This is a genomic window from Escherichia sp. R1 (assembly GCF_003000935.1).
GTDB lineage: Bacteria > Pseudomonadota > Gammaproteobacteria > Enterobacterales > Enterobacteriaceae > Escherichia > Escherichia coli.
In genome coordinates, this window is the sequence record NZ_PSRU01000017.1 from 1 (window position 1) to 115,343 (window position 115,343).

The window sequence follows — 115,343 nt, forward strand, 5'->3', positions numbered from 1 at the left end:
TTGCCTGGCGGCCTTAGCGCGGTGGTCCCACCTGACCCCATGCCGAACTCAGAAGTGAAACGCCGTAGCGCCGATGGTAGTGTGGGGTCTCCCCATGCGAGAGTAGGGAACTGCCAGGCATCAAATTTAGCGTGCTGATATGGCTCAGTTGGTAGAGCGCACCCTTGGTAAGGGTGAGGTCCCCAGTTCGACTCTGGGTATCAGCACCACTTTTTAGGTTAAAGTTCGGCAGATTAGAAAAGAATTTGTCTGGCGGCAGTAGCGCGGTGGTCCCACCTGACCCCATGCCGAACTCAGAAGTGAAACGCCGTAGCGCCGATGGTAGTGTGGGGTCTCCCCATGCGAGAGTAGGGAACTGCCAGACATCAAATCAAGCAAAAGGCCATCCGAAAGGATGGCCTTTTTGCTTTTCGAACTAACATTCAATTAATGGATTACCTGCGATAAAAATGCCCTCGTACGCTCTGATTTAGGATGCGCAAAAAAGTCATCAGGTGCAGCTTGCTCCACTATTTCCCCACGATCCATAAAAATCACCCGGTCAGCGACGGTTCGTGCAAACCCCATCTCATGTGTTACACACAACATTGTCATACCCGACTGCGCCAGCCCAATCATCGTATCCAGCACCTCTTTCACCATCTCAGGATCGAGCGCCGACGTTGGCTCATCAAACAACATAATTTTCGGCTTCATACACAGCGAACGTGCTATGGCAACACGTTGCTGCTGACCACCAGAAATCTGTCCGGGAAACTTCTGGGCATGTTCGGCAATTCTCACCCGCTCAAGGTAATGCATCGCCAGAGCTTCAGCCTCTTTCTTTGGCATCTTGCGTACCCAAATCGGTGCCAGGGTACAGTTCTGTAACACGGTCAGATGAGGGAAGAGATTGAAATGCTGAAAGACCATTCCCACTTCCTGCCTGACGCGCTCAATATTGCGGATATCTTCATTAAGTTCGATGCCATCTACCACGATCCGTCCCTGTTGATGTTCTTCCAGATGATTAATACAACGAATGGTTGTCGATTTACCGGAACCTGAAGGGCCACATAGAACGATCCGTTCGCCCGGTTGCACGGTTAAATTTATATTTTTCAAAACATGGAATTGTCCATACCATTTATTGACGTTTTCCAGCGTAATCATCGCGTTAGCAGGTTGCAGTAAAATTTGGCTCATAGTGTCCTCAATGCGGTGTACGCCCGGTGTTAAAACGTTTTTCCAGATGTTGGCTATAACGTGACATGCTGAAACAGAAGATCCAGTAGATCAGCGCGGCGAAAACATACCCTTCCGTCGACATACCCAACCAGGCGGGATCAACGGTTGCCTGCTGAACGCTACTGAAAAGATCGAACAACCCGATGATGATCACCAGACTGGTATCTTTGAAGAGTGCGATGATGGTATTTACCAGCCCAGGAATTACCAGCTTCAACGCCTGTGGCAGAATAACCAGCCCCTGAGTTTTCCAGTAACCCAATGCCAGCGACTCTGCCGCTTCATATTGCCCTTTAGGCAGCGCCTGCAATCCGCCTCGCACGACTTCCGCAACATATGCTGACTGAAACAGGATCACGCCAACCAGCGCGCGGATCAGTTTGTCGATACTGGTGCCTTCTGCCATAAACAACGGCAGCATGACCGAAGACATAAACAATACGGTAATCAGCGGTACGCCGCGCCAGAACTCGATAAAAATGACCGATAAGATACGCACAATCGGCATATGGGAGCGGCGACCTAACGCCAGTAAGATCCCCCACGGTAGCGCCCCCGCAATCCCAACTGATGCAATAATTAAAGTTAGCGTCAACCCGCCCCATTGCCGGGTTTCAACCCGATCAAGACCAAGAAACCCACCATACATCAGCCACCAGACAACCAGTGGGTAAATCACCGCCCAGACCGCAATATAGCGACTGCGATGCGGAAGTATTTTCCAGAACATTGGTGCGATAGAAACAAGGCCAATCAGTAATGCTAGGTTAATTCGCCAGCGTTGGTCGTGTGGGTAAAGTCCATACATAAACTGACCAAATCGTTCGTGGATGAAGACCCAACAGGCACCGGATTTTGTGCAGTCGGCACGCGTTGAGCCAACCCAGTTAGCCTGCAAAAATACCCAGTTCAGCAACGGTGGGATCAGTTCCCACATCAACCATATGCAGCCAATAGTCAGCAGGCTATTGCTCCAGCTGGAGAACAGATTTTTTCGCACCCACACCATCGCGCGGCTTGAGTTATGGCTCGCCGGGCGCGGGGGATGAGACAGCAATACTTTTGTCATCATGACTCCTTAGCGTTCAACGATCGCGATGCGGCGGTTATAGATATTCATCAGCAGCGAGATAGTCAGGCTGATAATCAGATAGACCGACATGGTCATGGCTATCGTCTCGATGGCTTGCCCCGTTTGGTTCAGCACGGTGCCAGCAAACAGCGAAACCATATCGGGATAGCCAATAGCGGCGGCAAGAGAGGAGTTCTTGACGATGTTGAGATACTGGCTGGTTAACGGTGGAATAATCACCCGCAATGCCTGGGGAATAATGACCTGGCGTAGCGTGACCGGGTTGGGTAATCCCAGTGACCGAGCTGCTTCATGTTGACCATAAGGCACTGCCTGGATCCCTGCGCGGATAATTTCGGCGATAAATGCAGAAGTATAAACCGAAAGCGCCAGCGTTAAGGCTGCCAGTTCAGGAATTAAAACCATCCCGCCGCGGAAATTAAAGCCTCGAAGGGCTGGGACATCCCAGAGTAGTGCTGCGCCAAAAAGCCATTGCGCCAGTAAAGGCAAACCAATGATCAACACAGCGGCGAATGGCCAGGTGCGGCGCAGTTGTCCGGTCTTTATCTGGTATGTTTTATTAAAGCGGAATAGCCCAACTGAAAGGACTATAGCCATAACAACAGCGAGGATAAACGCAATAAATCCGTCTCCCAGCTGCGGCGACGGAATATAAAGCCCACGATTGCTCAAAAAGGCGAGATCAAACGCGCTCACTGCCTGTCGTGGTCCGGGCAAATTGCGCAATACGGCAAAGTACCAGAAGAAGATTTGCAGCAATGGCGGAATATTACGGAAGATCTCAATATAAATTGTGGAAAGCTTTCGTAGCAGCCAGTTATCCGAAAGTCGCGCCAGACCGATAAAGAAGCCCAGAACAGAAGCGAATACAATACACAATGCAGAAACCAGTAGCGTATTGAGTAAGCCAACAATGAAAACGCGTCCGTAGGTATCACCCTGCTGGTAATCGATCAAATGCTGGACAATACCGAAGCCAGCGCCGCGATCCAGAAAGGCAAAACCTGAAGTAATGCCACGATTACTGAGATTCGTCACAGTGTTGTGAAATAGCCAACCAACAATGCCAACAACAGCAACAACGGCAAGGATCTGGAATAACCAGGCGCGAACCGTAGGGTTGGCAAAGGAGAGTGAGCCTTTAACGGTTGAGCGGCGATGAGACATAGAAACCTCGGAAAGCATAACGCTGAAGAGAGCGCCGCCGTAGCGACGCTCGTTACCTCACACCGACTTAACGCACGGGCGGCGCGTACTGAATTCCGCCGTTATTCCAGAGATTATTTTGCCCACGTTTAATTTTCAGCGGGCTTTCTGAACCTACGTTACGCTCAAAAATTTCCGAGTAGTTACCCACCTGTTTGATGATGTTGTAAGCCCATTTATTATCCAGCTTCAGATCCTTGCCGTAATCGCCTTCTTTACCCAGCAGATGTGCCATATCAGGCGTTGCCGGATTAGCCGCTTTTTCATCGACGTTCTGGGAATTGATGCCCATCTCTTCAGCATTCAGCATGGCGAAAAGCGTCCAGCGTACAATCGAGAACCATTCATCATCGCCACGACGAACTACCGGCCCAAGCGGTTCTTTGGAGATAACTTCCGGTAAGACAATCCATTCAGCCGGGTTGCTTAATTTGATGCGCAGGGCATACAGTTGTGATTGATCCGAGGCCAGCGTATCGCAGCGACCAGATTCCAGTGCCTTCGCTGATTCGTCAGAGCGATCGAAGGTTACTGGCGTGTACTTCATATTATTTGCCTTGAAGTAATCGGCGACGTTGAGTTCGGTATCAGTCCCCGCCTGAATACAGACGGTAGCGCCATCCAGTTCTTTCGCGCTTTTTAGCCCCGCTTTATCGTGCGTCAGGAAGCCAATGCCGTCGTAATAAGTGACGCCAGTAAATGCCATTCCCATCCCGGCATCGCGAGATGAAGTCCAGGTCGTATTACGGGAGAGCAAATCCACCTCCCCTGACTGTAAAGCGGTGAAGCGTTCTTTTGCAGTGAGCGGGGTATATTTCACTTTCGTATCGTCACCGAATACAGCAGCGGCAACACCACGACAAACATCTACATCAATACCTGAAAACTTACCGTCAGCATCGGCATAAGAGAACCCAGGTAATCCATCACTGATCCCGCATTGCACAAAACCTTTTTTCTGAACGGCATCAAGCGTCGCGCCAGCATGCGCCTGATTTGCAACGGCAAGCAGCACGCTGGCGGCAGCCAGTGTGGCTATCATCATCTTTTTCATAATGCTTCCTGTGAGGCGAAAATTATCGTTATAGGACGTTTGGGAAACGTCTTTTACCTGTCTGTGGCCATCCTCTTATAAGCAAAAGTAGTGCCAGCTTTTGCGCACGATTTCGCGTCGCAATAAGCTGAGTGTAGACAGGAAATAATAAAAACAGCGCCCCGCAATGGTGCGAAAATGAAACATGTGCCACATTTTGGCGCAAAATATTTACGCGTTTTTTACTAAGCAGAATAATGATTGTTAGCGTGAGTATATTTCTGGTGAGATGTGTGAAAGTTAAATTGATGCGTTATTTCGAAAGCAGCGAAATAACGTGATATAACATGCTAAATCAGCAGGGAATTACCCAGCAGAATATAGCAATATTTTATCTTATGGAAAGATACTGTATCGTTAAAAAGAGCGCGGAGCTCCGCGCCCTGTTTAGTTATTTCGACAGAGCGATGATCCCCATCGTCAGGCCAGCAACAGCTGCTGCCCCGCCGGCAATAGCCCCAGCCGTTTCCCAGTTATCCTGAGTCGTGCCTTTCATACAGGTATTGGTGTGAACCAGACGACCCTGATCGTCATAAACCGGAACGCAGGGCGAATCGTGAGCACAGCCCGCCAGCAATGCGGTGAGCAATGTCACAGGAATTAATCTTTTCATGGTGTTACCTCAGTAATAAACGCTAACGCTTAATAAGTTAACTCTCTTATTAACGAGCTGAATGCCATTTTATCACTGGAGGTTATAAATCTTGCGGAATGAATAATGACAATTTATGTGAATTGTAAAAATAGTGAAGGGAGCGGGAACTATAGAAAGTTTTTAAAGAGTGAGAAGAAGAATATCTTATTAATTTTTATGGGGTTCACTGAAAATAAAAAAGGCGCCTGAAAGCGCCTTTATGTTTCTGATTTATCCTTTAAAGCATCGACGGATCACCACAAAGAACACTGGCACGAAGAAGATTGCCAGCAACGTTGCAGAGACCATTCCGCCCATTACCCCGATACCGACTGCGTTTTGCGCGCCACTGCCGGCCCCGTTACTGATAGCCAGCGGTAATACGCCGAGAATAAAGGCGAGAGAGGTCATCAGGATAGGACGCAGACGCATACGTACTGCCATTAGTGTCGCTTCAACAACACCTTTACCCTCTTTCTCCATGAGATCTTTAGCGAACTCAACAATCAAAATAGCGTTTTTAGCCGACAAGCCAATTGTCGTTAGCAAGCCCACCATAAAGTAGACGTCATTTTTTTGATTAAAGAGTGTCGCCGCCAGTAGCACGCCGACAATCCCTAACGGCACGACCAACATAACCGAGACAGGAATTGACCAGCTTTCATAGAGTGCAGCAAGGCACAGGAAAACAACCACAAAGGAAATTGCTACCAGAGCGGGAGCCTGGTTTCCCGATAAACGTTCCTGATATGACATACCCGTCCAGTCATAACCAATGCCCGCCGGTAATTTTGACGCAAGGTTTTCCATCAACGCCATAGCATCGCCGGAACTGGTTCCTGGCGCGGCTTCCCCCTGAATCTCCATTGACGGCAGACCGTTGTAGCGTTCCAGTCGCGGAGAGCCATACACCCAATGTGAAGTGGTAAAGGCAGAGAATGGCACCATTTCGCCGTTGGCGCTGCGGACATAAAGTTTATCGACATCTTCTGGCAGCATACGGAATTTGGCATCCGCCTGAACATACACCTTTTTCACGCGACCACGGTCGATGAAGTCGTTAACGTAAGTCCCACCCAACGCCGTTGAAATGGTCTGATTGATGTCAGAAAGTGAAACACCTAATGCCTGCGCCTTTTCCTGGTCAACTTCCAGTTTAAACTGCGCGGTGTCTTCCAGGCCATTAGGGCGCACGCTGACTAAGCTGGCAGGATGTTGCGCCGCCATGCCAAGCAACTGGTTACGGGCCTGGGTCAGGGCATCGTGACCCAGCCCAGCCTGATCAATTAACTCAAAGTCGAAACCCGTTGCCGTGCCTAGTTCAACAATGGCTGGCATATTAAATGGAATGACAAAACCGTCGCGGATCTTGCCCAATTCCATTTTTGCACGATGGATTACTGCTTCCGCACTGTTTTCGTCACCACTACGCTCTTCCCACGGTTTCAGACTGACGAAGGCCATACCGGCGTTTTGTGCCTGGCCGCTGAAGCTAAAGCCGTTAACTGTAAAGACACTTTCAACGTTCGCTTTCTCGTTCTTCAGATAGTAATCCGTCACTTGATCCAACACTTTTTGCGTCCGCTCTTGCGTCGCGCCAGCGGGTAACTGAATCATGGTCAGAAAGACACCCTGATCCTCTTCAGGTAAGAAGGAAGACGGAAGACGTAAAAACAACACCACCATTCCTGCAACAATCAGCGCATAGATCAGTAAATATCGCCCTGTGGAACCGAGGATTTTGCCAACGCTATTGGTGTAGTGATTAACGCTATGATCGAAAGTGGTGTTAAACCAGCCGAAGAATCCTCCCTTATTTTCGTGATGCTCGGCAGAGACTGGTTTCAGCAATGTTGCACATAACGCGGGGGTGAGAATCAGCGCAACCAGTACTGAAAGCGCCATTGCTGAAACAATAGTGATAGAGAACTGTCGATAAATTGCCCCTGTTGAGCCACCGAAGAATGCCATCGGAATAAATACCGCCGACAGTACCATCGCGATACCTACCAGCGCGCCCTGGATTTGCGACATCGATTTTTCCGTCGCTTCTCTGGGGGGGAGTTTATCCTCCATCATTACGCGCTCGACGTTCTCCACAACGACTATCGCATCATCAACAAGAAGTCCGATGGCAAGTACCATCCCAAACATCGTTAGCGTATTGATGGAGTAACCAAAAGCGGCGAGTATGGCAAATGTCCCTAACAACACGACAGGTACAGCAATGGTGGGTATCAATGTTGCCCGCATGTTCTGCAAGAACAGATACATCACCAGGAATACCAGGATAATGGCTTCGAACAGCGTTTTCACCACTTCCTGGATAGAAAGCTGGACGAAAGGCGTGGTGTCATAAGGGTAGAGAACCTTCATTCCCTGCGGGAAGAATGGCTGTAATTCCGCCAGTTTTGCCTTAATGGCTTTCGCGGTATCGAGAGCATTCGCGCCGGTTGCCAGCTTAATCCCCAGGCCCGCCGCCGGTTTTCCGTTGATACGAGCGATAACGTTATAGTTTTCACCGCCAAGTTCAACCCGTGCGACATCTTTCAGGCGTACCACCGAGCCGTCACTGTTTACGCGCAGGGTCACTTTGCCGAATTCTTCCGGATTTTTTAACCGCGTCTGAGCAATAATCGAGGCGTTCAACTGTTGCCCTGGTAACGCTGGCGTTCCGCCCAACTGTCCGGCAGCGATCTGATCGTTCTGTACCTTCAACTGGTTAATCACATCAACCGGTGTCAGTTTATATTTGTTTAGCAGATCGGCGTCCAGCCAGATACGCATCGCATACTGTGCGCCGAAAAGCTGTACGTCACCGACGCCATTCAGACGGCTAAGCGTATCTTTAACGTTAGAGGCCACATAGTCCGAGATATCGTCCTGTGTGGTGCCTGGGTTATCAGAGACAAAGCCCGCCACCATCAAATAGCTGCTACTGGACTTTTCAACACTGATCCCCTGCTGCTGAACCTCCTGCGGCAGCAACGGCGTGGCGAGCTGGAGTTTGTTCTGCACCTGCACTTGCGCGATATCAGGATCGGTCCCGGACTGGAAGGTAAGGGTAATTGTCACGCTACCGGCGGAATCGCTGGTGGAGGACATATACATCAGGTTATCGATACCGTTCATATTCTGTTCGATAACCTGCGTCACTGTATCCTGCACGGTCTGCGCATCAGCACCCGGATAGTTTGCCGAAACAGAAACCGCAGGCGGCGCAATGGTTGGATACTGGGCGACGGGCAATTGTAGGATCGCCAGTGCGCCCGCCATCATCAGAATAATGGCCAGCACCCATGCAAATATCGGTCGTCGAATAAAAAAGTTTGCCATGTCAGATTGCCTTACTTCGATGCAGTATCTGCGGGGGTATCGGTAGTGGCTTTAACCTGCTCTCCCGGACGCGCTTTTTGCAGGCCGCTGACAATGACTTGATCGCCAGATTTCAGACCTTCGCTAATCAACCATTTATCGCCAATCGCCTGACTGGCAACGACAGGGCGCGCTTCAACCTGACTTTTATTGTTAACAATCAGCACGGTTGCATCACCACGTGGTGTGCGGCTAACGCCTTGTTGCGGGATAAGAATGGCGTCAGGTTGGACGCCTTCATCAATCCGTGCGCGCACAAACATACCCGGCAAAAGCGTATGTTGCGGGTTAGGGAAGACAGCACGTAGGGTTATGGAGCCGGTGCTTTCATCAACGGTCACATCGGAGAATTGCAGCGTACCTTTCAGGGGATAGGTTTGACCGTTCTCCATGACCAACTCTACGTTGCTGGTGGCGTTTTCCTTATGCAAATTTCCTTGCTCTACGGATTGCTTCAGCCTCATAAAATCGTTGCTGGATTGGGTCACATCAACGTAGATAGGATCGAGCTGCTGGACAGTCGCCAGTTCAGTCGTTTGCCCATTAGTGACAAGAGCGCCTTCGGTCACGGTCGATTTGCCGATACGTCCGCTAATTGGCGCAGTCACTTTGGTATAAGCGAGATTGATGCGAGCGCTTTCGACTGTGGCTTTTGCGGCAATCACGGCGGCATCGGCCTGGCGAGCATCAGCAATGGCCTGGTCGTACTCCTGCTGACTGATGTATTTCGTACCCACGAGCGGAACGTAACGTTTTACCGTCAAATGCGCGATGGCGGCGGCGGCTTCACTTTTCGCCAGTTCGCCTTTCGTGCTGTCATAACTTGCCTGATAGGTCGCGGGATCGATCTGGTACAGGGACTGGCCTGCTTGCACATCGCTGCCTTCAGTGAAATTGCGATTCAGTACGATCCCGCTAACCTGTGGGCGAACTTCGGCTATACGGTAAGCATTGGTGCGGCCTGGTAATTCAGTCTTAACTTCTAACGGGGCCGTTTTCACAATATGAACGGTAACCTGCGGTTCACCGACGTGAGCTTTCTCTTCTCCCTTATCGTTACAACCGGCGATTAAAGCCGCGGAGATCAGAATAAAGGAGGGCAGGAGGAAAAACCTGGCATGTTTCGTCATTACTATTCCTCAAAAAACCAAAAGCGCGTTATTTGCCCAAAAAGGCAATGCGTTAACTCGCAGAAAGAAAAATACAGTTCGCTATCCTACAAATTATCATTCGTCGATGTAAGGAATAGTTATGAATACTGGCAACTCAAGGCACATAAACACAAAAAAAGATTAATATTCTACTGTTTTGTTTTGACGCGGAATGAAAGAAATAGAATTAAAATCTCGTAAATTGAAATATGTATAGGTCAAGTGAATGTATTTTATGTAAATAATACATATCATTTATTTGACGATTTATAGCAACGCAATATTAGCCTCTCGTATAAATACACATTAGGTGATAGATTAACCTTCGCTATTTTCTCATCCTGTGTCGAATATATTTATTTCCTGAATAATTAATCATGGCAAAAAGAACCAAAGCTGAAGCCCTGAAGACCCGGCAAGAACTGATTGAAACTGCCATCGCCCAGTTTGCGCAGCATGGCGTAAGCAAGACGACGCTCAACGACATTGCCGACGCTGCTAACGTTACGCGTGGCGCTATCTACTGGCACTTCGAAAACAAGACTCAACTGTTTAATGAGATGTGGTTGCAACAGCCTTCATTGCGGGAGTTAATCCAGGATCACTTGACCGCTGGGTTAGAGCATGACCCGTTTCAGCAATTGCGTGAAAAATTGATTGTCGGTTTGCAATATATTGCCAAAATTCCCCGCCAGCAGGCGTTGCTGAAAATCTTATATCACAAATGTGAATTTAATGATGAGATGCTGGCCGAGGGAGTGATACGCGAAAAGATGGGCTTTAATCCGCAGACTCTCCGCGAAGTATTGCAGGCGTGTCAGCAACAAGGTTGTGTAGCAAATAATCTCGATTTAGATGTTGTGATGATTATTATTGATGGTGCCTTCAGCGGAATTGTTCAAAACTGGTTAATGAATATGGCGGGTTATGATCTTTATAAACAAGCCCCCGCTCTGGTCGATAACGTATTAAGAATGTTCATGCCAGATGAAAACATAACGAAATTAATTCATAAAACGAATGAATTAAGTGTCATATAAATTCACATTCTGTCCTGAAAATTCAGTTCGTCACAGTTAACCAGTTTTAGTGGATTAACTGAGTTCATATTGCGGCATTTGTCTGTTTCTGTTGCCAGCAGTTCAATCCACTGCATCAGTAAAGTATCAAACAGAAAAACGAAGACAGCGAAAACGACGAGCCACCAATACTTGCGAATCATTACCTGAGCCTGTGCATGTTTAACCAAGTCTGGCAGGAAATATACACGAAATGAATAATCTGAAAACCAGGCTTACACTTCCTTTACTTTGCAATGAGATCGGGGGCAACTTCGCTTAACCGGCTTCGTTTTGACAGGTTGCCGGTCTTTCTTTTTTTCACTTTCGCCAGTTCTTCCGCAGAGTAATGCGACGCGACATCCAGCCGTCGAAGCCCCATTTTGATGTACTCGCTGTTGATCTCAATACCAATGAATTTTCGCCCGCTGGCGACGGCTACGGCACCGGTAGTAAAGCTACCGGCAAACGGGTCGAGAACGATATCGCCTGGGTTGGAAGAGGCGAGAATAATGCGTTTCAGCAAGGCTTCCGGTTTTTGCGTCGGGTGGTTTTCATATTCATCCATCAAATAACGCACGCGCGGAAAATCCCAGACGTTACCCGGTACTTTTTGATGATTGTAAGGCTGTGGAGGATTTTTGCGATAATTGATCAACGCGCGCTGCGATCCGGTTTTGGCTTCTACCAGAATAGCATCACCGTTGAACGTGTAGTTCTTTGCGTCTTTCACCATCATCAGGATGGGTTCGTACATGGAGCCGTAGTGTTTTTTCGCCTGCACTCCAGAACTGTCATATGACCAGACGATGCGACTTTTGATGGTAAAAAGCTTGCGGCACTGGAGATCGATAAAGGGCATGTTTTCCGTGCTATTCATGATGTACATGCTGCCCTGCTTTTTCAGAACGCGATGGCACTCTGCAATCACTTCAAACAGCCAGTCGATAAACAGATCTTCTTTCCAGGCTTCGATCAGACCATCAAAATTTTTACCGATGTTATACGGTGGGTCGGCAAAGATCAGATCGACACTTTCGGCGGGGAGCTTTTTAAGTTCGGTTAATGCATCACCCTGGATGATGGTCTTTGCTTCATTACCAAATCGGGTCGGTTCACATCCTGTTCTCATGGTCACTCCCTTTGTGACACCTATAAAAAAGGCGCTTCCCCATGCCGAGTAGCGCCTTTTTAATCAAGCATTTAGCTAACCTGAATTAGTTCATGCCGTATTTTTTCAATTTTTTACGCAGCGTACCACGGTTGATGCCCATCATCAGAGCAGCACGGGTCTGGTTACCACGGGTGTATTGCATCACCATGTCCAACAGGGGCTGTTCTACTTCAGCCAGTACCAGCTCATAGAGGTCATTCACATCCTGACCATTCAGTTGAGCAAAATAGTTCTTCAGTGCCTGTTTAACCGAGTCACGCAGGGGTTTTTGGGTTACCTGATCCTGAGAGTTAACGGTAGAAACGGTCAGTACGTCAGAATTTACGCGTTGTTCGAACATAGTTCTGTCAGCTCTTTATTTCTGTTTACGCAAAATTTTCGAAGTATGCCTCCAACGCCTCCAGCTGTTCGCTGGCATCCTCAATGGCGTTGAATGTGCGCCGAAACTGGTCATTTGGAGCGTGTTCCTGGAGATACCAGGAAACGTGTTTACGTGCAATTCGGTACCCTTTTGCCGGACCATAAAAGTCATGCAGTTCCCGAACGTGCGCGCAAAGCAAGCGCTTAACCTCTGCCAAAGGCAGCGGGGGCAGCAACTCCCCAGTGTCCAGATAATGCTGGATTTCCCGAAAGATCCAGGGTCTTCCCTGAGCTGCGCGGCCTATCATCAGGGCATCCGCCCCTGTATAGTCGAGCACAGCTCTGGCTTTAAGCGGGTCAGTAATGTCACCATTCGCGATAACCGGAATGGAAACTTTCTGCTTAACTGCACGAATACTGTCGTACTCAGCTTCTCCATTGAACAAACAGGCGCGTGTACGGCCATGAATGGTCAGAGCCTGAATGCCACAGTCTTCAGCCAGTTGGGCAATCTCTTCGCAGTTACGGTGTTCCGGTGCCCAGCCAGTGCGAATTTTCAGGGTAACAGGAACGTCCACTGCATTGACGACCTCGGTAAGGATCGATTTAACGACATCCGGGTACTGCAAGAGGGCTGAACCTGCGAGCTTGCGATTCACTTTTTTAGCCGGGCAACCCATATTGATATCAATAATCTGGGCACCGCTTTCCACGTTAATACGTGCTGCATCTGCCATTTCTTTCGGATCGCTACCAGCAATTTGCACGGTGCGAATACCGGGTTCATCAATGTGCACCATCCGTAAACGAGATTTGTCGCTTTCCCAAACCTGTGGGTTAGAAGACATCATCTCGGATACTGTCAATCCGGCTCCCATCTCGTAGCACAACGTCCGAAAAGGTCTGTCTGTAATGCCAGCCATGGGCGCTGCGATCAGGCGATTTCTGAGCTGATATTGTCCGATGCGCATGAGTTAAGAAATGACCATACTGTGACTGCAAGGCGGCGTATATTACGCATTTTTTGCACGAGATGAAAGGCCAAACTTTGACCAATCCTCTGAGATGGATCAAAGAATTGCATTTAAAATGAGCGTAGCGCGATAATTACTCATAAAAATCATCATATTAGAAAATAGTGACTAAAATTTACACTCAAAGAAATTTGAGTAAGTTCTCAATTTTTCTTTATGAATGAAAATTTTGGCACGCAAATTTGCGTAAATAATCGGCAAATTAACGTGCCTTTTGTGACATCGCTCGCACTTCGCTCTGCGTCGCCATACGGCGATGCGAAGGTTAATTCTTACGACCGGTAATGCGGCACCACTCTTCTTTTTCCACGACCGGGTCCAGAGCGAAGCTGTCGGCATAAGCTTCGCAAACGCTCTCTGCCTGGCTTGCCAGAATACCGGAAAGGCCCAGCAAACCGCCTGAAACTGGCAGGACGCTGATTAACGGTGCCAGTTCACGTAATGGGCCTGCAAGGATGTTAGCGACCACCACGTCGGCTTTCATTTCTTCTGGCTGATCTTTCGGTAAGTAGAGTTCCAGACGATCAGAAACGCCATTACGTTCGGCGTTATCGCGGCTGGCCTGGATCGCCTGCGGATCGATATCAATACCAATGGCTTTTGCTGCACCCAGTTTCAGCGCCGCAATAGCCAGAATGCCGGAACCGCAGCCAAAGTCGATGACTGTTTTACCGGTTAAATCGAGGCTGTCGAGCCATTGCAGGCACAGAGAGGTAGTTGGATGGGTACCCGTACCAAACGCCAGCCCTGGGTCTAACATCACGTTGACGGCGTTTTCGTCCGGCACATCACGCCAGCTTGGGCAGATCCACAGTCGTTCACCAAAGCGCATCGGGTGGAAATTATCCATCCATTCGCGCTCCCAGTCTTTATCTTCCAGTTGTTCGATTTTATGCGCGAAGCCCGCGCCGAGCAGCGGATGGTTTTCCAGAATCGCCACCACGTCGTTCATATCGGTTTCAGCGTCGAACAGACCAATCACATCGGTGTCGCCCCACAGGCGCGTTTCGCCCGGCAGCGGCTCAAATACTGGCGTATCGTGGGTATCCTGAAAAGTGATAGAAACGGCACCCGCTTCCATCAGCGCATCGCTAAGATCTTCCGCGTTCGCGCCGGTAGTGTTCAGTTTCAGTTGGATCCAAGGCATGGCAAAACTCTTTATTTATCAGTAGTCAAAACGGTAGCTTGCGGGACGGATGTACCGAAACGGTTTCCGACCAGGAAAGCCAGCAAACTTAGTAGTAACGAGGGCACGATAGGGTGGAAGCCCAGGTACTGAATATTCAGCGTCGCGAGTACGGCATACAGCACGCCGCCAACGATCATCGCACTTAGCGCGCCTTTGGCGTTGGCGCGTTTCCAGTAAAGACCCAGCACCAGCGGCCACAGGAAAACGGCTTCCAGCCCACCGAAGGCCAGCAAATTCAGCCAGATGATCATTTCTGGCGGCTTCCAGGCGGCAAGCAGCAGCAACGCACCGAGAACCAACGTGATCACCGCCGACATCCGCTTCAGACGCGTCTCGTTTTGCATTTGATCCGGACGGATATTCAGATAGAGATCTTTAATGATCGTAGCGGAACTTTGCAGCAGTTGGGCGTTAATTGTCGACATGATCGCAGCCATAGGCGCAGCCAGGAAGATCCCGGCAGCAAACGGTGGCAGCACTTTTACCATTAACGTTGGGATCACCAGATCCGGTACGGTGAGATCGGGGATCACCGCCCGACCTAACGCTCCGGCCAGATGCATACCGAACATCAGGATTGCGACTACAATCGTACCGATAATGATCCCCCGATGTACGGCTTTGCTGTCTTTATAAGAGATACAGCGCACCGCAGTATGCGGCAGGCCTATAACGCCAAAGCACACCAGTACCCAGAACGACGTCATAAAGGCAGGCGACAGAATATCGTCAGCGCCTTGTGGCGTAACCAGTTGCGGATCGATGGTTTGCAGCGTGTCTACCGCATTACTTAAACCACCTGCGGCATGTACCACGCCAATAAGCAGCACAACGGTGCCAATCAGCATCACCAGCCCTTGCATGGTGTCGTTCAGCACGCTGGCGCGAAAGCCGCCAAAGGCGGTATACAACGCAATGCTGATACCGAAAATCAGCAGCCCGGTTTCATAAGGAATACCCGCCGCGGTTTCCAGCAGGCGCGCACCGCCGATAAACTGCACGGTCATCGCACCAACGAACGCAACCAGCAAACTCAAACTCGCCAGCCATACCAGAAGACGACTCTGGTAGCGGGCAAACAGCATATCGTTCAGCGTCACCGCATTATAGCGGCGCGCAAGAATTGCGAACTTCTTGCCGAGAATACCGAGCGAAAGCCAGACTGCAGGAAGCTGAATCATCGCTAGCAATACCCAGCCCAGGCCGTATTTATAAGCAGCTCCAGGCCCGCCGATAAACGAACTGGCACTGATATAGGTCGCGGTGAGCGTCATCGCCAGCACAATACCGCCCATAGAGCGGCTGCCGAGGAAATACTCATTAAGGAAGGTGCCAGTGCTCCGTTTACGCATCGCATAAACAGAGATACCGAACACCACCACCAGATAGGCGACCAGCGGTAGAATTACTTCAAGCTGCATCGTCATCCTCCAGTGGGATATCGCGATAGATAAATTTCACCATCGCCCAGCACAGTCCAATAAACAGCAGCGGCGTCAGGATGCAGGCCATCTCAAACCAGCGCGGAAAGCCGGTAAAACCGGGGGCAACGCCAGGTAAGTAAGCGGATACTAACCATACCGCCAGATACAAAAGGGTCAGCCCCAGCGCCCAGCGCGCCTCTTTATGGGCCTGAACAAAACGAGTGTCCACGGAAGGGGTCCTCCTCATGGGGGGATACGAGAAACGGGCAATTCTACGGCAAGTCTTCAGGCAGGGAAAATGATCTGACAGAAAATTGCCGTTCAGTGCTGCTGCAAAAAGTCTTCAATGTCTGCCAGTGAGGATATCCCTTCCATCGGACCTTGCCGCATTACGGCGAGCGCGCCGCTGGCATTTGCATATTGCAGCGCCTTGTGTGCCGGGAAACCGGATAAGAAAAGAGTGATAAACGTTGCGCCAAAGCAGTCGCCTGCACCCGTTGGATCGATAATTTCGATATCGTGACCTGCAACATGCTGGGCGTGTAATGTACCGTTTTTAAGCTTGTAATAGCTGGCCCCACGCTGGGCGCGTTTTATCGCCACATGTTTTACGCCGCCGTGGAGAAGATCGCTAACAATCTGTTCCTCTGACAGATTTTTGTGACGCGCGAAGAAAGGGAGTTCGCTTTCGCTGGGGATAAAAATATCCGTATATTCAATCAAATAATCGAGAGCCTGCGCCATTTCAGGAATGCTCAGCATCTCTTTGCGAATATTGGGATCGAAAGAAACGGTGCCGCCAGCCGATTTGATCGTCGTTATTGCTTTACGCATGACATCGATCATGCGAAATGAGAACAACGATGAGCCCACAATATGCAGATGGTTACACTGTTTAAGCAGATCCTTATCAATGTGCTCGGCAGTAAACAAACCGCAGGCGCTGTTAGGGATATTAAAGACGAAATCCCGCTGCTGGGGATTTTGATAACTCACGAACGCCGTACCTGTGACGGCATTGTTCATAACATGGATCCCATCGGTAATGACACCTTCATGACGGAGACGCTCTATAATGAGTCGGGCAAAATCATCATTACCAACACATCCAAAGAAGATGGCCCGATGGGACAGTTTTGCCACCTGAGCAGCAAAAATTGCTGGCGCACCGCTGGGAAATGGCCCGATAAACTCCCCAGGCTGAGTGAATTTTTGATGTGGGTTGCGGGACAAAAACTCGGCCAGCAATTCGCCCATAGCGCAGATAGTTGTTGTCACAAAACCCCTCTCATTCCTGAAGCCTTTCGCGATTGGACCAGGTAAAGCACTCATTACTGGTATAAAGGATAACGAAATCAGCCGACTGCAATTGTTGCTGATATTGTTCGTTAATGCTGCGGCTGACGATCACATTTTCTGCCTGATGCAAATGCCCGATAGCAGCCGTTGATGGCGCAGGATCGGCGGCAACGATAACCGTCTTATTCTGGGCATGATCGAAACAGAGCTGCCAGGCAGCGGCGAGTCTGGGAACGTTGATATTTAAAGTACCATCAGCATCCAGATGGCTGATTTCCAGAATGCTATGTGTAATGGTGAAATGCTGAAATGCCTGTTCAAGCTGTTTTCCGGCCAGTGCGGTGTCGGGGCGCAACATTTCACTGCCAGCCAGTATTATTTCGCCATCAATAAACTGATTTGCCAGCAGCGCATGTTCGGGATCGTTGGTGATCAGACGCAGTTTTTTCACTTCGCTGAGCAATGGAATGATCTTACGGCAGATTGTCCCATGTCCAAGAAATAGCGTGTCACGATCGCGAATTAATCGTGCGCAATGTCGTGCTATTTCCATTTGTTGTGCCAGAGACAATGGCGCGATCGGTTGTATCGCTTCTGGTTCAGAGGAGAGTGGTGTCGCAATAGCACCGCCAAATGATCGCTTTAAATATCCCTGTTGCTCCAGATAACTGAGATCGCCGCGGATCGTCACGCCAGAGACACCAAGTTGCGCAGATAAGTCATCAACTTTGATTTCACCCTGGGCGGCAACAATTTCTGCAATTTTTAATCTGCGTTTCAGTAGGTTAGACGATTTTCTCGGCACGTTAACACTCTTCATTGGCCTTTAATGCGTAACACTATAGCCCCTTGTATTTTTCTTTGAAAGTTATCCTTCAATCATATCGACAATTCGAAAAGAAAATCATGGGTCAAAAATTGCAACGAAAATAGCTTAATACATTGAAAAATAAATGAATATATTCATATTTATGCAGGGTTTTCATTGGTTTCACTTGCAAAGTGAAAAATAAATTAAGTTATTTTTTGTAAGTTATTTTGATGATGTTCGACATGCATCACGCTTTTTGCTGCTTTTGCTGTGCTAGTTTGCTTTCAAAATGAAAGTGAAGATTCTCTTTCTTCATTTTGTAAGGCGAACGACAAATAACAGGAGCTGCGATGTATATTATTTCAAGCAAAAACATGCTGAAAAAAGCCCAGTCAGAGGGATATGCCGTCCCTGCTTTCAATATTCATAACCTTGAAACTTTACAGGTAGTTGTTGAGAGCGCTGCACAACTTCGCTCTCCCGTTATGCTGGCGGGAACACCCGGTACATATCGTTATGGTGGCGTGGGAAGTTTAATTTCGTTAGTACAATCGCTGGCTCGCGAGTACAACCTGCCGTTAGTCCTGCATCTCGACCATCATGAAGAGAGTGATGACATTTTTAACAAGGTTCGCGCAGGGATCCGTTCTGTCATGATTGATGGCTCCCATTTGCCATTTGAAGACAACATTGCGCGAGTGCAAGAAGTTACCACCTTTTGCCATCGCTTTGATGTTAGCGTTGAGGCCGAGCTAGGGCGTCTTGGCGGCCAGGAGGACGATCTGCGGGTGGATGAAAAAGATTCCGCTTATACCTCACCAGCCGCAGCTGCAGAGTTTGTTCAACGTACCCAAATTGACTCCCTGGCGGTAGCAATCGGCACAGCACATGGTTTATATGCGCATGAACCACGACTGGATTTTGTGCGGCTGGAACAGATTCGTCAGCGAGTGGAGATTCCGCTGGTGTTGCATGGTGCTTCGGGCTTATCGGAACAGGACGTTCAGCACTGTATTCGTCGCGGTATTTGTAAAGTGAATGTCGCGACAGAATTGAAAATTGCGTTTGCCGATGCGTTAAAAGGATATTTCTACAACAATCCTGCGGCAAATGATCCACGTCACTATATGCAGCCCGCAAAGGCCGCCATGAAAGAAGTCGTAACTCGTATTATTGGCGTCTGTGGTAGTGAAGGAAAAATTTAAGACGTTGTACCCTACAAAAATAATGAGGATTGTTTATGAAAAATATTAAATTACTTGGTTCAGCTATGTTGGTGAGCCTGGCATTGTTCTCGCAAAGTTCGTTGGCAAAAGAGTATAAAATTGGTGCGTCATTATTAACACAACAACATCCTTTCTATATTGATCTTGCGAATGCCATGAAAGAAGAGGCAAAAAAAGACAATGTCAATTTAAGTGTCTCTATTGCCAATCAGGATTTAAACAAACAACTTTCTGATGTTGAGGATTTTATTACTAAAAAAGTGGATGCCATTATTATCTCTCCGGTTGATTCGAAAGGCGTCCAGGCAGCGATAATTAAAGCCGATAAGGCCGGTATTCCCGTTATCACCGTTGACGTCGCTGCGGAAGGCGTTCCGGTCGTATCGCATGTTGCGACCGATAACTATGCGGGAGGCGTTGAAGCAGGCAAGTTAATGGGTAAACTTTTGCATGGTAAAGGTACTGTAGCCATTATTTCTTATCCGGCACTACAATCGGTGGTTGCGCGCGTTGATGGTTTTAAGAAAGGGTTAAGCGATACACCGGATATTAAAATTGTTGCTGAACAGCCTGGTATTACGCGGGCTGAAGCGTTAACGACTGCGCAAAACATTATGCAGGCAAACGCCAACCTGAATGGTCTGTTTGGCTTTGGTGATGATGCGGCGCTGGCAGCGGTTATCGCAGCAAAATCTGCGCATAACGACAACATCAAAATCATTGGTTTTGACGGCATGAAAGAAGCGCGTGATGCCGTTGACAGTGAAAAAACGTTTGCGGCCGTGATTCGGCAATATCCCGATCAAATGGGGGCTAAAGCCATTGATGCCGCTGTTGATCACCTCAATGGTAAACCGGTAGAAAAAATGATCCCGGTACAACCCGGCGTTTATACAGGTAAATAGTAAATATCTTCACCTCACAACAAAACGTTATTGGCGTTTTGTTGTGACACCGAGGTCATTATGACGGATGTTATTCTTGATGTTTCGCATATTGCGAAGACATTTGGTCATGTTCAGGCATTAAAAGATCTTACACTCTCTTTACGTAAAGGGCGGGTGCATACTTTATTAGGCGAGAATGGTGCCGGTAAATCGACATTAATGAAAATACTGGCCGGTGTTTATCCGCCAACCCAGGGAACGATAACACTACGTGGTGAAACCATCACCATTAATAATCCGCAGCATTCTCGCCAGTTAGGGATTGCGATTATTTTTCAGGAACTGAGCCTGAGTAATAATATGACCGTGGCGGAAAATATTTATGCCAATAATGAACCGCGACGTTTTGGCATCATTAACGATAAAAAAATGCTCGCAGATTGCCAGAACCTTCTCGCGGAACTGGGCATCCCACTAGACCCTCTGGAAATGGTCGGCAATATGTCGATGGCACATAGGCAACTGGTAGAAATTGCCAAAGCCTTAAGCTATGCAGCGGATGTCGTGATTATGGATGAACCGACATCCTCGCTAAGTGATAATGAAGCGGAGATTCTGTTTAACATTATTGAAAAATTAAAGCAGCGAGGCTGTGCGGTTATTTATATCTCTCATCGCATGGATGAAATTATGCGGATTTCAGATGATATTTCGGTGATCCGCGACGGTGAGTATATCGCTACGCATGAAAAGAAAAACAGTGATATCCAGCACTTGATTGCCCAAATGGTTGGTCGGGAAATGAAAAATATTTGGCCAGCACGTCTTGGGGAAAAAACGGATGAAAATGTTCCTGCAAAACTGGAAGTAAAAAATCTTTCCCATCCTTCGCTTTTTAAAGAGGTCAGTTTCGCTGTGCGTCCGGGGGAAGTCCTCGGATTTTTTGGCCTGGTGGGGGCCGGGCGTTCCGATGTGATGAAGGCGCTATTTGGCCTCGTTTCGTATCACGGGACTGTGTTGATTGATGGTAAGGAAGTCAGGATCGCTAATCCCAAACAGGCTATTGATCATGGCATTGCTTTTGTGACCGAAAACCGCAAGGAAGAAGGGTTAGTGCTGATGCACGACGTCAATATGAACACGCACCATGTGGCGTTTCAATATAACGCTTCGCGGATGGGACTCATCAATCACCGACAAGAAGAGGCGAAGACGCTGCAATCAATTGCCAGAATGAACACTAAAGTGAGTTCTGTGCATCAGGCAGTGGGAGCACTGAGCGGCGGTAATCAACAGAAAATCGTGTTATCGAAGTGGCTGGAGAAAACTCCGCGTATTTTATTGCTCGATGAGCCAACGCGTGGAGTGGATGTCGGCGCAAAATTTGAAATCTATAACGTGATACGTCAACTGGCTGCGGCAGGGACAGCAATTATTCTGGTGTCCTCTGAACTGCCAGAAGTCATGGCACTTAGCGATCGTCTGGTGGTAATGCGTAATAAAACGATTGCCGATATTTATTCATGTGAAAATTTAACGCAGACACAGGTAATGACCGCTGCAACAGGAGTACGTTAAATGACAGAGAAAACTCTTGCCAGTCCGAAACCTTCGGAAATTCCCATTGCAAATAATTTTAAAAAAGTCTTCAGGCAATATGGTGGTATCCTCAGTGGAATGGTGGTGTTAATCATTCTGTTCAGTTTTATTAATGACAGTTTTTTTACCGCCAATAACATTACTAATATTATTCTTCAGGTTTCGATAATTGCAATTACCGCCTATGGAATGACTTATGTGCTTTTGCTTGGCGATATTGATTTATCGGTCGGTTCAACCATTGCATTGATTGGCACATTTGCTGCGCTTGGGGCTTCATGGGGAATTCCATTTGTTTTATTGGTCCCATTATCCATTATTGCAGCACTGGCTCTGGGGATGATAAATGGTGGCTTGACGGCTATAGCGGGGATCCCTTCGTTTATTGTCACCGTTGCTACTATGGGGATCTTCCGTGGTATCGCTTATATAGTGACCGATGGTATGCCCATCATGATTAAAGATGATGCTTTTCTGGCGCTGGGGAATGGAGAATTTCTCTATATACCTATTCCTATATGGATATTAATCATCTTATTGCTGATAAACCACTTCATTCTTACTAAAACAACCTTTGGACGAAAAATTTATATCACTGGTGGTAATAAAGAAGCAGCAATTTATTCAGGGATAAATGTCACCCGCTTGAAAATTAAAGTCTTTATGATTACAGCCGTGCTGGCAGGTATCAGCGGGATGATCCTTGCCTCACGCCTCTATTCCGGGCAACCGAATTCCGCGTTGAGCTACGAACTGGATGCTATTGCCGCAGCTGTACTGGGAGGCACCAGCCTGAACGGCGGCTATGGAACCGTGGTGGGGACGGTGATCGGCGCATTAACCATCGGCGTTATTAATAATGGCATGAACTTAATGAATGTTCCTTATTTTTACCAGATGGTGGTTAAAGGATTAGTCATTCTTGTAGCCGTTTATTTTGACGTAAGAAATAAAAGAAAACGCAGCTAATCATTTCAAGGAATTAATCATATGAGTAAGGTCTTCACAATTGGAGAAATTCTGGTTGAAATTATGGCGAGTAAAATCGGCCAGCCATTTGATCAACCAGGTATCTGGAACGGCCCTTATCCCAGTGGTGCGCCCGCTATTTTTATCGACCAGGTGACACGTCTTGGCGTTCCGTGCGGCATCATTAGTTGTGTGGGGAATGATGGCTTTGGTGATATTAATATACATCGTCTGGCTGCTGACGGTGTGGATATCAGGGGGATTTCAGTCTTACCTCTGGAAGCTACCGGGAGTGCCTTTGTTACTTATCATAACTCTGGCGATCGTGATTTTATTTTTAATATCAAGAATGCCGCTTGCGGTAAATTATCGGCGCAGCATGTTGATGAAAATATTCTGAAGGACTGTACCCATTTTCATATTATGGGTTCATCCCTGTTTTCATTCCATATGGTAGACGCAGTAAAGAAAGCGGTAACCATTGTAAAAGAGAATGGTGGCGTTATTTCTTTTGACCCTAATATTCGGAAAGAGATGCTCGATATTCCAGAAATGCGTGACGCCCTCCACTTTGTTCTTGAGTTAACGGATATCTATATGCCCAGTGAGGGAGAAGTGTTGCTCTTGTCGCCACACTCGACGCCGGAGCGTGCAATCGCTGGTTTTCTTGAAGAAGGTGTTAAAGAGGTGATTGTGAAGCGCGGCAATCAAGGAGCCAGTTACTACTCCGCGAATGAGCAGTTTCATGTTGAGAGCTATCCGGTGGAAGAAGTTGACCCGACCGGTGCGGGAGACTGTTTTGGTGGCGCATGGATTGCCTGCCGCCAGCTAGGGTTTGACGCCCATCGGGCATTACAATATGCCAACGCCTGCGGTGCACTGGCGGTAACCCGACGTGGCCCAATGGAGGGAACGTCTCGCCTTGCGGAAATCGAAACGTTCATCCAGCGCCATGACATGTCCATTCGGGAAGCAGCACAATGAAAAACGAAATTTGGTCGTGGATTGGCGATCTCTCGCAGGTTGCCGGAATTAAACACTATGAGTTACGTAGTGGCAGAGCAAAGGGTACAGAAGCGTTTGATGTCCGTACTGGTGCGGGACTGGCATTTACGGTGGTAAAAGATCGCGCGCTGGATATTGCATGGGCCAGCTACAAGGACACTGCGCTCTCTTTTATCACCCCCAACGGTGTTGTCGCCCCCGCTTTTTTTGAGTCTCAGGGCAACGGGTTTTTACGTAGCTTTTACGCGGGGTTACTGACTACCTGCGGACTTAGCTACATTGGCACGCCCTGTGAGGATGAAGGAGAAACGCTGGGGTTACACGGGCGTTTGGCTGCGACTCCAGCAGAAGAGGTGGGGTATCGCACAGAACGGACCGACGACAACATTGAATTTGTCATCAATGGCAAAGTACGGGAAACACGATTGTTCGGTGAAAATCTGACGCTGGAAAGGACCATTCGCTGCCGTTATGGCGAAAATGTAATGCGCATTGAAGACAAGGTGACTAATCATGGTTTCACCCGCCAGCCGCTGCAAATTCTTTATCACTTTAATTACGGCTGGCCTTTATTATCGCCACAGGCAGAAATCTTGCTGTCGGCTAAAAGCATAACGCCACGAACTCTGCATGCGGCGGAAGGGTTAACCAGTCATCTGGAGATTTGTACCCCACAGCCCGGTTTTGACGAGCAGGTTTACTATCTCACGTTGAATAGCGACAGTCAGGGGATGAGTAAAGTTGCGCTGGTGAACGCCGAACTGGGGTGGGGAATTTACGAGAAATTCGACACCATGCAGCTACCCAACTTTATCCAGTGGAAAAATTTAGGCGCGGGTGAATATGTTATGGGACTGGAGGTCAGTAATAGTTTTCCTGACGGTCGTGATAAAGAACGAGCGCAGGGGCGTCTGCCCTTTATTGAGCCAGGGGAAACAAAGAAATACTGCTTTGAGCTGGGAATTGTTGATGGCGATGCTGAAATTAGCGCGTTGAAAGCGGAAATTGCAGGCTACCGTTAGTTAACGGCAATAAAAACGCCGGGTAGCATTAACAGGCCCGGCGTTGATTACGTTCTTTGCTAAGCGCGATGAAAACACCGCGCGTCACAAATTATTTTTCCTGAAGACCGAGTTTTTTCTCCAGATAGTGGATGTTAGTGCCACCATGCTGGAAGTTCTCGTCATTCATGATGCGGATCTGCAGATCAACGTTGGTTTTGATACCGTCGATGATCAGCTCCTGCAGCGCATTCTTCATGCGAGCAATCGCCACGTCACGGTTTTCACCGTAGCAAATCAGCTTACCGATCATTGAGTCATAGTACGGCGGTACGGTGTAGCCCGCGTAGATATGAGACTCCCAACGTACGCCAAAACCACCAGGTGCGTGGAAACGGGTGATTTTGCCCGGACTTGGCAGGAAGGTGTTCGGATCTTCGGCGTTGATACGGCATTCCACCGCATGGCCGCGAACGTGAACTTCTTCTTGCTTGATCGACAGCGGTTGACCGGCAGCGATACGCAGCTGTTCTTTGATCAGGTCAACGCCGGTGATCATTTCAGTAACCGGGTGTTCTACCTGAATACGGGTGTTCATTTCGATGAAATAGAACTCGCCGTTTTCGAACAGGAACTCGAAAGTACCTGCACCGCGATAGCCGATATCAACACACGCTTTAGCGCAACGTTCGCCGATGTAGCGACGCAGTTCCGGGGTAATGCCCGGAGCCGGTGCTTCTTCGACCACTTTCTGGTGGCGGCGCTGCATGGAGCAGTCACGTTCCGCCAGATAGATAGCGTTGCCCTGACCGTCAGCCAGTACCTGAATCTCGACGTGGCGAGGATTTTCCAGGTATTTCTCCATGTAAACCATATCGTTGCTGAAAGCAGCTTTCGCTTCCGCACGGGTCATGGAGATGGATTGTGCCAGTTCAGCGTCGCCGCGCACTACGCGCATACCGCGACCGCCGCCGCCGCCGGAGGCTTTGATAATTACCGGATAACCAATGCGTTTAGCAATGGCGCGGTTTTTATCCATATCGTCGCCCAGCGGGCCGTCAGAACCCGGTACGCAAGGAACGCCTGCTTTTTTCATCGCCGCGATTGCGGATACTTTGTCGCCCATCAGGCGAATGGTTTCTGCTTTCGGGCCGATGAAGATAAAGCCGGAGCGTTCAACCTGCTCGGCAAAATTGGCGTTCTCGGAGAGGAAGCCGTAACCCGGATGGATTGCTACTGCGCCGGTGATTTCAGCGGCGCTGATGATTGCCGGGATGTTCAGATAACTTTTTACTGACGGAGCAGGGCCGATACAGACCGTTTCATCTGCCAGTAATACGTGTTTTAGATCGCGATCCGCACTGGAGTGCACAGCGACAGTCTTGATGCCCAGTTCTTTACAGGCACGAAGAATACGCAATGCAATCTCGCCGCGGTTGGCAATAACAATTTTATCCAGCATGTTCGCCTCGTTACTCGATGACGACCAGCGGCTCGTCAAATTCTACCGGTTGTCCACTTTCGACCAGAATTGCTTTCACGGTACCGGATTTGTCCGCTTCGATCTGGTTCATCATTTTCATGGCTTCAACGATGCACAGGGTATCGCCCACGTTGACTTTCTGACCCACTTCGATGAACGCTTTTGCGTCCGGGCTTGGGGTGCGGTAGAAAGTACCAACCATCGGGGAACGTACGATGTGACCACTGATTTCCGCTGCTGCTGGCGCTTCCATGGAAGGAACGGTCGCCGGAGCGGCTGCGTTAGATTGAGCTGGTTGCTGCATCATAGGTGCAGCGTAAGCTTGTTGCATCACAGGGAAACTTGCGGCAGGAGCTGCACGGCTAATGCGTACTGACTCTTCGCCTTCAGAAATTTCCAGTTCGGAGATGCCTGATTCTTCAACCAGCTCGATCAGTTTTTTAATCTTACGAATATCCATGAGTGGGTTCCGTACTCTTTGTTTAGTGTGATTGTGACAGGCGTTTCACCGCCGTCTGTAAAGCGTATGCCCCGACAGCTGTATGCATAGCGATAAATTCCAGCAGGCCGGGACGCCGGTCTATTTTGCCCCAGAGTGTCAATGTTAGACTTGACGGACATTGTGCAGCGATCTGCTGCTATCCTCCGGCAAAAAACAAAATATACCTTCGTTGCGCCAATGTCACCTTTTCCGCAGCGCAAAAACTGCGTCAGGGAGGACGAGGTCGCACATTATAACGATTTCGTAGCAATTGGCAGCTAAATACTGGTCTTATCAGGGAAGATAATCAACAGCTAACATGTAAATAACCTTCAACACCGTGTAATTTGCAACAAGCCGCACAATTCACGAAATTAGCGCCATCATCGACGGAACTTCTTATAACGTAAGGTGAAAAGCTGTAAAGCCAGCCCTGCGAAGATGGGGGGCTGCAATGAGATAATCTTCACAGACCACAAATAATGTAGGGATGCCAGGATCGCGACAAGATAGACGACATTACGCAGCGGTTGCTGGGGATTGCCCAATTTTCACTGCATCGTCCGGAAAGATGTGAATGCTAAAGCACGCAAAATTAACCGACTGACAATGTTCCGCATTCAATAGGTTTAAGTGGTTAATTTGCAATCAAATAAAATCAGATTATTCCCCCCATGGTACCAGAAATCAGTAACAGATTAAGCGTAGCGTCGCCAAGGCAAAACACCATAAACCTAACAGGCGACGGAGGCGTATCAATAATGGCTGTTTGGTGGAGCATCAATGCGCATCAATTTATGGTCAGTCGAAATCATGACTTTCCAGTTTGGATGATGTTGTACAACTTCATGACCAAGATGTTCGACGAAAGCTGTCCGGCTAACCGCTTTTCCCGTTAACCGATTGAATAATGATTTCAAAATGAGTTCCCTCTCTTATTATTCCCTGCTAAATGGTTAGTTAACCTTCACCAGCGTGCGACCCTGGATCTGGTTATTAATGATGGCCTCGGCAAACTTCGGTGCCTCTGCCAGAGATATCTCTTTTGCCGCCTGGGTATAGAATGATTCCGGTAAATCGGCGACCAGTCGCTGCCAGGCTTGTGCGCGGCGTGCTGGTGGCGTCATTACTGAATCCACCCCTTGCAAACGGACATTACGCAGAATAAATGGCATGACCGTGGTTGGCAGAGTAAAACCACCCGCCAGACCACAGGCCGCCACGCAGCCGCCGTAATTCATTTGCGCCAGCACTTTTGCCAGCACTTTGTCGCCAACGGTGTCAATTGCCCCAGCCCAGACTTGTTTTTCCAGAGGACGGGATTCAGCAAACTCATCGCGAGGAAGAATACGGCTGGCACCTAAACTTTTCAGATATTCATGGGTACTTTCGCGACCGGAAACAGCAACGACCTGATAACCCAACTTATGCAGCAGCGCCACGGCGGTACTGCCGACGCCACCACTGGCACCCGTCACGACAATCTCCCCATCCTGCGGGCGAACACCGGCATCTTCCAGCGCCATCACACACAGCATGGCGGTAAAACCGGCAGTACCGATAATCATTGCTTTACGCGCGTCCAGCCCTTGCGGCATGGCAACCAGCCAGTCACCTTTCACTCGCGCCTGTTCCGCCAGCCCACCCCAGTGGTTTTCACCAACGCCCCAGCCAGTGAGTAACACCTCCTGACCGGCATGAAAACGCGGATCTTCGCTGGTGCGTACAGTTCCGGCAAAATCGATCCCAGGAATCATCGGAAAATTACGGATGATTTTTCCCTTACCGGTAATCGCCAGCGCATCTTTGTAGTTCAGGCTCGACCAGTGAACATCAACCGTGACATCGCCTTCCGGCAGGCGACTTTCGTCCAGAGTCTGTACTGATGCGAGAGTTTTGCCGTCCTGCTGTTCTAAAAGTAACGCCTGCATAAGTGGTCCTCATGTGCATGATGGATTGGAAAATAATTTCTGAAGACTATACTCGCTAATGGAAAAGCAAAGCCGATGAAGCGCAATAAATTGCGAGATAAATCTGATTTGCTAGTATGCCCGCTTCCTCACTATCGGAGTTAACACAAGGATGAGATTAACGACGAAATTTTCGGCCTTTGTCACGCTGCTCACCGGGTTAACAATTTTTGTGACTTTGCTGGGCTGTTCGCTAAGTTTCTACAACGCCATTCAGTATAAGTTTAGTCATCGTGTTCAGGCGGTGGCGACGGCGATTGATACCTACCTTGTGTCGAATGACTTCAGCACATTAAGGCCACAAATTACCGAATTAATGATGTCGGCAGATATCGTTCGTGTAGACCTGCTCCATGGTGATAAGCAGGTTTATACCCTGGCCAGAAATGGTAGTTATCGTCCGGTTGGCACCAACGATCTGTTTCGTGAACTGAGCGTTCCGTTGATAAAGCATCCGGGGATGTCGCTGCGTCTGGTTTATCAGGATCCGATGGGCAACTATTTCCATTCTTTAATGACTACCGCGCCGCTCACGGGGGCGATTGGCTTTATCATTCTTATGCTCTTCCTGGCGGTACGCTGGTTACAACGGCAACTTGCCGGGCAAGAATTGCTGGAAACCCGGGCTACTCGTATCTTAAACGGTGAGCGTGGCTCTAATGTGTTGGGAACCATCTATGAATGGCCGCCCAGAACCAGCAGTGCGCTGGATACGCTGCTTTGTGAAATTCAGAACGCACGCGAACAACACAGCCGTCTTGATACGCTGATCCGCTCTTATGCCGCCCAGGACATGAAAACCGGCCTCAATAACCGACTCTTTTTCGATAATCAGTTAGCAACGTTACTGGAAGATCAAGAGAAAGTAGGTACCCACGGGATCGTGATGATGATTCGTCTGCCGGATTTCAATATGTTGAGTGATACCTGGGGGCACAGCCAGGTTGAAGAACAGTTCTTCTCTCTGACGAATCTGCTATCGACATTTATGATGCGCTACCCTGGCGCACTGCTGGCGCGTTACCACCGCAGTGATTTTGCTGCGCTGTTACCGCACCGGACGTTAAAAGAGGCAGAGAGCATCGCCAGTCAGTTAATCAAAGCCGTCGATACCTTGCCGAACAATAAAATGCTCGATCGCGACGATATGATCCACATTGGTATCTGTGCCTGGCGTAGTGGTCAGGATACCGAGCAGGTAATGGAACATGCAGAGTCTGCCACGCGTAATGCGGGATTGCAGGGCGGCAATAGCTGGGCTATTTACGATGACTCGTTGCCTGAAAAAGGACGCGGTAATGTTCGCTGGCGTACGCTTATCGAGCAAATGCTCAGTCGCGGCGGCCCGCGCCTTTATCAAAAACCGGCGGTTACTCGCGAAGGCCGGGTTCATCATCGTGAACTCATGTGCCGCATCTTCGATGGTAATGAAGAGGTTAGCTCGGCAGAGTATATGCCGATGGTCTTGCAGTTTGGTTTATCGGAAGAGTATGACCGCCTGCAAATCAGCCGTCTTATTCCACTATTGCGTTACTGGCCAGAGGAAAATCTGGCGATTCAGGTTACCGTTGAGTCGCTGATTCGCCCGCGTTTTCAGCGTTGGCTGCGCGATACGTTAATGCAATGTGAAAAATCGCAACGAAGACGCATAATTATTGAACTTGCAGAGGCCGATGTTGGTCAACATATCAGTCGCTTACAACCTGTTATTCGTTTAGTGAATGCTTTAGGGGTACGGGTAGCCGTCAACCAGGCTGGTTTGACGCTGGTAAGCACCAGTTGGATCAAAGAACTTAATGTTGAGTTACTCAAGCTCCATCCGGGGCTGGTCAGAAACATTGAGAAGCGAACGGAGAACCAGCTGCTGGTTCAAAGCCTGGTGGAAGCCTGCTCCGGGACCAGCACCCAGGTTTACGCCACCGGCGTACGTTCGCGAAGCGAGTGGCAGACCCTGATTCAGCGCGGTGTTACAGGTGGGCAAGGGGATTTTTTCGCGTCCTCACAGCCACTTGATACTAACGTGAAAAAATATTCACAAAGATACTCGGTTTAACCTGCCGTTTAATCCGTTTTCACGTAGAATAACGCGCGCTGCGTCTCATGGGAGTGTGCTTGTCTGCTCGCCAGATTGTTGCAGCACATATGCAGATGAATGACCTTACGCGGTTGCAAACAGGCGAGGAATGCTGCTGATGCATTAAGCCTTTCTGGACTCAGGCAGAGATTTGTAACAAAGGAAACGAACTGCACTAATTTTCACCGTAGCAGATGATTTTTGCGCCTTGTCGCTGCTGCGTGTGGTTGGTAAAGTAAGCGGATTTTCTTTTCCGCCCCAGCTTTCAGGATTATCCCTTAGTATGTTGAAAAAATTTCGTGGCATGTTTTCCAATGACTTGTCCATTGACCTGGGTACTGCGAATACCCTCATTTATGTAAAAGGACAAGGCATCGTATTGAATGAGCCTTCCGTGGTGGCCATTCGTCAGGATCGTGCCGGTTCACCGAAAAGCGTAGCTGCAGTAGGTCATGACGCGAAGCAGATGCTGGGCCGTACGCCGGGCAATATTGCTGCCATTCGCCCAATGAAAGACGGCGTTATCGCCGACTTCTTCGTGACTGAAAAAATGCTCCAGCACTTCATCAAACAAGTGCACAGCAACAGCTTTATGCGTCCAAGCCCGCGCGTTCTGGTTTGTGTGCCGGTTGGCGCGACCCAGGTTGAACGCCGCGCAATTCGTGAATCCGCGCAGGGCGCTGGTGCCCGTGAAGTCTTCCTGATTGAAGAACCGATGGCTGCCGCAATTGGTGCTGGCCTGCCGGTTTCTGAAGCGACCGGTTCTATGGTGGTTGATATCGGTGGTGGTACCACTGAAGTTGCTGTTATCTCCTTGAACGGCGTGGTTTACTCCTCTTCCGTGCGCATTGGTGGTGACCGTTTCGACGAAGCTATCATCAACTATGTACGTCGTAATTACGGTTCTCTGATCGGTGAAGCCACCGCAGAACGTATCAAGCACGAAATCGGTTCGGCTTACCCGGGCGATGAAGTCCGTGAAATCGAAGTTCGTGGCCGTAACCTTGCAGAAGGTGTTCCACGCGGTTTTACCCTGAACTCCAACGAAATCCTCGAAGCACTGCAGGAACCGCTGACCGGTATTGTGAGCGCGGTAATGGTTGCACTGGAACAGTGCCCGCCGGAACTGGCTTCCGATATCTCCGAGCGCGGCATGGTGCTCACCGGTGGTGGCGCACTGCTGCGTAACCTTGACCGTTTGTTAATGGAAGAAACCGGCATTCCAGTCGTTGTTGCTGAAGACCCGCTGACCTGTGTGGCGCGCGGTGGCGGCAAAGCGCTGGAAATGATCGACATGCACGGCGGCGACCTGTTCAGCGAAGAGTAATCGGATGCAGGCAGGGGAAGTGTCTGTTTACCCTGCCTGGTCTGATACGAGAATACGCATAACTTATGAAGCCAATTTTTAGCCGTGGCCCGTCGCTACAGATTCGCCTTATTCTGGCGGTGCTGGTGGCGCTCGGCATTATTATTGCCGACAGCCGCCTGGGGACGTTCAGTCAAATCCGTACTTATATGGATACCGCCGTCAGTCCTTTCTACTTTGTTTCCAATGCTCCTCGTGAATTGCTGGATGGCGTATCGCAGACGCTGGCCTCGCGTGACCAACTAGAACTTGAAAACCGGGCGTTACGTCAGGAACTGTTGCTGAAAAACAGTGAACTGCTGATGCTTGGACAATACAAACAGGAGAACGCGCGTCTGCGCGAGCTACTGGGTTCCCCGCTGCGTCAGGATGAGCAGAAAATGGTGACTCAGGTTATCTCCACGGTTAACGATCCTTATAGCGATCAAGTTGTTATCGATAAAGGTAGCGTTAATGGCGTTTATGAAGGCCAGCCGGTTATCAGCGACAAAGGTGTTGTTGGTCAGGTGGTGGCCGTCGCTAAACTGACCAGCCGCGTGCTGCTGATTTGTGATGCGACCCACGCGCTGCCAATCCAGGTGCTGCGCAACGATATCCGCGTAATTGCAGCCGGTAACGGTTGTACGGATGATTTGCAGCTTGAGCATCTGCCAGCGAATACGGATATTCGTGTTGGTGATGTGCTGGTGACTTCCGGTCTGGGCGGTCGTTTCCCGGAAGGCTATCCGGTCGCGGTTGTCTCTTCCGTAAAACTCGATACCCAGCGCGCTTATACTGTGATTCAGGCGCGTCCGACTGCAGGACTGCAACGTTTGCGTTATCTGCTGCTGCTGTGGGGCGCGGATCGTAACGGCGCTAACCCGATGACGCCGGAAAAGGTGCATCGTGTTGCTAATGAACGTTTGATGCAGATGATGCCGCAGGTATTGCCTTCGCCAGACGCGATGGGGCCAAAGTTACCTGAACCGGCAACGGGGATCACTCAGCCGACTCCGCAGCAACCGGCGACAGGAAATGCAGTTACTGCGCCTGCTGCGCCCACACAGCCCGCAGCTAATCGCTCTCCACAAAGGGCTACGCCGCCGCAAAGTGGTGCTCAACCGCCTGCGCGTGCGCCGGGAGGATAATAGTGGCGAGCTATCGTAGCCAGGGACGCTGGGTAATCTGGCTCTCTTTCCTCATTGCGCTGTTGCTGCAAATCATGCCCTGGCCGGATAATCTGATTGTTTTCCGGCCAAACTGGGTGTTACTCATCTTGTTGTATTGGATCCTGGCCTTGCCCCATCGCGTAAATGTGGGCACAGGTTTTGTGATGGGTGCCATACTGGATCTGATCAGCGGCTCGACGCTTGGCGTACGCGTATTGGCGATGAGCATCATTGCTTACCTGGTGGCGCTGAAATACCAGCTTTTCCGCAACCTCGCATTATGGCAGCAGGCGCTGGTCGTCATGTTGCTTTCGCTGGTGGTGGATATTATTGTTTTCTGGGCAGAGTTTTTAGTGATTAACGTCTCTTTCAGACCGGAAGTGTTCTGGAGTAGTGTAGTCAATGGGGTGCTCTGGCCGTGGATTTTCTTGCTGATGCGTAAAGTCCGTCAGCAGTTTGCAGTGCAATAAAGGTTTCTATGACTTCTCTGTATTTAGCTTCCGGTTCTCCGCGTCGTCAGGAGTTACTTGCGCAACTTGGCGTGACCTTTGAACGTATTGTTACGGGCATTGAGGAGCAGCGTCAGCCGCAGGAGAGCGCGCAGCAGTATGTTGTGCGTCTGGCGCGCGAGAAAGCACAGGCGGGTGTCGCGCAAACGGAGCAGGATCTCCCGGTGCTGGGTGCGGATACTATCGTTATCCTGAACGGAGAAGTGCTCGAGAAACCGCGCGACGCAGAGCATGCGGCGCAGATGTTGCGCAAATTATCGGGTCAGACCCATCAGGTGATGACGGCAGTGGCGTTGGCTGACAGCCAGCACATTCTCGATTGCCTGGTGGTCACCGATGTGACTTTCAGAACGTTAACAGACGAAGACATCGCGGGCTATGTCGCCAGCGGCGAACCGTTAGATAAAGCAGGTGCATACGGTATTCAGGGGCTGGGTGGCTGTTTTGTCAGGAAGATAAATGGCAGCTTTCACGCCGTAGTCGGCTTACCGCTGGTTGAAACGTATGAATTATTAAGTAATTTTAACGCACTGCGTGAGAAAAGGGATAAACATGACGGCTGAATTGTTGGTAAACGTAACGCCTTCGGAAACTCGAGTGGCGTATATTGATGGCGGTATTCTGCAGGAAATTCATATTGAACGTGAGGCGCGACGCGGAATAGTAGGCAATATCTACAAGGGTCGTGTAAGTCGTGTACTTCCGGGTATGCAGGCGGCTTTTGTAGATATTGGGCTGGATAAAGCCGCGTTTCTTCATGCATCTGACATCATGCCGCACACTGAATGTGTGGCGGGTGAAGAACAAAAGCAATTCACGGTGCGCGACATCTCGGAACTGGTCCGTCAGGGGCAAGATCTGATGGTGCAGGTGGTGAAAGATCCGCTTGGCACTAAAGGTGCGCGCCTGACCACCGATATCACGCTGCCTTCTCGCTATCTGGTGTTTATGCCAGGGGCTTCTCACGTTGGGGTATCCCAACGAATTGAAAGCGAATCAGAACGTGAACGCCTGAAAAAAGTGGTCGCAGAGTATTGCGACGAGCAGGGCGGGTTTATCATCCGTACTGCAGCGGAAGGGGTTGGCGAGGCTGAACTGGCCTCCGATGCCGCTTATCTGAAACGCGTCTGGACCAAAGTTATGGAGCGTAAAAAACGCCCGCAGACCCGTTATCAGCTGTACGGAGAACTGGCGCTGGCGCAGCGTGTTCTGCGTGATTTCGCCGACGCCGAACTCGACCGCATTCGCGTTGACTCACGCCTGACTTACGAAGCATTGCTGGAGTTTACCTCGGAGTACATTCCCGAGATGACCAGCAAGCTGGAGCATTACACCGGACGCCAGCCGATTTTCGATCTCTTTGATGTCGAAAACGAAATTCAGCGAGCGCTGGAACGCAAAGTAGAACTGAAATCCGGTGGTTATCTGATTATCGACCAGACCGAAGCGATGACCACCGTGGACATCAATACCGGAGCGTTTGTCGGTCATCGCAATCTGGACGACACCATTTTCAATACCAATATTGAAGCGACGCAGGCTATCGCTCGCCAGTTACGGTTGCGCAATCTGGGCGGGATTATCATTATTGATTTCATCGATATGAATAATGAAGATCACCGTCGCCGCGTGCTGCACTCGCTGGAGCAGGCGCTGAGCAAAGATCGGGTGAAAACCAGCGTTAATGGTTTTTCGGCGCTGGGGCTGGTGGAGATGACGCGTAAACGCACCCGCGAAAGCATTGAGCACGTACTGTGTAACGAATGCCCAACCTGCCACGGTCGCGGAACGGTGAAAACCGTGGAAACGGTATGCTATGAAATCATGCGCGAGATTGTTCGTGTCCACCATGCTTACGACTCCGACCGTTTCCTGGTCTATGCTTCTCCGGCAGTAGCCGAAGCCTTGAAAGGCGAAGAGTCACACTCGCTGGCGGAAGTGGAAATTTTCGTTGGCAAACAGGTTAAAGTACAAATTGAACCGCTCTATAACCAGGAGCAGTTTGACGTCGTAATGATGTAAACAGATGCTGGGCCGCCATCCGGCAAAGGGTTTTTGAGTCACATTTTTAGCAGACAAGGAGTGACGGGTGAGGCGATTGCCGGGGATTTTACTGCTTACTGGAGCCGCGCTCGTTGTGATCGCTGCCCTGCTGGTTAGCGGCCTGCGTATTGCTTTACCGCATCTTGACGCCTGGCGTCCGGAAATCCTCAACAAAATAGAATCCGCGACTGGCATGCCGGTAGAAGCCAGTCAGCTCTCAGCCAGCTGGCAGAATTTTGGTCCGACGCTTGAAGCGCACGACATCCGTGCAGAACTAAAAGATGGCGGCGAATTTTCGGTTAAACGCGTTACTCTTGCGCTGGATGTCTGGCAGAGCCTGTTACATATGCGCTGGCAGTTTCGCGACCTCACTTTCTGGCAGCTGCGCTTTCGCACCAACACTCCTATCACCAGCGGCGGTGGTAATGATAGCCTGGAAGCCAGTCACATCAGCGATCTGTTTCTTCGTCAATTTGACCATTTCGATCTCCGCGACAGTGAAGTCAGTTTCCTGACGCCATCCGGTCAGCGCGCCGAGCTGGCGATCCCACAGCTCACCTGGCTGAACGATCCACGTCGACACCGTGCGGAAGGCCTGGTAAGCCTCTCCAGCCTTACCGGACAGCACGGCGTGATGCAGGTGCGTATGGATTTGCGCGATGATGAGGGGTTGTTAAGCAATGGTCGCGTCTGGCTCCAGGCGGATGACATCGACCTGAAGCCGTGGCTCGGTAAATGGATGCAGGACAATATTGCGCTGGAAACGGCACAGTTCTCCCTTGAAGGCTGGATGACGATCGACAAAGGCGATGTAACCGGCGGTGACGTCTGGCTGAAACAGGGCGGTGCCAGCTGGTTGGGCGAGAAGGAAACACATACGCTGTCGGTGGATAATCTGACTGCGCATATTACGCGTGAAAATCCGGGATGGCAGTTCTCTATTCCCGATACACGGATCACGATGGACGGCAAACCCTGGCCGAGCGGAGCATTGACGCTGGCCTGGATACCGGAACAGGACGTTGGCGGCAAAGACAATAAACGCAGTGACGAACTCCGGATTCGCGCCAGTAATCTGGAGCTGGCAGGCCTGGAGGGCGTACGCCCGCTGGTCGCGAAACTTTCACCTGCACTGGGTGATGTTTGGCGCTCCACACAACCGAGCGGCAAGATTAACACTCTGGCGCTGGATATCCCGCTTCTGGCGGCAGACAAGACCCGTTTTCAGGCATCGTGGAGCGATCTGGCCTGGAAGCAATGGAAATTATTACCGGGTGCGGAACACTTCTCCGGGACGCTTTCCGGCAGCGTAGAAAATGGTTTGCTTACTGCGTCGATGAAGCAGGCAAAGATGCCTTACGAAACGGTATTCCGTGCGCCACTGGAAATCGCCGACGGCCAGGCAACGATAAGCTGGCTGAACAATGACAAAGGTTTCCAGCTGGATGGGCGTAATATTGACGTTAAAGCCAAAGCCGTCCATGCGCGCGGCGGTTTTCGTTACCTGCAACCTGCTAACGATGAACCCTGGCTGGGTATTCTGGCTGGCATCAGTACCGATGATGGTTCACAAGCCTGGCGCTATTTCCCGGAAAACTTGATGGGTAAAGACCTGGTTGATTACTTAAGTGGCGCGATTCAGGGCGGTGAAGCGGATAACGCGACGCTGGTTTATGGTGGCAATCCGCAACTCTTCCCCTATAAACACAACGAAGGTCAGTTTGAAGTGCTGGTGCCGCTGCGCAACGCGAAGTTTGCCTTCCAGCCGGACTGGCCTGCATTAACTAACCTTGATATTGAACTGGACTTTATTAACGACGGTTTATGGATGAAAACCGATGGCGTTAATCTGGGCGGCGTGCGCGCGAGTAATCTCACCGCAGTGATCCCTGACTACTCAAAAGAAAAACTGCTGATTGACGCTGACATTAAAGGTCCGGGTAAAGCCGTTGGCCCTTACTTTGATGAGACACCGCTGAAAGATTCCCTGGGTGCGACCCTGCAAGAACTCAAGCTCGACGGCGATGTGAATGCTCGCTTACATCTTGATATCCCGCTGAACGGCGAGTTGGTAACCGCGAAAGGGGAAGTGACGCTGCGTAATAACAGTCTGTTTATCAAGCCACTCGACAGCACCCTGAAAAATTTGAGCGGTAAATTCAGCTTTATCAATGGCGATCTGCAAAGTGAACCACTGACAGCAAGCTGGTTTAATCAGCCGTTGAACGTGGATTTTTCCACCAAAGAAGGGGCAAAAGCCTACCAGGTCGCGGTGAATCTCAACGGTAACTGGCAACCAGCGAAAATCGGCTTTCTGCCTGCAGCGGTGAACGAAGCATTAAGTGGCAGCGTGGCGTGGGATGGTAAAGTGGGCATTGAGCTGCCTTATCATGCTGGCGCGACGTATAACGTAGAGCTGAACGGCGATTTGAAGAATGTGAGCAGTCACTTACCTTCACCGTTAGCCAAACCTGCGGGTGAACCACTACCGGTAAACGTTAAGGTTGATGGCAATCTCAACAGCTTTGAATTAACCGGACAGGCTGGTGCGGATAACCATTTCAATAGCCGCTGGTTGCTCGGTCAAAAGCTGACGCTCGATCGTGCTATTTGGGCGGCAGACAGTAAAACGCTCCCGCCGTTGCCGGAACAAAGTGGCGTTGAACTCAATATGCCGCCGATGAATGGTGCCGAGTGGCTGGCCCTGTTCCAGAAAGGCGCGGCGGAGAGTGTCGGTGGTGCAGCGAGTTTCCCACAACACATAACGTTACGTACGCCTATGTTGTCGCTGGGAAATCAGCAATGGAATAACCTGAGTATTGTTTCGCAACCGACGGCAAATGGCACCCTGGTTGAGGCGCAAGGGCGTGAAATCAACGCCACGCTGGCGATGCGTAATAACGCACCGTGGCTGGCGAATATCAAATATCTTTATTACAACCCAAGCGTGGCGAAAACTCGTGGTGATTCAACACAGTCATCACCTTTCCCGACAACGGAACGCATTAACTTCCGTGGCTGGCCAGACGCACAAATACGATGCGCAGAGTGCTGGTTCTGGGGGCAAAAATTCGGTCGTATTGACAGTGATATCACCATTTCTGGCGATACGTTAACGCTGACTAATGGACTGATTGATACTGGTTTTTCGCGGCTCACTGCCGATGGTGAATGGGTTAACAATCCGGGGAATGAACGTACCTCGCTGAAAGGAAAACTGCGCGGGCAGAAAATTGATGCCGCCGCAGAATTTTTTGGTGTCACGACGCCCGTACGCCAGTCGTCATTTAATGTGGATTACGATTTACACTGGCGCAAAGCACCCTGGCAGCCAGATGAGGCGACGTTGAATGGCATCATTCATACTCAACTGGGTAAAGGCGAAATTACCGAAATCAATACCGGACATGCCGGGCAATTGCTGCGCTTATTGAGCGTAGATGCCCTGATGCGTAAGCTGCGTTTTGATTTCAGAGACACTTTTGGCGAAGGGTTCTATTTTGACTCCATTCGCAGCACCGCGTGGATTAAAGACGGCGTTATGCACACCGACGACACGCTGGTGGATGGCCTGGAAGCGGACATCGCTATGAAAGGGTCGGTAAATCTGGTACGTCGCGACCTGAATATGGAAGCGGTTGTCGCACCAGAGATTTCTGCGACGGTGGGTGTGGCTGCGGCCTTTGCGGTTAACCCCATTGTTGGCGCGGCAGTGTTTGCCGCCAGTAAAGTGCTGGGTCCGCTGTGGAGCAAAGTCTCCATTTTGCGCTATCACATTTCGGGTCCGCTGGACGATCCGCAAATCAACGAAGTGTTGCGACAACCGCGTAAAGAAAAAGCGCAATGATTTGACGAGGGCGCGTAATTGCCCCAATCTCATATGATAATCGTTGCCAAAGGCCAACGAGCCAGAACATAACCGTAGGCCGGACAGGGCGTTCACGCCGCATCCGGCAGCCGTAAAAAATCCTCTACTGCAGTAACTAACGAGTAGCAAAAACGATGAGTCTGAACCTGGTAAGTGAACAATTGCTAGCGGCGAACGGCCTGAAACATCAGGACTTGTTCGCGATCCTCGGTCAACTGGCCGAACGTCGCCTTGATTATGGCGATCTCTATTTTCAGTCGAGCTATCACGAATCCTGGGTTTTAGAAGACCGTATTATTAAAGATGGTTCTTACAACATCGATCAGGGCGTTGGCGTGCGTGCAATCAGTGGTGAAAAAACCGGATTTGCTTATGCTGACCAAATCAGCCTGCTGGCGCTGGAACAGAGTGCACAAGCGGCGCGCACCATCGTCCGTGATAGTGGTGATGGCAAAGTACAGACGCTGGGCGCGGTAGAGCATAGCCCGTTATATACCTCGGTAGATCCGCTGCAAAGCATGAGCCGTGAAGAGAAGTTGGATATTCTGCGTCGCGTCGATAAGGTTGCCCGCGAAGCGGACAAGCGCGTACAGGAAGTGACTGCCAGCCTCAGTGGTGTCTATGAATTAATTCTGGTTGCGGCCACCGACGGCACACTAGCGGCGGATGTCCGTCCGCTGGTGCGTCTTTCCGTGAGCGTTTTGGTCGAAGAAGATGGCAAACGCGAACGCGGTGCCAGTGGTGGCGGCGGTCGTTTTGGTTATGAGTTCTTCCTTGCTGATCTCGACGGCGAAGTCCGTGCGGATGCGTGGGCAAAAGAAGCAGTGCGTATGGCGCTGGTCAATCTTTCTGCCGTTGCTGCACCAGCGGGCACCATGCCGGTAGTACTTGGCGCAGGTTGGCCGGGCGTGCTGTTGCATGAAGCGGTGGGTCACGGTCTGGAAGGCGACTTCAACCGCCGTGGCACTTCAGTATTTAGTGGACAGGTCGGGGAGTTGGTGGCTTCAGAACTGTGTACCGTGGTTGATGATGGCACGATGGTCGATCGCCGTGGTTCGGTGGCGATTGATGACGAAGGTACGCCAGGCCAGTACAACGTGCTGATTGAGAACGGCATTCTGAAAGGCTACATGCAGGATAAACTCAACGCGCGTTTGATGGGGATGACGCCGACTGGCAACGGTCGCCGTGAATCCTACGCTCATCTGCCCATGCCGCGTATGACCAACACCTATATGCTGCCGGGTAAATCGACCCCGCAGGAAATTATTGAATCCGTTGAGTACGGTATCTATGCACCGAACTTTGGTGGCGGCCAGGTGGATATCACCTCCGGCAAATTCGTTTTCTCCACCTCAGAAGCGTATCTTATTGAAAACGGTAAAGTAACTAAGCCGGTGAAAGGCGCAACGTTGATTGGTTCCGGTATCGAAACCATGCAGCAGATTTCGATGGTTGGCAACGACCTGAAACTGGATAACGGCGTGGGTGTCTGCGGTAAAGAAGGGCAAAGTTTGCCGGTTGGCGTGGGCCAGCCAACGCTGAAAGTTGATAACCTGACTGTTGGCGGTACTGCGTAATAATTTCAGTATTTTCAGAAGGATAATTAATCCTTCTCCGTGTACGAACGGTCCCCTCGCCCTTCTGGGGTTAGGGTGAGGGGAACCCGTTGGCACAGGTTTGTACAACGTAACAGTACAATATTAATTACTTCTCTTTCCCGCGCCCGTGCATCTCCTGAAACAATTTACCGACCTCAACAAAATAATCCGTTAGCGAGTTGATCACGACTTGTACCTTCAGCGGCAGCTTATCTTTTTCGGTATATAACGCATAAACCGGGCGTGGGTCTGACTGGTAACGTGGCAGCAGGATCTCCAGTTCCCCGCGATTGATCTCGTTGATCACCCACATCAACGGCACGTAGGCGATCCCAGCGCCTGCAGTCAGCCAGCGCACCAGCGTCATCGGATCATTAGTCACAAATCTCCCTTGCGGGATCAGGCGAGTCGAGATCCCTTCCGGTGCGATCAGTTCAAATTCATTGTCGGGTCGCACGCTGTATTCAAGCCATGAATGACTACTTAAATCGGCGGGTTTTTCTGGTATGCCGTATTGTGTGAGATAGCTTTTTGCGGCGCACACCACCATTGGCATCGCGCCCAGACGGCGGGAAAACAGGCTGGAATCTTGCAACGCGCCGACGCGGATCACCACATCCAGACCGTCGGCAATCAGGTCGGGGGCAGGAATTCCGGTAACCAGATTGACGCTCAAACCTGGGTATTCTTTCAGCATTTTTGCTGTCAGCCCGGCGAGAACATTTTGTGCCATAGTTGAAGAACAGCCAATGCGCAGCGTCCCGATGGGGGTGTTATTGAAGGCATACAGTTGCTCATGAACATCCTGCACTTCATGGAGCATCCGACGGCAGCCCTGGTAGTAAATTCTACCGGCTTCGGTCAGGCCAATGCTGCGTGTGCTACGGTTTAACAGCTTTACCTGCAACTCATCTTCCAGTTTTGACACCGTCTGACTGATGGACGAAACGCTCATCTGTAGCTGTCTGGCGGCGGCGGTAAAAGAGCCAAATTCAACTACTTTGGCAAACACCGACATGCGTTTTAGTCGTTCCATTATTCACTCTGACTTAAAAGTGATTTAGATCACATAATATAGATAACAGCATAACAGTTACGTTAATATATTAAATATCAATCTACAGCAATGTTGCTCTCGCCCGGCTTTCCATGCCCTTCTCTGCGGCGACAGATGCTGAAAATAATAACGCCTGCTCTCTCTATACAACCAAGGTCAACATGAGTCTGTTTCCCGTTATCGTGGTGTTTGGGCTGTCCTTCCCACCGATATTTTTCGAATTGCTTTTATCACTGGCGATTTTCTGGCTGGTGCGCCGGGTACTTGTGCCAACAGGTATTTACGACTTTGTCTGGCATCCGGCGTTGTTCAACACCGCGCTCTATTGCTGCTTGTTTTATTTGATATCGCGACTGTTCGTTTGAGGTTGAAGTGAAAACACTAATAAGAAAATTCTCCCGTACGGCCATCACGGTCGTATTAGTCATTCTGGCCTTCATCGCAATTTTTAATGCCTGGGTCTATTACACCGAATCCCCGTGGACGCGTGACGCGCGCTTTAGCGCTGACGTCGTTGCGATCGCGCCGGACGTTTCTGGACTCATTACCCAGGTGAATGTTCATGATAACCAGCTGGTGAAAAAAGGACAGGTACTGTTCACCATCGACCAGCCGCGTTATCAAAAGGCGCTTGAGGAAGCGCAAGCCGATGTTGCTTATTATCAGGTACTGGCGCAGGAGAAACGCCAGGAGGCCGGACGTCGTAACCGTCTCGGTGTGCAGGCGATGTCTCGCGAAGAGATCGACCAGGCCAACAACGTACTACAAACAGTTCTGCATCAGTTAGCGAAAGCGCAGGCGACCCGCGATCTGGCAAAACTGGATCTTGAACGTACAGTCATCCGCGCGCCAGCAGATGGCTGGGTGACCAACCTCAACGTCTATACCGGTGAGTTTATTACTCGAGGATCAACGGCGGTTGCGCTGGTGAAACAGAACTCCTTCTATGTACTGGCCTATATGGAAGAAACTAAGCTGGAAGGGGTGCGCCCTGGGTATCGTGCGGAGATCACGCCGCTTGGCAGTAACAAAGTGCTGAAAGGGACTGTTGATAGTGTTGCCGCAGGGGTCACCAATGCCAGCAGCACGCGTGACGACAAAGGGATGGCGACCATCGACTCTAACCTTGAATGGGTACGTTTGGCGCAACGTGTTCCGGTACGTATTCGTCTCGACAACCAGCAAGAGAACATCTGGCCTGCGGGCACCACTGCTACGGTGGTAGTCACTGGCAAACAAGATCGCGACGAAAGTCAGGATTCGTTCTTCCGTAAAATGGCTCATCGCCTGCGTGAGTTTGGTTAATCACGATGGGTATTTTCTCCATTGCTAATCAACATATTCGCTTTGCGGTAAAACTGGCGACCGCCATTGTACTGGCGCTGTTTGTTGGCTTTCACTTCCAGCTGGAAACGCCACGCTGGGCGGTACTGACAGCGGCGATTGTTGCCGCCGGTCCGGCCTTTGCTGCGGGAGGTGAACCGTATTCTGGCGCCATTCGCTATCGTGGCTTTTTGCGCATCATCGGCACATTTATTGGCTGTATTGCCGGACTGGTAATCATCATTGCGATGATCCGAGCACCATTATTGATGATTCTGGTGTGCTGTATCTGGGCCGGTTTTTGTACCTGGATATCCTCGCTGGTACGAATAGAAAACTCGTATGCGTGGGGGCTGGCCGGTTATACCGCGCTGATCATTGTGATCACCATTCAGCCGGAACCATTGCTTACGCCGCAGTTTGCCGTCGAACGTTGTAGCGAGATCGTTATCGGTATTGTGTGTGCAATTATGGCGGATTTGCTCTTTTCTCCGCGATCGATCAAACAAGAAGTGGATCGAGAGCTGGAAAGTTTGCTGGTTGCGCAATATCAATTAATGCAACTCTGTATCAAGCATGGCGATGGTGAAGTTGTCGATAAAGCCTGGGGCGATCTGGTGCGACGTACTACGGCGTTACAAGGTATGCGCAGCAACCTGAATATGGAATCTTCCCGCTGGGCGCGGGCCAATCGACGTTTAAAAGCGATCAATACGCTATCGCTGACGCTGATTACCCAATCCTGCGAAACTTATCTTATTCAGAATACGCGCCCGGAATTGATCACTGATACTTTCCGCGAATTTTTTGACACGCCGGTAGAAACTGCGCAGGACGTCCACAAGCAGCTCAAACGCCTGCGGAGAGTGATCGCCTGGACCGGGGAACGGGAAACGCCTGTCACCATTTATAGCTGGGTCGCGGCGGCAACGCGTTATCAGCTTCTCAAGCGCGGCGTTATCAGTAACACAAAAATCAACGCCACCGAAGAAGAGATCCTGCAAGGCGAACCGGAAGTAAAAGTAGAGTCAGCCGAACGTCATCATGCAATGGTTAACTTCTGGCGAACCACACTTTCTTGCATTCTGGGCACGCTTTTCTGGCTGTGGACGGGCTGGACTTCCGGCAGTGGTGCAATGGTGATGATTGCGGTAGTGACGTCACTGGCAATGCGTTTGCCGAATCCACGCATGGTGGCGATCGACTTTATCTACGGGACACTGGCAGCGCTACCGTTAGGGCTGCTCTACTTTTTGGTGATTATCCCTAATACCCAACAGAGCATGTTGCTGCTGTGTATTAGCCTGGCAGTGCTGGGATTCTTCCTCGGTATAGAAGTACAGAAACGGAGATTGGGCTCGATGGGGGCGTTGGCCAGCACCATAAACATTATCGTGCTGGATAACCCGATGACTTTCCATTTCAGTCAGTTTCTCGACAGCGCATTAGGGCAAATCGTCGGCTGTGTGCTCGCGTTCACCGTTATTTTGCTGGTGCGGGATAAATCGCGCGACAGGACTGGACGTGTACTGCTTAATCAGTTTGTTTCTGCCGCTGTTTCCGCGATGACTACCAATGTGGCACGTCGTAAAGAGAATCACCTCCCGGCACTTTATCAGCAGCTGTTTTTGCTGATGAATAAGTTCCCGGGGGATTTGCCGAAATTTCGCTTGGCGCTGACGATGATTATCGCGCACCAGCGCCTGCGTGATGCGCCGATTCCGGTTAACGAGGATTTATCGGCGTTTCACCGGCAAATGCGCCGCACAGCAGACCATGTGATATCTGCCCGTAGCGATGATAAACGTCGTCGGTACTTTGGCCAGTTGCTGGAAGAACTGGAAATCTACCAGGAAAAGCTACGCATCTGGCAAGCGCCACCGCAGGTGACGGAACCAGTACATCGGCTTACGGGTATGCTCCATAAGTATCAACATGCGTTGACCGATAGTTAAGTCAAAACCGGCGCCCGAAGCGTCGGTTTTTTCATGGCTATACTTAGCGATGAACGGCAGAACTCGCCGCGAAACGTGACGGTGGCAACAGATGAATATTTATACCTTTGATTTTGATGAGATTGAGAGTCAGGAGGATTTTTATCGTGACTTTAGCCAAACCTTTGGTCTGGCGAAAGATAAGGTACGCGATCTCGACTCACTATGGGATGTGTTAATGAACGATGTCCTGCCGCTACCACTTGAGATTGAATTTGTTCATCTGGGAGAGAAAACGCGTCGCCGTTTTGGCGCGTTAATATTGCTGTTTGATGAGGCAGAGGAAGAGCTGGAAGGGCATTTGCGTTTTAATGTTCGTCATTAGCGCAAAAAAAGCCCCCGAACCGGGGGCAATATCGTCGGACAAGACGATGAGGGTTTATTTGTACAGTTCAGCCGTAGCGTGCCAGGTGTCACCACTACGAGCTTCAGTAATCTGGTAGGCCGTTGCGCCTTTCTCTTCCGCTTTTTTGTTCAGCATTTCACGCATATCCATTGGCGAAGACGCCACACCACTTACGGATACGGTCCCGATTGCTTCACGATTTTGTGCTTGTGCAGCATCAATGGAGTCGGCAGCGAATGCACCGAAAGAGAGAACAGAAAGCACACTTAATGCAGCAACAGTGGTTTTGATTTTCATGATTTTTACCTCGACATAATCTTTTAGCTGGGCCTTTGTTTCGTGACCCATATCACAAAATCAAGTATACACTAATTATTGAACTAATTAATACCACGCTAACTGTTTCAGTTGATACTAAGTGTTAAAAATGTGAATTTTAATAACAAAAAAGAATTAAAAACACGATCATTTATTGTTAATTATAGTATTTTCAATTAGATAATGAATTTTGCATAATGTGCTTTTTTACTATATGTATTCATTGTGTGAATGATATGTCGCAGTAAAACGCACTATTCGTTAAATGAATCGCAGGGGAAAGCAGGGGGTTGATAGGCAAAAGCAACATTTTCCCCGCCGCCAGAAGCGACGGGGCAGAGATTAAAGCTCCTGGTCGAACAGCTCTAAAATCGCTTCGTACAGCTCTTTGACGGTGAAACCGTTAGCAGGGGTAGTAAAGATGGTGTCATCGCCAGCGATGGTGCCCAGAATACCTTCTGCTTTGCCCAGTGAGTCCAGCAGGCGAGCAATTAACTGCGCCGCACCAGGGCTGGTATGAATCACGACAACTGCATCGTTGTAGTCGATATCCAGTACCAGATTCTTCAATGGACTGGAGGTGGTTGGTACACCCAGTTCAGCTGGCAGGCAGTAAACCATTTCCATTTTGGCATTGCGTGTACGTACAGCACCAAACTTGGTCAACATCCGCGAGACTTTAGACTGATTAATATTGTCAAAGCCTTGCTCCTGCAACGCGGCGACGATTTCGCCCTGGGAGCTAAATTTCTCTTCTTTAAGTAATGCTTTAAATGCTTTAACTAGTTCTTCTTGCTTAGCCGAGCTTCGCATAAGTCACCCGATATGGTGGTTGATACAACATTATTGTGCATACAGATGAATTTTTATGCAAACAGTCAGCCCTGAAGAAGGCTGAAATAATGTTATGAAAGAGCGGGATTTTATCAAATTTCGTTATTGAGAAACATGCCTGCGTCACGGCCTGCAAATTCTGCTTAAAAGTAAATTAATTGTTATCAAATTGATATTGTTTTGGCTGAGCGGTAGGGTATATTGTCACCACCTGTTGGAATGTTGCGCTAATGCATAAGTGACTGTTAATTACGTAAGTTAGGTTCCTGATTACGGCAATTAAATGCATAAACGCTAAACTTGCGTGACTACACATTCTTGAGATGTGGTCATTGTAAACGGCAATTTTGTGGATTAAGGTCGCGGCAGCGGAGCAACATATCTTAGTTTATCAATATAATAAGGAGTTTAGGATGAAAGTCGCAGTCCTCGGCGCTGCTGGCGGTATTGGCCAGGCGCTTGCACTACTGTTAAAAACCCAACTGCCTTCAGGTTCAGAACTCTCTCTGTATGATATCGCTCCAGTGACTCCCGGTGTGGCTGTCGATCTGAGCCATATCCCTACTGCTGTGAAAATCAAAGGTTTTTCAGGTGAAGATGCGACTCCGGCGCTGGAAGGTGCAGATGTCGTTCTTATCTCTGCAGGCGTAGCGCGTAAACCGGGTATGGATCGTTCCGACCTGTTTAACGTTAACGCCGGCATCGTGAAAAACCTGGTACAGCAAGTTGCGAAAACCTGCCCGAAAGCGTGCATTGGTATTATCACTAACCCGGTTAACACTACAGTTGCGATTGCTGCTGAAGTGCTGAAAAAAGCCGGTGTTTATGACAAAAACAAACTGTTCGGCGTTACCACGCTGGATATCATTCGTTCCAACACCTTTGTTGCGGAACTGAAAGGCAAACAGCCAGGCGAAGTTGAAGTGCCGGTTATTGGTGGTCACTCTGGTGTTACCATTCTGCCGCTGCTGTCACAGGTTCCTGGCGTTAGTTTTACCGAGCAGGAAGTGGCTGATCTGACCAAACGTATCCAGAACGCGGGTACTGAGGTGGTTGAAGCGAAAGCCGGTGGCGGGTCTGCAACCCTGTCTATGGGCCAGGCAGCTGCACGTTTTGGTCTGTCTCTGGTTCGCGCACTGCAGGGCGAACAAGGCGTTGTCGAATGTGCCTACGTTGAAGGCGACGGTCAGTACGCTCGTTTCTTCTCTCAACCGCTGCTGCTGGGTAAAAACGGCGTGGAAGAGCGTAAATCTATCGGTACTCTGAGCGCATTTGAACAGAACGCGCTGGAAGGTATGCTGGATACGCTGAAGAAAGATATCGCCCTGGGCGAAGAGTTCGTTAATAAGTAATTGATTAGCGGATAATAAAAAACCGGAGCACAGACTCCGGTTTTTGTTTTTTTACGCTGACCTTAGTTGGTCGCCGGATATTCCTGAATGGTGACCTGCAATGTTAACTGTTTATCGTCACGCATCACGACAACCGGGATCACCGAACCAGGGCGAATTTCCGCGACCTGATCCATTGTCTCCAGGGCGGAAATAGCGGGTTTGTTATTCACAGAGATAATCAGATCGTTGACCTGGATGCCTGCATTTGCCGCTGGGCCATCAGGCGACACTTCGTTAACCACGATCCCTTGCAGTTGATCCATGCCGCCACTCTGCGCATGTAATGGGGCGATCTCACGTCCACCAATGCCAATGTAGCCACGGATCACACGGCCATCACGGATCAGTTTATCCATAATTTTGGTCGCTAACTGGAAAGGAATCGCAAAGCCGATACCTTCCGGCGTTTCGCCATCGTTACTCTTATCAAACGACAGCGTGTTAATGCCCATCAGTTCGCCCAGCGAGTTCACCAGCGCGCCGCCAGAGTTACCGTGGTTAATGGAAGCATCGGTTTGCAGGAAGTTTTGCCGCCCGGTCGGGTTCAGACCGATTCGACCCGTGGCACTGATAATCCCCTGGGTAATGGTCTGCCCGAGGTTGTACGGGTTACCGATCGCCAGAACCACATCGCCAATGTGCGGTACGCGGCGTGGATTGATCGGAATCGTTGGTAAACCGCCTGTGGCGTTAATTTTCAGCACCGCCAGATCGGTTAGAGAGTCAGAGCCAACCAGTAACGCTTCAAAAACACGTCCATCCTGTAAGGCGACGATGATCTGATCGGCGTCGTTGATCACGTGTTTATTGGTGATGATATACCCGCGTTGATCCATGATTACACCAGATCCCAGGGTGCGGATCTCAAGCTGGTTGTGAGAGTTGGTGTTCAAACCGCGGTTATAAACGTTAACCACCGCTGGCGCGGCGCGGCGAACCGCCAGATTATAGCTGGCAGGCGTCTCATCGGTACTGTCAAATTGCGGAGTGGAAAGCGGGTTAAGGCTGCGCAGCGAAGGCATGGCAACCAGCAGAATAGCGCCGACAATTAATCCAATCGCAACGGAACGTAAGAGCTTCACAAACATGATGGAGGCATCGTTAAAAAAGGGAACGGCAGCAGCATACCACGAGTTAACCGGACATCACACGTCAGCCTGATGCCCGGTTTACGACATTAACGCATTAGTAGGTAGAGGCTTTCATTGCCGCGTATGATTTGCAAGGCGATTATGGCCGGTTTTGCCGCCAGCACTTTACGCATTTCAGCAATCGAGTTCACCCGATCGCGGTTGACGCCAATGATCACATCGTCTTTTTGCAAGCCAGCCTGAGCAGCTGGGCTTCCTTTGACAACCTCATCGATCTTAATACCTTTGCCACCATCTTTTAGCTGACCATCGCTCAACGTTGCACCTTCCAGCGCTGGCGTGATCATTTCAGCGCTGGCCGACGAAGAGGTGCTGGTATCGAGCGTCACTTCTACTTCCAGTGGTTTGCCGTTACGCAGCAGGCCAAGCTTCACTTTTGTGCCCGGCTCGGTGGTCGCGATACGAGAGCGCAACTCAGCAAAGCTATTCAGCGGTTTGCCGTTGAGGCTGGTAATAATATCGCCCGCTTTGACGCCCGCTTTCGCCGAGCCAGAACCTGGCAACACTTCGCTGACAAACGCGCCACGCTGCACGTCAAGGTTGAAGGCTTTGGCGATATCGGCACTCATCTCGGTGCCTTTGATGCCTAACAGACCGCGTTTGATTTCACCAAAGTCGATAAGCTGCTGCGCCAGTGTTCGCGCCATATTACTGGGAATGGCAAATCCAATCCCGACGCTACCGCCGCCAGGCGCAAGGATTGCAGTGTTGATGCCAATTAACTCACCGTTAAGGTTTAACAGCGCACCACCGGAATTGCCGCGGTTAATGGAGGCATCAGTTTGAATAAAGTTTTCCAGACCTTCGAGATTCAGACCGCTGCGGCCTAATGCGGATATAATCCCGGAGGTAGCGGTTTGCCCAAGGCCAAATGGGTTACCGACCGCCACGGCAAAATCACCGACGCGCAATTTATCGGAGTCGGCAATAGCGATTTGCGTTAATTTGCTCGGGTTTTGAATTTGCAACAGGGCGATATCGCTCTGGTCATCGCTACCAATCAGTTTTGCATCAAACTCGCGCCCATCATTGAGCTGAATACTGATTTTCTGTGCCTGATTAATCACATGGTTGTTGGTCAGCACATAGCCTTTATTGGCGTTGATGATGACACCGGAGCCTAAACCTTCGAAGGGTTGTGCAGGTTGATCCGGTAAATCATCACCAAAAAACTTTTTGAATTCTTCCGGGATTTTCTGTCCCTGACTGGCCGTTCCTTCCACCCGTACGCTCACCACTGCCGGAAGCACTTTTTCCAGCATTGGAGCCAGACTGGGGAGGGGGGCCTGATCGGCAACCTGGCCTGGAATCGACGCGACGGCCTGAAATGACGCCGAGAGAGTTAACCCGACACTTAACGCTAATGCACTCAACAGCTGGGTTTGTTTTTTCATTATTCCTGCTCTCGTACCTGAATGATAAGAAAAGAGATTCAAAACAGTTTGATGTTATTGAATTTTCAGACGGCTAACAATGAGACACCAGATTAAATGATAGTCGGGGAGGGAGAGAAGAGGAGGGCGCAATGGCTGCGCCCGAAAAATAAATTAGTCGCGCTTCGCGCCAGTACGCAGCAGGCCGGATGCGCCTTCAGAATAGTCGCGAGGCATCTGCACCGGTGCCTGATCGTTGCTGGCTTCAGACTCTGCCAGACGATTACGGAACGGGTTTGCTTCCGCAGACAGTTCCGGCAGCAGGCTACTGGAGCTTTTCGCCATGTGCTGATACAGCTGGCGATAGTCGTGCGCCATGGTATCCAGTAATTCCGCGCTGCGGGCAAAGTGGCTAACCAGCTCTTCGCGATACTCGTCCAGTTCAGCTTTATTCTTTTCCAGTTCGTACTGCAACGCCTGTTGCTGGCGTAGTTTACGATTACCAAAACGCATGGCCACAGCACCAATAATGATACCGACGACTAACCCAATTAGCGCATATTCCCAGGTCATGAACATCTCCCGTTGTCTTTTGTTTCCGTAGGGTGTTGGCTTCAGGCTCCATGCCTGCGGCTGATTATGCCACTATAACCGTTAATTCCACAGAAGTGGAATCCCGACTGCATATCGCGTAGTGTAGAACGGCCTTTTTTTCGTCAACCGTGAACAACGGCGCACCGATTATTCAAGGAATAACAATAAGATCATGCAAAGCATTACCCCAACATCGCAATACCTGAAGGCGCTCAATGAAGGCAGCCATCAACCCGACGACGTTCAAAAAGAGGCCGTCAGCCGCCTGGAAATTATTTATCAGGAACTCATCAATAGCACGCCTCCAGCCCCCAGGACGAGTGGGCTAATGGCGCGGGTCGGTAAGCTGTGGGGTAAACGCGAAGACACAAAGCATACGCCAGTGCGTGGCTTATATATGTGGGGCGGTGTAGGACGCGGGAAAACCTGGCTGATGGACCTTTTCTATCAAAGCCTGCCGGGAGAGCGGAAACAGCGTCTGCACTTTCACCGTTTTATGCTGCGGGTACATGAAGAGCTAACTGCTTTGCAGGGGCAGACCGATCCGCTGGAAATTATTGCCGATCGCTTTAAAGCAGAAACTGACGTGCTCTGTTTTGACGAATTTTTTGTTTCTGATATTACCGATGCCATGCTACTTGGCGGCCTGATGAAAGCCCTGTTCGCTCGCGGAATAACGCTGGTAGCGACGTCAAATATTCCGCCGGACGAACTTTATCGAAATGGCCTGCAACGTGCGCGTTTTTTGCCTGCAATCGATGCTATTAAACAGCATTGTGATGTAATGAACGTGGACGCTGGTGTTGATTATCGACTGCGTACACTCACTCAGGCGCATCTGTGGCTTTCGCCCCTCAACGATGAAACCCGGGCGCAAATGGATAAACTATGGTTGGCGCTGGCGGGGGCGAAACGAGAAAATTCACCGACGTTAGAAATCAACCATCGGCCATTGGCGACAATGGGCGTCGAGAACCAGACGCTGGCGGTTTCTTTTACTACGCTGTGCGTCGACGCCCGCAGTCAGCATGACTATATTGCGCTCTCACGCTTCTTTCACACGGTCATGTTGTTTGATGTACCAGTTATGACGCGGTTGATGGAGAGCGAAGCGCGACGCTTTATTGCGCTGGTGGATGAGTTTTACGAGCGCCATGTCAAATTAGTGGTGAGTGCAGAAGTGCCGCTGTATGAAATTTATCAGGGCGAGCGGCTGAAGTTTGAGTTCCAGCGTTGCCTGTCACGTCTGCAAGAGATGCAAAGCGAAGAGTATTTGAAGCGCGAGCATTTGGCGGGGTAAAACCTGCCACAAATCACAAAAAGGGGTCGATCTTTGACCCCGACTTCTCTATAATCCTGCGACCCCACGTTACAAGAAAGTTTTTTTTCCCGAAACTTTTTGTGTGCTGGCATAGGCTATTCGAAGGGGTAGGTTTGCCGGACTTTGTCGTGTGAACCTCAACAATTGAAGACGTTTGGGTGTTCACCAACGTGTAACTATTTATTGGGTAAGCTTTTAATGAAAACTTTTACAGCTAAACCAGAAACCGTAAAACGCGACTGGTATGTTGTTGACGCGACCGGTAAAACTCTGGGCCGTCTGGCTACTGAACTGGCTCGTCGCCTGCGCGGTAAGCACAAAGCGGAATACACTCCGCACGTAGATACCGGTGATTACATCATCGTTCTGAACGCTGACAAAGTTGCTGTAACCGGCAACAAGCGTACTGACAAAGTGTACTATCACCACACCGGCCACATCGGTGGTATCAAACAAGCGACCTTTGAAGAGATGATTGCTCGCCGTCCTGAGCGTGTGATTGAAATCGCGGTTAAAGGCATGTTGCCAAAAGGCCCGCTGGGTCGTGCTATGTTCCGTAAACTGAAAGTTTACGCGGGTAACGAGCACAACCACGCGGCACAGCAACCGCAAGTTCTTGACATCTAATCGGGATTATAGGCAATGGCTGAAAATCAATACTACGGCACTGGTCGCCGCAAAAGTTCCGCAGCTCGCGTTTTCATCAAACCGGGCAACGGTAAAATCGTAATCAACCAACGTTCTCTGGAACAGTACTTCGGTCGTGAAACTGCTCGCATGGTAGTTCGTCAGCCGCTGGAACTGGTCGACATGGTTGAGAAACTGGACCTGTACATCACCGTTAAAGGTGGTGGTATCTCTGGTCAGGCTGGTGCGATCCGTCACGGTATCACCCGCGCTCTGATGGAATACGACGAGTCCCTGCGTTCTGAACTGCGTAAAGCTGGCTTCGTTACTCGTGACGCTCGTCAGGTTGAACGTAAGAAAGTCGGTCTGCGTAAAGCACGTCGTCGTCCGCAGTTCTCCAAACGTTAATTGGCTTCTGCTCCGGCAGAAAACAATTTGCGAAAAAACCCGCTTCGGCGGGTTTTTTTATGGCTAAAATCTGCATCAGCGTAAAAAATGGAAAGTTGCTTTTTGCTGCCGTCTGACAACAGGCAAAACAAAAACCACATCGCCAATAAGGGACTAAGTCAACTATTTCAGACTAAAGCGCATCTCTTTTTCCCCATTTCCGGCATCGACTCACCACAAAGGTCACAAAATCTGGTAAACTATCATCCAATTTTCTGCCCAAATGTCGGGTATTGCTCATTTTTTGTTTGATTTTCGAACAAAGAGAGTCGTTCCTTACTGGGTAACACAACTTCTGACTGGCCACCTGGTGGCTGGTAGCAGTAAAAATTCTGACTATACCTGGAGGTTTTCATGGCTGTCGCTGCCAACAAACGTTCGGTAATGACGCTGTTTTCCGGTCCTACTGACATCTATAGCCATCAGGTCCGCATTGTGCTGGCTGAGAAAGGTGTAAGTTTCGAGATCGAACACGTGGAAAAGGACAATCCGCCTCAGGATCTGATTGACCTCAACCCGAATCAGAGCGTTCCGACCCTGGTGGATCGTGAGCTGACCCTGTGGGAATCTCGCATCATTATGGAATATCTGGATGAGCGTTTCCCGCATCCGCCACTGATGCCTGTTTACCCGGTAGCTCGCGGTGAAAGCCGTCTGTACATGCATCGCATCGAAAAAGACTGGTACACGCTGATGAACACCATCATCAACGGTTCAGCTTCTGAAGCCGATGCCGCACGTAAGCAACTGCGCGAAGAACTGCTGGCGATTGCGCCGGTCTTCGGTCAGAAGCCGTACTTCCTGAGCGATGAGTTCAGCCTGGTCGATTGCTACCTTGCTCCTCTGCTGTGGCGTCTGCCGCAACTGGGCATCGAGTTCAGCGGCCCGGGTGCGAAAGAGCTGAAAGGCTATATGACCCGCGTCTTTGAACGTGACTCTTTCCTTGCTTCTTTAACTGAAGCAGAACGTGAAATGCGTCTGGGCCGGAGTTAATCTGTATGGATTTGTCACAGCTAACACCACGTCGTCCCTATCTGCTGCGTGCATTCTATGAGTGGTTGCTGGATAACCAGCTCACGCCGCACCTGGTGGTGGATGTGACGCTCCCTGGCGTGCAGGTTCCTATGGAATATGCGCGTGACGGGCAAATCGTACTCAACATTGCGCCGCGTGCTGTCGGCAATCTGGAACTGGCGAATGATGAGGTGCGCTTTAACGCGCGCTTTGGTGGCATTCCGCGTCAGGTTTCTGTGCCGCTGGCTGCTGTGCTAGCTATCTACGCCCGTGAAAATGGCGCAGGCACGATGTTTGAGCCTGAAGCTGCCTACGATGAAGATGCCAGCATCATGAATGATGAAGAGGCATCGGCAGACAACGAAACCGTTATGTCGGTTATCGATGGCGACAAGCCAGATCACGATGATGAAACTCATCCTGACGATGAACCTCCGCAGCCACCACGCGGTGGTCGACCGGCATTACGCGTTGTGAAGTAAAATGAAAACAGGCCCATGTGGCCTGTTTTGCTATCTGTCATCTTTTCGCCTGACTTTGATACTGTGCTACGATAGCGTCGTTATTATCCGCTAACGCATTTTCCTGAATGAGTCCTATGAACGCATTTGATCCGCAAGCTGAAGATTCTACTACCACTATCGGGCGCAACTTGCGCAGCCGCCCGCTGGCGCGTAAAAAACTCTCCGAAATGGTGGAAGAAGAGCTGGAACAGATGATCCGCCGTCGTGAATTTGGTGAAGGTGAACAATTACCGTCTGAACGCGAACTGATGGCGTTCTTTAACGTCGGGCGTCCTTCGGTGCGCGAAGCGCTGGCAGCGTTAAAACGCAAAGGTCTGGTGCAAATAAACAACGGCGAACGTGCCCGCGTCTCACGTCCTTCTGCGGACACCATCATCGGCGAGCTTTCCGGCATGGCGAAAGATTTCCTTTCTCATCCTGGTGGGATTGCCCATTTCGAACAATTACGTCTGTTCTTTGAATCCAGCCTGGTGCGCTATGCGGCTGAACACGCCACCGATGAGCAAATCGATTTGCTGGCAAAAGCACTGGAAATCAACAGTCAGTCGCTGGATAACAACGCGGCATTCATTCGCTCAGACGTTGATTTCCACCGCGTTCTGGCGGAGATCCCTGGTAACCCAATCTTCATGGCGATCCACGTTGCCCTGCTCGACTGGCTAATCGCCGCACGTCCAACCGTGGCCGATCAGGCTCTGCATGAGCATAACAACGTTAGCTATCAACAGCATATTGCGATCGTTGACGCGATCCGCCGTCATGATCCTGACGAAGCCGATCGCGCGTTGCAATCGCATCTCAACAGCGTCTCTGCTACCTGGCACGCCTTCGGTCAGACCACCAACAAAAAGAAATAATGCCACTTTAGTGAAGCAGATCGCATTATAAGCTTTCTGTATGGGGTGTTGCTTAATTGATCTGGTATAACAGGTATAAAGGTATATCGTTTATCAGACAAGCATCACTTCAGAGGTATTTATGGCAACGAATTTACGTGGCGTAATGGCTGCACTCCTGACTCCTTTTGACCAACAACAAGCACTGGATAAAGCGAGTCTGCGCCGCCTGGTTCAGTTCAATATTCAGCAGGGCATCGACGGTTTGTACGTGGGTGGTTCGACAGGCGAAGCCTTTGTACAAAGCCTTTCCGAGCGCGAACAGGTACTGGAAATCGTCGCCGAAGAGGCGAAAGGTAAGATTAAACTCATCGCCCACGTCGGTTGCGTCAGCACCGCCGAAAGCCAACAACTTGCGGCATCGGCTAAACGTTATGGCTTCGATGCCGTCTCCGCCGTCACGCCGTTCTACTATCCTTTCAGCTTTGAAGAACACTGCGATCACTATCGGGCAATTATTGATTCGGCGGATGGGTTGCCGATGGTGGTGTACAACATTCCAGCCCTGAGCGGGGTAAAACTGACCCTGGATCAGATCAACACCCTGGTTACGCTGCCTGGTGTAGGTGCGCTGAAACAGACCTCTGGCGATCTCTATCAGATGGAGCAGATCCGTCGTGAACATCCTGATCTGGTGCTCTATAACGGTTACGACGAAATCTTCGCCTCTGGTCTTCTGGCGGGCGCAGACGGCGGTATCGGCAGCACTTACAACATCATGGGCTGGCGTTATCAGGGGATCGTGAAGGCGCTGAAAGAAGGCGATATCCAGACCGCGCAGAAACTGCAAACTGAGTGCAACAAAGTCATTGATTTACTGATCAAAACGGGCGTATTCCGCGGCCTGAAAACTGTCCTGCATTATATGGATGTCGTTTCTGTGCCGCTGTGCCGCAAACCGTTTGGTCCGGTAGATGAAAAATATCTGCCAGAACTGAAGGCGCTGGCCCAGCAGTTGATGCAAGAGCGCGGGTGAGTTGTTTCCCCTCGCTCGCCCCTACCGGGTGAGGGGAAATAAACGCATCTGTACCCTACAATTTTCATACCAAAGCGTGTGGGCATCGCCCACCGCGGGAGACTCACAATGAGTACTACAACCCAGAATATCCCGTGGTATCGCCATCTTAACCGCGCACAATGGCGGGCATTTTCCGCAGCCTGGTTGGGATATCTGCTTGACGGTTTTGATTTCGTTTTAATCGCCCTGGTACTCACCGAAGTACAGGGTGAATTCGGGCTGACGACGGTGCAGGCGGCAAGTCTGATCTCCGCAGCCTTTATCTCTCGCTGGTTCGGCGGCCTGATGCTCGGCGCTATGGGTGACCGCTACGGGCGTCGTCTGGCAATGGTCACCAGCATCGTTCTCTTCTCGGCCGGGACGCTGGCCTGCGGCTTTGCGCCAGGCTACATCACCATGTTTATCGCTCGTCTGGTCATTGGCATGGGGATGGCGGGTGAATACGGTTCCAGCGCCACCTATGTCATTGAAAGCTGGCCAAAGCATCTGCGTAACAAAGCCAGTGGTTTTCTGATTTCAGGCTTCTCAGTGGGGGCCGTCGTTGCCGCTCAGGTCTATAGTCTGGTGGTTCCGGTCTGGGGCTGGCGTGCGCTGTTCTTTATCGGCATTTTGCCAATCATCTTTGCTCTCTGGCTGCGTAAAAACATCCCGGAAGCGGAAGACTGGAAAGAGAAACACGGGGGTAAAGCACCGGTACGCACAATGGTGGATATTCTCTACCGTGGTGAACATCGCATTGCCAATATCGTAATGACACTGGCGGCGGCTACTGCGCTGTGGTTCTGCTTCGCCGGTAACCTGCAAAATGCCGCGATCGTCGCTGTTCTTGGGCTGTTATGCGCCGCAATTTTTATCAGCTTTATGGTGCAGAGTACGGGCAAACGCTGGCCAACGGGCGTAATGCTGATGGTGGTCGTGTTGTTCGCTTTCCTCTACTCATGGCCGATTCAGGCGCTGCTGCCAACGTATCTGAAAACCGATCTGGCTTATGACCCGCATACTGTCGCCAATGTGCTGTTCTTTAGTGGCTTTGGCGCGGCGGTGGGGTGCTGCGTCGGGGGCTTCCTCGGTGACTGGCTGGGAACCCGCAAAGCATACGTTTGTAGTCTGCTGGCCTCGCAGCTGCTGATTATTCCGGTATTTGCGATTGGCGGCGCAAACGTCTGGGTGCTCGGTCTGTTACTGTTCTTCCAGCAAATGCTTGGACAAGGGATCGCCGGGATCTTACCGAAACTGATTGGCGGTTATTTCGATACCGACCAGCGTGCAGCGGGCCTGGGCTTTACCTACAACGTTGGCGCATTGGGCGGTGCACTGGCCCCAATCATCGGCGCGTTGATCGCTCAACGTCTGGATCTGGGTACTGCGCTGGCATCGCTCTCGTTCAGTCTGACATTTGTGGTGATCCTGCTGATTGGTCTGGATATGCCTTCTCGTGTTCAGCGTTGGCTGCGCCCGGAAGCATTGCGTACTCATGACGCTATCGACGGCAAACCATTTAGCGGTGCCGTGCCATTTGGCAGCGCCAAAAACAATTTAGTCAAAACCAAAAGTTAATCCTGTTGCCCGGTCTCTGTACCGGGCCTTTCGCTAAGGGAAGATGTATGTCGTTACTTGCACAACTGGATCAAAAAATCGCTGCTAACGGTGGCCTGATTGTCTCCTGCCAGCCGGTTCCGGACAGCCCGCTCGATAAACCCGAAATCGTCGCTGCCATGGCATTAGCGGCAGAGCAGGCGGGCGCGGTCGCCATTCGTATTGAAGGTGTGGCAAATCTGCAAGCCACGCGTGCGGTGGTGAGCGTGCCGATTATTGGGATTGTGAAGCGCGATCTGGAGGATTCTCCGGTACGCATCACGGCCTATATTGAAGATGTTGATGCGCTGGCGCAGGCGGGCGCGGACATTATCGCGATTGACGGCACCGACCGACCGCGTCCGGTGCCAGTTGAAACGCTGCTGGCACGTATTCACCATCACGGTTTACTGGCGATGACCGACTGCTCAACGCCGGAAGACGGCCTGGCATGCCAAAAGCTGGGAGCCGAAATTATTGGCACTACGCTTTCTGGCTATACTACGCCTGAAACGCCAGAAGAGCCGGATCTGGCGCTGGTGAAAACGTTGAGTGACGCTGGATGCCGGGTGATTGCCGAAGGGCGTTACAACACGCCTGCTCAGGCGGCGGATGCGATGCGCCACGGCGCGTGGGCGGTGACGGTCGGTTCTGCCATTACGCGTCTTGAACACATTTGTCAGTGGTACAACACAGCGATGAAAAAGGCGGTGCTATGACCACACTGGCGATTGATATCGGCGGTACTAAACTTGCCGCCGCGCTGATTGGCGCTGACGGGCAGATCCGCGATCGCCGAGAACTTCCTACGCCTGCCAGCCAGACTCCGCAGGCGCTGCGTGATGCCTTATCCGCATTAGTCTCTCCGTTGCAAGCACATGCGCAGCGGGTTGCCATCGCTTCAACCGGAATTATTCGCGACGGCAGCTTGCTGGCGCTGAATCCGCATAATCTCGGTGGATTGTTACACTTTCCGTTAGTCAAAACGCTGGAGCAACTTACCAATTTGCCGACCATTGCCATTAATGATGCGCAGGCCGCAGCATGGGCGGAGTATCAGGCGCTGGATGGCGATATAACCGATATGGTGTTTATCACTGTTTCCACCGGCGTTGGCGGCGGTGTAGTGAGCGGCGGTAAACTGCGTACCGGCCCTGGCGGTCTGGCGGGGCATATCGGGCATACGCTTGCCGATCCGCATGGTCCAGTCTGCGGCTGTGGACGCACAGGTTGCGTGGAAGCGATTGCTTCTGGTCGCGGCATTGCAGCGGCAGCGCAGGGGGAGTTGGCTGGTGCGAATGCGAAAACTATTTTCACGCGCGCCGGGCAGGGTGATGAGCAGGCGCAGCAACTGATTCACCGCTCCGCACGTACGCTTGCAAGGCTGATCGCTGATATTAAAGCCACAACTGATTGCCAGTGCGTGGTGGTCGGTGGCAGCGTTGGTCTGGCAGAAGGGTATCTGGCGCTGGTGGAAACGTATCTGGCGCAGGAGCCAGCGGCATTTCATGTTGATTTACTGGCGGCGCACTACCGCCACGATGCAGGTTTACTTGGGGCTGCGCTGTTGGCCCAGGGAGAAATATTATGATGATGGGTGAAGTACAGTCATTACCGTCTGCCGGATTACATCCTGCGTTACAGGACGCGTTAACGTTGGCATTAGCTGCCAGACCGCAAGAAAAAGCGCCTGGCCGTTACGAATTACAGGGCGACAATATCTTTATGAATGTCATGACATTTAATACTCAATCGCCCGTTGAGAAAAAAGCCGAATTGCACGAACAATACATTGATATCCAGCTGTTATTAAACGGTGAGGAACGGATTCTGTTTGGCATGGCAGGCACTGCGCGTCAGTGTGAAGAGTTCCACCATGAAGATGATTATCAGCTTTGCAGCGCCATTGAAAACGAGCAAGCCATCATCCTGAAACCGGGAATGTTCGCCGTGTTTATGCCAGGAGAACCGCATAAACCGGGATGCGTTGTTGGCGAACCTGGTGAGATTAAAAAGGTGGTAGTGAAGATTAAGGCTGATTTAATGGCTTAAAATTTAGTTGGATAGCTCGTTTTATAAATTCGCCAGACACTGTCTGGCGAATTTATTGTTACCTCGCTTAAACTTCCAGCCAGTTCATAATGCCGTCTGCCGCTTTGCGACCTTCGGCAATGGCGGTAACGACCAGATCGGAACCACGGACGATATCGCCGCCAGCAAAGATTTTCGGGTTGCTGGTCTGGAAGGCGTTGTCGCTGCCTTCCGGGGCGATGATGCGGCCTTGTGAATCCAGCTCGACGCTGTGTTTTGCCAGCCATTCCATGTTGTGTGGACGGAAACCAAACGCCATGATCACCGCATCTGCCGGAACGATATGTTCTGACCCTGCCACGATCTCCGCGCGGCGACGGCCTTTGGCATCCGGTTCGCCCATTTCTGTGCGCACCATTTTCACGCCGCTGACTTTGCCGTTACCGTTCACTTCAATCCCCAGTGGCTGGATGTTGAATTTGAACTCTACACCTTCTTCCCGCGCGTTTTTCACTTCGCGGCGGGAACCTGGCATGTTCTCTTCATCACGACGATAGGCACAGGTAACGTGCTTTGCACCCTGGCGTACAGACGTGCGCACGCAGTCCATCGCGGTATCGCCACCGCCAAGTACTACCACGCGTTTACCTTCCATGCTGACGAACGGTTCGTCGTTGGTTTCACCAAAGCCCATTAACTGTTTGGTGTTGGCGATAAGGAACGGCAGCGCTGCGTACACGCCATCGGCGTCTTCGTTTTCCAACCCGCCGCGCATTGACTGATAAGTCCCGACGCCAAGGAACACGGCATCGTAATCACTCAGCAGGTCGTCCAGCTGTACGTCGCGGCCCACTTCGGTATTGAGTTTGAATTCAATACCCATACCGGTGAAGATTTCACGGCGGCGCGTCATTACCTCTTTTTCTAACTTGAAGGCCGGAATACCGAAGGTCAGCAATCCGCCAATTTCCGGGTGACGGTCGAAGACGACCGCTTTTACGCCGTTGCGCGTCAGGACATCCGCGCACGCCAGACCCGCCGGGCCAGCGCCGATAATCGCCACTTTTTTACCGGTTTGTTTCACGCCGGACATATCCGGACGCCAGCCCATCTCGAACGCTTTATCGTTGATATAGCGCTCAATGTTGCCGATGGTCACTGCGCCAAACTCATCGTTCAGGGTGCAGGAACCTTCGCACAGACGGTCTTGCGGGCAGACACGTCCGCACACTTCCGGCAGGGTATTGGTCTGATGCGACAGTTCCGCCGCTTCAAAAATACGCCCCTCGTTGGCGAGCTTCAGCCAGTTCGGGATGTAGTTGTGTACCGGGCATTTCCACTCGCAGTATGGGTTGCCGCACGACAGGCAGCGGTCAGCCTGCGCTTTGGCCTGGCCTTCGGAAAACGGCTCGTAAATTTCAACAAACTCAATTTTGCGGATCTTCAGCGGTTTCTTTGGCGGATCAACGCGCTGCAGGTCGATAAATTGATAAACATTCTGACTCATTGTTGCTACCCCTTACTGCGCCTGCACGCGCAACTCTGCTGCGCTACGACTACGGTGACCCAGCAGTGCTTTTACATCACTGGACTTCGGTTTAACCAGCGCAAATTTAGTGGCGAAGGTTGACCAGTTCGCCAGAATCTCTTCACCACGCTGGGAACCGGTATGCTGAACATGCTCGGTGATAAGACCACGCAGATGCTCTTCATGGATCGCCAGATCGTCAACGCTTAAGACCTCGACCAGTTCCGGGTTAACGCGTTTGCGGAAATCGCCGCTTTCATCGAGAACGTAAGCGAAGCCGCCAGTCATGCCTGCGCCGAAGTTAACGCCGGTTTTACCCAGAATACAGACGATACCGCCCGTCATATATTCACAGCCGTTGTCGCCAATGCCTTCTACCACGGTGATAGCACCGGAGTTACGCACGCCGAAACGTTCACCCGCGCGGCCTGCGGCATACAGACGACCACCGGTCGCGCCATACAGGCAGGTGTTGCCGATAATACTTGCTTCATGGCTGCGGAAGGCGGAACCAACCGGAGGACGAATGGCGATTAAGCCACCCGCCATGCCTTTACCAACATAGTCGTTGGCATCACCGGTCAGGTACAGTTCCACGCCGCCCGCGTTCCACACGCCGAAGCTCTGGCCTGCAGTGCCGTTGAAGTACGCTTTGATTGGATCGGCTGCCAGACCCTGATCGCCGTGCGTCTGGGCGATATAGCCTGAAAGCGACGCGCCGACAGAACGGTCGGTGTTGCGGATATCGAACCAGAAGGTTTTGCTCTGGCGTTCATCGACAAACGGTTTTGCCTGTTGCAGCAACTGCGCGTTCAGTAGGCCGTTATCAAACGGCGGGTTTTTTTCGGTGCAGTAGAGTGCCTTACCTGCATGTGGCTCGGCAGTTTCCAGCAGCTTCGACAGCGCCAGTTTCTGCTGTTTGGCGGTGAAACCGTCCAGCTCTTTCAGCAGGTCGGTGCGACCAATCAGATCCACCAGACGCGTTACCCCCAGCTGTGCCATCAGCTCGCGGGTTTCACGTGCGATAAACTCAAAGTAATTAGTCACCTTGAACGGCAGGCCGTGATAGTGATTCTTACGCAGTTTGTCATCCTGAGTTGCTACACCCGTGGCGCAGTTGTTCAGGTGGCAAATACGCAGATATTTACAGCCGAGCGCCACCATCGGGCCAGTGCCGAAGCCGAAGCTTTCTGCGCCGAGAATCGCCGCTTTGATGATATCAACGCCGGTTTTCAGGCCGCCATCAACCTGCAAACGGATCTTATGACGCAGACCATTGGCAACCAGCGCCTGTTGGGTTTCAACAAGCCCCAGCTCCCACGGACAGCCTGCGTATTTCACCGATGAAAGCGGACTTGCGCCGGTGCCGCCGTCATAGCCTGCGATGGTGATTAAATCGGCATAAGCTTTTGCCACGCCAGTCGCGATGGTGCCAACGCCCGGTTCGGAAACCAGCTTCACGGAGATCATCGCTTTCGGGTTAACCTGCTTGAGGTCGAAAATGAGCTGCGCTAAGTCCTCGATAGAGTAGATATCGTGGTGCGGCGGCGGGGAGATCAGCGTCACTCCAGGCACCGAATAGCGCAGTTTGGCAATGTAAGGCGTGACTTTATCGCCCGGTAACTGACCGCCTTCACCCGGTTTCGCGCCCTGGGCGACTTTAATCTGAATGACGTCGGCATTGACCAGATACGCCGGAGTAACACCGAAGCGACCGGAAGCCACCTGCTTGATGCGCGACACTTTGTTAGTGCCGTAGCGCGCCGGATCTTCGCCGCCTTCACCGGAGTTAGAGTTGCCGCCGATGCTGTTCATCGCTTCAGCCAGCGCCTCGTGGGCTTCCGGGCTTAACGCGCCGATAGACATCGCAGCGGTATCGAAGCGTTTAAACAGTTCGCTTGCCGGTTCAACATCAGCAATGTTGACCGCGTTTTCACCCGGCGTAATTGCCAGCAGATCGCGTAGCGTGGTTGCCGGACGCTCATTAACCAGCTTCGCGTATTCCTGATAGTCGCTATACTCGCCGCTCTGTACCGCCTGTTGCAGCGTGCGCACCACGTCCGGGTTGTAGGCGTGGTATTCGCCGCCGTGCACATATTTCAGCAGGCCGCCCTGGCTGATGGGCTTACGCGCCAGCCAGGCACGTTTCGACAGGTTCAGCAGATCCTGCTGGAAGTCTTCAAAGCTTGCCCCACCAATGCGGCTGACCGCCCCCTGGAAGCACAGGCCCACGACATCATCGTGCAGACCGACCGCTTCAAACAGTTTCGAGCAGCGGTAAGAGGCGATGGTGGAGATGCCCATTTTGGACATGATTTTGTACAAGCCTTTGTTGATGCCGTTACGGTAGTTGAGCATCACGGTACGATAATCTTTGGCAATCGCGTGGGTGTCTACCAGGCGGCCCAGCGTTTCATAGGCAAGGTACGGATAAATAGCCGTCGCGCCGAAACCCAGCAACACGGCGAAATGGTGCGGATCGCGGGCGCTGGCGGTTTCGACGATGATGTTGGCATCGCAACGCAGGCTTTGATCGACCAGACGGGTCTGGATCGCGCCAACCGCCATCGGAGCCGGAACCGGCAGGCGATCTTTAGCGATATTCCGGTCGGAGAGCACCAGCAGCACGGTGCCGCTACGTACCATTTTTTCGGCTTTGTCACACAGTTCTTTCACCGTCGCTTCGAGCGTGGTTTTAGTGACGTCAAAGGTGATATCCAGCGTATCTGCGCGGTAGTGATCCTCTTTCATCGTCGTGAGCTGTTTGAAATCGGAATAGAGCAGAATCGGCGATTTAAAGCTTAAACGGTGCGCCTGGCCTTCTGCTTCGCAGAAGACGTTCATTTCACGACCGATACTGGTGGCGAGCGACATAACATGCGCTTCGCGCAGCGGGTCGATTGGCGGGTTAGTCACCTGGGCAAATTGCTGGCGGAAGTAGTCGTAAATAATGCGCGGCTGACTGGAGAGCACGGCGAATGGGGTGTCGTCGCCCATCGAACCGACCGCTTCCTGACCGTTTTCACCCAGTACGCGGATCACCGAATCCAGCTCTTCCGCGCTGTAGTTAAACTGTTTCTGGTAGCTGGCAAGCGTGTCGTCGTCCAGTTCGCGGCTACCCACTTCTTCATCGGGCAGATCTTCAAACGGTACCAGACGGCGGACGTTTTTCTCCATCCACTCTTTATAGGGATGGCGGCTTTTCAGGTCATCATCGGTTTCTGCCGAGTGCAGAATGCGCCCACTGCGAGTGTCGATCACCATCAGTTCGCCTGGCCCTACGCGGCCTTTTTCGACCACTTCGTCAGGCTGATAATCCCAGATACCGACTTCAGAGGCGCAGGTGATCAGTTTATCTTTGGTGATGACGTAGCGTGCCGGACGCAGACCGTTACGGTCGAGGTTACAGGCGGCAAAACGACCGTCAGACATCACGATGCCTGCCGGACCATCCCACGGCTCCATATGCATGGAGTTAAAGTCAAAGAAGGCACGCAGTTCCGGGTCCATATCCGGGTTGTTCTGCCAGGCTGGTGGCACTAACAGACGCATGGCACGGATGATATCCATCCCGCCTGCCAGCAGGAGTTCCAGCATGTTATCCATCGAACTGGAGTCAGAGCCGGTTTCGTTGACGAACGGCGCGGCGTCGTGCAGGTCAGGGATCAGCGGCGTCTGGAATTTATAGGTACGCGCACGCGCCCATTGGCGGTTACCGGTGATGGTGTTGATTTCACCGTTATGCGCGAGGTAGCGGAATGGCTGCGCCAGCGGCCAGCGCGGTACGGTGTTAGTGGAAAAGCGCTGGTGAAACAGGCAGATGGCCGATTCCAGACGCAGGTCAGCGAGGTCCAGGTAGAAGCGCGGCAGATCCGCCGGCATACACAGACCTTTATAAATATTGACCAGATTCGACAGGCTACAGACGTAGAAGTCTTTGTCGGCTTCGAGACGCTTTTCAATGCGGCGGCGGGCGATAAACAGACGGCGCTCCATATCGCGCGGACGCCAGCCTGCCGGGGCGTTCACAAAAATTTGCTCAATGCGTGGCAGAGAGGAGAGGGCGATTTCACCCAGCACGCCTTCGTTAGTGGGGACATCACGCCAGCCCACAATCGACAACGTTTCGCGTTGCAGCTCTTCTTCAACGATGCGGCGTGCGGCAGCGGCGAGTTCAGGATCTTTATTCAGGAAGAGCATCCCGACGGCGTAGTTTTTTGCTAAACGCCAGCCGCGCTCCTGCGCAACGATGCGAAAAAAACGATCCGGTTTTTGTAACAGCAAGCCGCAACCGTCACCGGTTTTACCATCGGCGAGAATCGCGCCACGGTGCTGCATGCGGGCCAGTGCGTGTATTGCAGTACGCACTACCTTGTGGCTAGGTTCGCCTTCTATGTGGGCGATCAGGCCGAAACCACAGTTATCCCTCTCAAGGGATTTATCGTACAACATATCGTGAACCTCCCCCAGGCTCTGCGGGAACCCCACTTCCGAACCGCTGCGCACGGGCACAGTAAGAGCGTGGCGACGGGGTTTGCGTGTCATACGCGCGCCTCGCATTCGCCCCCTTGTTGTCCTTTTCGCATCGGTTAATACGGTGAAGAGGGGATCTCAATTACTGCATAAATATGATGAGCAGGCTGCTCATCCAGAAAGCTTCCAGCGGATTTCCAACTTATCGGGAAAGCTGATACAGGTCAAATGGCAAGCTTATTGGTACAGAAATGTGCTTTAGCGCAAAATTCTTTATTAATTATCTGAAATTAAATTGGATTTTCTATTTAAGGCTAAAAGGGGCGTCGTTAGAGAAACAGCCAGTTCCTGACTGTCATAAAGGCGTGTTAACCCTTATCCTGCCTTGAATTGACGAGAAAGCCAGCATTTTATACTGCCTTAATTGGTAATAACGTTTCATGCTACTGTTTTTGCCTAAAATCCATAAGGAGATAAAAAAATCTGACACAAGATAAGCAAAAGTGATTTATGTGATTGTGCATGAAATTTCGGTAATTTTGATTTATTATGCATTTGATAAAAGCAGGCCGGGACGATTGATCCAGGTCATCGCCGAATTGGGCTAAAAATGGCAGGCTTTGGCCTCTTTTCAAGGCGCGGTCTATCAGATTATGCAGTTACAGAAATTAGTCAATATGTTTGGTGGTGATCTCACCCGTCGTTATGGGCAAAAGGTGCATAAGCTGACGCTGCATGGCGGTTTTAGCTGCCCTAACCGTGACGGTACCATCGGGCGTGGCGGCTGCACATTCTGTAATGTTGCCTCGTTTGCCGATGAAGCGCAGCAGCATCGTTCCATTGCCGAGCAACTGGCGCACCAGGCGAATTTAGTTAACCGCGCTAAACGCTATCTGGCCTACTTTCAGGCGTATACCAGCACCTTTGCGGAAGTTCAGGTGCTGCGTTCGATGTATCAGCAGGCGGTGAGCCAGGCCAATATTGTCGGTTTGTGTGTTGGTACCCGCCCGGACTGCGTGCCGGATGCGGTGCTGGATCTGCTTTGCGAATATAAGGACCAGGGCTACGAAGTGTGGCTGGAGCTGGGGCTACAAACCGCCCACGACAAAACACTGCATCGCATCAATCGCGGTCATGATTTTGCCTGCTATCAGCGCACGACGCAGCTGGCGCGTGAGCGTGGGCTGAAGGTGTGTTCTCACTTAATTGTTGGCCTGCCTGGCGAAGGGCAGGCTGAATGTTTGCAAACGCTGGAGCGAGTGGTTGAAACCGGCGTGGACGGCATAAAGCTGCATCCGCTGCATATAGTGAAAGGCAGCATTATGGCGAAAGCCTGGGAAGCGGGGCGTTTGAACGGAATTGAACTGGAGGATTACACGCTCACTGCCGGAGAAATGATTCGCCATACGCCACCGGAAGTGATCTACCACCGCATTTCCGCCAGCGCCCGTCGCCCGACGCTGCTTGCTCCGCTGTGGTGCGAAAATCGATGGACGGGAATGGTCGAGCTGGATCGTTATCTGAATGAACATGGCGTACAGGGATCGGCGCTGGGACGTCCGTGGCTACCTCCAACGGCGTAGGCCATTGAGGGGAATTCCGCATTTCTCACACAATTTATAACGTAACTGTCAGAATTGGGTATTATTGGGGCAGGTTGTCGTGAAGGAATTCCCTAATGAAGCAAATTCGTCTGCTGGCGCAGTATTATGTTGACCTGATGATGAAGTTAGGTCTGGTGCGCTTCTCAATGTTGCTGGCGCTGGCCCTCGTCGTTCTTGCCATTGTGGTACAAATGGCGGTAACCATGGTGCTGCATGGTCAGGTCGAAAGCATTGATGTTATTCGTTCTATCTTCTTTGGTTTGCTGATTACGCCGTGGGCGGTCTACTTTCTATCGGTGGTCGTCGAGCAACTGGAGGAGTCACGACAACGTCTGTCACGACTGGTGCAAAAACTGGAGGAGATGCGCGAGCGCGATTTGAGCCTCAACGTTCAGTTAAAAGATAATATTGCCCAGCTAAATCAGGAAATCGCCGTTCGTGAAAAAGCGGAAGCAGAACTGCAGGAAACCTTCGGCCAACTGAAAATTGAAATCAAAGAGCGCGAAGAGACACAAATTCAGCTCGAGCAGCAATCCTCATTCTTACGTTCCTTCCTTGACGCTTCACCCGACCTGGTTTTTTATCGTAACGAAGATAAAGAGTTTTCCGGCTGTAACCGCGCGATGGAGCTGCTGACCGGAAAAAGCGAAAAACAACTGGTTCACCTGAAACCTGCTGATGTTTACTCACCGGAAGCCGCTGCGAAAGTCATTGAAACCGATGAAAAAGTGTTCCGTCATAATGTGTCACTGACCTATGAGCAGTGGCTGGATTATCCCGACGGACGCAAAGCCTGCTTTGAAATCCGTAAAGTACCGTACTACGACCGCGTGGGTAAACGTCACGGTTTGATGGGCTTTGGTCGCGACATTACCGAGCGTAAGCGGTATCAGGATGCGCTTGAGCGCGCCAGCCGCGACAAAACGACGTTTATCTCCACCATCAGTCACGAATTGCGTACACCGCTGAACGGTATCGTCGGCCTGAGCCGCATTCTGCTGGATACCGAACTCACCGCCGAGCAGGAAAAATATCTCAAAACCATCCATGTTTCGGCTGTCACGTTGGGGAATATCTTCAACGATATTATCGACATGGATAAGATGGAACGGCGCAAGGTCCAGCTTGATAATCAGCCGGTTGATTTCACCAGCTTCCTTGCCGATCTGGAAAATCTCTCCGCATTGCAGGCGCAACAAAAAGGATTGCGCTTTAATCTGGAGCCGACGCTGCCATTACCGCATCAGGTCATTACCGACGGGACGCGTTTACGGCAGATCTTGTGGAACCTCATCAGTAACGCCGTCAAATTCACTCAGCAAGGCCAGGTTACCGTGCGCGTGCGCTACGATGAAGGCGATATGCTGCATTTTGAAGTGGAAGACTCTGGTATCGGCATTCCGCAGGATGAGCTGGATAAAATCTTCGCCATGTATTACCAGGTGAAAGACAGTCATGGCGGTAAACCTGCCACCGGCACCGGTATTGGTCTGGCCGTTTCTCGTCGTCTGGCGAAAAATATGGGCGGCGATATTACGGTTACCAGCGAACAGGGCAAAGGTTCAACCTTTACGTTGACGATCCACGCACCGTCGGTAGCAGAAGAGGTTGATGATGCGTTTGATGAAGACGATATGCCTTTACCGGCGCTGAATGTGCTGCTGGTGGAAGACATTGAACTGAACGTGATTGTCGCGCGCTCTGTGCTGGAAAAGTTAGGTAACAGCGTTGATGTCGCCATGACCGGCAAGGCGGCGCTGGAGATGTTTAAACCGGGCGAATACGACCTGGTGTTGCTGGATATTCAGTTGCCAGATATGACCGGGCTGGATATCTCTCGTGAACTGACGAAGCGTTATCCGCGCGAGGATTTACCGCCGCTGGTGGCCTTAACCGCTAACGTGCTGAAAGACAAGCAAGAGTACCTCAATGCTGGAATGGATGATGTGCTGAGTAAGCCGCTTTCTGTTCCGGCGCTAACCGCGATGATCAAGAAATTCTGGGATACCCAGGATGATGAGGAGAGTACGGTGACGACAGAAGAGAACAGTAAATCAGAAGCATTGCTCGATATTCCCATGCTGGAACAGTATCTCGAACTTGTAGGACCGAAGCTGATCACCGACGGGTTAGCGGTGTTTGAGAGGATGATGCCGGGCTATGTCAGCGTGCTGGAGTCGAATCTGACGGCGCAGGATAAAAAAGGCATTGTTGAGGAAGGGCATAAAATTAAAGGTGCAGCGGGGTCAGTGGGGTTACGCCATCTGCAACAGCTGGGTCAGCAAATTCAGTCTCCTGACCTTCCCGCCTGGGAAGATAACGTCGGTGAATGGATTGAAGAGATGAAAGAAGAGTGGCGTCACGACGTAGAAGTACTGAAAGCGTGGGTGGCAAAAGCCACTAAAAAATGACCCCGGCTAGACCGGGGTGCGCGAATACTGCGCCAACACCAGGGAAATCTTGGCTGCGCCGTAAATTATTATGATGAGTTACAAGGGCACAGCACTGTTTTTCAGGCCGCACGCAGTTAAGATAGCAAAACTTAAATGATTTGTTACATGAATCAGTTAAATGTGTGATGCGTAGCATTTTTATTAAAAAAATTAATGTGTTTCAGTCAATTGCGAAAGGAAGATCACAATGAAGAAAATTGGCGTAATTCTGAGCGGATGCGGCGTCTATGACGGTTCTGAAATTCATGAAGCGGTATTGACGTTGTTAGCTATTTCACGCAGCGGTGCGCAGGCGGTCTGCTTTGCACCGGATAAGCAGCAGGTTGATGTTATCAACCATTTAACTGGTGAAGCGATGACGGAAACGCGCAATGTGCTGATTGAAGCGGCACGAATAACGCGCGGTGAAATCCGTCCTCTGGCCCAGGCCGATGCCGCTGAACTGGATGCGTTGATTGTGCCGGGAGGTTTTGGCGCGGCGAAGAATTTAAGCAATTTTGCCAGTCTTGGTAGCGAATGCACCGTTGACCGTGAATTAAAGGCGCTGGCACAAGCGATGCATCAGGCCGGAAAACCGCTTGGTTTTATGTGTATTGCACCGGCGATACTGCCGAAAATTTTCGATTTCCCGCTACGTTTGACCATCGGTACTGATATCGATACCGCAGAAGTGCTGGAAGAGATGGGCGCGGAGCATGTGCCGTGTCCTGTCGATGATATCGTGGTTGATGAAGACAATAAGATTGTCACCACCCCGGCATATATGCTGGCGCAGAACATTGCAGAAGCGGCGAGCGGCATTGATAAGCTGGTTTCCCGCGTGCTGGTTCTGGCTGAATGAGTAAAAGCCGCTTAACGGTGTTTAGTTTCGTTCGCCGTTTTCTTCTGCGGTTAATGGTTGTCCTCGCCATTTTCTGGGGCGGGGGCATCGCGTTGTTTAGCGTTGCGCCTGTTCCTTTCTCAGCGGTAATGGTCGAGCGGCAAGTCAGCGCCTGGCTGCATGGCAATTTTCGTTACGTGGCACATTCTGACTGGGTCAGTATGGATCAAATCTCGCCGTGGATGGGACTGGCGGTGATTGCCGCAGAAGATCAGAAATTTCCTGAGCACTGGGGCTTTGATGTCGCTTCCATTGAGCAAGCCCTGGCGCACAACGAGCGCAATGAAAACCGTATTCGCGGTGCTTCAACGATTTCTCAGCAGACAGCCAAAAATCTCTTTTTATGGGATGGGCGTAGCTGGGTTCGAAAAGGGCTGGAAGCCGGATTAACGCTGGGGATAGAAACAGTCTGGAGCAAAAAGCGTATCCTGACGGTTTACCTGAATATCGCCGAATTTGGCGACGGTGTGTTTGGCGTCGAAGCTGCGGCACAACGTTATTTCCACAAACCCGCGAGCAAACTTACCCGGTCGGAAGCTGCATTGCTGGCAGCTGTATTACCTAATCCACTTCGTTTCAAAGTCTCCGCGCCATCGGGCTACGTGCGTAGCCGTCAGGCGTGGATTTTACGGCAGATGTATCAGTTAGGCGGTGAGCCGTTTATGCAACAACACCAGCTTGATTAAGCTTCGCGCGAAGTGAGGGCCAGCGTTTTGCTCTCACGAGGTTGCAGATCTTTCTGCAGGGCAATAGCCAGCGCCGGTTGGGCGATAAATCGTTTCCATAACCGCTCTTGCTTACGCAGACAACACCACTTCGACCAGGTCGCCAGTGGAATCAATGTGCTTTCACCAATGTTGTCGCAGACGACGGGGGTAACCTCTGACTCACTGATGCGGTGACAGAGGATATTCTGCGGCTTCAGCGACATCGTCACGATACGGTTATCCTGCAAATAACGCTTCAGCTGTTTCAGTAACTGGCGCAGTTGTGCAATGTCTTCTTCGTAACGGCATTGTTCTGCAAATTCGGTCAGCGTAATGGAAGGCTTGCCGTCGAAATCGGCAATCACATCGTAGACATAACCGGTTCCGCAATCCGTCTCAACGGTACCGTGATAGCGCGGTATTCCACTCCAGTCTTTTAACCGGCGACCAAGATGCGCGTAGTACTTTAACTCACGGCGGATCTCTTTATCGCCACCATCGCCACGATGGTAGACAATCTTGATACAGCGTTGGGCATCTTCCGGATGCGCATAACATTTCCGATGTCTTCCGGTGCCCAGGGGAGTTTGTTCAGATAAGCGAATCATGCCATCTCCTGGAAATATTTTCTGACGATCTCCAGTATGGTCGATTAACTTAAACGAAATCTAAACAATGCTTCTTAAGGTTTTCTTAAGGTTCTTCTGAAAGTAAAAAAGCGCACGAAATGTACAATCGACGTTGATTGATAACGATTTCAGTACGCGCTTTTCTTATTGCCGGGGGAGCTTGAAGGGATTTGAATGTCAAAGTGATGAAGATTAATCTTCATCAAAACCAGAGTTAAAGAGGGCGATAACGGCGGCCAGTGCTTCCTCTTCCTGTGGACCGGTCGCTTCAACTTCAATCTGCCGTCCTTTGGCAGAATCCAACATCAGCAGCGCAATAACGCTGTTGGCTTCAGCCTCGGTGCCTTCGTCATTACGTAACAGCACTTCAGCGTCAAAACCCTGCATTAATTCAAACAGCTTCATTGCAGGCCGGGCATGCATGCCCAGCTTGTTTGTGATTTCAACAGTTTGCTTGACGGTCATGGTTTACGTTTTTCCAGCGTCCGATGGCGTGACTGGACGTTTTTACCGCGCGAGCGGAAGTAGTCTGCCAGTTGCTCTGCAATATACACCGAACGGTGCTTCCCGCCGGTACAACCAATGGCGACCGTCAGGTAGCTACGGTTGTTGGTTTCCAGCATAGGTAACCATAGCTCAAGATAGCTTCGCGTCTGGTAGATAAAATTGTGTACTTCTGTGTGGCGGTCGAGGAACGCGGCGACAGGTTTATCAAGACCTGTCATTGGGCGCAGTTTCGGATCCCAGTGCGGGTTCGGCAAGAAGCGCACGTCAAAGACGTAATCTGCATCGATAGGGATACCGTGTTTGAAGCCGAAAGACTCAAAGACCATGGTCAGTTCACGTTCACGTTTACCCAGCAGACGGGTACGCAGCATTTCTGCCAGCTCGTGAACGGACATTTCTGAGGTATCGACAATCAGATCCGCTCGCGAACGCAGAGGCTCCAGCAAATCGCTTTCTTTGTCGATAGCACTTTCCAGCGACAGGTTTTTGCTGGAAAGCGGATGCAGTCGGCGCGTGTCACTGTAACGACGAATTAAGGTATTACGGTCGGCATCCAGGAACAGTAGTTGCGGTGAGAAAGCGTCAGGCAGGTTACTCATCGCCTGTTCGAATATTTCTGGTGACTCCGGCATATTACGAACATCAATGCTGACGGCGGCAGAAATCTCTCGATCGGCCAGAGTTCGAGCCAGATCGGGTAACAACACTACGGGAAGGTTATCCACGCAGTAAAAACCCATATCTTCCAGCGCACGCAGGGCGACAGATTTACCTGAACCTGAACGTCCGCTGACGATCATCAGTACCATGTACTGTTTCTCCTCACAACGTCTAAAAGAGACATTACCGAATAACTACGCTTCATCCGGAGTACCTTCGGTATCCGTAATGATTTGATACAGCTCTTCATCGCTCTGGGCTGCGCGTAAACGGCGGCAGATGGTTTTGTCCGCCAGACGTTTCGCCACCAGCGACAGAGTATGCAGGTGCGTTTTAGTTTGGTCTGCCGGCACCAGCAGGGCAAAAAGTAAGTCCACCGGTTGGTTGTCGATGGCATCGAAAGCTATAGGCGTTTCGAGCTGAACGAAAACGCCAACGGCGCGCAGAGTATCTTCTTCCAGTTTGCCATGCGGAATGGCAATACCATTGCCGATACCGGTACTGCCCATTTTTTCCCGCGTCAGGATAGCTTCAAAAACCACCTGAGGCGGCAGGCTAAGTTGTTTCGCCGCCAGCTCGCTGATGATTTCCAGGGCGCGTTTTTTGCTCTGACAGTGGACGCGGCTTCGCGTACATTCCCTGTTAAGAACACTGCTAAGCTGTAGAGTTGTATCATTATTTGTCATAATTTCACCTAAGAACCTGCCCACTCAAACAGTGGAACAGGCTCGGAGCATTAACCGTACAAATGGCCCGTTGTGCCGCACAACAGACCGCCATGCACATGCTAATTGCCCGGACAATTAGTGTTGTTTCAGTTTATCTTTATGTTTGGTCAACTGGCGTGCCAGCTTATCAATTAAGCCATCAATGGCAGCGTACATGTCCTGACCTTCCGCGCTGGCATGAATTTCACCACCGTTTACATGCAGTGTTGCATCTGAGGTGTGGGTGACTTTCTCCACTTTCAGAACAACATAGACCTGGTTGATTCGGTCAAAATATTGCTCAAGTTTGGCAAATTTGGCTGTAACAAATTCGCGCAGTGCCTCGGTGATCTCGACGTTATTTCCGGTAATGTTGAGCTGCATAGTGTCTTCCTTATCGGTTGGGTCAAACGAGCTGTTTACGCTGGTTTGACGGCGGAATGGATAAAGACTCTCGGTACTTCGCAACAGTGCGGCGTGCCACCATGATACCTTGTTCCGACAGCAAAGAGGTTAACTTGCTGTCGCTCAACGGTTTCGCTGGGTTTTCCGCCGCGATTAATTTCTTCACCAGCGCACGAATCGCCGTGGAGGAAGCTTCGCCGCCGCCCTCGGTATTGACGTGACTGGAAAAGAAATACTTCAGTTCAAAAATGCCTCGTGGACTATGCAGGTATTTTTGCGTGGTCACGCGAGATATCGTCGATTCATGCATTTCGACAGCCTGGGCGATATCGGCCAGTACCATCGGTTTCATATATTCTTCACCTTGCTCAAAGAAGGCTTGCTGCTGTTCAACGATACAGCGACTCACGCGCAGTAGCGTATCGTTACGGCTTTCCAGACTCTTGATCAACCATTTGGCATCCTGCAGATTGCTGCGGATAAACTGGCTGTCACCATCGTTGCGCGCGTTATTGCACATCGAGGCGTAGTGCTGGTTGATTTGCAGACGCGGAATGCTGTCACTGTTGAGTTCTACCGTCCAGTGACCGTTATGCTTACGCACCAGCACATCTGGAATGACATACTCAGGTTCGCCAGTCTGGATCGACTGCCCGGGGCGCGGATCGAGCGACTGGATCAGATTGACGGCTTCTTTCAGCACATCTTCTTTCAGACGCGTGACGCGCATTAAAGTGCGGAAGTCGTGATTGGCTAACAGATCGAGATGATCGCTAATGATCAGTCTGGCCTCTTCCAGCCACGGCGTGGTCTTATCGAATTGGGAGAGTTGGATCAGCAGACAGTCACGCAGATCTTTTGCCGCCACACCGACCGGATCAAACCTTTGGATCCGCTTAAGGACGGCTTCAACTTCGTCGATGTCAATCTCTTCATCGCCCATACTTTCGAGAATATCTTCCAGCGGGACAGTCAGATAACCGGTGTCATCAACGGCATCGACGATAGAGGTAGCAATAGCGCGGTCAGTGTCGGAAAACGGTGTCAACTCGACCTGCCACATCAGGTAATCCTGTAAGGTCTGTGTCGTTTCGCCCTGATAGACCGGCAGCTCGTCGTCAATGTAGTCACCGCTGGTGCCGGATGGTGTACCAGCGGTGTAAATGGTGTCCCAACTGGCATCGAGCGGCAGCTCTTCCGGCATCTCTTTTTGTTCGAGCGCGTCGGCGGTGTCCAGTGTTTCACTGTCTTGCGTTTCGCGGGTGTCGATTTCTTCATGAGTATCGATTTGCTCAAGCAGCGGATTACTCTCCAGCGCCTGCTGTAGCTCCTGCTGAAGTTCCAGCGTCGACAACTGCAACAGACGAATTGCCTGTTGGAGCTGTGGCGTCATCGCCAGTTGTTGGCTAAGCCTGAGTTGCAAACCTTGCTTCATGTTCAGAATCGTACTCTCCTGCTAAAACGTCGCAAACTTCTACCCTATCAGAGTCTGAAGTCTTCCCCAAGGTATACACGCTTAACGTGTTCGTCTTGTAAGATTTCTGTAGGCGTGCCGTGGGCGATCAAATGCCCCTGACTGACGATATAAGCGCGTTCACAAACCGCCAGTGTTTCACGCACGTTGTGGTCAGTGATCAGTACGCCCAGGCCGCTGTCGCGCAGGTGCTCAATGATGCGTTTAATGTCGATAACCGAGATCGGGTCAACCCCGGCAAACGGTTCGTCGAGCAGAATAAATTTCGGATTCGCAGCCAGTGCGCGGGCAATTTCTACACGGCGACGTTCACCCCCGGAGAGTGACTGCCCCATGCTGTCACGCAGGTGCTCAATGTGAAACTCTTCCATCAACTCGTTCGCGCGGTCTTCACGTTGTTCAGCAGACAAGTCATCACGAATTTGCAGTACCGCCATCAGGTTATCGTAAACGCTGAGGCGACGGAAAATGGAGGCTTCCTGCGGCAGATAGCCGATACCGCGGCGCGCGCGTGCATGCAGAGGCAGCAGACTGATATCGTCATCATCAATAATGATGTTGCCCGCATCGCGCGGCACAATGCCAACAACCATGTAGAAAGTGGTGGTCTTACCGGCACCGTTTGGCCCCAGCAGACCGACAATTTCCCCGGAGTTGACGGTCAGGCTGACGTCTTCTACCACGCGACGGCCTTTATAGGCTTTTGCAAGGTTCTTTGCAGTTAATGTTGCCATAACGAATTAATTACCCTTCTTCTGTGCCGGGGTCTGGCCTTTATTGTTTTTGTCCTGCAGCTGCGACGGCACCAGAACGGTGGTTACGCGCTTGCCTTTGTCGCTGAAAGCCTGCATTTTCTGCTCTTTCACCAGGTAAGTGATCTTATCGCCCTTAATGTTGCTATCGACCTGCTGCAGATAAGCATTACCCGTCAGAACGACAAAATCTTTTGCCAGTTCGTAGTGCATCTGGGAAGCGTGACCTTCAACGGGTTTACCGTTGTCCTGCATCTGGTAGAACGTTGCCGGTTTACCGTAGCCGTCAATCACTTCTTTACCTTGTTCGCCGCCCGGACGGGTAACGACCACTTTGTCGGCATTAATTTTGATGGTGCCCTGGGTGACGATGACATTGCCGGTAAAGGTAACCACGTTGCCTTGCATATCAAGAGATTGCTGGTCCGATTCAATGTGGATCGGCTGATCAGTGTCTCCGGTTACGGCAAATGCCGGAATGCTGGCGGCCAGAAGTGAGCTGGCAAGCACAAGATTAAGGCTGAGTTTGTTTGTTTTGAATTTCATAGGATGTTCTAACCTTTTCAATCAGCTCGGCGTTCTTGTTGCGTAAGTTGCCGCGCATTTTCAGACCGCTGGAGTTAAATGTTGTTCCGTATAACGTGACGAGGTCTTCAGAGGTAACATCCTGCGTCACCAGATTGATCTGCGCGTTATCCGTCGTGATTCTGCGAAGTTGAGAGTCCGGCACGAGTGCATTGACTTCAACGTGTCCATATAAATAGAGCATCCGGTCATTGGTCAGCTTGGCTTTATCTGCTTTTACGGACCATGTCGGGATTTTATCCTTATCAAACGTGGTAAGTACCGGCTGCGTAAACCACGAAACGGCCTGATCGGAATAATATTCAACGTGTTGAGCAATCAATCGATAGCTTAGTGCCCCTTCTGGGTTATAGACGAGCGTGTCCGTATGCTCGCTTTTATAGGTGGGATCATTGTTGTTGACGACCACCTGGGCGGTATCGTCTTTTTCGGCCATATTAATGCCGATCATCACCAGAACCGCCAGTGATAGCACAATGATAACCCAACGTCTGGCTTTACTCATATCGATTGCCCTTTGGCTTCATCCAGTTTGCCCTGCGCCAGGAGTAATAAGTCGCAAACTTCTCGCACTGCGCCACGACCGCCAGCAATGTGCGTTACGTAATCGGCGCGCGGGATCAACAGTGGATGCGCATCGGCCACGGCGACGCTTAAACCCACTTTTTCCATTACCGGCCAGTCGATGAGATCATCGCCGACATAAGCCACATTTTCCGGGGCAATCGCCAGTTTTTCCAGCAGATCGCTAAAGGCGATCAGTTTGTTTGACTGCCCCTGATACAAGTGAGTGATCCCCAATGTGGCACAACGATCTTCTACCAGTTTAGCCTTTCGCCCGGTAATGATAGCGACTTCAATATCAGAGGTGAGCGCACAACGAATGCCATAACCGTCACGAACATTGAACGCTTTCAGCTCTTCGCCGTTATTGCCCATATAAATCAGGCCATCTGACAGTACGCCATCAACGTCGAGGATCAGCAGACGAATGTTCTCTGCTTTTGCCATAACGTCGGCGCTGACAGGGCCGTAACAGGTCGCAAGCGACGCACCTGCTTTGCTCATTGTTGTTTATCCTTGAATCTTTACACTACGCCTGCACGCAGTAAATCATGCATATGTAACACACCGAGTAAATGGTCGCCATCGGCAACCATCACGGAGGTGATATGGCGGGACTGCATTAAGTTCAGTGCCTCAACGGCCAGAATGCCTGGGCGCACGCGTATTCCCCCCGGCGTCATCACATCGGCAATACTTAACTGACGAACATCCACGCCCATATCGAAGACACGGCGTAAATCACCGTCGGTAAAGATGCCTTCAATCATCATATTGTCATCGCAAATGACAGTCATACCAAGATTTTTGCGGGTAACTTCCAGCAATGCGTCACGCAGACTGGCCGTTTTCTTAACATGCGGGATCTCATCGCCCGTATGCATAATATCGTTTACGCGCAGCAGAAGTTTACGACCCAGTGCGCCGCCTGGGTGTGAGAGCGCAAAATCTTCAGCAGTAAAGCCGCGTGCTTTTAACAGCGCGACAGCGAGGGCATCGCCCATAACCAGCGTGGCGGTTGTGCTGCTGGTCGGTGCCAGCCCTAACGGACAGGCTTCTTTCGCCACTTTAACACACAGATGCACATCTGCGGCGCGCGCCATGCTGCTCTCCGGGCGACCGGTGATGCAGATTAACGGTACGTGAAGACGCTTAAGCACTGGAATTAAGGCCGTGATTTCGCTGGATTCACCTGAGTTAGAGATAGCAATCACCACATCCTGTGGGGTGACCATGCCTAAATCACCATGCGCGGCTTCGCCAGGATGGACGAAAAATGAAGGTGTACCGGTGCTGGCAAATGTTGCTGCCATTTTGCGCCCGATGTGCCCCGATTTGCCCATCCCCATGACGACAACTTTCCCTTTACACCAGAACATCTTTTCACAGGCAAGCGTGAAATTCTGATTGATGTATTGATCAAGCTCCGCCAGGCATTCACGTTCAATCGCCAGGACTTCTTTACCTGCTTGCTGAAAGTCAAAACCCGGTTGTAACTCTACGTGCGACATAATGCGTTTCCAGTTATTCAACGAGTATTGGCGATAACCAGTACAACATCGCCAGCCATACGATAAATCCGCCAGTTAATAATACCCCTACACCACGGCCCGGTTGCGGGGAGCGCCGCCAGCACAGCAACGCAAAAATAATGCTCACCAGCAACATCACGCTGTAGTCACGACTGTACGCCAGTGGATCAATCTCTCCTGGCGTTATCAGCGCGGGTAAACCCAACACGATGACAATATTAAAAATGTTTGCGCCAATGATATTTCCGACCGCAATGTCGTTTTCACCTTTGCGAACCCCCGCTATTGCGGTTGCCAGTTCCGGCAGGCTGGTTCCGATAGCAATTGCCGTCAGACCCATCGTCAACTCGCTGATGGCAAAGTAATTCGCCAGCACCGTGGCGTTATCAACTACCATCCGCGTGGCCACTGGCATAATGATCAGTGCGATGCCGAGCCATAAAAATGCGACGGGCAATCCACCTTCACGCGGCAGCTCTGCAAGCTGCTCTCTGGTCAGGCTGTCAGTCCCCTGACGTTCAGCCTGACGTGCAAGTTTAACAATGAACAGCAGCCATAGCACAGCCAGAAAGAGGAGAAAGATACCATCGCTGCGACTAAGTTGTCCGTCATAGAGTACGGAACCGGCCACCACGCTGACCAACAACATTAAGGGTAATTCACGGCGTAGAACATCAGAATGGACGGTAAAAGGACGAACCAGCGCAGCCAGACCGAGGATCAGCAATATATTGATAATGTTTGAGCCGAGGGCTGTACCAACGGCTAAATCGCGTTGTTCGTGCAAAGACGCGGCAAGCGAGACGATGATTTCTGGTAACGATGTACCAATACTGACCACCGTCATGCCGATGATCAACGGCGGGATGCCAAAGGTTCGGCAAAGAATAGACGCGGCAAAAACCAGGCGGTCGGCACTGTAAACGACCAAAAGTAAACCAACAATTAACAGTGCCGTAGCTAAAAGCATCTAACGTCCTTTCTTCAGGTATACTCGCCGGTCCGCTGAAGATTTTCAGAAAGCCGTAACAGATTCTTAATTTTGACTTTATGCGGCTAAAAAGTAAAACAAATGCCAGCTTTCGCTAACCACGGCAGGTAATATTCTGTAAATATGTTGGGTTCAAGGTTAAATTGAGCGCCATGCTTAGAAAATCAACGCAAGACGAAGGGTGAATTATGGAGCAGTCTGTGGCGAATTTAGTCGATATGCGCGATGTCAGTTTTACGCGTGGCAATCGCTGCATCTTCGATAATATTTCCCTGACCGTGTCGCGAGGGAAGATCACGGCGATCATGGGGCCATCGGGCATCGGTAAAACGACGCTACTCCGTCTGATTGGCGGGCAAATCGCACCAGATCATGGTGAGATCCTTTTCGATGGTGAGAATATTCCGGCGATGTCTCGTTCGCGCCTGTATACAGTGCGCAAACGGATGAGCATGTTATTTCAGTCCGGGGCGTTGTTCACTGATATGAACGTATTTGACAACGTCGCCTATCCACTGCGGGAACATACCCAACTTCCCGCGCCATTGTTGCATAGTACGGTGATGATGAAGCTGGAGGCCGTGGGGCTGCGTGGAGCGGCTAAACTTATGCCTTCTGAACTTTCCGGTGGGATGGCGCGGCGTGCAGCGCTGGCACGTGCGATTGCGCTGGAGCCGGATCTCATCATGTTTGATGAGCCCTTTGTTGGGCAAGATCCCATTACCATGGGCGTGCTGGTGAAGCTGATTTCTGAGCTGAACAGCGCGCTGGGCGTGACTTGTGTGGTGGTTTCTCACGATGTGCCGGAAGTGTTAAGTATTGCGGATCACGCCTGGATCCTGGCGGACAAAAAAATTGTCGCTCATGGCAGTGCCCAGGCGTTGCAGGCGAATCCTGATCCGCGCGTACGTCAGTTTCTGGACGGGATAGCTGACGGGCCTGTTCCGTTCCGCTATCCTGCCGGCGATTATCACGCTGATCTTTTACCAGGGAGTTAAGCCACTCATGCTGTTAAATGCGCTGGCGTCGCTCGGACATAAAGGGATTAAAACCCTGAGAACGTTCGGGCGGGCCGGGTTAATGTTATTCAATGCGCTGGTCGGCAAACCGGAATTTCGCAAACATGCACCGCTGCTGGTGCGCCAGCTCTATAATGTCGGCGTCCTGTCGATGCTGATTATTGTTGTTTCTGGCGTGTTCATCGGAATGGTGTTGGGGCTGCAAGGTTATCTGGTTCTGACCACTTATAGTGCGGAAACCAGTCTGGGTATGCTGGTGGCGTTATCGCTACTGCGTGAACTGGGGCCGGTGGTTGCCGCGTTGTTGTTTGCCGGGCGTGCTGGTTCGGCGCTAACCGCAGAAATCGGCCTGATGCGCGCTACAGAGCAACTCTCTAGTATGGAGATGATGGCGGTGGATCCGCTGCGTCGGGTTATTTCTCCCCGTTTCTGGGCTGGAGTTATTTCATTACCACTGTTGACGGTTATCTTCGTCGCCGTGGGGATCTGGGGCGGATCGCTGGTCGGCGTCAGTTGGAAAGGCATTGATAGTGGGTTCTTCTGGTCGGCAATGCAAAATGCCGTCGACTGGCGTATGGATCTCGTCAACTGTCTGATTAAGAGCGTGGTGTTCGCCATCACGGTGACGTGGATTTCGTTGTTTAACGGCTACGACGCCATCCCGACGTCTGCCGGGATTAGCCGGGCAACCACTCGCACCGTTGTCCACTCGTCTCTGGCTGTTCTGGGGCTGGATTTTGTGCTGACCGCATTGATGTTTGGGAATTGAGTTCATGCAAACGAAAAAAAATGAAATTTGGGTGGGTATCTTTTTATTAGCAGCACTGCTTGCGGCGCTGTTTGTTTGCCTGAAGGCAGCGAACGTGACGTCTATACGTACTGAACCGACCTATACGCTTTATGCGACGTTCGATAACATTGGCGGCCTGAAAGCCCGCTCTCCGGTCAGCATTGGTGGCGTTGTTGTGGGCCGGGTGGCGGATATTACGCTGGACCCGAAAACCTATCTGCCGCGCGTAACGCTGGAAATTGAACAACGTTATAACCACATTCCTGATACCAGTTCGCTGAGCATTCGTACTTCCGGCCTGCTGGGGGAACAATATCTGGCATTAAACGTCGGTTTTGAAGACCCGGAACTGGGAACTGCTATCCTGAAGGATGGCGATACAATTCAGGACACCAAGTCTGCGATGGTGCTGGAAGATCTCATTGGTCAGTTCCTTTACGGTAGTAAAGGCGATGACAATAAGAATAGTGGCGATGCGCCAGCTGCTGCGCCAGGTAATAATGAAACCACTGAACCTGTGGGTACAACGAAATAATTTCAGGAGAACCGACGCATGTTTAAACGTTTAATGATGGTCGCTTTGCTGGTGATTGCACCGCTGAGTGCGGCAACCGCGGCAGACCAGACCAATCCGTATAAGCTGATGGACGAGGCGGCGCAGAAAACGTTCGATCGCCTGAAGAATGAGCAACCGCAAATTCGGGCCAACCCGGATTATCTGCGTACCATTGTTGATCAGGAACTGTTGCCATACGTACAGGTGAAATACGCCGGTGCGCTGGTGCTGGGCCAGTATTACAAGAGTGCGACCCCAGCTCAACGTGATGCTTACTTTGCCGCTTTCCGTGAGTACCTGAAGCAGGCTTACGGTCAGGCGCTGGCGATGTATCACGGTCAAACCTATCAGATTGCGCCAGAACAGCCGCTGGGTGATAAAACCATTGTGCCGATTCGCGTTACCATTATTGACCCGAATGGCCGCCCGCCGGTGCGTCTGGACTTCCAGTGGCGTAAAAACTCCCAGACGGGCAACTGGCAGGCTTACGACATGATTGCTGAAGGCGTCAGTATGATCACCACCAAACAAAACGAGTGGGGAACGCTGCTGCGTACCAAAGGTATCGACGGCCTGACTGCGCAACTGAAATCGATTTCTCAACAGAAAATCACTCTGGAAGAGAAAAAATAATGAGCGAGTCACTGAGCTGGATGCAGACGGGTGACACGCTGGCGTTATCCGGAGAGCTGGATCAGGACGTTCTGCTACCGCTTTGGGAAATACGTGAGGAAGCGGTGAAGGGGATTACCAGCATCGATCTTAGCCGTGTGTCTCGCGTGGATACGGGTGGACTGGCACTGCTGCTCCATCTTATCGATCTGGCGAAAAAGCAGGGCAACAATGTGACGCTTCAGGGGGTAAACGACAAAGTGTATACCCTGGCGAAATTGTATAATTTGCCTGCTGATGTTCTGCCTCGTTAAATTTTTTCAGGCCGGATATGGCGTTAACCGCCTGTCCGGCAAACCTGCCTGCAAGTCGAGCCTTGTCTGATTTATCAGCGAGGCTTTTTGCTTATTTATGCCAGCGCAACTTTGCTCTAAGATATTTCGCTGATTTATTAACTGATGATTGAAGATCCCATGGAAAATAATGAAATTCAGAGCGTGTTGATGAACGCTCTCTCCCTCCAGGAAGTCCACGTTTCCGGCGATGGCAGCCACTTTCAGGTTATTGCCGTGGGTGAGTTGTTTGACGGCATGAGTCGGGTTAAAAAACAGCAGACGGTCTATGGCCCGCTGATGGAATATATTGCGGATAACCGCATTCATGCTGTGTCGATCAAAGCGTATACCCCTGCGGAGTGGGCGCGCGATCGCAAACTGAACGGCTTTTGAGCTATGGGCGATTCGCCGGTAGCGGATATGAATTGTTAACTGAGAACAAACTAAATGGATAAATTTCGTGTTCAGGGGCCAACGAAGCTCCAGGGCGAAGTCACAATTTCCGGCGCTAAAAATGCTGCTCTGCCTATCCTTTTTGCCGCACTACTGGCGGAAGAACCGGTAGAGATCCAGAACGTCCCGAAACTAAAAGACGTCGATACATCAATGAAGCTGCTAAGCCAGCTGGGTGCGAAAGTAGAACGTAATGGTTCTGTGCATATTGATGCCCGCGACGTTAATGTATTCTGCGCACCTTACGATCTGGTTAAAACCATGCGTGCTTCTATCTGGGCGCTGGGGCCGCTGGTAGCGCGCTTTGGTCAGGGGCAAGTTTCACTGCCTGGCGGTTGTACGATCGGCGCACGTCCGGTTGATCTACACATTTCTGGCCTCGAACAATTAGGCGCGACCATCAAACTGGAAGAAGGTTACGTTAAAGCTTCCGTCGATGGTCGTTTGAAAGGCGCACATATCGTGATGGATAAAGTCAGCGTTGGCGCAACGGTGACCATCATGTGTGCTGCAACCCTTGCGGAAGGCACCACGATTATTGAAAACGCAGCGCGTGAACCGGAAATCGTCGATACCGCGAACTTCCTGATTACGCTGGGTGCGAAAATTAGCGGTCAGGGCACCGATCGTATCGTCATCGAAGGTGTGGAACGTTTAGGCGGCGGTGTCTATCGCGTGCTGCCGGATCGTATCGAAACCGGTACTTTCCTGGTGGCGGCGGCGATCTCTCGCGGCAAAATTATCTGCCGTAACGCGCAGCCAGATACTCTGGACGCCGTGCTGGCGAAACTGCGTGACGCTGGAGCGGACATCGAAGTCGGCGAAGACTGGATTAGCCTGGATATGCATGGCAAACGTCCGAAGGCTGTTAACGTACGTACCGCGCCGCATCCGGCATTCCCTACCGATATGCAGGCCCAGTTCACGCTGTTGAATCTGGTGGCAGAAGGGACCGGATTCATCACCGAAACGGTCTTTGAAAACCGCTTTATGCATGTGCCAGAGCTGAGCCGTATGGGCGCGCACGCCGAAATCGAAAGCAATACCGTTATTTGTCACGGTGTTGAAAAACTTTCTGGCGCACAGGTTATGGCAACCGATCTGCGTGCATCAGCAAGCCTGGTGCTGGCTGGCTGTATTGCGGAAGGGACGACGGTGGTTGATCGTATTTATCACATCGATCGTGGCTACGAACGCATTGAAGACAAACTACGCGCTTTAGGTGCAAATATTGAGCGTGTGAAAGGCGAGTAATTGTCTGAGAGCTGGCAGCCCCGTTCGCGGGGCTACCGCCAGGCCACTCATTTTTTCGGTTTAGTGTAGCTACGCATCAACTGCGTTCTGTCGATAAACTCATGGGTCTGCGGATCATGGTAGCGTGATGGCCAGATAACCCAGGGGTCAGTTCCCAGGGCTTTCGCAATAATCATCTCTCCTTTCGGCCATGGGCGTGATAATGCGTTCGCCAGCGTTGAGGAACTCAAACCATTTCTGCGAGACTCCGCCGCCATTGACGTTCCCTTCTTGCGCAAACCTGCAATGATGTCAGCGGGATGCCAGTCAATGAAATTACTTTCCATCTTTCCTCACTCCTTAAGTTAGTCGCTTTCATTCAGAACACTTCTTCTGTTTCAGTCGAGCATCACTATACTCCTGATGGCCTATTGCTCTAAAAAGTTCCTGTAAAGAGTGTGAATATTCAGAATATATAAAGATACACAGCCCCGTTTTTCAGGAGTTATAGAGCTGAATAAGTGTTTTATGGAATTTACTGGAATCATCCCGCGCACTGCGCGGGATGAGGGGAGGGGATTAACGATCGCGTTGAACAGCGATGTGCGCGAGGCCGACGAGTGCTTCTCTCCACGGGGTGTCCGGGAGCACCTGTAACGCTGCGATGGCTTTGTCTGCTTCTTCCTCGGCACGCTGACGCGTCCATTCAAGAGATCCACAAGCGTTCATTGCTTCCAGAACCGGTTCCAGAAGATGGCGACCGTTACCCTGTTCGATGGCGGTACGAATCATCTGTGCCTGTTCTGGTGTGCCATGATGCATCGCATGCAGCAGCGGCAGCGTCGGTTTACCTTCGTTCAGATCGTCGCCGACGTTTTTACCTAACTGTTCGCCATCGGCATTGTAATCGAGTAAATCGTCGATCAACTGGAAAGCAGTGCCGAGATAGCGCCCATAATCTTGTAGGCCTTTCTCCTCCTCCGGCGTACAGCCAGCCAGAATCCCGGAACACTGCGCGGCAGCCTCAAACAGACGCGCAGTCTTGCTGTAGATAACGCGCATGTAGTTTTCTTCAGTGATGTCCGGATCGTTAACGTTCATCAGTTGCAGAACTTCACCTTCTGCGATGACGTTTACGGCTTCTGACATGACTTCCAGCACTTTGAGTGAACCGAGGCTGGTCATCATCTGGAACGCGCGGGTATAAATAAAATCGCCTACCAGCACGCTGGCGGCATTGCCAAATGCGGCGTTGGCGGTAGCTTTACCCCTGCGCATATCTGATTCATCCACAACGTCGTCGTGTAGCAGAGTCGCCGTGTGGATAAACTCGATCAGGGCAGCAATGGTGACATGCGCATTTCCCTCATAGCCAACAGCTCGTGCAGCCAGTACAGCAATCATCGGACGAATACGTTTACCGCCGCCGCTGACGATGTAATAGCCTAACTGATTGATCAGTTGGACGTCGGAATTAAGCTGCTCAAGGATTGCCGCATTAACACCCGCCATATCTTGCGCGGTTAACTCATTGATTTTTTCTAAATTCATCGCAAAAGCCGGGCTTTTCGCCCCGATTACCTTACTGTGAACAAAGGCAACTTAGGGTTTATGGTTAGGAATATAGGGTGATTGTACTGAAAAAATGGCACAGATAAACGTTACCGTACAAGTTGTGTTTTTTTTCTTCGTGTATTGACTGTAGCACTTGTCAAAGGCGTGCGTTTTGCGTAATATTCGCGCCCTATTGTGAATATTTATAGCGCACTCTGAATCATTGAAAAGGTGTGCGCGGAAGCGGAGTTTTATATGTACGCGGTTTTCCAAAGTGGTGGTAAACAACACCGAGTAAGCGAAGGTCAGACCGTTCGCCTGGAAAAGCTGGACATCGCAACTGGCGAAACTGTTGAGTTCGCTGAAGTGCTGATGATCGCAAACGGTGAAGAAGTCAAAATCGGCGTTCCTTTCGTTGATGGCGGCGTAATCAAAGCTGAAGTTGTTGCTCACGGTCGTGGCGAGAAAGTTAAAATCGTTAAGTTTCGTCGTCGTAAACACTATCGTAAGCAGCAGGGCCATCGTCAGTGGTTCACTGATGTGAAAATTACTGGCATCAGCGCCTAAGACCTGAGGAGAGATTTCAAATGGCACATAAAAAGGCTGGCGGCTCCACACGTAACGGTCGCGATTCAGAAGCTAAACGCCTGGGCGTTAAGCGTTTCGGTGGCGAATCCGTTCTGGCGGGTAGCATCATCGTTCGTCAACGTGGTACCAAATTCCACGCTGGCGCTAACGTAGGTTGCGGTCGTGACCACACTCTGTTTGCTAAAGCAGACGGTAAAGTGAAATTCGAAGTTAAAGGCCCGAAAAACCGTAAATTTATCAGCATCGAAGCTGAATAAGTTTTTCGCGTCCCGGTAACGGATGAAAGCCCCGCAACACGTTGCGGGGCTTTTTACATTCGATAACCGGTAAAAATGCGCATGGTGCGACGTTAATCCGCAAATGCGCTTTGCAGGGAATACGGTATGAAGCAGCAGGCAGGCATTGGCATTCTTTTGGCGCTCACCACAGCAATTTGCTGGGGGGCGTTGCCAATCGCAATGAAGCAGGTGCTGGAGGTGATGGAACCTCCGACAATCGTGTTTTACCGTTTCTTGATGGCGAGTATTGGCCTTGGTGCCATTCTTGCGGTGAAGAAGCGGTTGCCGCCATTACGCGTGTTTCGTAAGCCACGCTGGTTGATTTTGTTGGCAGTGGCGACCGCCGGGCTGTTTGGGAACTTCATCCTGTTCAGCTCATCCTTGCAATACTTGAGTCCGACCGCTTCGCAGGTGATTGGGCAACTCTCGCCAGTTGGCATGATGGTTGCCAGCGTATTTATCCTGAAAGAGAAAATGCGCAGTACTCAGGTTGTAGGGGCATTGATGCTCCTGAGCGGTCTGGTGATGTTTTTTAACACCAGTCTGGTCGAGATATTTACAAAGCTCACCGATTACACCTGGGGAGTTATCTTTGGGGTCGGTGCGGCGACGGTTTGGGTGAGTTATGGCGTGGCGCAAAAGGTTTTATTGCGTCGGCTGGCCTCACCGCAGATCCTGTTTTTACTGTACACTTTATGTACAATTGCGCTCTTCCCTCTGGCAGATCCTGGAGTGATAGCGCAGCTTAGCCACTGGCAGCTCGCATGTTTAATTTTTTGCGGACTGAATACATTGGTAGGATATGGCGCCCTGGCGGAAGCGATGGCTCGCTGGCAGGCAGCGCAGGTGAGCGCGATCATCACGCTCACCCCACTGTTTACGCTGTTTTTTTCAGATCTTTTATCACTGGCCTGGCCCGATTTCTTCGCCAGACCGATGTTAAACCTTTTAGGTTATCTCGGTGCGTTTGTCGTGGTTGCGGGCGCGATGTATTCCGCCATTGGTCATCGTATTTGGGGCGGATTACGTAAGCATACAACGGTGGTATCGCAACCCCGCGCAGGCGAATGATTTACGGAGAATAAAATGAAGTTTGTTGATGAGGCATCGATTCTGGTCGTTGCAGGTGATGGCGGTAATGGTTGCGTGAGCTTCCGCCGCGAAAAGTATATTCCGAAAGGCGGCCCGGATGGCGGCGACGGCGGTGATGGTGGTGACGTATGGATGGAAGCCGACGAGAACCTGAACACGCTTATCGATTATCGTTTTGAAAAATCTTTCCGTGCAGAGCGCGGTCAGAACGGTGCAAGCCGAGACTGTACCGGTAAGCGCGGTAAAGACGTCACGATTAAAGTACCGGTAGGTACGCGTGTAATCGACCAGGGTACCGGTGAAACCATGGGCGATATGACCAAACACGGTCAGCGTCTGCTGGTTGCTAAGGGCGGCTGGCACGGTCTGGGCAATACCCGTTTCAAGTCGTCAGTTAACCGTACACCACGGCAGAAAACTAACGGTACGCCGGGCGATAAGCGTGAGCTGCTGCTGGAGCTGATGCTGCTGGCTGACGTCGGTATGTTGGGGATGCCAAACGCGGGTAAATCGACCTTTATTCGTGCGGTATCGGCGGCTAAACCGAAAGTGGCGGATTATCCGTTTACCACTCTGGTACCAAGCCTGGGCGTGGTGCGTATGGACAACGAAAAGAGCTTCGTTGTTGCCGATATTCCAGGACTGATTGAAGGCGCTGCAGAAGGCGCAGGTCTGGGCATTCGCTTCCTGAAGCACCTGGAACGTTGCCGCGTCCTGTTGCACCTCATCGATATCGATCCGATTGATGGCACCGATCCGGTTGAAAACGCGCGTATTATTATCAGCGAGCTGGAAAAATACAGCCAGGATCTGGCGGCGAAACCGCGTTGGTTAGTCTTCAACAAGATCGACCTGCTGGATAAGGCAGAAGCCGAAGAGAAAGCGAAAGCGATCGCTGAGGCGCTGGGTTGGGAAGATAAATATTATCTGATCTCTGCGGCGAGCGGACTGGGCGTGAAAGATCTCTGCTGGGATGTGATGACCTTTATCATTGAAAACCCGGTCGTGCAGGCTGAAGAAGCGAAACAGCCAGAGAAAGTCGAATTCATGTGGGATGATTATCACCGTCAGCAGCTTGAAGAGATTGCTGAAGAGGATGATGAGGACTGGGATGACGACTGGGACGAAGACGACGAAGAAGGCGTTGAGTTCATTTACAAGCGTTAATCAGCAAAACCCCGGCCATGTGCCGGGGTTTCTCTTTAGGCTAATTATTCTGATAAATATCTTTATACAAACGGCTTTCAAAACGCACTAACGGAATACGGCGATTACGCTGATCCGCCGGTTCTACTGCATAGCCAGAAAGATATTGCACAAACGCCATTCGTTGCCCGCTCGCTGTGGTAATGAATCCCGCCAGGTTATATACCCCCTGCAACGAACCGGTTTTCGCTGAGACTTTTCCATCCACGCCCGCCTGATGCAGACCTGCACGGTACTGCAAAGAGCCGTCATAGCCCGCCAGCGGCAGCATGGAGATAAAGTTAAGTTCATTGTCGTGTTGGGCAATGTATTGCAGCACCTGCATCATGGTGGCGGGGGCAATCAGGTTATGCCGCGAAAGCCCTGAACCATCGGCAATAATGGTGTTTCCAATATCGACACCGGCTTGCTGGCGCAGGATCTGACGCACGGCGTCCGACCCGGCCCGCCATGTTCCAGGCACATTGAAGCGCGCATGGCCTATCATGCGGAAAACCGTATCGGCGATCATGTTGTCCGACTTTTTCAGCATAATCTTAAGCAGATCGTGCAGCGGGGCCGACTGTTTACTGGCAACTACCGTTCCAGGTTCGTTAACCTGAGTCTGGCGCAGCAGTGTTCCGCTCCAGGTGATACCTGCCTGTTTTAACTCATCTTTCAGAATTGCACCGGCATAGCTGGCTCCATCCTGCACGGCAAAAGCCAACGGGAGCGGCTCAGAACGTTGTGGCAGGCATCCGGTCAGCGTAAAGCGGTTCAGGTCGCCTGGCACCACATCCAGCTCGCAGTATTGCGCTTCGGCAGAACCACGGGGGAGGGTGCGTACCTGGCTGAACATCGTAACGGGGTAATAAGATGCCACGCGTATAAAAGCCATATCACCAGGTTTTGGGGCACTGTAGAGCGAGACGGAGAAACAGTTGCGGTCAACTATGGCGGCGGCAGGCGGAGCGCTAAAGCATTGTGTCATGTCATTCCATGGCCAGCCGGGGGCTTTATCGTGGCTGGCGAAAATGGAGGTATCTATCAACACATTGCCATCGATTTGGTTGACGCCAGATTTTTTCAAAGTCGCGACCATATTGCGAATATCCTGACGTCTTAACGTCGGATCGGCACCAAATCGCGCCACTAAGTCACCCTTAAGTACGCCGTTTTCCACATTGCCTTTGGTTTCAAGCGTCGTGGTAAAACGAAAATCGGGGCCGAGTTGAATCAACGCCGCCAGTGCAGTAATCACTTTCTGCGTACTGGCGGGCAGCGCCATCTGCTGACTGTGGTAATCAATAGCGGGGGCCGACGCGCCGACTTTTTGCACCATCAGGGCAAGGTTGGCACCAGCGGGGAGTTGAGTAATGTACTCATCAACATTTGCGGCCTGAACACTGAACGCTATACAGCTGGTCAATCCGATGATAAATCTGGAAAATCGCATAATCTCGCGCTAACAACCTGGAATCGAGCCGTCATACTACGGCGCAACGCCCTATAAAGTAAACGATGACCCTTCGGGAACTTCAGGGTAAAATGACTATCAAAATGTGAATTGTAGCTGACCTGGGACTTGTACCCGGGTCGGTATTTTTTTGCTTCTGGTCCCGGTGAGGAGTTATGCCGGGCAGGCCGAACAGCCGGGGTGGGTGAAGACTTGCCCCATCAGGAATATTCAAGAGGTATAACAAATGCAAGCTATTCCGATGACCTTACGCGGCGCTGAAAAATTACGCGAAGAGCTGGATTTTCTGAAATCTGTGCGCCGTCCTGAAATCATTGCTGCTATCGCGGAAGCGCGTGAGCATGGCGACCTGAAAGAAAACGCCGAATACCACGCAGCTCGTGAACAGCAGGGCTTTTGCGAAGGCCGTATCAAAGACATCGAAGCCAAGCTGTCGAACGCGCAGGTGATTGATGTCACCAAAATGCCCAACAATGGGCGCGTTATTTTTGGTGCTACCGTAACGGTGCTGAATCTCGATTCTGACGAAGAACAGACTTATCGCATCGTTGGCGATGACGAAGCTGACTTTAAACAAAACCTGATTTCCGTAAACTCGCCTATTGCTCGTGGCCTGATCGGCAAAGAAGAAGATGATGTTGTGGTCATCAAAACGCCGGGCGGCGAAGTAGAATTTGAAGTAATTAAGGTGGAATACCTGTAAGAATTACCCAATACTCAAGATGTTGATGTATTGTAAAGAAAGGAAAAAGGCCGCTATGCGGCCTTTTATCAACGAACAGAGCGTGGCATTTTGCTCTCCTGCCTGCGGAAAACCCCTCGTTTTACACAGCGAATGTGTGTAACTTTAGGATAATCTTAGCGTGGCAGCGAGATTTTACGTTCTTTAGTTGGGCGATAAAGCACCAGCGTTTTACCGATGACCTGTACATTACAGGCGCCGGTTTCGCGCACGATAGCTTCCACGATCAAGGTTTTAGTTTCGCGATCTTCGGTGGCGATTTTCACCTTGATGAGTTCATGGTGCTCTAACGCTTGTTCAATCTCGGCCAGCACCCCTTCGGTCAAACCATTACTGCCAAGCAGAACAACTGGCTTGAGCGGATGTGCCAGACCTTTCAGGTGCTGTTTTTGTTTAGTACTCAGATTCATCGTATTTTTTGCTTACGTTGGGATTGAAAACGGGTCATTCTACCGCCATCTCCCATATATCACCAAATAGGCGCGTAAAAATTTACGCAATTGGTTACGATGAGTTATCCCCATGGGAAAGTTAAATGACAGGTAAGAAGCGTTCTGCCAGCTCCAGCCGCTGGCTTCAGGAACACTTTAGCGATAAATATGTTCAACAGGCACAGAAAAAGGGGTTACGTTCCCGTGCCTGGTTTAAACTTGATGAAATACAGCAAAGTGACAAACTCTTTAAACCGGGAATGACGGTTGTCGACCTTGGTGCTGCTCCGGGTGGTTGGTCACAATATGTGGTCAACCAAATTGGCGGCAAAGGCCGCATCATCGCTTGCGATCTTTTACCTATGGATCCTATCGTTGGTGTGGACTTTCTTCAGGGCGATTTTCGTGATGAACTGGTGATGAAAGCACTGCTGGAGCGCGTTGGCGACAGCAAAGTCCAGGTTGTCATGTCCGATATGGCACCAAACATGAGCGGAACACCGGCGGTGGATATCCCCCGTGCCATGTATCTGGTGGAACTGGCGCTAGAAATGTGTCGTGATGTATTAGCGCCAGGTGGCAGTTTTGTAGTGAAGGTGTTCCAGGGCGAAGGTTTCGATGAGTATCTAAGGGAAATTCGCTCCCTGTTTACGAAGGTCAAAGTTCGTAAGCCGGACTCTTCTCGTGCACGTTCGCGGGAAGTGTATATTGTAGCGACCGGGCGTAAACCCTAACCGGGAGATTTCAGACGAAAGTTTGAAAGATGCTGGATATAGAGTATCCTGACGCTGTTTTTAACACAGTTGTAATAAGAGGTTAATCCCTTGAGTGACATGGCGAAAAACCTAATACTCTGGCTGGTCATTGCCGTTGTGCTGATGTCAGTATTCCAGAGCTTTGGGCCCAGCGAGTCTAATGGCCGTAAGGTGGATTACTCTACCTTCCTACAAGAGGTCAATAACGACCAGGTTCGTGAAGCGCGTATCAACGGACGTGAAATCAACGTTACCAAGAAAGATAGTAACCGTTATACCACTTACATTCCGGTTCAGGATCCGAAATTACTGGATAACCTGTTGACCAAGAACGTCAAGGTTGTCGGTGAACCGCCTGAAGAACCAAGCCTGCTGGCTTCTATCTTCATCTCCTGGTTCCCGATGTTGTTGCTGATTGGTGTCTGGATCTTCTTCATGCGTCAAATGCAGGGCGGCGGTGGCAAAGGTGCCATGTCGTTTGGTAAGAGCAAAGCGCGCATGCTGACTGAAGATCAGATCAAAACGACCTTTGCTGACGTTGCGGGCTGCGACGAAGCAAAAGAAGAAGTTGCTGAACTGGTTGAGTATCTGCGCGAGCCGAGCCGCTTCCAGAAACTCGGCGGTAAGATCCCGAAAGGCGTCCTGATGGTCGGTCCTCCGGGTACCGGTAAAACGCTGCTGGCGAAAGCGATTGCAGGCGAAGCGAAAGTTCCGTTCTTTACTATCTCCGGTTCTGACTTCGTAGAAATGTTCGTCGGTGTGGGTGCATCCCGTGTTCGTGACATGTTCGAACAGGCGAAGAAAGCGGCACCGTGCATCATCTTTATCGATGAAATCGACGCCGTAGGCCGCCAGCGTGGCGCAGGTCTGGGCGGTGGTCACGATGAACGTGAACAGACTCTGAACCAGATGCTGGTTGAGATGGATGGCTTCGAAGGTAACGAAGGTATCATCGTTATCGCCGCGACTAACCGTCCGGACGTTCTCGACCCAGCGCTGCTGCGTCCTGGCCGTTTCGACCGTCAGGTTGTGGTTGGCTTGCCAGATGTTCGCGGTCGTGAGCAGATCCTGAAGGTTCACATGCGTCGCGTACCATTGGCACCCGATATCGACGCGGCAATCATTGCCCGTGGTACTCCTGGTTTCTCCGGTGCTGACCTGGCGAACCTGGTGAACGAAGCGGCACTGTTCGCTGCTCGTGGCAACAAACGCGTTGTGTCGATGGTTGAGTTCGAGAAAGCGAAAGACAAAATCATGATGGGTGCGGAACGTCGCTCCATGGTGATGACGGAAGCGCAGAAAGAATCGACGGCTTACCACGAAGCGGGTCACGCAATTATCGGTCGCCTGGTGCCGGAACACGATCCGGTGCACAAAGTGACGATTATCCCACGCGGTCGTGCGCTGGGTGTGACTTTCTTCTTGCCTGAGGGCGACGCAATCAGCGCCAGCCGTCAGAAACTGGAAAGCCAGATTTCTACGCTGTACGGTGGTCGTCTGGCGGAAGAGATCATCTACGGGCCGGAACATGTTTCTACCGGTGCGTCCAACGATATTAAAGTTGCGACCAACCTGGCACGTAACATGGTGACTCAGTGGGGCTTCTCTGAGAAATTGGGTCCACTGCTGTACGCGGAAGAAGAAGGTGAAGTGTTCCTCGGCCGTAGCGTAGCGAAAGCGAAACATATGTCCGATGAAACTGCACGTATCATCGACCAGGAAGTGAAAGCACTGATTGAGCGTAACTATAATCGTGCGCGTCAGCTTCTGACCGACAATATGGATATTCTGCATGCGATGAAAGATGCTCTCATGAAATATGAGACTATCGACGCACCGCAGATTGATGACCTGATGGCACGTCGCGATGTACGTCCGCCAGCGGGCTGGGAAGAACCAGGCGCTTCTAACAATTCTGGCGATAATGGTAGTCCAAAGGCTCCTCGTCCGGTTGATGAACCGCGTACGCCGAACCCGGGTAACACCATGTCAGAGCAGTTAGGCGACAAATAAGTTCCCGCATCAGATGACTGTATTTGTACCGAAAACCCCGGGGCGTGCTCCGGGGTTTTTTCTTATCAATTCATACCAGGGATAACACCATGAAACTCTTTGCCCAGGGCACTTCACTGGACCTTAGCCATCCTCACGTAATGGGGATCCTCAACGTCACGCCTGATTCCTTTTCGGATGGCGGTACGCATAACTCGCTGATAGATGCGGTGAAACATGCGAATCTGATGATCAACGCTGGCGCGACGATCATTGACGTTGGTGGCGAGTCCACGCGCCCAGGAGCGGCGGAAGTTAGCGTTGAAGAAGAGTTGCAACGTGTTATTCCTGTGGTTGAGGCAATTGCTCAACGCTTCGAAGTCTGGATCTCGGTCGATACATCCAAACCAGAAGTCATCCGTGAGTCAGCGAAAGTTGGCGCTCACATTATTAACGATATCCGCTCCCTTTCCGAACCAGGGGCTCTGGAGGCAGCTGCAGAAACCGGTTTACCGGTTTGTCTGATGCATATGCAGGGAAATCCAAAGACCATGCAGGAAGCCCCGAAGTATGACGATGTCTTTGCAGAAGTGAATCGCTATTTTATTGAGCAAATAGCACGTTGCGAGCAGGCGGGTATCGCAAAAGAGAAATTGTTGCTCGACCCCGGATTCGGTTTCGGTAAAAATCTCTCCCATAACTATTCATTACTGGCGCGCCTGGCTGAATTTCACCATTTCAACCTGCCGCTGTTGGTGGGTATGTCACGAAAATCGATGATTGGGCAGCTGCTGAACGTGGGGCCGTCCGAGCGTCTGAGCGGTAGTCTGGCTTGTGCGGTCATTGCCGCTATGCAAGGCGCGCATATCATTCGTGTTCATGACGTCAAAGAAACCGTAGAAGCGATGCGGGTGGTGGAAGCCACTCTGTCTGCAAAGGAAAACAAACGCTATGAGTAATCGTAAATATTTCGGTACCGATGGGATTCGTGGTCGTGTAGGGGATGCGCCGATCACCCCTGATTTTGTGCTTAAGCTGGGTTGGGCCGCGGGTAAAGTGCTGGCGCGCCACGGCTCCCGTAAGATCATCATTGGTAAAGACACGCGTATTTCTGGCTACATGCTGGAGTCAGCACTGGAAGCGGGTCTGGCGGCTGCGGGCCTTTCCGCACTCTTCACTGGTCCGATGCCAACACCGGCCGTGGCTTATCTGACGCGTACCTTCCGCGCAGAGGCCGGAATTGTGATATCTGCATCGCATAACCCGTTCTACGATAATGGCATTAAATTTTTCTCTATCGACGGCACCAAACTACCGGATGCAGTAGAAGAGGCCATCGAAGCGGAAATGGAAAAAGAGATCAGCTGTGTTGATTCGGCAGAACTGGGTAAAGCCAGCCGTATCGTTGATGCTGCGGGTCGCTATATCGAGTTTTGCAAAGCCACGTTCCCAAACGAACTTAGCCTCAGTGAACTGAAGATTGTGGTGGATTGTGCAAACGGTGCGACTTATCACATCGCGCCGAACGTGCTGCGTGAACTGGGAGCGAACGTTATCGCTATCGGTTGTGAGCCGAACGGTGTAAACATCAATGCCGAAGTGGGGGCTACCGACGTTCGCGCGCTCCAGGCTCGTGTGCTGGCTGAAAAAGCGGATCTCGGTATTGCCTTCGACGGCGACGGCGATCGCGTGATTATGGTTGACCATGAAGGCAATAAAGTCGATGGCGATCAGATCATGTATATCATCGCGCGTGAAGGTCTTCGTCAGGGCCAGCTGCGTGGTGGCGCTGTGGGTACATTGATGAGCAACATGGGGCTTGAACTGGCGCTGAAACAGTTAGGAATTCCATTTGCGCGCGCGAAAGTGGGTGACCGCTACGTACTGGAAAAAATGCAGGAGAAAGGCTGGCGTATCGGTGCAGAGAATTCCGGTCATGTGATCCTGCTGGATAAAACCACTACCGGTGACGGCATCGTTGCTGGTTTGCAGGTGCTGGCGGCGATGGCGCGTAATCATATGAGCCTGCACGACCTTTGCAGCGGCATGAAAATGTTCCCGCAAATCCTGGTAAACGTGCGTTACACCGCAGGTAGCGGCGATCCGCTGGAGCATGAATCAGTCAAAGCTGTGACCGCAGAAGTTGAAGCGGCGCTGGGTAGCCGTGGACGTGTGCTGTTGCGTAAATCCGGCACCGAACCGTTAATTCGCGTGATGGTGGAAGGCGAAGACGAAGCGCAGGTGACTGAATTTGCACACCGCATCGCCGATGCAGTAAAAGCCGTTTAAAGCGTTAGATAACTGGCTAAAAAGGCGGCGATCGTCGCCTTTTTTCTCAGCGAACACATCGGTTTTGCTGTTTTTTTCCGCAGTTGATACAATGCAATAAAATTGCCCTTGCGAAGGTCATTCGCTTTGGTTAGTATTCACACCCGCTTCAGTGGGAAAGATTAAAAACTCCCGCTTTATTGGTTGAAGCATTGGTACGCGGCAACTCCGCAAGGAACAGGTTGATTATGTACGAAGCTCTTTTAGTAGTTTTCCTTATTGTGGCAATTGGCCTTGTTGGTCTGATCATGCTGCAGCAAGGTAAAGGCGCTGATATGGGAGCCTCCTTCGGAGCAGGCGCTTCCGCTACGCTGTTTGGTTCAAGTGGTTCTGGTAACTTCATGACCCGCATGACAGCGCTGCTGGCAACGTTATTCTTCATCATCAGTCTGGTGCTGGGTAACATCAATAGCAACAAAACCAATAAAGGTAGCGAATGGGAAAACCTGAGTGCGCCGGCGAAAACCGAACAAACTCAGCCAGCTGCTCCGGCTAAGCCGACCAGCGATATCCCGAACTAAAAAGTAGTATCCGTGCCGAGGTGGTGGAATTGGTAGACACGCTACCTTGAGGTGGTAGTGCCCAATAGGGCTTACGGGTTCAAGTCCCGTCCTCGGTACCAAATTCCAGAAAGACGCTGAAAAGCGTCTTTTTTCGTTTTGGTCCTGGTCTGAGGAATGGTTGTCAGGTATCTGTATCTCGTCCAGTTGTTTTACTCGTAGCTGGTACCTTGAAACGATGGTGCCGGTATGCCTTAGTTATAAGCTTTTCCCTTCTGCTGACATAATTGGCACTTTATTGTGTCAACTCCATTTCCGGTACGAATACGGATATGTTTACTCCTCGATAAACCATCCTGCCCCTGTCAGTATAACTACTGATGGCTACGTTCTGCGTAATGTTTAGAGACGCATTGATAATGTTATTTAATTACTGAGAACGCAATGGCCGCATCATTTAAAAAGAAAAAATCTAACAGTGTTTCGGTCTGATATGGATCAGAGTTGAAAAACATGTCTGATATAAAATTGAACATTGTTGATAATTGTTTATATTGGTTGTGAACTTGGATTTCTGGATGACAGTATTCAACAAATTTGTTAAAAGTTTTAAATCTCATTGGTTGTTGTATCTTTGTGTTATTGTTTTTGGTATTACGAACTTAGTCGCTTCTTCCGGAGCGCATATGGTTCAGCGATTGCTGTTCTTCGTTCTGACCATCCTGGTTGTTAAACGTATATCATCCCTTCCGCTTCGCCTGCTTATTGCCGTACCATTTGTGTTACTGATTGCGGCAGATATGAGTATTAGCCTCTATTCATGGTGTATCTTTGGTACAACTTTCAATGATGGATTTGCGATTAGTGTGCTGCAGAGTGATCCGGATGAAGTTGTCAAAATGCTGGGAATGTATATCCCTTATCTATGTGCTTTTGCCTTTTTATCCCTTCTTTTTTTTGCAGTAATAATAAAATATGATGTTTCCTTGCCGACAAAAAAAGTGACAGGAATATTATTGCTGATTGTCATTTCGGGCAGTTTATTTTCCGCTTGTCAATTTGCTTATAAAGATGCAAAAAATAAAGAGGCGTTCAGTCCATATATACTAGCGTCGCGATTTGCTACCTATACGCCGTTTTTCAATCTCAATTATTTTGCTTTAGCAGCGAAAGAGCATCAAAGATTACTCTCAATTGCAAACACGGTGCCGTATTTTCAACTATCAGTCAGGGATACAGGTATTGATACCTACGTGTTGATTGTGGGGGAGTCTGTACGTGTCGACAATATGTCTTTGTATGGATATACACGCTCTACGACACCGCAAGTCGAAGCACAAAGAAAGCAGATCAAACTGTTTAATCAAGCAATAAGCGGTGCACCTTACACTGCGCTGTCGGTTCCCCTTTCTTTAACTGCTGATTCTGTTTTGAGTCATGACATTCATAATTACCCGGACAACATTATTAATATGGCTAATCAAGCAGGATTTCAGACTTTCTGGCTAAGCTCGCAATCCGCTTTTCGGCAGAATGGTACAGCAGTTACCAGTATCGCCATGCGCGCCATGGAAACAGTCTATGTCAGAGGATTTGATGAATTGTTGTTGCCGCATTTATCGCAAGCGTTACAGCAAAAGACGCAGCAAAAGAAACTGATTGTTCTTCATTTAAATGGAAGCCATGAACCGGCTTGTAGCGCCTATCCGCAATCCAGCGCTGTGTTTCAACCGCAGGACGATCAGGATGCCTGCTATGACAACTCCATTCATTACACAGATAGTTTGCTAGGTCAGGTTTTTGAATTATTAAAAGATCGCCGCGCCTCGGTCATGTATTTTGCCGACCACGGCCTGGAACGCGACCCTACGAAGAAGAACGTCTATTTTCATGGAGGCAGGGAGGCTAGCCAGCAGGCGTATCATGTCCCGATGTTTATCTGGTATAGCCCCGTTCTAGGGGATGGCGTGGATCGCACAACGGAAAACAACATCTTTTCGACAGCTTACAATAATTACCTTATTAATGCGTGGATGGGGGTAACAAAGCCGGAACAGCCGCAAACGCTTGAGGAAGTGATTGCACACTATAAAGGAGACTCACGGGTTGTGGATGCAAACCATGATGTTTTCGATTATGTGATGCTCAGAAAGGAGTTTACAGAGGATAATCAAGGTAACCCCACCCCTGAAGGGCAGGGTTGATGTCGAATTACTGGCCTTTATTTTCCAGATTCTCCACCTGCGGCACCCCTGAAGCGGCAGAGGAGGAGAGCAGGCCAGTTTTGGCATAACCGAAAAGTTTCTCGCGGGTATCGGTGATATCCAGGTTACGCATGGTCAGTTGACCGATACGATCATCTGGCGAGAACACCGAGTCGCCTTTTTCCATCGTCAGACGCTCTGGCTTGTAGGTCAGGTTCTCTGAGACGGTATTCAGGATTGAATAATCGTTCCCGCGGCGCAGCTCCAGAGTAACTTCACCAGTGATCTGGCTGGCAACCCAGCGTTGCAGAGAGTCACGCAGCATCAGCGCCTGGGAATCAAACCAACGTCCCTGGTACAGCAGGCGGCCCAACTGACGACCATGCGCGTGATACTGCTCAATGGTGTCTTCGTTGTGAATACCGGTCAACAAACGTTCATACGCAATGTGCAGCAGTGCCATCCCAGGGGCTTCATAAATGCCGCGGCTTTTTGCTTCGATGATACGGTTTTCAATCTGGTCGCTCATGCCCAGGCCGTGACGACCGCCGATGCGGTTAGCTTCCAGCATCATTTCTACGTCGTCGCTAAAGGTTTTACCGTTCAGCGCCACCGGATGACCTTGCTCAAAGCGTACTGTGACTTCTTCTGCCGGGATTTTCACGCTCTCATCCCAAAACTTCACGCCCATAATTGGGTTGACGATTTTGACGCTGGAGTTGAGGTATTCCAGATCCTTCGCTTCATGCGTTGCACCAAGCATGTTGGAGTCCGTGGAGTAAGCTTTTTCGACAGACATTTTGTAGTCGAAACCGCAGGCAATCATAAATTCAGACATCTCATGACGGCCACCCAGTTCATCAATAAAGTCAGTATCAAGCCACGGTTTGTAAATCTGCAGTTCAGCATTGGTCAGCAGACCGTAACGGTAGAAACGTTCGATATCGTTTCCTTTATAGGTGCTGCCGTCACCCCAGATATTCACGCCATCTTCTTTCATAGCAGCAACCAGCATGGTGCCGGTCACGGCGCGGCCCAGCGGCGTCGTGTTGAAATAGGTCAGTCCACCAGTGGTGTTATGAAATGCGCCACACTGAATAGCGGCAATACCTTCGGCCACCAGTTGTTTGCGGCAGTCGATCAGACGTGCGTTCTCCGCGCCGTATTCCATGGCACGACGAGGGATCGCATCATAATCCTCTTCGTCTGGCTGGCCCAGGTTTGCAGTATATGCATAAGGAACAGCTCCCTTTTGTCGCATCCACAGCAGTGCGGCACTGGTGTCCAGACCGCCGGAAAAAGCGATACCAATACGTTGACCTACCGGGAGATGCTTGAGAATCGTCGTCATAAAATAACACCCTGCTTAATTAACTGATGATGAGCCTGGATTTCTGCTCTCACTGAATTTTTATGCAAAATAAATGAGTTTTCATTTAATCATCTTTTATCGGAGACAGGAAGAGTTTAGTGTGTTTTTTGTAAAATAATGCGCTTAAGGGAAAGCAGGAGAAGGTAAAAGTATTCAACAAATGAAAGTGAACTGGATATTCATTCACGTGATTAGCAATAAACGTTGACAAAATGTGGCGTGGATCACTATAATGCCTGCAGATTTTACGTCCCGTCTCGGTACACCAAATCCCAGCAGTATTTGCATTTTTTACCCAAAACGAGTAGAATTTGCCACGTTTCAGGCGCGGGGTGGAGCAGCCTGGTAGCTCGTCGGGCTCATAACCCGAAGGTCGTCGGTTCAAATCCGGCCCCCGCAACCACTTTCCCTTAGAGTCCTTTTTCAAATATACTGTGAAGACTTCGGCCTTCGTAGTGGGATTTGAAAAAATCCTTCTGGAAAGTGCTCCAGACCGCAGTTGCGGTTATAGGGTTCAGTTATATAAAGCCCCGATTTATCGGGGTTTTTTGTTATCTGACTACAGAATAACTGGGCTTTAGGCCCTTTTTTTATGTCTTGGGGGTGGGCTTGTCCACATTAGAGCAAAAATTAACAGAGATGATTACTGCGCCAGTTGAGGCCCTGGGTTTTGAACTGGTTGGCATCGAATTTATTCGCGGTCGCACATCCACACTGCGCATCTATATTGATAGTGAAGATGGCATCAATGTTGATGATTGTGCTGATGTGAGCCACCAGGTAAGTGCTGTGCTGGATGTTGAAGATCCCATCACCGTTGCTTATAACCTGGAAGTCTCCTCACCGGGTCTCGATCGCCCACTGTTCACGGCTGAACACTACGCCCGTTTTGTCGGAGAAGAGGTGACTCTGGTTCTCCGTATGGCGGTACAAAACCGTCGTAAATGGCAGGGCGTTATCAAAGCGGTAGACGGTGAAATGATCACAGTTACCGTCGAAGGTAAAGATGAAGTGTTCGCGCTGAGTAATATCCAGAAGGCGAACCTGGTTCCCCACTTTTAATAGTCTGGATGAGGTGAAAAGCCCGCGATGAACAAAGAAATTTTGGCTGTAGTTGAAGCCGTATCCAATGAAAAGGCGCTACCTCGCGAGAAGATTTTCGAAGCATTGGAAAGCGCGCTGGCGACAGCAACAAAGAAAAAATATGAACAAGAGATCGACGTCCGCGTACAGATCGATCGCAAAAGCGGTGATTTTGACACTTTCCGTCGCTGGTTAGTTGTTGATGAAGTCACCCAGCCGACCAAGGAAATCACCCTTGAAGCCGCACGTTATGAAGATGAAAGCCTGAACCTGGGCGATTACGTTGAAGATCAGATTGAGTCTGTTACCTTTGACCGTATCACTACCCAGACGGCAAAACAGGTTATCGTGCAGAAAGTGCGTGAAGCCGAACGTGCGATGGTGGTTGATCAGTTCCGTGAACACGAAGGTGAAATCATCACCGGCGTGGTGAAAAAAGTAAACCGCGACAACATCTCTCTGGATCTGGGCAACAACGCTGAAGCCGTGATCCTGCGCGAAGATATGCTGCCGCGTGAAAACTTCCGCCCTGGCGACCGCGTTCGTGGCGTGCTCTATTCCGTTCGCCCGGAAGCGCGTGGCGCGCAACTGTTCGTCACTCGTTCCAAGCCGGAAATGCTGATCGAACTGTTCCGTATTGAAGTGCCAGAAATCGGCGAAGAAGTGATTGAAATTAAAGCAGCGGCTCGCGATCCGGGTTCTCGTGCGAAAATCGCGGTGAAAACCAACGATAAACGTATCGATCCGGTAGGTGCTTGCGTAGGTATGCGTGGCGCGCGTGTTCAGGCGGTGTCTACTGAACTGGGTGGCGAGCGTATCGATATCGTCCTGTGGGATGATAACCCGGCGCAGTTCGTGATTAACGCAATGGCACCGGCAGACGTTGCTTCTATCGTGGTGGATGAAGATAAACACACCATGGATATCGCCGTTGAAGCCGGTAACCTGGCGCAGGCGATTGGCCGTAACGGTCAGAACGTGCGTCTGGCTTCGCAGCTGAGCGGTTGGGAACTCAACGTGATGACCGTTGACGACCTGCAGGCTAAGCATCAGGCGGAAGCGCACGCAGCGATCGACACCTTCACCAAATATCTCGACATCGACGAAGACTTCGCGACTGTTCTGGTAGAAGAAGGCTTCTCGACGCTGGAAGAACTGGCCTATGTGCCGATGAAAGAGCTGTTGGAAATCGAAGGCCTTGATGAGCCGACCGTTGAAGCACTGCGCGAGCGTGCTAAAAATGCACTGGCCACCATTGCACAGGCCCAGGAAGAAAGCCTCGGTGATAACAAACCGGCTGACGATCTGCTGAACCTTGAAGGGGTAGATCGTGATTTGGCATTCAAACTGGCCGCCCGTGGCGTTTGTACGCTGGAAGATCTCGCCGAACAGGGCATTGATGATCTGGCTGATATCGAAGGGTTGACCGACGAAAAAGCCGGAGCACTGATTATGGCTGCCCGTAATATTTGCTGGTTCGGTGACGAAGCGTAATAAACTGTAGCAGGAAGGAACAGCATGACAGATGTAACGATTAAAACGCTGGCCGCAGAGCGACAGACCTCCGTGGAACGCCTGGTACAGCAATTTGCTGATGCAGGTATCCGGAAGTCTGCTGACGACTCTGTGTCTGCACAAGAGAAACAGACTTTGATTGACCACCTGAATCAGAAAAATTCAGGCCCGGACAAATTGACGCTGCAACGTAAAACACGCAGCACCCTTAACATTCCTGGTACCGGTGGAAAAAGCAAATCGGTACAAATCGAAGTCCGCAAGAAACGCACCTTTGTGAAACGCGATCCGCAAGAGGCTGAACGCCTTGCAGCGGAAGAGCAAGCGCAGCGTGAAGCGGAAGAGCAAGCCCGTCGTGAGGCAGAAGAATCGGCTAAACGCGAGGCGCAACAAAAAGCTGAACGTGAGGCCGCAGAACAAGCTAAGCGTGAAGCTGCTGAACAAGCGAAACGTGAAGCTGCGGAAAAAGACAAAGTGAGCAATCAACAAGACGATATGACTAAAAACGCCCAGGCTGAAAAAGCCCGCCGTGAGCAGGAAGCTGCAGAGCTCAAGCGTAAAGCTGAAGAAGAAGCGCGTCGTAAACTCGAAGAAGAAGCACGTCGCGTTGCTGAAGAAGCACGTCGTATGGCGGAAGAAAACAAATGGACTGATAACGCGGAACCGACTGAAGATTCCAGCGATTATCACGTCACTACTTCTCAACATGCTCGCCAGGCAGAAGACGAAAGCGATCGTGAAGTCGAAGGCGGCCGTGGCCGTGGTCGTAACGCGAAAGCAGCGCGTCCGAAGAAAGGCAACAAACACGCTGAATCAAAAGCTGATCGTGAAGAAGCACGCGCAGCAGTACGTGGCGGTAAAGGCGGAAAACGTAAAGGTTCTTCGCTGCAGCAAGGCTTCCAGAAGCCTGCTCAGGCCGTTAACCGTGACGTTGTGATCGGCGAAACTATCACCGTTGGCGAACTGGCGAACAAGATGGCGGTTAAAGGCTCTCAGGTCATCAAAGCGATGATGAAACTGGGCGCAATGGCAACCATCAACCAGGTTATCGATCAGGAAACCGCACAGCTGGTTGCTGAAGAGATGGGCCATAAAGTTATCCTGCGTCGTGAAAACGAGCTGGAAGAGGCGGTAATGAGCGACCGTGACACGGGTGCTGCGGCTGAACCGCGCGCGCCGGTTGTGACCATCATGGGTCACGTTGACCACGGTAAAACCTCTCTGCTGGACTACATTCGTTCAACGAAAGTGGCCTCTGGCGAAGCGGGCGGCATTACCCAGCACATTGGTGCATACCACGTTGAAACTGAAAACGGCATGATCACCTTCCTGGACACCCCGGGGCACGCCGCGTTTACTTCAATGCGTGCTCGTGGTGCGCAGGCAACGGACATCGTAGTCCTGGTTGTTGCTGCCGACGACGGTGTGATGCCGCAGACCATCGAAGCAATCCAGCACGCGAAAGCGGCGCAGGTACCGGTGGTGGTTGCAGTGAACAAGATCGATAAACCAGAAGCTGATCCGGATCGCGTTAAGAACGAACTCTCCCAGTACGGCATCCTGCCGGAAGAGTGGGGCGGTGAAAGCCAGTTCGTACACGTATCTGCGAAAGCGGGTACCGGTATCGATGAACTGCTGGACGCTATCCTGCTGCAGGCGGAAGTTCTGGAGCTGAAAGCGGTACGTAAAGGTATGGCGAGCGGTGCGGTTATCGAATCCTTCCTCGATAAAGGTCGTGGTCCGGTTGCTACCGTTCTGGTACGTGAAGGTACTCTGCACAAGGGCGATATCGTTCTGTGTGGCTTCGAATACGGTCGTGTTCGTGCGATGCGTAACGAACTGGGTCAGGAAGTGCTGGAAGCGGGTCCGTCCATTCCGGTGGAAATCCTCGGCCTGTCCGGCGTACCGGCTGCGGGTGATGAAGTTACCGTTGTACGTGACGAGAAGAAAGCGCGTGAAGTTGCACTCTATCGTCAGGGTAAATTCCGCGAAGTTAAACTGGCGCGTCAGCAGAAATCTAAACTCGAGAACATGTTCGCCAACATGACCGAAGGCGAAGTTCACGAAGTGAATATCGTCCTGAAGGCAGACGTACAGGGTTCTGTCGAAGCGATCTCCGACTCCTTGCTGAAACTGTCTACTGACGAAGTTAAAGTGAAGATCATCGGTTCTGGCGTAGGTGGTATCACCGAAACCGACGCCACCCTGGCTGCGGCGTCCAACGCCATCCTGGTTGGCTTTAACGTACGTGCTGATGCCTCTGCACGTAAAGTGATTGAAGCGGAAAGCCTGGATCTGCGTTACTACTCCGTCATCTATAACCTGATTGACGAAGTGAAAGCGGCGATGAGCGGTATGCTGTCTCCGGAACTGAAACAGCAGATTATCGGTCTGGCGGAAGTTCGTGACGTGTTCAAATCGCCGAAATTTGGTGCCATCGCAGGCTGTATGGTTACCGAAGGTGTGGTTAAACGTCACAACCCGATCCGCGTTCTGCGTGACAACGTGGTTATCTACGAAGGCGAGCTGGAGTCCCTGCGCCGCTTCAAAGATGACGTTAACGAAGTCCGTAACGGTATGGAATGTGGTATCGGCGTTAAGAACTACAACGACGTCCGCACTGGCGATGTGATCGAAGTATTCGAAATCATCGAGATCCAACGTACCATTGCTTAAGGTTTTTAGGGTTCCATGCGGGATAAGGCGTTTACGCTGCATCCGGCATGGATTGCCTGATGTGACGCTGGCGCGTCTTATCAGGTCAACGTGAACAGCCCTTCCACCTGAAATTAATTTTAAAAAGGGGCTAACAGCCCCTTTTTTGTCAGGAGAATTTATTATGGCGAAAGAATTTGGTCGCCCGCAGCGCGTAGCGCAGGAAATGCAAAAAGAGATCGCTCTCATCCTGCAGCGTGAAATTAAAGATCCTCGTCTGGGCATGATGACCACCGTTTCCGGTGTCGAAATGTCTCGCGACCTGGCGTATGCCAAAGTATATGTGACGTTCCTCAACGACAAAGATGAAGACGCGGTTAAAGCGGGCATCAAAGCGTTGCAGGAAGCTTCTGGTTTCATCCGCAGCCTGCTGGGGAAAGCGATGCGCCTGCGTATCGTGCCGGAACTGACCTTCTTCTACGACAACTCTCTGGTTGAAGGGATGCGCATGTCAAACCTGGTGACCAGCGTGGTCAAACATGACGAAGAACGTCGTGTTAACCCGGACGACAGCAAGGAGGACTAATGAGTCGTCCTCGTCGTCGCGGTCGCGACATTAACGGCGTTTTGTTGCTGGATAAACCGCAGGGGATGTCCAGCAACGATGCGCTGCAAAAAGTGAAACGGATTTATAACGCCAACCGTGCCGGGCATACCGGTGCGCTGGACCCGCTGGCGACCGGCATGTTGCCAATTTGCCTCGGGGAAGCGACGAAGTTTTCCCAGTATCTGCTGGACTCCGACAAACGCTATCGGGTCATTGCGCGTCTTGGGCAGCGTACCGATACTTCTGATGCCGACGGACAAATCGTTGAAGAACGTCCGGTAACCTTTAGTGCAGAGCAACTGGCGGCGGCGCTGGATACCTTCCGTGGCGATATCGAACAGATCCCTTCGATGTATTCAGCACTGAAATATCAGGGCAAAAAACTGTACGAATACGCGCGTCAGGGCATTGAAGTTCCACGTGAAGCGCGCCCGATTACCGTTTATGAATTGCTGTTTATTCGCCATGAAGGCAATGAGCTGGAGCTGGAAATTCACTGCTCAAAAGGCACTTATATCCGCACTATCATTGACGATCTCGGCGAAAAACTCGGTTGTGGCGCGCATGTTATTTACTTGCGTCGTCTGGCGGTAAGTAAATATCCGGTTGAACGGATGGTGACCCTGGAACATCTGCGTGAACTGGTTGAGCAAGCCGAACAGCAGGATATTCCGGCTGCGGAGTTACTTGATCCATTACTGATGCCAATGGACAGTCCAGCTTCGGACTACCCGGTGGTGAATCTTCCGTTAACGTCTTCTGTTTACTTCAAAAATGGTAACCCAGTTCGTACATCCGGTGCGCCGCTGGAAGGACTGGTTCGCGTTACAGAGGGTGAGAACGGCAAGTTTATCGGTATGGGCGAAATTGACGATGAAGGCCGCGTTGCGCCTCGTCGCCTGGTGGTTGAATACCCGGCGTAATGTTAACCGTCTTGCGATAACAGGTCGCTACGAGTAGAATACTGCCGCTTAACGTCGCGTAAATTGTTTAACACTTTGCGTAACGTACACTGGGATCGCTGAATTAGAGATCGGCGTCCTTTCATTCTATATACTTTGGAGTTTTAAAATGTCTCTAAGTACTGAAGCAACAGCTAAAATCGTTTCTGAGTTTGGTCGTGACGCAAACGACACCGGTTCTACCGAAGTTCAGGTAGCACTGCTGACTGCACAGATCAACCACCTGCAGGGCCACTTTGCAGAGCACAAAAAAGATCACCACAGCCGTCGTGGTCTGCTGCGCATGGTTTCTCAGCGTCGTAAACTGCTCGACTACCTGAAACGTAAAGACGTAGCACGTTACACCCAGCTCATCGAGCGCCTGGGTCTGCGTCGCTAATTCTTGCGAGTTTCAGAAAAGGGGGCCTGAGTGGCCCCTTTTTTCAAGCTGACGGCAGCAATTCACTGGAAACTAATGTATTGTTGCTATGAATGATCTTCCGTTGCAGAGGTTCGCGCGGCTAATGAGAGGCTTTACCCACATAGAGCTGGGTTAGGGTTGTCATTAGTCGCGAGGATGCGCAGAAGATCGGGTATTAACACCAGTACCGTAAGGTACTGTCCAAGAAAGAGAAAGGATATTACATTGCTTAATCCGATCGTTCGTAAATTCCAGTACGGCCAACACACCGTGACTCTGGAAACCGGCATGATGGCTCGTCAGGCTACTGCCGCTGTTATGGTTAGCATGGATGACACCGCGGTATTTGTTACCGTTGTTGGTCAGAAAAAAGCCAAACCAGGTCAGGACTTCTTCCCGCTGACCGTTAACTATCAGGAGCGTACCTACGCTGCTGGTCGTATCCCGGGTAGCTTCTTCCGTCGTGAAGGCCGCCCAAGCGAAGGCGAAACCCTGATCGCGCGTCTGATTGACCGCCCGATTCGCCCGCTGTTCCCGGAAGGCTTCGTCAACGAAGTTCAGGTTATCGCCACCGTGGTTTCTGTTAACCCGCAGGTTAACCCGGATATCGTCGCGATGATTGGTGCTTCCGCAGCACTGTCTCTGTCTGGTATTCCGTTCAATGGCCCGATTGGTGCTGCCCGTGTAGGTTACATCAATGACCAGTACGTACTGAACCCGACTCAGGATGAACTGAAAGAGAGCAAACTGGACTTGGTTGTTGCCGGTACAGAAGCTGCCGTGCTGATGGTTGAATCTGAAGCTGAACTGCTGAGCGAAGATCAGATGCTGGGCGCAGTAGTGTTCGGTCATGAACAACAGCAGGTTGTTATTCAGAACATCAATGAACTGGTGAAAGAAGCCGGTAAACCGCGTTGGGACTGGCAGCCGGAGCCGGTAAACGAAGCGCTGAACGCGCGCGTTGCTGCGCTGGCTGAAGCTCGTCTGAGCGATGCTTACCGCATCACCGACAAACAAGAGCGTTATGCGCAGGTTGATGTCATCAAATCTGAAACCATCGCGACACTGCTTGCTGAAGACGAAACCCTGGACGAAAACGAACTGGGTGAAATTCTGCACGCTATCGAGAAAAATGTTGTTCGTAGCCGCGTACTGGCAGGCGAACCGCGTATCGACGGTCGTGAAAAAGATATGATCCGTGGTCTGGATGTGCGTACTGGTGTGCTGCCGCGTACTCACGGTTCTGCGCTGTTCACCCGTGGTGAAACGCAGGCGCTGGTTACCGCAACGCTGGGTACTGCTCGTGACGCGCAGGTTCTTGATGAACTGATGGGCGAACGTACCGATACCTTCCTGTTCCACTACAACTTCCCTCCGTACTCCGTAGGCGAAACCGGCATGGTCGGTTCTCCGAAGCGTCGTGAAATTGGTCACGGTCGTCTGGCGAAGCGCGGCGTGCTGGCAGTAATGCCGGATATGGACAAATTCCCGTACACCGTACGTGTTGTGTCTGAAATTACCGAATCCAACGGTTCCTCTTCTATGGCTTCCGTGTGCGGCGCGTCTCTGGCGCTGATGGACGCAGGTGTGCCGATCAAAGCTGCCGTTGCGGGTATCGCAATGGGTCTGGTGAAAGAAGGCGACAACTACGTTGTACTGTCTGACATTTTGGGCGACGAAGATCACCTGGGCGATATGGACTTCAAAGTTGCGGGTTCCCGTGACGGTATATCTGCATTGCAGATGGATATCAAAATTGAAGGTATCACCAAAGAGATCATGCAGGTTGCACTGAACCAGGCTAAAGGTGCGCGTCTGCATATCCTGGGGGTAATGGAACAGGCGATCAACGCGCCGCGTGGCGATATCTCTGAGTTCGCACCGCGTATCCATACCATCAAGATCAACCCGGACAAGATCAAAGATGTTATCGGTAAAGGCGGTTCTGTAATCCGTGCTCTGACCGAAGAAACCGGCACCACCATCGAAATTGAAGATGACGGTACTGTGAAGATCGCAGCGACCGGCGGCGAGAAAGCGAAACACGCGATTCGTCGTATCGAAGAGATCACTGCAGAAATCGAAGTGGGCCGCGTCTACAATGGTAAAGTGACCCGTATCGTTGACTTTGGCGCATTTGTTGCCATTGGTGGCGGTAAAGAAGGTCTGGTCCACATCTCTCAAATCGCTGATAAACGCGTTGAGAAAGTGACCGATTACCTGCAGATGGGTCAGGAAGTACCGGTGAAAGTGCTGGAAGTTGATCGCCAGGGCCGTATCCGTCTGAGCATTAAAGAAGCGACTGAGCAGTCTCAACCTGCTGCAGCACCGGAAGCTCCGGCTGCTGAACAGGGCGAGTAAGGTTGCCATTTGCCCTCCGCTGCGGCGGGGGGCTTTTAACCGGGCAGGACGCCTTGTTAGCAACCGGGAACAGGACGTTCATTCAACCGTGGTCTTCGGGAGTGGGAAATGAAGCCTTTTTTGCGCTGGTGTTTCGTTGCGACAGCACTTACGCTTGCAGGATGCAGTAATACTTCCTGGCGTAAAAGTGAAGTCCTCGCGGTACCATTGCAACCGACTTTACAGCAGGAAGTGATTCTGGCACGTATGGAACAGATCCTTGCCAGTCGGGCTTTAACCGATGACGAACGCGCACAGCTTTTATATGAGCGCGGAGTGTTGTATGATAGTCTCGGTCTGAGGGCATTAGCGCGTAACGATTTTTCGCAAGCGCTGGCAATCCGACCGGATATGCCTGAAGTATTCAATTACTTAGGCATATATTTAACGCAGGCAGGCAATTTTGATGCTGCCTATGAAGCGTTTGATTCTGTACTTGAGCTTGATCCAACTTACAACTACGCGCACTTGAATCGCGGGATCGCATTATATTACGGCGGTCGTGACAAGTTAGCGCAAGATGATCTGCTGGCGTTTTATCAAGACGATCCCAATGATCCTTTCCGTAGTCTGTGGCTTTATCTCGCCGAGCAGAAGCTCGATGAGAAGCAGGCTAAAGAAGTGTTGAAACAGCACTTCGAAAAATCGGATAAGGAACAGTGGGGATGGAACATTGTCGAGTTCTACCTGGGCAACATTAGCGAACAAACGTTAATGGAAAGGCTCAAGGCGGACGCAACGGATAACACCTCGCTCGCTGAGCATCTCAGTGAAACCAACTTCTATTTAGGTAAGTACTACCTAAGTCTGGGGGATTTGGACAGCGCCACGGCACTGTTCAAACTGGCGGTTGCCAACAACGTTCATAACTTTGTTGAGCACCGATACGCATTGTTGGAATTATCGCTCCTGGGCCAGGACCAAGATGACCTGGCAGAATCGGACCAGCAATAGCTGACGTACACATCAGCCCGTAATCTTTTTTGATTGCCATCACCTTAACGGGTGAGGGCGTTGTTGTTCGTTAATACACCTACTTTGAGCCGGTTCACACTTTTCAATGAAAATTGCTGATCAATTTCATGATGAGTTATGTAGACTGGCCGCCATTAATTTTGAGGCACACGTACTACATGGCTGAATTCGAAACCACTTTTGCAGATCTGGGCCTGAAGGCTCCTATCCTTGAAGCCCTTAACGATCTGGGTTACGAAAAACCATCTCCAATTCAGGCAGAGTGTATTCCACATCTGCTGAATGGCCGCGACGTTCTGGGTATGGCCCAGACGGGGAGCGGAAAAACTGCAGCATTCTCTCTACCTCTGCTGCAGAATCTTGATCCTGAGCTGAAAGCACCACAGATTCTGGTGCTGGCACCGACCCGCGAACTGGCGGTACAGGTTGCTGAAGCAATGACGGATTTCTCTAAACACATGCGCGGCGTAAACGTGGTTGCCCTGTACGGCGGCCAACGTTATGACGTGCAATTACGCGCCCTGCGTCAGGGGCCGCAGATCGTTGTCGGTACTCCGGGCCGTCTGCTGGACCACCTGAAACGTGGCACTCTGGACCTCTCTAAACTGAGCGGTCTGGTTCTGGATGAAGCTGACGAAATGCTGCGCATGGGCTTCATCGAAGACGTTGAAACCATTATGGCGCAGATCCCGGAAGGTCATCAGACCGCTCTGTTCTCTGCAACCATGCCGGAAGCGATTCGTCGCATTACCCGCCGCTTTATGAAAGAGCCGCAGGAAGTGCGCATTCAGTCCAGCGTGACTACCCGTCCTGACATCAGCCAGAGCTACTGGACTGTCTGGGGTATGCGTAAAAACGAAGCACTGGTACGTTTCCTGGAAGCGGAAGATTTTGATGCGGCGATTATCTTCGTTCGTACCAAAAACGCGACTCTGGAAGTGGCAGAAGCTCTTGAGCGTAACGGCTACAACAGCGCCGCGCTGAACGGTGACATGAACCAGGCGCTGCGTGAGCAGACACTGGAACGACTGAAAGATGGTCGTCTGGACATCCTGATTGCGACCGACGTTGCGGCCCGTGGCCTGGACGTTGAGCGTATCAGCCTGGTGGTTAACTACGATATCCCGATGGATTCTGAGTCTTACGTTCACCGTATCGGTCGTACCGGTCGTGCGGGTCGTGCTGGCCGTGCGCTGCTGTTCGTTGAGAACCGTGAGCGTCGTCTGCTGCGTAACATTGAACGCACCATGAAGCTGACCATTCCGGAAGTTGAACTGCCGAACGCAGAACTGCTGGGCAAACGTCGTCTGGAAAAATTCGCCGCTAAAGTACAGCAGCAGCTGGAAAGCAGCGATCTGGATCAATACCGTGCACTGCTGAGCAAAATTCAGCCGACGGCAGAAGGTGAAGAGCTGGATCTCGAAACTCTGGCCGCCGCACTGCTGAAAATGGCACAGGGTGAACGTACTCTGATTGTTCCGCCAGATGCGCCGATGCGTCCGAAACGTGAATTCCGTGACCGTGATGACCGTGGTCCGCGCGATCGTAACGACCGTGGCCCGCGTGGCGACCGTGAAGATCGTCCGCGTCGCGAACGTCGTGAT

General features: G+C 51.0%; 107 protein-coding genes, 3 tRNA genes, 2 rRNA genes and 1 pseudogene (1 of these 113 running past the window's edge). 68 read left to right on the forward strand and 45 right to left on the reverse strand.

Annotation, left to right across the window (positions count from 1 at the left end; all coding sequences use genetic code 11):
• Window positions 1–3 precede the first annotated feature (3 nt).
• From rrf (C4F37_RS19160) to rrf (C4F37_RS19170), 3 genes are all read left to right on the forward strand, one after another.
• Window positions 4–119, forward strand: a 5S ribosomal RNA gene (rrf, locus tag C4F37_RS19160).
• Between the two features lie 14 nt (window positions 120–133).
• Window positions 134–209 (forward strand) — tRNA-Thr (locus C4F37_RS19165).
• A gap of 39 nt (window positions 210–248) precedes the next feature.
• Window positions 249–364: ribosomal RNA gene (gene rrf / locus C4F37_RS19170) — 5S ribosomal RNA — on the forward strand.
• Window positions 365–426: 62 nt separating this feature from the next.
• Here rrf (C4F37_RS19170) and C4F37_RS19175 read toward each other — a convergent pair.
• The 7 genes from C4F37_RS19175 to acrE form a co-directional block, all read right to left on the reverse strand.
• Window positions 427–1,185 carry an amino acid ABC transporter ATP-binding protein gene (locus C4F37_RS19175; protein WP_000078342.1) on the reverse strand — a complete coding sequence of 253 codons (759 nt, stop codon included), beginning with the start codon at window positions 1,183–1,185 and terminating at the stop codon, window positions 427–429.
• 7 nt (window positions 1,186–1,192) lie between these two features.
• On the reverse strand, window positions 1,193–2,296 hold the full coding sequence (locus C4F37_RS19180) for an amino acid ABC transporter permease (RefSeq protein WP_001539875.1): 1,104 nt from the start codon (window positions 2,294–2,296) through the stop codon (window positions 1,193–1,195).
• Between the two features lie 9 nt (window positions 2,297–2,305).
• Entirely contained in the window at window positions 2,306–3,487 is a 1,182-nt protein-coding gene (locus tag C4F37_RS19185) for an amino acid ABC transporter permease (RefSeq protein ID WP_001539874.1), read from the reverse strand.
• A gap of 67 nt (window positions 3,488–3,554) precedes the next feature.
• The gene (locus tag C4F37_RS19190; protein WP_000738579.1) at window positions 3,555–4,580 is read right to left on the reverse strand and encodes an amino acid ABC transporter substrate-binding protein; all 1,026 of its coding nucleotides are present in this window, start codon (window positions 4,578–4,580) and stop codon (window positions 3,555–3,557) included.
• A gap of 430 nt (window positions 4,581–5,010) precedes the next feature.
• On the reverse strand, window positions 5,011–5,232 hold the full coding sequence (locus C4F37_RS19200; RefSeq protein WP_000825647.1) for a membrane protein: 222 nt from the start codon (window positions 5,230–5,232) through the stop codon (window positions 5,011–5,013).
• A 252-nt stretch (window positions 5,233–5,484) separates the two neighbouring features.
• Window positions 5,485–8,589 (reverse strand): multidrug efflux RND transporter permease subunit AcrF, encoded by a 3,105-nt coding sequence (gene acrF, locus C4F37_RS19205; protein WP_001539872.1) that lies wholly within the window; start codon window positions 8,587–8,589, stop codon window positions 5,485–5,487.
• Between the two features lie 11 nt (window positions 8,590–8,600).
• Complete coding sequence (acrE, locus tag C4F37_RS19210) at window positions 8,601–9,758, reverse strand: multidrug efflux RND transporter periplasmic adaptor subunit AcrE (protein WP_001539871.1); 1,158 nt, start codon at window positions 9,756–9,758, stop codon at window positions 8,601–8,603.
• Between the two features lie 398 nt (window positions 9,759–10,156).
• On the opposite strand from acrE, the gene acrS reads away from it, so the two are divergent.
• The gene (gene acrS / locus C4F37_RS19220) at window positions 10,157–10,819 is read left to right on the forward strand and encodes a multidrug efflux transporter transcriptional repressor AcrS (protein ID WP_001129506.1); all 663 of its coding nucleotides are present in this window, start codon (window positions 10,157–10,159) and stop codon (window positions 10,817–10,819) included.
• Between the two features lie 2 nt (window positions 10,820–10,821).
• Here the strand turns inward: acrS and C4F37_RS19225 are convergent, their stop codons facing one another.
• The 9 genes from C4F37_RS19225 to C4F37_RS19265 form a co-directional block, all read right to left on the reverse strand.
• Window positions 10,822–11,001 carry a DUF2556 family protein gene (locus tag C4F37_RS19225; protein ID WP_001295275.1) on the reverse strand — a complete coding sequence of 60 codons (180 nt, stop codon included), beginning with the start codon at window positions 10,999–11,001 and terminating at the stop codon, window positions 10,822–10,824.
• An 83-nt stretch (window positions 11,002–11,084) separates the two neighbouring features.
• On the reverse strand, window positions 11,085–11,969 hold the full coding sequence (gene yhdJ, locus C4F37_RS19230; RefSeq protein ID WP_001539870.1) for an adenine-specific DNA-methyltransferase: 885 nt from the start codon (window positions 11,967–11,969) through the stop codon (window positions 11,085–11,087).
• Between the two features lie 85 nt (window positions 11,970–12,054).
• Entirely contained in the window at window positions 12,055–12,351 is a 297-nt protein-coding gene (fis, locus tag C4F37_RS19235; protein WP_000462905.1) for a DNA-binding transcriptional regulator Fis, read from the reverse strand.
• A 25-nt stretch (window positions 12,352–12,376) separates the two neighbouring features.
• Complete coding sequence (dusB, locus tag C4F37_RS19240) at window positions 12,377–13,342, reverse strand: tRNA dihydrouridine synthase DusB (RefSeq protein ID WP_001219652.1); 966 nt, start codon at window positions 13,340–13,342, stop codon at window positions 12,377–12,379.
• Window positions 13,343–13,670: 328 nt separating this feature from the next.
• On the reverse strand, window positions 13,671–14,552 hold the full coding sequence (gene prmA / locus C4F37_RS19245; RefSeq protein ID WP_001145827.1) for a 50S ribosomal protein L11 methyltransferase: 882 nt from the start codon (window positions 14,550–14,552) through the stop codon (window positions 13,671–13,673).
• An 11-nt stretch (window positions 14,553–14,563) separates the two neighbouring features.
• On the reverse strand, window positions 14,564–16,015 hold the full coding sequence (panF, locus tag C4F37_RS19250; RefSeq protein WP_001774054.1) for a sodium/pantothenate symporter: 1,452 nt from the start codon (window positions 16,013–16,015) through the stop codon (window positions 14,564–14,566).
• Window positions 16,005–16,247, reverse strand: coding sequence for a YhdT family protein (locus C4F37_RS19255; RefSeq protein WP_000381175.1), 243 nt, complete (start codon window positions 16,245–16,247; stop codon window positions 16,005–16,007). Before C4F37_RS19255 ends, panF begins: the two co-directional genes overlap by 11 nt.
• Before the next feature lie 92 nt (window positions 16,248–16,339).
• Window positions 16,340–17,275: a sugar kinase gene (locus tag C4F37_RS19260; RefSeq protein ID WP_001298584.1), complete on the reverse strand. Its 936-nt coding sequence runs from the start codon at window positions 17,273–17,275 to the stop codon at window positions 16,340–16,342.
• A 31-nt stretch (window positions 17,276–17,306) separates the two neighbouring features.
• Complete coding sequence (locus C4F37_RS19265) at window positions 17,307–18,137, reverse strand: DeoR/GlpR family DNA-binding transcription regulator (protein ID WP_048975857.1); 831 nt, start codon at window positions 18,135–18,137, stop codon at window positions 17,307–17,309.
• Window positions 18,138–18,478: 341 nt separating this feature from the next.
• On the opposite strand from C4F37_RS19265, the gene C4F37_RS19270 reads away from it, so the two are divergent.
• From C4F37_RS19270 to C4F37_RS19295, 6 genes are read left to right on the forward strand one after another with little or no spacing between them, the layout of a single operon-like run.
• On the forward strand, window positions 18,479–19,333 hold the full coding sequence (locus tag C4F37_RS19270) for a tagatose bisphosphate family class II aldolase (RefSeq protein WP_000275540.1): 855 nt from the start codon (window positions 18,479–18,481) through the stop codon (window positions 19,331–19,333).
• A 35-nt stretch (window positions 19,334–19,368) separates the two neighbouring features.
• Complete coding sequence (locus C4F37_RS19275) at window positions 19,369–20,259, forward strand: substrate-binding domain-containing protein (protein WP_001298583.1); 891 nt, start codon at window positions 19,369–19,371, stop codon at window positions 20,257–20,259.
• 60 nt (window positions 20,260–20,319) lie between these two features.
• Complete coding sequence (locus C4F37_RS19280) at window positions 20,320–21,819, forward strand: sugar ABC transporter ATP-binding protein (protein ID WP_001774052.1); 1,500 nt, start codon at window positions 20,320–20,322, stop codon at window positions 21,817–21,819.
• Window positions 21,820–22,809, forward strand: coding sequence for an ABC transporter permease (locus C4F37_RS19285; RefSeq protein WP_000137052.1), 990 nt, complete (start codon window positions 21,820–21,822; stop codon window positions 22,807–22,809).
• 21 nt (window positions 22,810–22,830) lie between these two features.
• The gene (locus C4F37_RS19290; protein ID WP_001539863.1) at window positions 22,831–23,793 is read left to right on the forward strand and encodes a sugar kinase; all 963 of its coding nucleotides are present in this window, start codon (window positions 22,831–22,833) and stop codon (window positions 23,791–23,793) included.
• Window positions 23,790–24,836, forward strand: a complete 1,047-nt coding sequence (locus C4F37_RS19295; protein ID WP_001539861.1) for an aldose 1-epimerase family protein — start codon at window positions 23,790–23,792, stop codon at window positions 24,834–24,836. The genes C4F37_RS19290 and C4F37_RS19295 overlap by 4 nt, the downstream gene beginning before the upstream one ends.
• Before the next feature lie 91 nt (window positions 24,837–24,927).
• Here C4F37_RS19295 and accC read toward each other — a convergent pair whose 3' ends face one another.
• From accC to acuI, 4 genes and pseudogenes are all read right to left on the reverse strand, one after another.
• Entirely contained in the window at window positions 24,928–26,277 is a 1,350-nt protein-coding gene (accC, locus tag C4F37_RS19300) for an acetyl-CoA carboxylase biotin carboxylase subunit (protein ID WP_000884639.1), read from the reverse strand.
• Between the two features lie 10 nt (window positions 26,278–26,287).
• Window positions 26,288–26,758 carry an acetyl-CoA carboxylase biotin carboxyl carrier protein gene (gene accB / locus C4F37_RS19305; protein WP_000354622.1) on the reverse strand — a complete coding sequence of 157 codons (471 nt, stop codon included), beginning with the start codon at window positions 26,756–26,758 and terminating at the stop codon, window positions 26,288–26,290.
• A gap of 404 nt (window positions 26,759–27,162) precedes the next feature.
• Window positions 27,163–27,550: pseudogene (locus C4F37_RS27925) on the reverse strand (sulfoxide reductase heme-binding subunit YedZ); the annotation flags it as partial.
• A gap of 185 nt (window positions 27,551–27,735) precedes the next feature.
• On the reverse strand, window positions 27,736–28,710 hold the full coding sequence (gene acuI / locus C4F37_RS19320) for an acrylyl-CoA reductase (NADPH) (protein WP_001148472.1): 975 nt from the start codon (window positions 28,708–28,710) through the stop codon (window positions 27,736–27,738).
• A 151-nt stretch (window positions 28,711–28,861) separates the two neighbouring features.
• On the opposite strand from acuI, the gene csrD reads away from it, so the two are divergent.
• The 8 genes from csrD to tldD all read left to right on the forward strand — a co-directional run bounded on the left by csrD (window position 28,862) and on the right by tldD (window position 41,337).
• Complete coding sequence (gene csrD, locus C4F37_RS19325) at window positions 28,862–30,802, forward strand: RNase E specificity factor CsrD (RefSeq protein WP_001539859.1); 1,941 nt, start codon at window positions 28,862–28,864, stop codon at window positions 30,800–30,802.
• A 304-nt stretch (window positions 30,803–31,106) separates the two neighbouring features.
• The gene (mreB, locus tag C4F37_RS19340) at window positions 31,107–32,150 is read left to right on the forward strand and encodes a rod shape-determining protein MreB (protein ID WP_000913396.1); all 1,044 of its coding nucleotides are present in this window, start codon (window positions 31,107–31,109) and stop codon (window positions 32,148–32,150) included.
• 65 nt (window positions 32,151–32,215) lie between these two features.
• Window positions 32,216–33,316, forward strand: coding sequence for a rod shape-determining protein MreC (gene mreC / locus C4F37_RS19345; protein ID WP_001774051.1), 1,101 nt, complete (start codon window positions 32,216–32,218; stop codon window positions 33,314–33,316).
• Window positions 33,317–33,318: 2 nt separating this feature from the next.
• Window positions 33,319–33,807, forward strand: coding sequence for a rod shape-determining protein MreD (gene mreD / locus C4F37_RS19350; RefSeq protein WP_000179409.1), 489 nt, complete (start codon window positions 33,319–33,321; stop codon window positions 33,805–33,807).
• An 8-nt stretch (window positions 33,808–33,815) separates the two neighbouring features.
• Window positions 33,816–34,409, forward strand: a complete 594-nt coding sequence (gene yhdE / locus C4F37_RS19355) for a nucleoside triphosphate pyrophosphatase YhdE (protein WP_001539853.1) — start codon at window positions 33,816–33,818, stop codon at window positions 34,407–34,409.
• The gene (gene rng, locus C4F37_RS19360) at window positions 34,399–35,868 is read left to right on the forward strand and encodes a ribonuclease G (RefSeq protein ID WP_000123197.1); all 1,470 of its coding nucleotides are present in this window, start codon (window positions 34,399–34,401) and stop codon (window positions 35,866–35,868) included. Before yhdE ends, rng begins: the two co-directional genes overlap by 11 nt.
• A gap of 67 nt (window positions 35,869–35,935) precedes the next feature.
• Window positions 35,936–39,736 (forward strand): AsmA2 domain-containing protein YhdP, encoded by a 3,801-nt coding sequence (gene yhdP, locus C4F37_RS19365; RefSeq protein ID WP_001539851.1) that lies wholly within the window; start codon window positions 35,936–35,938, stop codon window positions 39,734–39,736.
• A gap of 155 nt (window positions 39,737–39,891) precedes the next feature.
• On the forward strand, window positions 39,892–41,337 hold the full coding sequence (gene tldD / locus C4F37_RS19370; RefSeq protein WP_000055909.1) for a metalloprotease TldD: 1,446 nt from the start codon (window positions 39,892–39,894) through the stop codon (window positions 41,335–41,337).
• A gap of 127 nt (window positions 41,338–41,464) precedes the next feature.
• Here tldD and aaeR read toward each other — a convergent pair whose 3' ends face one another.
• Window positions 41,465–42,394 carry an HTH-type transcriptional activator AaeR gene (aaeR, locus tag C4F37_RS19375; protein ID WP_000440317.1) on the reverse strand — a complete coding sequence of 310 codons (930 nt, stop codon included), beginning with the start codon at window positions 42,392–42,394 and terminating at the stop codon, window positions 41,465–41,467.
• Between the two features lie 182 nt (window positions 42,395–42,576).
• On the opposite strand from aaeR, the gene aaeX reads away from it, so the two are divergent.
• The 4 genes from aaeX (at window position 42,577) to C4F37_RS19395 (ending at window position 46,057) form a co-directional block, all read left to right on the forward strand.
• Window positions 42,577–42,780: a p-hydroxybenzoic acid efflux pump operon protein AaeX gene (aaeX, locus tag C4F37_RS19380; RefSeq protein WP_000051841.1), complete on the forward strand. Its 204-nt coding sequence runs from the start codon at window positions 42,577–42,579 to the stop codon at window positions 42,778–42,780.
• A 7-nt stretch (window positions 42,781–42,787) separates the two neighbouring features.
• A complete protein-coding gene (gene aaeA / locus C4F37_RS19385) occupies window positions 42,788–43,720 on the forward strand; it encodes a p-hydroxybenzoic acid efflux pump subunit AaeA (protein WP_000854033.1) in 933 nt (310 codons plus the stop codon).
• 5 nt (window positions 43,721–43,725) lie between these two features.
• Complete coding sequence (gene aaeB, locus C4F37_RS19390; RefSeq protein ID WP_000510964.1) at window positions 43,726–45,693, forward strand: p-hydroxybenzoic acid efflux pump subunit AaeB; 1,968 nt, start codon at window positions 43,726–43,728, stop codon at window positions 45,691–45,693.
• 91 nt (window positions 45,694–45,784) lie between these two features.
• Window positions 45,785–46,057, forward strand: coding sequence for a barstar family protein (locus C4F37_RS19395; RefSeq protein WP_001029013.1), 273 nt, complete (start codon window positions 45,785–45,787; stop codon window positions 46,055–46,057).
• 54 nt (window positions 46,058–46,111) lie between these two features.
• On the opposite strand, the gene yhcN is transcribed toward C4F37_RS19395, so the two are convergent.
• Both yhcN and argR read right to left on the reverse strand, forming a co-directional pair.
• Entirely contained in the window at window positions 46,112–46,375 is a 264-nt protein-coding gene (gene yhcN / locus C4F37_RS19400; RefSeq protein ID WP_000695690.1) for a peroxide/acid stress response protein YhcN, read from the reverse strand.
• A 363-nt stretch (window positions 46,376–46,738) separates the two neighbouring features.
• On the reverse strand, window positions 46,739–47,209 hold the full coding sequence (argR, locus tag C4F37_RS19405; RefSeq protein ID WP_001257847.1) for a transcriptional regulator ArgR: 471 nt from the start codon (window positions 47,207–47,209) through the stop codon (window positions 46,739–46,741).
• Between the two features lie 434 nt (window positions 47,210–47,643).
• Here argR and mdh point away from each other — a divergent pair, with 434 nt between their 5' ends.
• Window positions 47,644–48,582 (forward strand): malate dehydrogenase, encoded by a 939-nt coding sequence (gene mdh, locus C4F37_RS19410; protein WP_001295272.1) that lies wholly within the window; start codon window positions 47,644–47,646, stop codon window positions 48,580–48,582.
• Between the two features lie 62 nt (window positions 48,583–48,644).
• Here mdh and degS read toward each other — a convergent pair whose 3' ends face one another.
• The 3 genes from degS to zapG all read right to left on the reverse strand — a co-directional run bounded on the left by degS (window position 48,645) and on the right by zapG (window position 51,721).
• Window positions 48,645–49,712 (reverse strand): outer membrane-stress sensor serine endopeptidase DegS, encoded by a 1,068-nt coding sequence (degS, locus tag C4F37_RS19415; protein WP_000497726.1) that lies wholly within the window; start codon window positions 49,710–49,712, stop codon window positions 48,645–48,647.
• A gap of 89 nt (window positions 49,713–49,801) precedes the next feature.
• Entirely contained in the window at window positions 49,802–51,169 is a 1,368-nt protein-coding gene (gene degQ, locus C4F37_RS19420) for a serine endoprotease DegQ (protein ID WP_001296452.1), read from the reverse strand.
• Window positions 51,170–51,322: 153 nt separating this feature from the next.
• Window positions 51,323–51,721: a Z-ring associated protein ZapG gene (zapG, locus tag C4F37_RS19425; RefSeq protein WP_001295270.1), complete on the reverse strand. Its 399-nt coding sequence runs from the start codon at window positions 51,719–51,721 to the stop codon at window positions 51,323–51,325.
• A 193-nt stretch (window positions 51,722–51,914) separates the two neighbouring features.
• Here zapG and zapE point away from each other — a divergent pair, with 193 nt between their 5' ends.
• The 11 genes from zapE to nanQ all read left to right on the forward strand — a co-directional run bounded on the left by zapE (window position 51,915) and on the right by nanQ (window position 61,216).
• Complete coding sequence (gene zapE / locus C4F37_RS19430; RefSeq protein ID WP_001539845.1) at window positions 51,915–53,042, forward strand: cell division protein ZapE; 1,128 nt, start codon at window positions 51,915–51,917, stop codon at window positions 53,040–53,042.
• Window positions 53,043–53,261: 219 nt separating this feature from the next.
• Window positions 53,262–53,690, forward strand: a complete 429-nt coding sequence (gene rplM / locus C4F37_RS19435) for a 50S ribosomal protein L13 (protein ID WP_000847559.1) — start codon at window positions 53,262–53,264, stop codon at window positions 53,688–53,690.
• A gap of 15 nt (window positions 53,691–53,705) precedes the next feature.
• The gene (gene rpsI / locus C4F37_RS19440; RefSeq protein WP_000829818.1) at window positions 53,706–54,098 is read left to right on the forward strand and encodes a 30S ribosomal protein S9; all 393 of its coding nucleotides are present in this window, start codon (window positions 53,706–53,708) and stop codon (window positions 54,096–54,098) included.
• A gap of 393 nt (window positions 54,099–54,491) precedes the next feature.
• Entirely contained in the window at window positions 54,492–55,130 is a 639-nt protein-coding gene (gene sspA, locus C4F37_RS19450) for a stringent starvation protein SspA (protein WP_000257293.1), read from the forward strand.
• Window positions 55,131–55,135: 5 nt separating this feature from the next.
• On the forward strand, window positions 55,136–55,633 hold the full coding sequence (sspB, locus tag C4F37_RS19455; RefSeq protein ID WP_000366127.1) for a ClpXP protease specificity-enhancing factor: 498 nt from the start codon (window positions 55,136–55,138) through the stop codon (window positions 55,631–55,633).
• A 107-nt stretch (window positions 55,634–55,740) separates the two neighbouring features.
• Window positions 55,741–56,532, forward strand: coding sequence for a transcriptional regulator NanR (gene nanR, locus C4F37_RS19460; RefSeq protein WP_000074795.1), 792 nt, complete (start codon window positions 55,741–55,743; stop codon window positions 56,530–56,532).
• A gap of 121 nt (window positions 56,533–56,653) precedes the next feature.
• On the forward strand, window positions 56,654–57,547 hold the full coding sequence (gene nanA / locus C4F37_RS19465) for an N-acetylneuraminate lyase (protein WP_000224714.1): 894 nt from the start codon (window positions 56,654–56,656) through the stop codon (window positions 57,545–57,547).
• 108 nt (window positions 57,548–57,655) lie between these two features.
• Window positions 57,656–59,146: a sialic acid transporter NanT gene (gene nanT / locus C4F37_RS19470; RefSeq protein WP_000108474.1), complete on the forward strand. Its 1,491-nt coding sequence runs from the start codon at window positions 57,656–57,658 to the stop codon at window positions 59,144–59,146.
• 47 nt (window positions 59,147–59,193) lie between these two features.
• Window positions 59,194–59,883: an N-acetylmannosamine-6-phosphate 2-epimerase gene (locus tag C4F37_RS19475; RefSeq protein WP_000054239.1), complete on the forward strand. Its 690-nt coding sequence runs from the start codon at window positions 59,194–59,196 to the stop codon at window positions 59,881–59,883.
• Window positions 59,880–60,755, forward strand: a complete 876-nt coding sequence (gene nanK / locus C4F37_RS19480; RefSeq protein WP_000209057.1) for an N-acetylmannosamine kinase — start codon at window positions 59,880–59,882, stop codon at window positions 60,753–60,755. The genes C4F37_RS19475 and nanK overlap by 4 nt, the downstream gene beginning before the upstream one ends.
• A complete protein-coding gene (gene nanQ, locus C4F37_RS19485) occupies window positions 60,752–61,216 on the forward strand; it encodes an N-acetylneuraminate anomerase (protein ID WP_000979874.1) in 465 nt (154 codons plus the stop codon). Before nanK ends, nanQ begins: the two co-directional genes overlap by 4 nt.
• A gap of 67 nt (window positions 61,217–61,283) precedes the next feature.
• On the opposite strand, the gene gltD is transcribed toward nanQ, so the two are convergent.
• Both gltD and gltB read right to left on the reverse strand, forming a co-directional pair.
• The gene (gltD, locus tag C4F37_RS19490) at window positions 61,284–62,702 is read right to left on the reverse strand and encodes a glutamate synthase subunit GltD (protein ID WP_000081665.1); all 1,419 of its coding nucleotides are present in this window, start codon (window positions 62,700–62,702) and stop codon (window positions 61,284–61,286) included.
• A gap of 12 nt (window positions 62,703–62,714) precedes the next feature.
• A complete protein-coding gene (gene gltB, locus C4F37_RS19495; protein WP_032140037.1) occupies window positions 62,715–67,175 on the reverse strand; it encodes a glutamate synthase large subunit in 4,461 nt (1,486 codons plus the stop codon).
• A gap of 674 nt (window positions 67,176–67,849) precedes the next feature.
• Here gltB and C4F37_RS19510 point away from each other — a divergent pair.
• The 4 genes from C4F37_RS19510 (at window position 67,850) to mtgA (ending at window position 72,819) form a co-directional block, all read left to right on the forward strand.
• Window positions 67,850–68,779: a TIGR01212 family radical SAM protein gene (locus tag C4F37_RS19510; protein WP_001296449.1), complete on the forward strand. Its 930-nt coding sequence runs from the start codon at window positions 67,850–67,852 to the stop codon at window positions 68,777–68,779.
• Window positions 68,780–68,874: 95 nt separating this feature from the next.
• The gene (gene arcB / locus C4F37_RS19515; RefSeq protein WP_000809780.1) at window positions 68,875–71,211 is read left to right on the forward strand and encodes an aerobic respiration two-component sensor histidine kinase ArcB; all 2,337 of its coding nucleotides are present in this window, start codon (window positions 68,875–68,877) and stop codon (window positions 71,209–71,211) included.
• A gap of 229 nt (window positions 71,212–71,440) precedes the next feature.
• Window positions 71,441–72,094: an isoprenoid biosynthesis glyoxalase ElbB gene (gene elbB / locus C4F37_RS19520; RefSeq protein WP_000719791.1), complete on the forward strand. Its 654-nt coding sequence runs from the start codon at window positions 71,441–71,443 to the stop codon at window positions 72,092–72,094.
• On the forward strand, window positions 72,091–72,819 hold the full coding sequence (gene mtgA, locus C4F37_RS19525) for a monofunctional biosynthetic peptidoglycan transglycosylase (RefSeq protein ID WP_000047069.1): 729 nt from the start codon (window positions 72,091–72,093) through the stop codon (window positions 72,817–72,819). The genes elbB and mtgA overlap by 4 nt, the downstream gene beginning before the upstream one ends.
• Here mtgA and yrbL read toward each other — a convergent pair.
• The 12 genes from yrbL to C4F37_RS19585 form a co-directional block, all read right to left on the reverse strand.
• On the reverse strand, window positions 72,816–73,448 hold the full coding sequence (yrbL, locus tag C4F37_RS19530) for a PhoP regulatory network protein YrbL (RefSeq protein ID WP_001539838.1): 633 nt from the start codon (window positions 73,446–73,448) through the stop codon (window positions 72,816–72,818). The two genes, mtgA and yrbL, sit on opposite strands and share 4 nt — an antisense overlap.
• A gap of 213 nt (window positions 73,449–73,661) precedes the next feature.
• Window positions 73,662–73,934 carry a PTS phosphocarrier protein NPr gene (gene npr / locus C4F37_RS19535; protein ID WP_000216791.1) on the reverse strand — a complete coding sequence of 91 codons (273 nt, stop codon included), beginning with the start codon at window positions 73,932–73,934 and terminating at the stop codon, window positions 73,662–73,664.
• Window positions 73,931–74,785 (reverse strand): RNase adapter RapZ, encoded by an 855-nt coding sequence (gene rapZ / locus C4F37_RS19540; RefSeq protein WP_000243741.1) that lies wholly within the window; start codon window positions 74,783–74,785, stop codon window positions 73,931–73,933. Before rapZ ends, npr begins: the two co-directional genes overlap by 4 nt.
• A 45-nt stretch (window positions 74,786–74,830) precedes the next feature.
• Window positions 74,831–75,322 carry a PTS IIA-like nitrogen regulatory protein PtsN gene (ptsN, locus tag C4F37_RS19545; protein ID WP_000183676.1) on the reverse strand — a complete coding sequence of 164 codons (492 nt, stop codon included), beginning with the start codon at window positions 75,320–75,322 and terminating at the stop codon, window positions 74,831–74,833.
• Between the two features lie 117 nt (window positions 75,323–75,439).
• On the reverse strand, window positions 75,440–75,727 hold the full coding sequence (gene hpf, locus C4F37_RS19550; protein ID WP_001176599.1) for a ribosome hibernation promoting factor: 288 nt from the start codon (window positions 75,725–75,727) through the stop codon (window positions 75,440–75,442).
• Window positions 75,728–75,749: 22 nt separating this feature from the next.
• Window positions 75,750–77,183, reverse strand: a complete 1,434-nt coding sequence (gene rpoN / locus C4F37_RS19555) for an RNA polymerase factor sigma-54 (protein ID WP_000809051.1) — start codon at window positions 77,181–77,183, stop codon at window positions 75,750–75,752.
• A 47-nt stretch (window positions 77,184–77,230) separates the two neighbouring features.
• Complete coding sequence (gene lptB, locus C4F37_RS19560) at window positions 77,231–77,956, reverse strand: LPS export ABC transporter ATP-binding protein (RefSeq protein WP_000224099.1); 726 nt, start codon at window positions 77,954–77,956, stop codon at window positions 77,231–77,233.
• Window positions 77,957–77,962: 6 nt separating this feature from the next.
• Window positions 77,963–78,520, reverse strand: a complete 558-nt coding sequence (gene lptA / locus C4F37_RS19565; protein WP_000669785.1) for a lipopolysaccharide ABC transporter substrate-binding protein LptA — start codon at window positions 78,518–78,520, stop codon at window positions 77,963–77,965.
• Window positions 78,489–79,064, reverse strand: coding sequence for an LPS export ABC transporter periplasmic protein LptC (gene lptC / locus C4F37_RS19570; RefSeq protein ID WP_001539833.1), 576 nt, complete (start codon window positions 79,062–79,064; stop codon window positions 78,489–78,491). Before lptC ends, lptA begins: the two co-directional genes overlap by 32 nt.
• Window positions 79,061–79,627 (reverse strand): 3-deoxy-manno-octulosonate-8-phosphatase KdsC, encoded by a 567-nt coding sequence (gene kdsC, locus C4F37_RS19575; RefSeq protein ID WP_000030015.1) that lies wholly within the window; start codon window positions 79,625–79,627, stop codon window positions 79,061–79,063. Before kdsC ends, lptC begins: the two co-directional genes overlap by 4 nt.
• 20 nt (window positions 79,628–79,647) lie before the next feature.
• Window positions 79,648–80,634, reverse strand: a complete 987-nt coding sequence (kdsD, locus tag C4F37_RS19580) for an arabinose-5-phosphate isomerase KdsD (protein ID WP_001295557.1) — start codon at window positions 80,632–80,634, stop codon at window positions 79,648–79,650.
• 13 nt (window positions 80,635–80,647) lie between these two features.
• On the reverse strand, window positions 80,648–81,625 hold the full coding sequence (locus C4F37_RS19585; RefSeq protein ID WP_000922880.1) for a calcium/sodium antiporter: 978 nt from the start codon (window positions 81,623–81,625) through the stop codon (window positions 80,648–80,650).
• A gap of 209 nt (window positions 81,626–81,834) precedes the next feature.
• On the opposite strand from C4F37_RS19585, the gene mlaF reads away from it, so the two are divergent.
• The 7 genes from mlaF (at window position 81,835) to murA (ending at window position 86,665) form a co-directional block, all read left to right on the forward strand.
• Window positions 81,835–82,644, forward strand: coding sequence for a phospholipid ABC transporter ATP-binding protein MlaF (gene mlaF, locus C4F37_RS19590; protein WP_001539830.1), 810 nt, complete (start codon window positions 81,835–81,837; stop codon window positions 82,642–82,644).
• Between the two features lie 7 nt (window positions 82,645–82,651).
• Entirely contained in the window at window positions 82,652–83,434 is a 783-nt protein-coding gene (gene mlaE / locus C4F37_RS19595; protein ID WP_000925795.1) for a lipid asymmetry maintenance ABC transporter permease subunit MlaE, read from the forward strand.
• A gap of 4 nt (window positions 83,435–83,438) precedes the next feature.
• Complete coding sequence (gene mlaD / locus C4F37_RS19600; RefSeq protein WP_001296448.1) at window positions 83,439–83,990, forward strand: outer membrane lipid asymmetry maintenance protein MlaD; 552 nt, start codon at window positions 83,439–83,441, stop codon at window positions 83,988–83,990.
• Between the two features lie 18 nt (window positions 83,991–84,008).
• Window positions 84,009–84,644 carry a phospholipid-binding protein MlaC gene (mlaC, locus tag C4F37_RS19605; RefSeq protein ID WP_000476484.1) on the forward strand — a complete coding sequence of 212 codons (636 nt, stop codon included), beginning with the start codon at window positions 84,009–84,011 and terminating at the stop codon, window positions 84,642–84,644.
• Window positions 84,644–84,937, forward strand: coding sequence for a lipid asymmetry maintenance protein MlaB (mlaB, locus tag C4F37_RS19610; protein ID WP_000004487.1), 294 nt, complete (start codon window positions 84,644–84,646; stop codon window positions 84,935–84,937). The genes mlaC and mlaB overlap by 1 nt, the downstream gene beginning before the upstream one ends.
• Before the next feature lie 159 nt (window positions 84,938–85,096).
• Entirely contained in the window at window positions 85,097–85,351 is a 255-nt protein-coding gene (gene ibaG, locus C4F37_RS19615) for a BolA family iron metabolism protein IbaG (RefSeq protein ID WP_000429656.1), read from the forward strand.
• Between the two features lie 54 nt (window positions 85,352–85,405).
• Window positions 85,406–86,665 carry a UDP-N-acetylglucosamine 1-carboxyvinyltransferase gene (gene murA / locus C4F37_RS19620; protein ID WP_000357259.1) on the forward strand — a complete coding sequence of 420 codons (1,260 nt, stop codon included), beginning with the start codon at window positions 85,406–85,408 and terminating at the stop codon, window positions 86,663–86,665.
• 47 nt (window positions 86,666–86,712) lie between these two features.
• Here murA and sfsB read toward each other — a convergent pair whose 3' ends face one another.
• Both sfsB and ispB read right to left on the reverse strand, forming a co-directional pair.
• Window positions 86,713–86,991, reverse strand: a complete 279-nt coding sequence (gene sfsB / locus C4F37_RS19625) for a DNA-binding transcriptional regulator SfsB (protein WP_000445413.1) — start codon at window positions 86,989–86,991, stop codon at window positions 86,713–86,715.
• Window positions 86,992–87,223: 232 nt separating this feature from the next.
• Window positions 87,224–88,195: an octaprenyl diphosphate synthase gene (gene ispB, locus C4F37_RS19630; RefSeq protein WP_001047338.1), complete on the reverse strand. Its 972-nt coding sequence runs from the start codon at window positions 88,193–88,195 to the stop codon at window positions 87,224–87,226.
• Between the two features lie 258 nt (window positions 88,196–88,453).
• Here ispB and rplU point away from each other — a divergent pair, with 258 nt between their 5' ends.
• The 4 genes from rplU to cgtA all read left to right on the forward strand — a co-directional run bounded on the left by rplU (window position 88,454) and on the right by cgtA (window position 91,323).
• Window positions 88,454–88,765, forward strand: coding sequence for a 50S ribosomal protein L21 (gene rplU / locus C4F37_RS19635; RefSeq protein WP_000271401.1), 312 nt, complete (start codon window positions 88,454–88,456; stop codon window positions 88,763–88,765).
• 20 nt (window positions 88,766–88,785) lie between these two features.
• Window positions 88,786–89,043 (forward strand): 50S ribosomal protein L27, encoded by a 258-nt coding sequence (rpmA, locus tag C4F37_RS19640; protein ID WP_000940595.1) that lies wholly within the window; start codon window positions 88,786–88,788, stop codon window positions 89,041–89,043.
• 126 nt (window positions 89,044–89,169) lie between these two features.
• The gene (locus C4F37_RS19645) at window positions 89,170–90,135 is read left to right on the forward strand and encodes a DMT family transporter (protein ID WP_000813033.1); all 966 of its coding nucleotides are present in this window, start codon (window positions 89,170–89,172) and stop codon (window positions 90,133–90,135) included.
• A 15-nt stretch (window positions 90,136–90,150) separates the two neighbouring features.
• On the forward strand, window positions 90,151–91,323 hold the full coding sequence (gene cgtA / locus C4F37_RS19650; RefSeq protein WP_000673561.1) for an Obg family GTPase CgtA: 1,173 nt from the start codon (window positions 90,151–90,153) through the stop codon (window positions 91,321–91,323).
• Window positions 91,324–91,363: 40 nt separating this feature from the next.
• Here the strand turns inward: cgtA and dacB are convergent, their stop codons facing one another.
• Window positions 91,364–92,797, reverse strand: coding sequence for a serine-type D-Ala-D-Ala carboxypeptidase (gene dacB, locus C4F37_RS19655; RefSeq protein ID WP_001212636.1), 1,434 nt, complete (start codon window positions 92,795–92,797; stop codon window positions 91,364–91,366).
• 247 nt (window positions 92,798–93,044) lie between these two features.
• On the opposite strand from dacB, the gene greA reads away from it, so the two are divergent.
• Entirely contained in the window at window positions 93,045–93,521 is a 477-nt protein-coding gene (gene greA, locus C4F37_RS19660; protein WP_001148001.1) for a transcription elongation factor GreA, read from the forward strand.
• Window positions 93,522–93,676: 155 nt separating this feature from the next.
• Here greA and yhbY read toward each other — a convergent pair whose 3' ends face one another.
• On the reverse strand, window positions 93,677–93,970 hold the full coding sequence (yhbY, locus tag C4F37_RS19665; RefSeq protein WP_001054420.1) for a ribosome assembly RNA-binding protein YhbY: 294 nt from the start codon (window positions 93,968–93,970) through the stop codon (window positions 93,677–93,679).
• Between the two features lie 125 nt (window positions 93,971–94,095).
• Between yhbY and rlmE the strand changes: the two genes are divergently transcribed.
• The 7 genes from rlmE (at window position 94,096) to C4F37_RS19705 (ending at window position 101,770) form a co-directional block, all read left to right on the forward strand.
• Entirely contained in the window at window positions 94,096–94,725 is a 630-nt protein-coding gene (gene rlmE, locus C4F37_RS19670) for a 23S rRNA (uridine(2552)-2'-O)-methyltransferase RlmE (RefSeq protein WP_000145966.1), read from the forward strand.
• Window positions 94,726–94,824: 99 nt separating this feature from the next.
• Window positions 94,825–96,759, forward strand: a complete 1,935-nt coding sequence (ftsH, locus tag C4F37_RS19675) for an ATP-dependent zinc metalloprotease FtsH (RefSeq protein WP_001107467.1) — start codon at window positions 94,825–94,827, stop codon at window positions 96,757–96,759.
• An 89-nt stretch (window positions 96,760–96,848) separates the two neighbouring features.
• Window positions 96,849–97,697 (forward strand): dihydropteroate synthase, encoded by an 849-nt coding sequence (folP, locus tag C4F37_RS19680; RefSeq protein ID WP_000764731.1) that lies wholly within the window; start codon window positions 96,849–96,851, stop codon window positions 97,695–97,697.
• Window positions 97,690–99,027, forward strand: coding sequence for a phosphoglucosamine mutase (gene glmM, locus C4F37_RS19685; protein ID WP_000071137.1), 1,338 nt, complete (start codon window positions 97,690–97,692; stop codon window positions 99,025–99,027). Before folP ends, glmM begins: the two co-directional genes overlap by 8 nt.
• A gap of 227 nt (window positions 99,028–99,254) precedes the next feature.
• Complete coding sequence (gene secG / locus C4F37_RS19690) at window positions 99,255–99,587, forward strand: preprotein translocase subunit SecG (protein ID WP_001295556.1); 333 nt, start codon at window positions 99,255–99,257, stop codon at window positions 99,585–99,587.
• A gap of 14 nt (window positions 99,588–99,601) precedes the next feature.
• Window positions 99,602–99,688 (forward strand) — tRNA-Leu (locus C4F37_RS19695).
• Window positions 99,689–100,144: 456 nt separating this feature from the next.
• Window positions 100,145–101,770: a phosphoethanolamine transferase gene (locus C4F37_RS19705; protein WP_001357719.1), complete on the forward strand. Its 1,626-nt coding sequence runs from the start codon at window positions 100,145–100,147 to the stop codon at window positions 101,768–101,770.
• A 7-nt stretch (window positions 101,771–101,777) separates the two neighbouring features.
• On the opposite strand, the gene argG is transcribed toward C4F37_RS19705, so the two are convergent.
• Window positions 101,778–103,121: an argininosuccinate synthase gene (argG, locus tag C4F37_RS19710; RefSeq protein ID WP_000207680.1), complete on the reverse strand. Its 1,344-nt coding sequence runs from the start codon at window positions 103,119–103,121 to the stop codon at window positions 101,778–101,780.
• A gap of 347 nt (window positions 103,122–103,468) precedes the next feature.
• Here argG and C4F37_RS19715 point away from each other — a divergent pair.
• The 11 genes from C4F37_RS19715 to deaD all read left to right on the forward strand — a co-directional run.
• Window positions 103,469–103,545: transfer RNA gene (locus C4F37_RS19715), tRNA-Met, on the forward strand.
• Between the two features lie 206 nt (window positions 103,546–103,751).
• Window positions 103,752–104,204 (forward strand): ribosome maturation factor RimP, encoded by a 453-nt coding sequence (rimP, locus tag C4F37_RS19720; protein ID WP_001300397.1) that lies wholly within the window; start codon window positions 103,752–103,754, stop codon window positions 104,202–104,204.
• Window positions 104,205–104,231: 27 nt separating this feature from the next.
• A complete protein-coding gene (gene nusA / locus C4F37_RS19725) occupies window positions 104,232–105,719 on the forward strand; it encodes a transcription termination factor NusA (protein ID WP_001031057.1) in 1,488 nt (495 codons plus the stop codon).
• Window positions 105,720–105,743: 24 nt separating this feature from the next.
• Complete coding sequence (gene infB, locus C4F37_RS19730; RefSeq protein WP_000133044.1) at window positions 105,744–108,416, forward strand: translation initiation factor IF-2; 2,673 nt, start codon at window positions 105,744–105,746, stop codon at window positions 108,414–108,416.
• A 163-nt stretch (window positions 108,417–108,579) separates the two neighbouring features.
• Window positions 108,580–108,981 (forward strand): 30S ribosome-binding factor RbfA, encoded by a 402-nt coding sequence (gene rbfA, locus C4F37_RS19735; protein WP_001040205.1) that lies wholly within the window; start codon window positions 108,580–108,582, stop codon window positions 108,979–108,981.
• Complete coding sequence (gene truB, locus C4F37_RS19740) at window positions 108,981–109,925, forward strand: tRNA pseudouridine(55) synthase TruB (RefSeq protein ID WP_000089698.1); 945 nt, start codon at window positions 108,981–108,983, stop codon at window positions 109,923–109,925. The genes rbfA and truB overlap by 1 nt, the downstream gene beginning before the upstream one ends.
• 148 nt (window positions 109,926–110,073) lie before the next feature.
• Window positions 110,074–110,343 (forward strand): 30S ribosomal protein S15, encoded by a 270-nt coding sequence (rpsO, locus tag C4F37_RS19745; protein ID WP_000059466.1) that lies wholly within the window; start codon window positions 110,074–110,076, stop codon window positions 110,341–110,343.
• Window positions 110,344–110,589: 246 nt separating this feature from the next.
• A complete protein-coding gene (gene pnp / locus C4F37_RS19750; protein WP_001539821.1) occupies window positions 110,590–112,725 on the forward strand; it encodes a polyribonucleotide nucleotidyltransferase in 2,136 nt (711 codons plus the stop codon).
• 108 nt (window positions 112,726–112,833) lie between these two features.
• A complete protein-coding gene (gene nlpI, locus C4F37_RS19755) occupies window positions 112,834–113,718 on the forward strand; it encodes a lipoprotein NlpI (RefSeq protein WP_000802080.1) in 885 nt (294 codons plus the stop codon).
• Between the two features lie 106 nt (window positions 113,719–113,824).
• Window positions 113,825–113,905 carry a protein YrbN gene (gene yrbN, locus C4F37_RS19760; protein WP_010723222.1) on the forward strand — a complete coding sequence of 27 codons (81 nt, stop codon included), beginning with the start codon at window positions 113,825–113,827 and terminating at the stop codon, window positions 113,903–113,905.
• Window positions 113,898–115,343 carry the 5' portion of an ATP-dependent RNA helicase DeaD gene (gene deaD / locus C4F37_RS19765; RefSeq protein ID WP_001295553.1) on the forward strand. Its footprint extends 444 nt past the window's final position, so only the first 1,446 of its 1,890 coding nucleotides appear in the window; it begins with the start codon at window positions 113,898–113,900; the stop codon falls past the right edge of the window. Before yrbN ends, deaD begins: the two co-directional genes overlap by 8 nt.

Bases quoted from the DNA above. Each gene is read 5' to 3' on its own strand.
- nanA (WP_000224714.1), top strand. From the start codon at position 56,654: ATGGCAACGAATTTACGTGGCGTAATGGCTGCACTCCTGACTCCTTTT.
- gltD (WP_000081665.1), bottom strand. From the start codon at position 62,702: ATGAGTCAGAATGTTTATCAATTTATCGACCTGCAGCGCGTTGATCCG.
- acrF (WP_001539872.1), bottom strand. From the start codon at position 8,589: ATGGCAAACTTTTTTATTCGACGACCGATATTTGCATGGGTGCTGGCC.
- mlaE (WP_000925795.1), top strand. From the start codon at position 82,652: ATGCTGTTAAATGCGCTGGCGTCGCTCGGACATAAAGGGATTAAAACC.
- rpsI (WP_000829818.1), top strand. From the start codon at position 53,706: ATGGCTGAAAATCAATACTACGGCACTGGTCGCCGCAAAAGTTCCGCA.
- nanQ (WP_000979874.1), top strand. From the start codon at position 60,752: ATGATGATGGGTGAAGTACAGTCATTACCGTCTGCCGGATTACATCCT.
- C4F37_RS19295 (WP_001539861.1), top strand. From the start codon at position 23,790: ATGAAAAACGAAATTTGGTCGTGGATTGGCGATCTCTCGCAGGTTGCC.
- dacB (WP_001212636.1), bottom strand. From the start codon at position 92,797: ATGCGATTTTCCAGATTTATCATCGGATTGACCAGCTGTATAGCGTTC.
- glmM (WP_000071137.1), top strand. From the start codon at position 97,690: ATGAGTAATCGTAAATATTTCGGTACCGATGGGATTCGTGGTCGTGTA.
- rbfA (WP_001040205.1), top strand. From the start codon at position 108,580: ATGGCGAAAGAATTTGGTCGCCCGCAGCGCGTAGCGCAGGAAATGCAA.
- infB (WP_000133044.1), top strand. From the start codon at position 105,744: ATGACAGATGTAACGATTAAAACGCTGGCCGCAGAGCGACAGACCTCC.
- aaeB (WP_000510964.1), top strand. From the start codon at position 43,726: ATGGGTATTTTCTCCATTGCTAATCAACATATTCGCTTTGCGGTAAAA.
- fis (WP_000462905.1), bottom strand. From the start codon at position 12,351: ATGTTCGAACAACGCGTAAATTCTGACGTACTGACCGTTTCTACCGTT.
- folP (WP_000764731.1), top strand. From the start codon at position 96,849: ATGAAACTCTTTGCCCAGGGCACTTCACTGGACCTTAGCCATCCTCAC.
- mtgA (WP_000047069.1), top strand. From the start codon at position 72,091: ATGAGTAAAAGCCGCTTAACGGTGTTTAGTTTCGTTCGCCGTTTTCTT.
- kdsD (WP_001295557.1), bottom strand. From the start codon at position 80,634: ATGTCGCACGTAGAGTTACAACCGGGTTTTGACTTTCAGCAAGCAGGT.
- C4F37_RS19285 (WP_000137052.1), top strand. From the start codon at position 21,820: ATGACAGAGAAAACTCTTGCCAGTCCGAAACCTTCGGAAATTCCCATT.
- rapZ (WP_000243741.1), bottom strand. From the start codon at position 74,785: ATGGTACTGATGATCGTCAGCGGACGTTCAGGTTCAGGTAAATCTGTC.
- mlaC (WP_000476484.1), top strand. From the start codon at position 84,009: ATGTTTAAACGTTTAATGATGGTCGCTTTGCTGGTGATTGCACCGCTG.
- C4F37_RS19290 (WP_001539863.1), top strand. From the start codon at position 22,831: ATGAGTAAGGTCTTCACAATTGGAGAAATTCTGGTTGAAATTATGGCG.
- yhcN (WP_000695690.1), bottom strand. From the start codon at position 46,375: ATGAAAATCAAAACCACTGTTGCTGCATTAAGTGTGCTTTCTGTTCTC.
- sspA (WP_000257293.1), top strand. From the start codon at position 54,492: ATGGCTGTCGCTGCCAACAAACGTTCGGTAATGACGCTGTTTTCCGGT.
- kdsC (WP_000030015.1), bottom strand. From the start codon at position 79,627: ATGAGCAAAGCAGGTGCGTCGCTTGCGACCTGTTACGGCCCTGTCAGC.
- accC (WP_000884639.1), bottom strand. From the start codon at position 26,277: ATGCTGGATAAAATTGTTATTGCCAACCGCGGCGAGATTGCATTGCGT.
- rpoN (WP_000809051.1), bottom strand. From the start codon at position 77,183: ATGAAGCAAGGTTTGCAACTCAGGCTTAGCCAACAACTGGCGATGACG.
- prmA (WP_001145827.1), bottom strand. From the start codon at position 14,552: ATGCCTTGGATCCAACTGAAACTGAACACTACCGGCGCGAACGCGGAA.
- lptA (WP_000669785.1), bottom strand. From the start codon at position 78,520: ATGAAATTCAAAACAAACAAACTCAGCCTTAATCTTGTGCTTGCCAGC.
- nanR (WP_000074795.1), top strand. From the start codon at position 55,741: ATGAGTCCTATGAACGCATTTGATCCGCAAGCTGAAGATTCTACTACC.
- rplU (WP_000271401.1), top strand. From the start codon at position 88,454: ATGTACGCGGTTTTCCAAAGTGGTGGTAAACAACACCGAGTAAGCGAA.
- C4F37_RS19225 (WP_001295275.1), bottom strand. From the start codon at position 11,001: ATGATTCGCAAGTATTGGTGGCTCGTCGTTTTCGCTGTCTTCGTTTTT.
- murA (WP_000357259.1), top strand. From the start codon at position 85,406: ATGGATAAATTTCGTGTTCAGGGGCCAACGAAGCTCCAGGGCGAAGTC.
- aaeX (WP_000051841.1), top strand. From the start codon at position 42,577: ATGAGTCTGTTTCCCGTTATCGTGGTGTTTGGGCTGTCCTTCCCACCG.
- mreB (WP_000913396.1), top strand. From the start codon at position 31,107: ATGTTGAAAAAATTTCGTGGCATGTTTTCCAATGACTTGTCCATTGAC.
- tldD (WP_000055909.1), top strand. From the start codon at position 39,892: ATGAGTCTGAACCTGGTAAGTGAACAATTGCTAGCGGCGAACGGCCTG.
- hpf (WP_001176599.1), bottom strand. From the start codon at position 75,727: ATGCAGCTCAACATTACCGGAAATAACGTCGAGATCACCGAGGCACTG.
- gltB (WP_032140037.1), bottom strand. From the start codon at position 67,175: ATGTTGTACGATAAATCCCTTGAGAGGGATAACTGTGGTTTCGGCCTG.
- degS (WP_000497726.1), bottom strand. From the start codon at position 49,712: ATGTTTGTGAAGCTCTTACGTTCCGTTGCGATTGGATTAATTGTCGGC.
- greA (WP_001148001.1), top strand. From the start codon at position 93,045: ATGCAAGCTATTCCGATGACCTTACGCGGCGCTGAAAAATTACGCGAA.
- C4F37_RS19200 (WP_000825647.1), bottom strand. From the start codon at position 5,232: ATGAAAAGATTAATTCCTGTGACATTGCTCACCGCATTGCTGGCGGGC.
- C4F37_RS19270 (WP_000275540.1), top strand. From the start codon at position 18,479: ATGTATATTATTTCAAGCAAAAACATGCTGAAAAAAGCCCAGTCAGAG.
- degQ (WP_001296452.1), bottom strand. From the start codon at position 51,169: ATGAAAAAACAAACCCAGCTGTTGAGTGCATTAGCGTTAAGTGTCGGG.
- dusB (WP_001219652.1), bottom strand. From the start codon at position 13,342: ATGCGCATCGGACAATATCAGCTCAGAAATCGCCTGATCGCAGCGCCC.
- accB (WP_000354622.1), bottom strand. From the start codon at position 26,758: ATGGATATTCGTAAGATTAAAAAACTGATCGAGCTGGTTGAAGAATCA.
- csrD (WP_001539859.1), top strand. From the start codon at position 28,862: ATGAGATTAACGACGAAATTTTCGGCCTTTGTCACGCTGCTCACCGGG.
- argR (WP_001257847.1), bottom strand. From the start codon at position 47,209: ATGCGAAGCTCGGCTAAGCAAGAAGAACTAGTTAAAGCATTTAAAGCA.
- yrbL (WP_001539838.1), bottom strand. From the start codon at position 73,448: ATGATTCGCTTATCTGAACAAACTCCCCTGGGCACCGGAAGACATCGG.
- yhdJ (WP_001539870.1), bottom strand. From the start codon at position 11,969: ATGAGAACAGGATGTGAACCGACCCGATTTGGTAATGAAGCAAAGACC.
- acuI (WP_001148472.1), bottom strand. From the start codon at position 28,710: ATGCAGGCGTTACTTTTAGAACAGCAGGACGGCAAAACTCTCGCATCA.
- rpmA (WP_000940595.1), top strand. From the start codon at position 88,786: ATGGCACATAAAAAGGCTGGCGGCTCCACACGTAACGGTCGCGATTCA.
- zapE (WP_001539845.1), top strand. From the start codon at position 51,915: ATGCAAAGCATTACCCCAACATCGCAATACCTGAAGGCGCTCAATGAA.
- ptsN (WP_000183676.1), bottom strand. From the start codon at position 75,322: ATGACAAATAATGATACAACTCTACAGCTTAGCAGTGTTCTTAACAGG.
- acrE (WP_001539871.1), bottom strand. From the start codon at position 9,758: ATGACGAAACATGCCAGGTTTTTCCTCCTGCCCTCCTTTATTCTGATC.
- lptC (WP_001539833.1), bottom strand. From the start codon at position 79,064: ATGAGTAAAGCCAGACGTTGGGTTATCATTGTGCTATCACTGGCGGTT.
- rplM (WP_000847559.1), top strand. From the start codon at position 53,262: ATGAAAACTTTTACAGCTAAACCAGAAACCGTAAAACGCGACTGGTAT.
- aaeR (WP_000440317.1), bottom strand. From the start codon at position 42,394: ATGGAACGACTAAAACGCATGTCGGTGTTTGCCAAAGTAGTTGAATTT.
- argG (WP_000207680.1), bottom strand. From the start codon at position 103,121: ATGACGACGATTCTCAAGCATCTCCCGGTAGGTCAACGTATTGGTATC.
- mdh (WP_001295272.1), top strand. From the start codon at position 47,644: ATGAAAGTCGCAGTCCTCGGCGCTGCTGGCGGTATTGGCCAGGCGCTT.
- C4F37_RS19175 (WP_000078342.1), bottom strand. From the start codon at position 1,185: ATGAGCCAAATTTTACTGCAACCTGCTAACGCGATGATTACGCTGGAA.
- zapG (WP_001295270.1), bottom strand. From the start codon at position 51,721: ATGACCTGGGAATATGCGCTAATTGGGTTAGTCGTCGGTATCATTATT.
- ispB (WP_001047338.1), bottom strand. From the start codon at position 88,195: ATGAATTTAGAAAAAATCAATGAGTTAACCGCGCAAGATATGGCGGGT.
- yrbN (WP_010723222.1), top strand. From the start codon at position 113,825: ATGAAAATTGCTGATCAATTTCATGATGAGTTATGTAGACTGGCCGCC.
- C4F37_RS19475 (WP_000054239.1), top strand. From the start codon at position 59,194: ATGTCGTTACTTGCACAACTGGATCAAAAAATCGCTGCTAACGGTGGC.
- sspB (WP_000366127.1), top strand. From the start codon at position 55,136: ATGGATTTGTCACAGCTAACACCACGTCGTCCCTATCTGCTGCGTGCA.
- nusA (WP_001031057.1), top strand. From the start codon at position 104,232: ATGAACAAAGAAATTTTGGCTGTAGTTGAAGCCGTATCCAATGAAAAG.
- npr (WP_000216791.1), bottom strand. From the start codon at position 73,934: ATGACCGTCAAGCAAACTGTTGAAATCACAAACAAGCTGGGCATGCAT.
- rpsO (WP_000059466.1), top strand. From the start codon at position 110,074: ATGTCTCTAAGTACTGAAGCAACAGCTAAAATCGTTTCTGAGTTTGGT.
- sfsB (WP_000445413.1), bottom strand. From the start codon at position 86,991: ATGGAAAGTAATTTCATTGACTGGCATCCCGCTGACATCATTGCAGGT.
- nanT (WP_000108474.1), top strand. From the start codon at position 57,656: ATGAGTACTACAACCCAGAATATCCCGTGGTATCGCCATCTTAACCGC.
- elbB (WP_000719791.1), top strand. From the start codon at position 71,441: ATGAAGAAAATTGGCGTAATTCTGAGCGGATGCGGCGTCTATGACGGT.
- lptB (WP_000224099.1), bottom strand. From the start codon at position 77,956: ATGGCAACATTAACTGCAAAGAACCTTGCAAAAGCCTATAAAGGCCGT.
- yhdE (WP_001539853.1), top strand. From the start codon at position 33,816: ATGACTTCTCTGTATTTAGCTTCCGGTTCTCCGCGTCGTCAGGAGTTA.
- C4F37_RS19705 (WP_001357719.1), top strand. From the start codon at position 100,145: ATGACAGTATTCAACAAATTTGTTAAAAGTTTTAAATCTCATTGGTTG.
- C4F37_RS19185 (WP_001539874.1), bottom strand. From the start codon at position 3,487: ATGTCTCATCGCCGCTCAACCGTTAAAGGCTCACTCTCCTTTGCCAAC.
- ftsH (WP_001107467.1), top strand. From the start codon at position 94,825: ATGGCGAAAAACCTAATACTCTGGCTGGTCATTGCCGTTGTGCTGATG.
- C4F37_RS19510 (WP_001296449.1), top strand. From the start codon at position 67,850: ATGCAGTTACAGAAATTAGTCAATATGTTTGGTGGTGATCTCACCCGT.
- mreC (WP_001774051.1), top strand. From the start codon at position 32,216: ATGAAGCCAATTTTTAGCCGTGGCCCGTCGCTACAGATTCGCCTTATT.
- C4F37_RS19260 (WP_001298584.1), bottom strand. From the start codon at position 17,275: ATGGGCGAATTGCTGGCCGAGTTTTTGTCCCGCAACCCACATCAAAAA.
- C4F37_RS19190 (WP_000738579.1), bottom strand. From the start codon at position 4,580: ATGAAAAAGATGATGATAGCCACACTGGCTGCCGCCAGCGTGCTGCTT.
- C4F37_RS19645 (WP_000813033.1), top strand. From the start codon at position 89,170: ATGAAGCAGCAGGCAGGCATTGGCATTCTTTTGGCGCTCACCACAGCA.
- nanK (WP_000209057.1), top strand. From the start codon at position 59,880: ATGACCACACTGGCGATTGATATCGGCGGTACTAAACTTGCCGCCGCG.
- acrS (WP_001129506.1), top strand. From the start codon at position 10,157: ATGGCAAAAAGAACCAAAGCTGAAGCCCTGAAGACCCGGCAAGAACTG.
- C4F37_RS19585 (WP_000922880.1), bottom strand. From the start codon at position 81,625: ATGCTTTTAGCTACGGCACTGTTAATTGTTGGTTTACTTTTGGTCGTT.
- arcB (WP_000809780.1), top strand. From the start codon at position 68,875: ATGAAGCAAATTCGTCTGCTGGCGCAGTATTATGTTGACCTGATGATG.
- C4F37_RS19280 (WP_001774052.1), top strand. From the start codon at position 20,320: ATGACGGATGTTATTCTTGATGTTTCGCATATTGCGAAGACATTTGGT.
- panF (WP_001774054.1), bottom strand. From the start codon at position 16,015: ATGCAGCTTGAAGTAATTCTACCGCTGGTCGCCTATCTGGTGGTGGTG.
- C4F37_RS19275 (WP_001298583.1), top strand. From the start codon at position 19,369: ATGAAAAATATTAAATTACTTGGTTCAGCTATGTTGGTGAGCCTGGCA.
- C4F37_RS19180 (WP_001539875.1), bottom strand. From the start codon at position 2,296: ATGACAAAAGTATTGCTGTCTCATCCCCCGCGCCCGGCGAGCCATAAC.
- mlaB (WP_000004487.1), top strand. From the start codon at position 84,644: ATGAGCGAGTCACTGAGCTGGATGCAGACGGGTGACACGCTGGCGTTA.
- nlpI (WP_000802080.1), top strand. From the start codon at position 112,834: ATGAAGCCTTTTTTGCGCTGGTGTTTCGTTGCGACAGCACTTACGCTT.
- rng (WP_000123197.1), top strand. From the start codon at position 34,399: ATGACGGCTGAATTGTTGGTAAACGTAACGCCTTCGGAAACTCGAGTG.
- truB (WP_000089698.1), top strand. From the start codon at position 108,981: ATGAGTCGTCCTCGTCGTCGCGGTCGCGACATTAACGGCGTTTTGTTG.
- cgtA (WP_000673561.1), top strand. From the start codon at position 90,151: ATGAAGTTTGTTGATGAGGCATCGATTCTGGTCGTTGCAGGTGATGGC.
- secG (WP_001295556.1), top strand. From the start codon at position 99,255: ATGTACGAAGCTCTTTTAGTAGTTTTCCTTATTGTGGCAATTGGCCTT.
- mlaF (WP_001539830.1), top strand. From the start codon at position 81,835: ATGGAGCAGTCTGTGGCGAATTTAGTCGATATGCGCGATGTCAGTTTT.
- mlaD (WP_001296448.1), top strand. From the start codon at position 83,439: ATGCAAACGAAAAAAAATGAAATTTGGGTGGGTATCTTTTTATTAGCA.
- yhbY (WP_001054420.1), bottom strand. From the start codon at position 93,970: ATGAATCTGAGTACTAAACAAAAACAGCACCTGAAAGGTCTGGCACAT.
- rlmE (WP_000145966.1), top strand. From the start codon at position 94,096: ATGACAGGTAAGAAGCGTTCTGCCAGCTCCAGCCGCTGGCTTCAGGAA.
- C4F37_RS19265 (WP_048975857.1), bottom strand. From the start codon at position 18,137: ATGAAGAGTGTTAACGTGCCGAGAAAATCGTCTAACCTACTGAAACGC.
- C4F37_RS19395 (WP_001029013.1), top strand. From the start codon at position 45,785: ATGAATATTTATACCTTTGATTTTGATGAGATTGAGAGTCAGGAGGAT.
- ibaG (WP_000429656.1), top strand. From the start codon at position 85,097: ATGGAAAATAATGAAATTCAGAGCGTGTTGATGAACGCTCTCTCCCTC.